Origin of the sequence: Parabacteroides caeci (genome assembly GCF_023656795.1) — a bacterium.
Taxonomy (GTDB): Bacteria; Bacteroidota; Bacteroidia; order Bacteroidales; family Tannerellaceae; genus Parabacteroides; species Parabacteroides segnis.
This window is the reverse complement of the sequence record NZ_JAMOKT010000030.1, coordinates 1-80,760: the sequence shown is the minus strand read 5'-3', so window position 1 is coordinate 80,760 and position 80,760 is coordinate 1. Positions and strand designations below refer to the sequence as shown.

The following is an 80,760-nucleotide window of genomic DNA, read 5'->3' as shown; positions in this document are numbered from 1 at the left end:
TAAAAAATTAATAATAAAGCATAGGTAGACATCCTAAAATATGTTACCCAAAAAACACACAACTAACTGTTCGCAAGTTAAATACAATTATTATACAACATAAATTGAAAGCTAACATATGGCATCAAATGTTATATATAACATTTGAACCCGACCCCGAACTGCGTGTGGAACTTCCGTGTGTCGCCACCCCAAAGGCAACGCTCCCGCAGGTTGGCAAGCAGGGCGATACGGTCTGCCACGTAACACTCCACATCGAGCGTCAGCGCACCGCCGTAGATGAAGGCGTCCCGGTCGTGCAGCGTGGAGCCGTCATGCAGCACCTTCTTCCCCCAATTTACCGCCTCATATCCGGCGAGAGCCGAAGCCCCGGCATAGACGAAAACAATCTTTCGGGCGTCCGACAGTATCTTGAAGTAATAGCCGCCCTCCGCCGTGAACTGCGCCACGGGTATCTTGGTGTCCTTGTAGGGATTGTTCTTCAACAGGTATTCGCCACCGAACACCCACTTGTTCCCCTTCTTCGTGTAGGTGGAGAGAGCCGCCCCGAAGCTGTACCCGCCGTCCTTGCCGCCGAGATTGAAGCCGTCCGCCATGTCCGCCCTCACCTCGATGCCCTGCATCTTCGGCAGACACCGCTGGGCGTGCGCCTGCCCTGTAAAAAGGGCAAGCGACGCGATGATTATTGCGATGTACTTTCTCATGGTCAGCGTACTTGAAGTTCGTTGATGGTACCCGCGCGTACCAAATCCTCGTTCTCAATCACGAAGGACTGGTGACGGCCGCCGTTCTTCTCGTTCAATTCCACCACGAGGCACTTGTCATCGGGGATGGTGAACTTCGCCATCGTGAAGACCGTGCGCTCGCTCTTTTTGCCCGGCACGAGGGTGGCGTAGTTCTGCGCGCGGAGCGGCAGAATAATCTGCTCCTGCACGGCAGTACGCTTCGCAACCTTCTTGTCCACGATTTTCCAAGTGATGTAGTCCACATCGAAAGGCACGTTGCTCTGGTTCTTTATCTCCGTGTGGAAATAAAGCAAGCCGTTGTGCGTGTAGATGCCTTTCAACAGGTATTGGATGCCGAAACGCTTGCAGCCGATATGCTTCACCTCGCGCTTGTTCTGTTTGTGGATGGACTTCATGATAAGGCGCACCAGCATCGGGCTTTCGCTGCCCAGCTCTTTCAGATAGATTTCCTGCGCGTTGTTCGGGCGGTTCACCGTGCTGCCGTCATGGATGAAGTCGCACATCTCCACGTTGAGCAACAGCGGTTCGGCGGCGTACTTCACGTTGAAGGTGTAGAAACTGCCGTCCTCCGTGATGACGGACATATTCGTTTCGTTGGGAAAATTCCTTACGGTAGCCTTCACACGGATGATGTTCTCCGCTCCGTCGGCTTTCCCGGCAATCAGGTCGGGCGAGCCTAAATCGACATAGCGCACCTCCGCCGGAAAAATGACGTGGACGGTCTTGTCGTAGGTCACTTCCAGACCGTGCGGCGGTATCATGCGGTCGAAGGTCAGCTTGCGTGACAGCCCGTGATATAGGTCGCCGTCCGCCTCCTTCTGCGGATAGACCTCCTTCGTCAAGGTCGGTTGTTCACTTCCGTTGGTCGTTTCAACGGTTACATTCTCCTGCGCGTTGGCAGTTATGATGCCCATAGCGAGGGCAAACATGATGATTACTTTTCTCATTACTTTTGGATTTTAGTGGTAATTTTTATTGTTTTCAATATTTTTCTTGGTAAAGCATGACCCTGTACCCGGCTTTCAGATGCACCTTGACGGTTCGCATCTTTTTGGCGATGTACTGGCTCGTGCCTTGTATCAGCCCCTTGCCCAAGTCGGAGGCGAGCTGCGCCCCGGCATTGGTGGAGATGTTGATGCTGCTTCCCAGCGAGCCGCCCATGTTGGCGGCGACCTCCCGGACGGCGTTCATCTCCATCGAGTTCGGGATGAAGATGCCGGGCTGTCCGTCCGTGTCATAGACCGCAAGCTCCACGGGGATAATCGTGCCGTCGTATTCCAGCGAGGTAATCTCGATGTCGAGCCGCTCACCCTGTATCTTGCCCGTGCCGACCACCACCGCACCCCGGGGTATTGTCCTGCCTGCCACCGCCATAGGCTCCAGCAGGCGCAGCCTTACCGTCTGCCCGTCCGTCACGCTCTGCGCCCCATGCACGCACGCCGGTATGGTGTTCCTGTCCAATACCTCCGCCGTGCCGACAGCCGTGTTGAAACCCCGGTTGCGTTCCTGCGATAAGGCGGCGACAAACTCCGCGTTACTCATAGGCTGTGAGAGTGAAGAAACTACTTGATGCTCCACCTGTCTGATAGGCATTGCCTTGTTCTTCTTCCCTTTCTGCACGGTAGTTGGCTCTGCCCTCTGTTCCGCCGATGGCTGTCCTCCGTTCTGACCGCCCATGTACTTTGCCGCCAGCTCGTAGGACTTCTCCATAAGAGCCACCTGCTCGTCCATAGAGGAAGCCTTGCCCCTCTCGCTTTCCAGTTCCGACTCCAGCGATGCGATGCGCTCCAACAATTCGTCCATCTCCGCATTGTCGTTTTTCGGCTGGTCGTAGAAGTTTCCGAGCGTGGCGTTCAGGTCACGGTAGGCGGCTGCGGAGGACTGGATGGTCTGCGGCGTGGCTGGCTTTGCCCTTTCTTCCTTGCCGCCCGGATTGGCGAGGTCGAAGTCCACTCCGTTCTCCGTTCCCGCTATCTCGCGGTCGAACATGTCGCCCAGCTGCCCGATGGCACGGTTGCGGCTCTCCTGACGCTCTTCCATCTCCCCATGCTCGTAGGCTTTCAGCTTGTCGCCGATAATCTGCCGGTTCGCCTTGTCAGCGTCGGGCATCTCGGTGTTGTATCCGTCCGTTCCCGGCGGTTGCTCCTTGCCGGAGGACGGGGCGAATATCAGCCACATCGCCCCGATGAACACCAACACCATAGCGGGCAGCACGATCATCTTCTGCCGTTTCAGCCGTTGCGCCTCTGTCAGCGGTTCGCGCTCCTTTTTCGGTTTCCCCGTTTCGGGAGCAGCTTTGTTCTCTTTCGTCGGTTCATTCTTTGTCTGTTCCATATAAATAAGGTGTTAAGTGATTGCCTGTTTCCGCCGGGGTCGGCAGTTCCACCCGTCCGGCGTGTCCCGTTTCCATATGTGAGCCGTCGTTCCTGCCGATGTCATAGACGGCTCTGCCGAAGGTGTAAAGGGCAAGCACCGCGAAGGCGGCGAACATCCCCAGCACGATGCGGCGGCGTGTTTCCGGCGGCAAGCCGTCCAGATACCCTTTGAGACTTGCCGCCAAGCGTTTCCGTTTGTCGTGGAGTTTCCAATACATGCCCCACATTGATTTTCTGATACTTTTCATGTCCTGTTACCGTTTGATAGTCTGTAAATCCTTGTTCTCAATGATGGTGAAACCCTCGATGGTAAAACCGTTCGGGTTGTCATCCGACCGCGATGCGTTCAGCAGGCGGCAGGTGGTCACGAGGCTGCGCTCGGTGACGTTGCTCTGCCGGATGATTTTCTGTGTGGCGTAGGTCACGGCACGGTAGGGATAGGCGTTGAAGTCGCACACCACGCTGTCCACCTTCAGCACTTGGTTGATGTTCCCGGCGATGATGCGGTTGTAGTACCCCTTCTCCGCGAAGTCCGAATAATAGTGGTACACGCTCTTGTCCGCCAGCAGCAAGGCACGTTTCACGTTGTGTTCAATCGCGCTTTTTTCAGGTGATAGCGTGAAGAACATCTCGTGGAAACGGCGCACATGTTCCCGTGCCTCCGCCGGGCGGTTCTGCGACAAATCCTGAGACAAGGCGAGCATCAGGCTCTTGCCGTTGTCCAGCACATAGATTTTCTCCCGTTGCTTCTCTGCGAAACGGTAGGAGTTCCACACGCTCCACACCGTCACCACGGCGCACAGCGAGAGGAAGACGATACCGAACAGGCGTATCTGCCTGAACGACGATTCGATGTTTCTAAGTGATTTGAATTCCATTTATATTTTCCAATTTATGATTGCACATTGATTATTTCAGCAATTTGCCGACACGTCCGACTGCGTTTCCTGCGGCTGCACCCGCCACGCTGCCCGCCATGCTTCCGGCTCGTCCCGCCATCTGGTTCACGTTGCGACCGTAACCGCCCATGCCTCCGGCTTGGATAATCCAGCCCGCAACGGTGGGAATGGTAAAGTAGCCGATGATGCCGATGCAGAGGAATACGATATACACCCCGTCGCTCGAATCCAGCGAGAAGTTCGGGTCTGCCTGCATCCGCTCGATGTCGTTTTGCAGCATCAGAACCTGTATCTTCGCCAGTATGGTGCTGAACATGTCCGATACCGGTAGCCACAGATAGACCTGTATATAGCGGCATATCCACTGCGTGAGCGTGTTTTGGAAACCGTCCCATACCGACAGGGCGAAGGCTATCGGACCGAGAATCGCCAGCACCACGAGAAAGAAGGTGCGGACGGTGTCTATCACGAGGGCGGCGGCTTGGAACAGCAGTTCGAGTATCTCGCGGAAGAAGTCGCGGATGCTCTTCTTCATGTTGTACATTCCCCGGTCGATATACATTCCCGCCATCGTCACCATGTCGGAGGGCGACCAGCCGAGTTCCTCCAGTTGCTTGTCAAATTCCTCGTTGGACACGAGGTAGGCGGTTTCGGGGTTGCGTACCATCGCCTCGTATTCCAGTTTGTCCTTCTGCTCCCGGTATCGGTTCATGTCCAGCGTTTCCGCCTCCAGCATCTTTGCCGTGCCCTGTACGACGGGTGAGAGGATGCTGTTTATCGTGCCCAGCACCACAGTCGGGAAGAACATGATGCACAGACCGATGGCAAAAGGACGGAGCATCGGGAATACGTCTATCGGTTCAGCTCTCGCCAGCGACTGCCATACCCGGTAGGCGACGTAGAACAGCGCACCCAGCCCGGCGATGCCTTTCGCCACACCAGCCATGTCCCCACACAGCGGCATCATCTGCTCATAAAGTGAACGTAAAATCTGATGAAGGTTGTCGAACTTCATAGGCTACCAGTATCTTTCGTTCATGTTCCCGTACAGCCCCATGATGCGGTCGAGGTCGTTCTTCTTTTTCGCACGCAGGTAACTCACGGAGATGTTCTTGTTCGTGTAGTAGCTCACGAGGTTGCGGTAACGCTTCATCTTCGAGTGGCAGCGTTCCACCACGTCCATGCGCTCCTTGTCGGTCATGGAGAGCGTGGTGATGTTCACCACGTTCCTGAGTTCCGTCAACACTTCGTTGCTTTCCTCCAGCAGTTTCGTGTAGCCGAAAGCGATTGCGGAAAGCTCTTCGGGTCTGAAATTCCCGTCACGGAGCATCCGTTGGAAACTGTTCACATAGATGTCTGTGATGTCGCCCACCATCAGGATGGTCTGCTGCACCTTGCGGGCGTCCTTGACCAGATTGTTCACCGATTTGAGGGGTAGGCTAAGCATCCAACGCCCTGCCGTATTACTACGGTGGGTTTTCGGAAGCTCGCCCCCAAACCGGACGTACACGTCTCCGCGTATCCGGCTTTCTACTAATAATATCAATCTATTCATTGTTACTGAGTTTTTTGTAACACTTACCACATATGGCAATAGTCTTTCGTTTGCGAGCCATCATTTGTTTTTCGCAGGTAGTTTTCCCTTGAAGATTTTTTAATTTTCTCACATGGTGCATCACTAACTTATCGACTGCTCCACATAATTCACATTTTTCCGCTTTCAGCCTATCTATAAGACTTGTGTTTGTAGGATGATATGTGAATTTGGGCAAGTTGTCTAAATCCTTAATGTTCATTGGATTTTTCTTTTTGAACCCACCATGATAAAAGGTCAAGTCTTTGGCAGTACCGTTCTTTAAATAGTATCTAACTGAAAAAAGTCCATTCTTGGTGTACTTTTTTCGGATTTGCGACATCGTTGTCCGATATTTCTGCGCAAATGTTTTGTACATACTATATTTCATGATATACCCAAGTTTTGACAGACTACTACAATTATTAGCCAAACAATAGTAATTGTAAATGCCCTTTATTTCCTTGTTGTACCTGTCAAGTATCTCAAAGTCATTGTTGTTTGAAAGTTTGGGACGGGATTTTGCTTTCCAATACTCCTTGCCGTTGTGTATCTTTATTTCTAAAACACGATATTCGAGCAACTTTTTCTTAAACGTATCCTTTCCAAGTGCCAATTGTATCCTCTTATTGAAGACACGTCTTAGTACTCCGTATTTGCTTCTTTTGGTGTCATTGGATTTCCTTACAAAAATCTCATATCCGAGAAATTTTGCAGCGTTTTCAGCATGGGTGATAAGTGTTTTCTCATCAGACAGTGTAAGAGCTAACTTTTCATAGAGGAAGTTCTTTATGTCCTCTTTGATGATGATAGCATCTTGTTTACTGCCAATAATTCCAATTAGAAAATCATCCGCATATCTCACATATTTGAGTTTTCTGTAGTTCATATCCATTTCGTCACCATCAGAATACTGCAAACCTTCTTTTTGATAAGCCTTATATTGTCTTATCAATTCTGACCTTTCACTTTTGTCTTTTACCACTTTCAACTTTTTCAGAATACGGTGTCGTTTGCCTTCAAGTGATACTACCTGTTTAGTTCTTTTCCGTTCTTTCCCCTTATCAAATTTTCCAGTGTATTCCTTCATGAATTTATCCAACTTATCAAGGTATATGTTTGCCAAGATAGGGCTGACAATTCCGCCTTGCGGTGTTCCGCTGTAGGAGTTATGAAAGTTCCAGTCTTCGATATATCCTGCATTCAGAAATTTTCTAATCAAGCGAATAAATCTTTCGTCAGCGATACGTTCTTTCAGAATACCTATCAGTATCTCATGATTGATATTGTCGAAAAATCCCTTAATATCACCTTCTACGAACCATTTCACGCCCGAAAATGTCTTCTGAATATCAGACAAGGCAGTGTGGCAGCTTCTTAGAGGTCGGAAGCCATGTGACGTTTTTTCAAACTGTCTTTCATAGATGGCTTCCAATATCATTCTGACCACTTCCTGCAATAATTTATCATTAAAAGCTGGTACACCTAATGGACGCATTTTCCCATTTTTCTTTGGGATATACATCCGTTTTGAGGGTTGGGGCTGATAACTCTCATCTTTCAACGATGTTATCAGTTGTTCAATTCGGTTCAGGCTCATTTGGTCAATGGTTTTCCCATCTGCACCTGCTGTCATATTGCCCGGTTTCGCATATATGCGTTGGTAGGCAACGTAATACATTTCCTCATTGAAAAAGATACGGTACAAGCGTTCAAACTTGTAATTCAAATTTTCACTGTGTTCCGTTAGACTGTTTAATACATACTCTGGACTTCTCATAATGTCTCTCACATTTTCCGTTATTTGCATTAAAATTATTAGCTGCTTCCCTTCGCCATGTACAGGGCTTTCCCCTGCTCAGACTACTACGGAAGCTCCGTTGCCTTGTCGGATTTTCATAGGTCTGTACCTAATAGCCTTGCGGCGTTCCGATTTAGGCAATCCCCGTTTACGATATAATAACATGGCTATGATAGATTGTCGGATATGACTTCCGCCCGTTACCGCTTACTGCGGTTGTGCCGTAATTTGTTCCTGCCTCTACTACACGACGCTCGCAACAGAGGTATTACGGTATAGCGAGTTAAGTTATCTTTCACTATAAAACATACTGGGTTCACTTGGACTATCATTCAATCAGTTTGGATTTTATCCTCGTATCTATCTGTTTCATCTCACCATTCAGTTGCAATTTGATAACTAATTGACTTATGGCTTTCCAGCGTGCTATACTCCCTGCCGTCCTTTCGTGGGCAGATAAGCTGGTGATGATAGGTAAATATTGGAACACTTACCTAATAGCTTGCCAATGCTACATTTATTATATCGCCTATACGGGCGCACCATCGTAATACTTCTTGCCCTGCTGATAGATTTTCACCGTCTCCTGAAAGTTGCTCACCATGTTCGTGGCGGTCTTGGAGGTATGGATGATGTTTTTGGAGGCATTGATGATGCCCTGCGCTAGATTGCCCGGATCGCTTACGACCCACTGTGCGCTTGCCCTGCCCGCGAAAAGCAGGCACAGGCAGATAATCATTGTTATTCTTGTTCTCATGTTACTTTGGATTTTAGTGGTTGTTATTCTTCGGTCGGATGTCCCGGCTGCGGCTTCACCCGCACATAGTCCCCGTTTGGCGAGAAAGTCAGCACATCCGTGGCCTCGTTGTAGGACACGTCGATGCGGAAGCCGGTGTTCATGAACAGGTTGCCGTTCTCCTCCTGCAAGAGATAGGTTTCCGGCTTGAGCTTGCGGCGCAGACCGCTACGACGGAACACCGTCACTTTGTAGGCTTCGCCCTCCTTGTAGATAAGCACGTCAGGTTTTCCCTCCACGCTCTCCCAGTTCCCGCACAGCATGTCGCGGCGGTTGTCGGCCACGTCGCAGGATTGCAGCATCATGACCGCCAATCCGATAAGGCACTTGCTGACTTGCAGCATTTTCACTTTTGGTAAATTCATACGCGTTTTTCTTTTTTGGTTGATACATTCTGTTTTTTAGTTATTCCTTGTTTCTCCGCCTTTCGGCAAGCTGCCGGATGGCGGCTTCGATGTCGTCGCCCAGCTTCTCCGCCAGACGGTAAACCTCCACTTTTTCCGTTTCCTCGGTGGTGTACGCCAGATACTCTTCCGCGCTGACCTCCGTGGCATAGACCGCCGACTGCGTGCCGCCCAAGCCTATCCACACCTCCTTGTAGAGCCGTGAAGGGTTGTTCGCCATGTTGATGGAGAGTATCTGCGACTTCTCCTTTTCCGTCAGTCCGAGCAACGCCTGTATCTGGTCGAACTTGTTCATATATTTCCTTTGGTCAAGCAGGATTTTACAATCCGAGTTGTTGATAATGCTCTCTTTGACCACCGGAGAACTGATAATGTCGTCCACCTCCTGCGTCACCACGATTGCCTCGCCGTAATATTTTCTGACCGTCTTATACATATAGCGCAGATATTCAGCCATGTTCGCCGATGAGAGGGCCTTCCAAGCCTCTTCCACGATAAGCTGTTTCCGCACGCCTTTCAGCCGCCGCATCTTGTTGATGAAGGCTTCCATGATGATGATGGTCACGACGGGGAACAGTTCGCGGTTTTCTTTAATCGAATCTATCTCGAAGACGATGAACCGCTTGCCGAGCAGGTCGATGTTCTCCGTGGAGTTGAGCAGGAAATCGTAACGCCCGCCCCGGTAATACTGCCGCATGGTGGTGAGCATGTTGTCGATGTTGAAGTCGGACTTCTCCACCTTGATGTCACGCTGTGCCAGTTCCTTGCGGTAGTCGTCACGCATATACTCGTAGAAGGTGTTGAACGACGGCACGATGCTACGGTCGGATTGGATGCGCTCAATATAGGCACTCACGGCACTGCCCAGCTCGCCGCTCTCCGTCTTTGTCACCTTGTCGTCCTCCGACTTCCAGAGCGTCAGCAACAGGGTCTTGATGCTGTCCTTCTTCTCCACGTCGAAGATGTAATCGTCGGTGTAGAACGGGTTGAAGCTGATGGGCTTATCTTCCGTGTAGGTGAAATACACACCGTCCGCTCCGCCTGTCTTGCGTCGGATCATGCCGCACAAGCCCTGATAGGAGTTTCCCGTGTCCACCAATACCACATGTGCGCCTTGCTCATAATATTGGCGCACGAGGTGGTTCATGAAGAAAGACTTGCCGCTGCCCGAAGGACCCAGCACGAACTTGTTGCGGTTGGTCGTGATACCTCGCTTCATGGGCAGGTCGGAGATGTCAAGGTGCAGCGGTTTTCCCGTGAGCCTGTCCACCATCTTGATGCCGAAGGGCGAGAGCGAGCTGCGGTAGTTGGTTTCCTCTGTGAACAGGCACACCGCCTGTTCGATGAAGGTGTGGAAACTCTCTTCCGCCGGGAAGTCCGCCGCATTGCCGGGTATCGCCGCCCAGTAGAGTGTCGGGCAGTCGATGGTGTTGTGGCGCGGCACGCATTCCATGCTTGCCAACTGGCTGCCCACGTCGTTCTTGATATGCTTCAGTTCCTCCGCATCGTCGCTCCACGCCATGACGTTGAAGTGTGCCCGTACCGAGGTCAGTCCGTAGGAATGGGCTTCGTTCAGGTATTGGTCTATCCACTCGCGGTTGATGCTGTTGCTCCTTGAATAGCGAGATAGCGACTGCATGTTACGGGCGGACTTCTCGAACTTCTGCAAGGTTTCCTCACTGTTGTCTATCAGCACATACTGGTTGTAGATATGGTTGCAGGAGAGCAGAAGCCCCACCGGGGAGGCGAATGACAGTCGGCAGTCACTCCGGTCGGTGGAGAGCTTCTCGTAACGGGTGTCGGTAGCCACCTTGCCCGGCAGGTCTTCCGCGTCGGAGAGGGTGTGCAGACACAGGCGGTTGTCGCCGATGCGCATCTCCCTTGCCGAAAGCTCGATGTCCTGCAAGGTGGTGTCACCTTCCGGCATGAGCGAGAAGTAGCGTTCAATAAGTCCCGTCTTTCCCTCAGTACCCACAATCTCATCGGTGGAGAGGCGGCGCAGCCTGACAAGCCCGCTGTCGTTCATGATGCGCTCGAACTGTTCGCAGGCTTCCAAGAACTTGGTCGTGGTTTCCCTGTCCAGCTCCTTCGGGATGATATGTCCCCGGCACAGCGTGCTGAAATTGCTCTGCATCCGGTTACGCTCCTTTGTTGTCTTGGTCAGGTAGAGGTAGCAGGTGTGTTTCAGGTACGGACGCTCGTTGAAGTGACGCTCGAAAGAGCGGCTTAAAAAGCTCATGTCGTCCTTCTGAAGCTCCGGTTTGTAGCGTTCCTTGATGAACCAGTCCTGTTTGTGGACGACGGAGTAGTCCGGCAGCACCTTGATAGCCTTGCACCAGCAACTGTGTATCGCCTCGTACTCCGCACCCGTCACGGTGTAAAGTTCCGGTAGTTCCACCTCGAAAGCCACCGTGATGTCGGCGTCCTTTGAGATGATGCAGCCATGCTCCACCGCTAAAAGTGGGAACCTGTTTTCCAGTGTTGTCATTTTCGATGTATTCCTCATTGTCTTTCTTCCTTTCGTTGTCGTTTGAACAGACGGGTTATCCGCCGCCGGTTGATAAGGTATCGGGGATGGCTCCGTGCCGCTCCTAATTTCATCAGCCCGTGTTCACCGTACCGGGCGTTCAGCGCGAAGGTCTGCCATACAAGGAGGGAGGACGATGCCGCGCCGAAGCCGATACATATCCACTGGTCGATACCGACCATGTAGAGGATGACGAACAGGACGAAGAGAGCCAGCAGACCTCCGCAGAAGATGAAGAGGTACTGTGCCTTCAAGCCCTTGAACTCTACCGGACGGCCGATACCCTTGTTGATTGGGTATTCAGCCATACATTATTTATTAAAGGAAGAATGAGCGCAGGATGGTGGCGGCAACAATCAGGAAGATGCACGCGCCGAACCACGAGGCGGCTGTCTTGCTGGTGTCGGGGTCGCCCGATGAAAACTTGCCGTACACTTTTACGCCCCCGATAAGCCCGACGACTGCACCGATGGCGTATATCAGTTTAGTTCCGGGGTCGAAATAAGAACTCACCATAGAGGTGGCTTCGTTGATGCCCGCGATGCCGTTTCCCTGCGCGAAAGCGGAGGCGGTTGCGGCGATGACAAGTGCCGCGGAGAGGATTGCTTTTCTGTTTTTCAAGATGTTCTTGTTCATAAACTGTTCTTGTTTTTTGCCGTCAAAAGGGTGGATGGTCCTTTGTCGGGCGGTTGATACTTTGTTTCTTTACTTTGGTTTTAGTGGATGCCCGTTTGTTTCCACGGACGTGGGCGTGTCCGTTGCGGATGGGGATGCGCCTTGCGTTTCCTCGCCGCGTGGGTTGATGTCATTCTTTCATGTTCATTTCTTTTATTGTTGTCATACATAGTTGCGAATGTCGAACTCCTCGATGTTGTCCGGCACGACGAACTCCTTTTCAGATTTCTTCAGCCGAATCTCGATAAGCCCCTTGATGCGGATGCCTATCTCCGAAGAGCCTTCCATCATTTTCTCGTACAACTCCGTGCCCTCCATGTCGGTGAACACCTTAGCCGCCTTTTCACGTTCCGCCTGTGTCGCGTCCGGGTTTTTGGCGGTCTTGCAGGCGTCGTCAATCTCGTCAAAGCTGCTGCCCGAAGCCCGTGGCGTGTCCGAGGCGTCCTCTTCCGGTTCGTCGTCCCCGTATCCCAGTTCCTCCGGCGGTATGCTCGTGAAGGTCTCATCGAGTTTTTCCTCCGGGACTTGTGCCGGGCGGGATGCGTTTCCCGTTTTTCCGTCGTCAAAAGTAGCCTCTTCCTCCGACAGCTCAATGCCTTTTTCAATAGTGGCGGCTTCTTGCGTCGGTATGGCAGCGGTTGTCCGGGTGGATGCCATCCTGAAACGGCTCTTGCCGATGATGTCCGCCTTTTCCGCAGGGACTTCCTCGTGTGCCGCTATGCGTTTAGCCTCATTCCCGTCCAGTGACCGCCATAATCCGACAATGCCCTTGAAGAAGCGGACAATCCGCGTGTCCATGATGCGCTCGTAAAGGAGCAGGAACAGGAACCAGAGGTTGCAGCCGACCGATACCGCCAGCAGAATGTCTGTCATGCTGATTGTGTAATTCATATCCTTCCGTTTTTGGTTAGAATACTGAATTGTAATTTCGGGCATAAAGGCTCTTTATCGCATCTTCGCACTGGTTGAAGTGGTGCGTCAGCACATGGTCGATGTAAGCGGACAGCGTAAGCCGGTCATGCCCGATTACACGGGTGATACGCATGATACGCTCGTGGTACTCCGGGCGCACATACGCCATCTTCCCCTCACGTGCCTTTACTTCCGGGTCGCGGATGAACAGGCGTTCATAGTCCTTCTCACTGCATTTGCCGCTTACCGGGACAGGCGACAGTATTTCCACACTCGCCTGCACTTGGGTAAACATACCTCCGCAGTCTTGCTGTGGTCTTTTTTCATTCGGTGTCATTTCTTTTTCCATTTTCAAATCAGATCTTCACGTTGTTTCTTGTACAGTTCGTTGATTCTCTCCTTGTGCTGTTCCAGATGCTGGCGCAGCACGGTATCCACATATCCGCCTACTGAGATTTCCCCTCCGGCGATGTCGTTCACGATTCTGAGGATCTTGCCGTGGACGTCACGGCTGATATAGACACATTGGCGGGTCTTTATCTCGTTGCGGCGCAGGAATAGCTCGTTGTAGTCCTCGTCCTGCCTTTTCCGGCGTCCACTTTCCCTCTGCGCTTTTTCCCGTGTTACGGGTTGCACAGGAGATGGTTCCGGTGCGGCGGTGTCCTCTTCGGTCGGTGCAGCTGCGGGTACTTCCTGTGCGGGGCGCAGTGTCCCGTCCTGTGTGCGCCGCCCGATGGAGGCTAACAGCAGTTCCTCGTCGATGCCTTCCGTGTTCACTTTCCTGCTGCCCATGCTCACTGCGGTCTGATGATGTCGCTTATCTCTTCGGAAAACTCCCGGATGCCACTCCCTTTCAGCAGTGCCGTGTCCATCGGGAAGATGGTGGAGCGGAAAACGCTCTTGCGCTCTTCCGAAAGGTCACGGCGGAACTTCTTGCTGTCGGGCAAGCGGGTGGAAAGTACCGGAAAGCCCATTTCGGCTATCACTTCCTCGTAGATGCCGTACAAGTCGTTCCTCTCCCTGCCGTCCACCATCGTCCAGAACAGATGCAGCCCCTTTGTTTTCGCCTGTCCGGTAGTCATCAGCCTGTCGCGGAACATCGTGACGAATTTCAGGGTACTCTCCACGACAAAGCGGTCGGCACTCAGCGGAGTGAAAATGTAGTCCATCTGCGAGAGCGTCTTTATCACGCCGTTGCTTCGGAGTGTGCCGGGCATGTCGAAGAACACCACGTCGGGTTTCACGTCCTCAGTGGCAATCATCCTCTCGGCATCGTCGAGGGCGTTCACCGCATTGCTTTTGACGATGGTGTAGGCGTTCTTTTTGATCCGGCGGAAATGGTCGCAAGCGAGAGCCTTGAAGTAGGTGCTGCTGTCGATAAGCCCCATTTCGTGTTCGCGCAGCCCGTGGATGCTGTGCTGCGGGTCGTCGCAGTCCACGACGGCGACATTGTAGCCTTTCACGTTGTGCAGGTAGCTGGCGGCAAGTGCCGTGACAGTGGATTTGCCGATGCCACCTTTCTGTGTTGCGAATGCAACGAAGATTTCCTTACTCATAGTTCCATTTATTTTAATTGTTGATGATTTGTTTTTCTGTTTCCATACGGATTTGGCTGTCGCACCATCCGCTTCCGTGACTACACACGCAGGCGGGTCGTCGCGTATCCGGTTCTGTGGTGAAGCGGTGCGTCGGACAAATGGTGATTGACGACATTGCGTCATGAAGTCATTGAATCCATACGTCACCGAATTGTCGGAGAACCGGGTTTCCGACGGTTCGGGTATCCGTTTCGGCAAGTATCCGAAGAAGCGGATTTCCGGGTATTTGAATGTTCCGTTTATCATATCTTCAAATCGTTCGTTTCTTGAATCATGCTGCAAATAAACAAGTATATTTTGGAACCTGTATCACTTCTCCGGCAAGTGGCGGCACGTTGCGCCGGTTGGCAGTCATTGACCGGGTCAAGCATCTGTCCGATACCGCTTTAAGGGCGTAACTTTGCACCCGGACAGCAGGGTTCGCCGATGACGCGCGGCCCGGAGTCCTGAAAGGTATTTTCCCAATCCGTCCCCTGACGGATTTTTATGTTCACCTGAACATAGCAAGATGTCTTTTCAGCCGCTCAAAATGATTTGAGCATCCCGGAAAAGCACTTGCCCTTGCAGGGGACGGGCTTTCCCTCCGAAGTCGGAAAGCCTTTCAGAACTGCGGTGCCGTGAACAGAAGCGGCGGCTTATGCCGTCAATCCGCTAAATCCAAAGTGATATGAAAGAGAAAAGGAAAAGCAAAGCAGGGAGAAATCCCAAACTTGATCCGGCGGTGTACCGGTACACCGTCCGTTTCAACGAGGAGGAACACAACCGTTTCCTCGCCATGTTCGGAAAATCGGGTGTCTATGCACGGTCGGTTTTCCTCAAAGCGCACTTCTTCGGGCAACCGTTCAAGGTGCTGAAGGTGGACAAGACGCTGGTGGACTACTACACCAAGCTGTCGGATTTTCACGCGCAGTTCCGCGCCGTGGGTACGAATTACAACCAAGTCGTGAAGGAATTGAGGCTGCATTTTTCCGAGAAAAAGGCGATGGCGTTGCTCTACAAGCTGGAGCAACACACCGTCGAACTCGTGAAACTGAGCCGTCAGATTGTGGAATTGTCGAGAGAAATGGAAGCAAAATGGTCGCAAAAATCAGTGTAGGAAACTCGTTGTACGGCGCGATTGCCTACAACGGGGAGAAGATTAACGAGGCGCAGGGGCGGCTTCTCACCACCAACCGCATCTACAATGACGGTTCGGGAACGGTGGACATAAGCAAGGCGATGGAGGGTTTCCACACCTTCCTGCCACCGCAGATGAAGGTCGAGAAGCCGGTGGTGCATATCTCACTCAACCCGCACCCGGAGGATGTGCTGACCGATATTGAGTTGCAGAATATCGCCCGCGAGTATCTGGAAAAACTCGGTTTCGGAAACCAGCCTTATCTTGTATTCAAGCACGAGGACATCGACCGCCACCACCTGCACATCGTGACGGTCAACGTGGACGAGAACGGTAAAAGGCTCAACCGGGATTTTCTCTACCGCCGCAGCGACCGTATTCGCAGGGAACTGGAACAGAAGTATGGATTGCATCCGGCAGAACGAAAAAATCAGGGATTGGATAACCCGTTGCGCAAGGTGGATGCATCGGCTGGCGATGTGAAAAAGCAGGTGGGCAACACCGTGAAGGCTCTGAACGGGCAGTACCGCTTCCAGACGATGGGCGAATACCGTGCGCTCCTTTCCTTATATAATATGACGGTGGAGGAAGCGAGGGGAAACGTGCGCGGACGGGAGTATCACGGGCTGGTCTATTCCGTCACGGACGACAGGGGTAACAAAGTTGGCAATCCGTTCAAGTCCTCGCTCTTCGGGAAGTCCGCAGGCTATGAAGCCGTGCAGAAGAAGTTTGTCCGTTCCAAATCGGAAATCAAGGACAGGAAACTGGCAGACATGACGAAACGCACCGTCCTTTCCGTGCTGCAAGGCACTTATGACAAGGACAGGTTTATTTCCCGGCTCAAAGAGAAGGGCATAGATACCGTGCTGCGCTACACAGAGGAAGGGCGCATCTATGGGGCTACCTTCATCGACCACCGCACGGGATGCGTGCTGAACGGTTCGCGCATGGGTAAGGAACTTTCGGCGAATGCCTTGCAGGAACACTTCACACTGCCATACGCCGGACAACCGCCTATACCGCTTTCCATCCCGGCGGATGTTGCGGACAAGGTATATGGGCAGACCGCATACGACCGTGAAGACATGTCGGGCGGTATGGGCTTGCTCACTCCCGAAGGTCCGGCGACCGATGCCGAGGAAGAGGCTTTCATCCGGGCAATGAAGCGCAAAAAGAAGAAAAAGCGCAAGGGCTTGGGTATGTAATCAGAGTATCAACAATTAAAAAATCAATGTATGTCACAAGAAGACGATTTGAGGGCATTGGCGAAAATCATGGATTTTCTGCGTGCCGTGAGTATCATTTTAGTGGTCATGAACGTGTACTGGTTCTGCTACGAAGCCATCAGGATGTGGGGCGTGAACATCGGCGTGGTGGACAAAATCCTTCTGAACTTCGACCGCACGGCGGGGTTGTTCCATTCCATACTGTACACGAAACTGTTTTCCGTCCTTTTGCTTGCCCTGTCCTGTCTGGGTACGAAAGGTGTCAAGGGTGAGAAAATCACTTGGGGGAGAATCTGGACAGCATTTGCCGTCGGGTTCGTGCTGTTTTTCCTGAACTGGTGGTTGCTGCCCCTGCCGCTGCCGCTTGAAGCGGTGACGGGACTATATGTCCTTACCATTGGAACGGGCTATGTCTGCCTGCTGATGGGAGGTCTGTGGATGAGCCGTCTGTTGAAACACAATTTGATGGAGGATGTTTTCAACAACGAGAACGAGAGTTTCATGCAGGAAACGAGGCTTATCGAAAGCGAGTATTCGGTCAATCTGCCGACACGTTTCTATTACAGGAAACGCTGGAACAACGGCTGGATCAATGTGGTTAATCCCTTCCGTGCGTCCATCGTGTTGGGTACGCCGGGCAGCGGCAAGTCATACGCCGTTGTAAACAATTTTATCAAGCAACAGATTGAAAAGGGATTTTCGATGTATGTATATGACTTCAAATTCAGCGACTTGTCCACTATTGCCTATAACCATTTGCTGAACCACCCGGAGGGCTACAAGGTGAAACCGAAATTCTATGTAATCAACTTCGACGACCCGCGCCGTTCACACCGTTGCAATCCCATTCACCCGGATTTCATGGAGGATATTACGGACGCTTACGAGAGTGCCTACACGATAATGCTCAACCTCAATAAAACGTGGGTGCAAAAGCAGGGCGACTTCTTCGTGGAGTCTCCTATCATTCTGTTTGCCAGCATTATCTGGTATCTCAAAATCTATCAGAACGGGAAGTATTGCACTTTTCCTCATGCCATCGAGTTTCTGAACCGCCGTTACGAGGATATATTTCCGATACTGACCTCTTACCCGGAGCTGGAGAACTACCTTTCACCATTCATGGACGCTTGGCTCGGAGGGGCTGCGGAGCAGCTCATGGGGCAGATAGCGTCGGCGAAAATTCCGCTTTCAAGGATGATTTCACCGCAGCTCTATTGGGTGATGTCGGACAGCGAGTTTACGCTGGACATCAACAATCCCGAAGAGCCGAAAATCCTATGCGTGGGCAACAATCCCGACCGCCAGAACATCTACGGGGCGGCACTCGGATTGTACAACTCCCGCATCGTGAAACTCATCAACAAGAAGGGGATGCTGAAGTCGTCGGTCATCATTGACGAGCTGCCCACGATATACTTCAAAGGGCTGGACAATCTTATAGCTACCGCCCGAAGCAACAAGGTTGCCGTGTGTCTGGGTTTTCAGGATTTCAGCCAGTTGGTGCGAGACTACGGGGACAAGGAGGCGAAGGTGGTGATGAACACTGTCGGCAATATCTTTTCCGGGCAGGTGGTAGGCGAAACGGCAAAGACACTATCGGAACGGTTCGGTAAGGTGTTGCAGAAACGGCAGTCCATCTCCATCAACCGGCAGGACGTGTCCACCTCCATCAACACGCAGATGGACGCGCTCATCCCGCCGAGCAAGATTTCCGGTCTTACGCAGGGTATGTTTGTCGGTTCTGTGTCCGACAACTTCAACGAGCGCATCGAGCAGAAGATTTTCCACTGCGAGATTGTGGTGGATGCCGAAAAGGTCAAACGGGAGGAAAGTGCCTACAAGAAAATTCCTGTCATTACCGATTTCACGGACGAGGACGGCAACGACCACATGAAGGAAACGGTGCAGGCGAACTACCGGCGCATCAAGGAAGAGGTGAAGCAGATTGTGCAGGATGAACTGGAGCGCATCGCAGGCGATGACAACCTGAAGCATTTGTTGCAGCAGAAGTAAATAAAAAAATGAAGAAAGGCTTACCATAAACCTTTCTTCATTTTTTTAGAACTTAAGCATTATCCATACTTACTAAGATTCCGTTTTCCAAAATTTTTTGCAATGGAATTTTCTTTAAGATTTCTTGATAAGTGCTATAGAAGTCATTATCAAGTCCTATATAAACAATATTGTCATGTAATTCTTCTATAACACTAATATGTGAATGCAATTTGCACTTTTTATCAGAACAATCTGATACGATACTTTTAATTCGTTCCAACTTATTTAATAAATCATCATATTGAGATAACCCTTTTGTAGTTGGTTGTATTTGATAATTAGTTTTCTTTGCCGGTTGTATATTATGTTCAGGATCTAATAATACTATGTGAAATATAGAAGAATCCCGATCAAAATAACCTACAATACGCCCCGTACTTTTTGTTATCGAAAATTGCATTATTGGAAAATCTGTCTCATTGTCCAATATTTCTTTTGGTAGCCAATCTAAATCTTTTCGTTGAATAGGAATGTTTTTAGCACTCCAATCTATTGGATGACATCTTAATGCAATACTACCTCTATTTTCTTCTAATACTTCTTGCGGTGTCATAGTACCCAAAGCACCTAATCGTTCAAGAAGCCCAATATGCCATCCCTTAGAACACTCTCCAATCTGAAAATTAGGTATCTGCTTAAAGTAAGAGAAGGAAAAAGTTATCTTCCTTCTCTTTAACTCATTTTCTTGTTCTTTGGTAACTAATGATTTGTTTCCGTATTTAGGAGAATCTGAATTAAGATTTAATAGTTTCCCATTTTTTCCCATAATACTCAATCATTAGTTCTGGAGTAATAACCTTGTCACAACGCTCATTTACATTTAAATCTCCACGTGTTTCAATCCAAGGCATCTCATTGTGGGACAATCGTTCTAATTCAGCACCGCTATATTTAAGATAATTCTCCAATATAAAGTCAATAAATTCAGCGTCTTCTGATGATAAACTCACATTGTGATTCATGCAATCATCAATATTGATTTCTGAATAGAGATATTTTGTAGAATTAAATCGATTGTAGATTTCTCGATTTACCGGACCATGAATCCATGCTTCAAACTCGCCGTCAAACATAGGTTTTTTATTGATACCATAAGACCATGCTTGAACATAATACAATAACTTCTGCAACTTTAAATTTATTAAAGACGCAAATCTATCTTCCGATTTTACTCGTAAGATAATGTAGTCTGTTATATCGTGTATTGAGTTCATCTGAATTATGACTATATCAATTTCAATGCAAAGTTAATATCTTTTTCTAATATAACAAAATAATGAATTGAATTGATGTGATTTATTCTAATGAATTTGTTTTTTATCTCCTCATACGATCCAACTCATCATCGCGCAGCATCCTCTCGTTCAATTTCTCCTGCATTCTGTCAAGGAAGTAGGTGCGGCTTTCGTTCTTCCGGCGTTTGATGTCGGTGTAGAAACGGTAGCAGTCCTTCGACTCAACCCCGAATATCTTGTAAAGGAGCGGGGCAAGCTGTTTGAGCGGCATGTTGCCGTTGTTGATGCAGCCCATCTCGTCGATGCCGTAGATAAGTTCCACGAGGTCGATGGCATTGCCCGTCCATTGCAGGAGGCTGGCGGTGGTTTCTGTTGCGTTATTGGCGGATATTAGTGGTGGCACTTGGGGCGTGGCAAGGAATTTCTGCATCTTTCTTACGAAAGACAGAGCCTTGCTGACGTAGGCGGCAATCTCTCTTTTTTCTTCTGACAGATTACGCACGGGATGGTGCTGCAACTCGATTTCGATGTAGGCAAGCGCGATGACGGTAAGGTTCATGTCCATGCCGCCGTTGCACAGTTCGATCACTTGGGTGGCGAAAGCCGTGTATGCCGTTTCCATATTGCAGTCGCCGGCTTCGTTTATCAGGCGGAAAAAGTCGGTTTCCGCCAACAAGAAATAATTCATGGTTCTGTCAATTTTGAAAATTACACTTTGTTTTCTGCGTGCGCACATAAATATAATTGGCAAAAAGCGCGGCAGAAAATATTAAATCCAACACTCAATTTTACAAGGTGCTGGATTTCAAAGGCATAAAATTCAATATTTTTTCACAAGGACAAATTATCTCCGACTTAAATTGTTTGTAATCAGAACATTTATTCTATTCCTGAAAATAGAAATGTATGCTTGCCGCACATTTTGGCTATCTTGCTTTTTTATCAAGGATATAGATAATGCGACATACACCGTTGGAATAGCTTTTCAAGGAGGAAAGCGTCCAGTGTTGCTCCGGCAGAGCCGATTTGAAAAAATGCCGTCCTGTTCCCGCGATGAAAGGAACGGTGTATAGTATGATTTCGTCCACAGCGTGCATACGCAGCAGTCCGTTGATATAGTCCGACGTGTCTGGTGTGGCTTCCGCGAGGTAACGAATGTTTGTACCGTCTTTCCGCCATTCGTGCAGCATTGAAATGGAATAGTCCGGTGTGACATGGTAAAGGGCTTTCTCCCTGATTTCATCAAGACCGCAACGGTCAAGGCACAAATCCTGATGTGCTTTATCATATAACTCTGAAGAAAGACATCCGTCCATCGTCAGTACGGCGAGAATCTGAACTTTACCCATAATCGTTTCCTTTCGTTAGGCAAGGGTAAAAAAAGTAGCGTGCAATTCACACTACCTTCAAGCGATGGCTCTGGTAAAGCCTTTACGGAGAGTACGTGAATGCACGCTATGCATAAGCATAGCATAAGCATCACGCAATCGTCTCCGTAGTTCCAATTTACCAGATTTTCGCTTGAAACGCCTTGCGGTCTTATCCTATATGTTGGCGGCAAAAAGCTCCTGCCAATCGCCGTTTTTCTCAAATGTTATGCAAAGATAGCCAAATTCAGTGAATTACGGGCTATGATTGCTTGAATTTATATTTAAGTCCATACTCTTCAAGTTTGCTGTATAGTGTTGTTCTGCCTATTCCGAGCAGTTCTGCGGCGACACTCCGGTTGCCGTTTGCCTGTTTCAACGCCCGTAATATCCGTTCCTTATCCTCCACGTCATTGCGCAGGGCGAAACTGACGTGTGAGGTAGGTTTGATTACGGCAAGCTCCAGATGTTCTTTCGTCGCCACACCTTCCTGCGCTTGCAATACAGCTCCCATTATCTTTTGCCGAAGTTCCCGCACGTTGCCCGGCCATGCGTGTGTCAGCAACGCTTTACGTGCTTCGGAACTGAAACCGCTCACATTGCATTCCAATTCCTTGTTGGCTATCTCGCGGAAGAACTCCGCCAACGGCAAGATGTCCTCCTGACAGTCACGCAAGGGCGGAACGGTTATCCCGAAGTCATGCAGACGGTAAAACAGATCCTGCCGGAAACGCTTTTCACTCACTGCCGCCTCCAGATCCTCATTGGTGGCGGCGATGATGCGAACATTGAAACTTCTGTCCGATTTGTCACCGATCGGGCGATACCGCCTCTCTTGTATGGCACGGAGTAACATCTGTTGGGTTTCTAACGCAAGGTTGCCCACCTCGTCCAGAAACAGCGTGCCGCCTTCCGCTTCATAGAAATACCCTTTCTTGGTACTATCCGCACCCGTGAACGCGCCCTTGACGTGTCCGAAGAAAGCTGATGGTGCAAGCTCTTTAGTGAGTGAACCGCAGTCCACCGCCACGAATGGCTTGCCTGCCCGTTTACTTTTGTCGTGCAGGTGGTGGGCAATATGTTCTTTACCTGTTCCGTTCTCTCCGAATATCATCACGCTCATATCGGTAGCGGCTACCAGCCTTATACGGTGCATGATTTTCTGAAAGGCGGAACCTTCACGGGCAAACACGGGCATACGGCGTTGTCCCGCCTGTCGTTCTTTCTGTATGGAACGGAGAAGAGGGACCAGTTTATCCTCCACAAGCTGTTTGGGGATATAGTCTATCGAACCGAGCTTCATGCTTTCCACTGCGGTATGCACTTCGGCATAGTCGGTCATGATAATGAAGGGTTGCATCTTTCCCTCCTTTCGCATCCAGCGCAAAAGGTCTATACCGTTACCGTCAGGCAGACGCAGGTCGGCAACCACGATGTCATTATCCGTTGCCTGTTGCAGATGTTTCTTCGCGGTTGAGAGATGGTAAGCCTTCATAGTGTGGTAGCCCTCCCGTGACAGCATATTGCAGACATATTCGCAATACACAATGTTGTCTTCCACCACAATTATTTTTGTCTTATCCATCTTCGTATTTTCTCCTTTCCTTTTCTGCCAACCGGATTATTTCCGCTCCTTTTTCCAACACGGCAGTCACAGCACGGCTTAACGCTTCACCATCCGGGAGTGTATCGCCATGAAGCAATCCGTAAAGTTCCCTTAGCGGTTGGTCGGCACGTAGTACTTCCCACGAGCTGCGCAGGTGGTGTGTAAGAGAATCCAGCTTTTGCAGGTCTTTCTCTATTGCCGCATCCTGTACCGCCTGCATCTCTTTTTCAGTTTCCGTCATCAACTTATCCAGCATGACGGCTTCATTGCCGTAAGACAGCAAGGCTGAAAAATCAGGTTCTCCGTCCGGTGTCGCTTTTATGGCACATTTGTCGGAAACTTCCATCAGTTCCGATATGGAGAACGGCTTGAACAGGCATCCGGCAAAGCCTTTTGCCAATAGTTCCCCTTTGTTACAACTGCCCGAAGCGGTTGCCACAACCACCGGGATTGTTGGTGAATTGCCCACGTTGGACGAACGCAACAGTTCCAGCAATTCGAAACCGTTTATACCGGGCATATTCAAGTCTGTCAGCAACAGGCTGTATTCTTTCTGGCGTATCATTTCCATCAGTGCCGCAGCATCGGTGCAAGTGTCGCAGTGTATTCCTTCTTGGGAATACATCTCTTTCAGCATCAGAAGTAATACCTCATCATTGTCAATAGCGACAACATCATGGAATTTATTGTTATGATAAACAGGTGTATCGCTTGTATATCCAAGCTGTTCTTCAGCTTCCTGCATAGAAATTTCAACTGTGAAACGACTGCCTTTCCCTTTCTTGCTGTCCAAACGGATTGTTCCGCCAAGCATCGACACAATATTACGCATTATGGCAAGCCCAAGCCCGAAACCCTCCTTTGCGGCGGCATTTGATAGACGTTCAAACGCACCGAACGCTTGTTTCTGTTCCTCTTCTGTCATGCCTGTACCTGTATCTTCAACGACCAGTGTCAGAACTCCATTATCATATTCAGTAATCAAAGAAACACCGCCTTCTTCTGTGAACTTGACAGCGTTTGACAGCAGGTTATTCCCGATTTGTATTATTCGCTCTTTGTCGGTCAATACAATGGCATCGTGTCCAGTCTTCACGGACAAGGACAGCCCTTTGTTCACGGCAACAGGCATGAACTCCGTTTCAAGTGTGTGCGTGATTGCAGAAATCCGGCAGGGTGACAGACGGGGCTGTTCCTTGCCGTTGTCCAGGCGGAAGAAGTCAAGCAAAGTGTTGAGCATATCCCGCATACGGTCGGAGGATTGCAGTATATTTTGGATATATTGCCCATTATTACCGCTATTGCATTCTTTCCGCAAAAGTTCGGTATAGCCGGTTATTGCCGTCAGTGGTGTACGCAACTCATGGGTAATAGTATGTACCGCTTTCTTTCGGGAGGTTATGAGTACCTCATTTTGTTGCATGGACTGTTCCAATTGCTCGATCAAATCCGTTGTCTTGCGTTTGTATCGTTTAATGTTCTTTGCATCACGGTGTATGATGATATAGGAAATGACCAACAGCAAAAGAACAAATCCCATCAAGCCGCCTATCTGCATAAATGATTTTTTACGCATGGCTGTTATCTCGCTTTCTCTATTTTGTAAATCAGATTGTACCTTCTTTTCGATTTGGCAAATCAATCCTTGCAGTTGTCTGTTAAGTTCTGCATTACGGGCAGCAAGACTATCGGCTTGTTCTGACAATCGACGGCTCTGCGCTTTCTGTTCGTTGACCATGTTTCTATTGGATGAACGGAGCGTAGTTGTTGTTGTCGTTGGCTTCGTTCCCTCTTTTTTGCCGAAGATGCTCAAGAAACCTTTTCGTTTTGGCTTTTTGGACTGTTCCTGCACACTTTTCTGCACAATAACCGGAATTTGATTGGCTATCTTCTTGTTAATAGATTGTTGTTCATCCATTAACCGGACTATCTGGAACATCTGTCGTTCCTTATCCTCTAAAAGACTGCGCACACTATCGATGCGCTCTGCTGGATAGGTGACCTTGAAACGGCAGAGCATACTGTCCATTGCCATACGCCGTGCATGGTAATGCTCGATATCTTTATCGTTCCATTCCAGTATCGTTTCACCCAATAGAGAAAATTTTATCATTTGAATATTGATATTGTTTATTTCTTTTCGGAGCTCGTCTATTTTTTTATTGCCAAGTTCTAATGCTTCTATCTCCTGCCATTCATAGAGGCTATTATATGCCATACATCCGATAAGAATGGAGATAAGTATATATCCCAACCGTATTGCCTTATAGAAATTTCCTGACCGCTCCATTATTTTGATGACATTGTTTTTTGAAACATGAATAAAAGTTTATCGTTTTCGTTCATGCGGATATTATCAGAATAACCGCCTTTTGTTATTTGATACCCGCATGGCTTAACCATAAAAATGCCTAAGCCCTTAGTGTATGAACTTATTTCTGAGGCATAGTCTTTACTTGTATTTAATGGAACTTTCCCTTTAATATGACACCACTCATTATTGCAACTGATGTCTTCAATCTCAGACATCATTTTTTGCAAATCTGTAATAGCTTTGGAACTTGCCTCCTGGGGTATCTGCAACTCAAAATATAGCATCGGTTCGAGAATGTCCACACCTGACTGTTGCAAAGCCAGCCTGAAGACATAAGGGGTCAGCTGCCTGAAATCAGCAGGTGTACTTACCGGGCTATAATATTCGGCTTGAGTAAAAGTCACTTTCAGATCTGTCACTTCCCATCCATGTAATCCTGATTGGCAAGACATACGGATTCCTTCAAAAACGGCATTTTGAAAAGAATGGTTCAGATAACCATAGGAGATGTCACTTTCGATCTGCAACCCTGTCCCTAACGGCAAGGGTTCAAGAGTCAGCCCTATTGTGGCCCAATAAGGGTTGGGTGGCACTTCGATCTGAATAATCTTATTGACCTTTTTTACAGGTCGTTCTTTGTAGATAGTCTTGATCTCATCAAAATGGATCTTGACGGAAAACCGTTCTTCCAGCAATGTCTGTATGATTTCCTTTTGGGTCAAACCATATAACGAGATTTCCAATTCATCGCTATATGAGTTTATGGAAAAGGACAAAGACGGGTCTTCAATCCACAATGTATTCAGAGCGGATATAACCTTGCTCCTCTCTTCGGGCTTGTCTGGCCGGACGGAGGATTTGAGAGCGGGATGCTGATGAGATAATCCTTGAATCAAACAAGGCTCAGCACCTAAATAATCTCCGATTCGAAAATCTTCCATATCCTCTACAATCGCGATATCATTGGCACCCACTTCATCAACATTTATCTCTCTGCCCTGATAAATAGTTTTCAGATTTTTAATCTTGATGGATTTTTCCGAATCGTTGATTCTTACAACGTCTCTAAGTCTCAGACTTCCGTCAATTATTTTTAGAAAACTTCTTTTATGTCCTTTGGGGTCATGCTCTATCTTATAGAGATAAGCTGAAAGTCTGTCTGAGACTGATGCCGGAGGAAGTATAAAAGAAGTGATGGCGTCCATCAACTCATTGATGCCGATATTGAACATTGCTGATCCATGTAGCACCGGATAGACTTTGGCTTTTGCCACAAGAGCGATTATCGTATTCCAATAATCAGTCGGTGGAATTTCGCTATCCGCCAAATATCGTTCCAATATGTTGTCGTCATGGTCGCATACAAATTCTTTGTATTCTTCCTTTATATATGTTTGGGAGCAAACTGGATAAACCGATCCATCGACAACAGTTTGCATACACAGGACATCTTGCGACAGATTTGTTTTTATATCCAGATACAAACGCTCCAAATTCACACCGGCACGGTCAATCTTATTGATAAATATAATTGTCGGGATTTGCAGCTTCTGTAAAGTATTGAACAGCAACTTTGTCTGCGCTTGTATGCCTTCCTTTGCGGATAAGATGAGGACTGCTCCATCAAGCATTTTGAATGTCCGCTCCACTTCCGCAATAAAATCCATGTGTCCCGGAGTGTCAATGATATTGCATTTCACCCCGTTCCAGATAATAGATGTCGTAGAAGCCCGGACAGTAATTCCTCTACGTTTCTCTATATCCATAGAGTCTGTTATGGTGTCACCATTATCCACACGGCCGCACTTTTCCGTTGCTCCACTGGCAAACAGCAGATTCTCGGTTACGGAAGTTTTTCCTGCATCAATGTGAGCAAGAATTCCTAAATTTATAATATTCATTTGGATTAAGCAATAATATACTACATTAGATGCGTTGTCGAAACGCACCTTTTAATACCTCCTCGTAGCATGTGAGAACTACAGGATTACTAACTCGTATTAATATGTATATTATTACTGCCGCATAACGATTACAAAATTACACAAAAAAATATATCTAACAAAAGTGGGAGGATTTTTTAACTTTTTACCATAGACATTTTATTAGGGAAGCGTAGGTTCAACTGGTAAGTACAAATAAGTAGAAATGTTTGAACAACACCGTTTTAGGAAGTTGAAAAATCAAGTTTCTCTCTCGGTATAGCGTTTATTTTGGCCAATATCTTCTTTAGTTTGGCATTTGAGTATTTCCCATTCGTGTTCTATTTAGCTCCTTTTATGAGTATGTAGCAAGTTGCTTATCAAATTCAGCCTCTTTGAGGGTCAAATATGGTTTTGCAAATGGTGACTGACAAGACATAAACAAGGTCAGCAGGAATTTTTTACATAAATGGACATGAATGTATATAACCTAAAATAAGAATAAATTTTAATAAGGGCTGCCCAAAAAGAAAAAATGCAGTTACCATCCTACAGATACTTGCAGAGAGGATAAAATTTACTTTTAGACCTTTTGGGATAGCCCCTATTAATACTTCAGATAAAATTCCTAAGGTTATATTTTCAATCCTTTGAACCGGGTTTCCTCCTTGGCATACAGCCCCGGATGCCCAGTTATGGTGTGATTGGGGATAATACTTTCCGATGGATTGCGTATCTGCGGCGGTGCATTTTCGGAATATTGCGCCTGCCTGTTCCGCACATCTTCCGCTTCCGGCTTGACCTGTTGCCCTTCGTTCTCCTTTTCGGCGACTTCGGGCGTGGGCGGCGCAAGTTCCAGTTGTATTTTTCGGTCAAGTGCGGCAAGTTCAGACTTCAATTGTTTCAGTTCTTCCTCCTTCTTCCACACCTTGCCCGCTATCTCCTGCAACTGCGGTATCTCACGTTCCAGCACTTCATTCTTAGTCTTGTACTGGTCGATGATGGAGGGGATGCGCTCCAAAGCGTTGAGGAAATTGCGGGCGGCGGCCAACGGGTCAGCCATTGCCAGATGTCCGTTGTTATAGGTGTACTTGTAGTTCCCCTCTACCACGAAGCGGTTGTCGGTAAACTCCAATCCCTCTTTGAGTATCCTCTCGCTCACCACCTTTATCGGAAAACCGTAAAGTTCTCCGACCTGTGTGTAAAGCCCGCCCGTAGTGGCGTTTTTCGCTATCTCCTGCAAACGCTTTCCGATAACCTTCTCATCGGTGGAATCCACACCGTCCACCTTTATTATATTAAGGCGGTTGCCCTCCCTGTCGGTCTGCGCCACCGAAAGGAAGCGGTTCCAGTCCTCCGTCATGGCATCTATGACAGCCGTGTTGTTACGCAACTCGGCTGTCTTTGACTCCAGCTTGAACTCCGAATCACGCCTGCCCTTGTTGAAAGACTTGCGTTCCCCTTCGAGCGAGGCGATACGTTTTTCCAGTTTCGCCTTGTCCAGCAGGTCGGTGTTGCCGGATAGCAACGCCATGTACTCCGAGAAGTTCATGCCCGATTTTTCGTCCATAGCCCCCTCGTCGATGGTACGTGCACCCATCGCACCGCTTTTAAGCTGGCTGATGAAAGTCTGCTTGCAATGCAGGAGGTTGAACTTGTAGCTGTCCAGTGACTTCTCCACCGCGTAGATTATTACGTCCACGTTGTTCCCGGCGAAATGCTTGGCAATTTCGTTTCCGGCTCTAACTCCGCGTCCGTCACGCTGTTGCAGGTCGGACGGTCGCCACGGTGTATCAAGGTGATGGATAGCCACACACCGTTTCTGTGCGTTCACACCCGTTCCGAGCATGGAGGTGGAGCCGAACAGCACACGCACCGTTCCGGCATTCATGGCGTCTATCACCGCCTTCCGAGCCTTGTCGGTCTTGCACTCCTGAATGAAGCGCACCTCGCTTGGCGGTATGCCGTAGTCCTCCGTCAACTTGCGCTTGATTTCCGAATAGACGTTCCACCCGTCTCCCGGCTGGTATGTCCCCAAATCAGAGAATACGAACTGCGTTCCCTTCTGCGCGTCGTATTTTTGGTAATACTCCGCAATCATCTTGGCACAGTGACTCGCCTTGTTGTCGGGGTGGTCTTCATAATTCGGGTCTATCATACGCATGTCGAGTGCCATCTTGCGGGCATAGTCCGTGGCGATAAGCATCTTCGCCTTTTCCTCCGTTTCCGAAAGCGGCAGTCTGCCCAACAGGGTGGCATCGCCAGTCTTTGCGAACTGCATCAGTTTCTGTATGAAGTCCTCCTGTTCCGGCGTTGGCGGTATGTGGTGCAGTATCTCGTTCTTGGCAGGGCGGTCAACGCCCACATCCTCCGCCGTGCGGTAGTCCGTGATTTCATTATAGAAGGCGGCAAGCTCCGGCACTTTGATGAAGTAGCGGAAACGCTCCTTCTGGACCACATTGTTCGTCACGTTAAATTCAAAATCCGTCGTCTTCTTGGCAAATATCGCCGCCCAAGCGTCAAAACACCTTATGTCCTGCCGTTCCAGCTCCTTCGGGCGCAGGTACTTGAACAGCAGGTACAATTCAGTCAGTGAGTTGCTGATAGTCGTGCCGGAGAGGAAGGTCGCACCCAAGTCTTTTCCTGTGCGCTCCTGTATGGTGCGTATGGCAAAGAGCATGTTAAGTGCCTTCTGGCTTCCCTCGCTGTTTCCCAGCCCCGCCACACGGTCATGGCGCGTGTTGAACGTCAAGTTTTTGAACTGGTGCGATTCATCAATGAAGATGTGGTCGATGCCCATCTGTTTGAAATCCACCACGTCGTCCGTGCGTGACTTTATGGCGTGTTCCACCTTCTCCAGCTTCGCTTCAAGGTTGTGCTTGCGCTTCTCCAGACCTTTCAGCATCGCCCGCGACACGTTCTTTCCCTGCTGGCGCAGCACTTCGAGGTTTTCCTCCACCGTGTCAAGTTCCGCTTGCAGGATGCGTTGCTGCAACTCCGGCGACTGCGGTATTTTGCCGAACTGGTCGTGCGACATGATGACACAATCGTAGTCGTTGTTCTTGATGTTGTTGAAGAAACGCACGCGGTTGGCGGTCGAAAAGTCCTTTTCCGAAGCGTACAGAATACGCGCATTGGGATATGCCGCCTGATAGGTGGCAGCAATCTCCGCGACATTGGCTTTCAACCCGATAATCATCGGCTTGTGCGCCAGGTTCAGACGTTTCATTTCATGCGCTGCAATACACATTATCAGCGTCTTGCCGGTTCCAACCTCGTGGTCGCAAATTCCGCCGCCGTTCTGCTTGAGCATCCAGACGCAATCCATCTGCGAGGGATAGACGCTCCTGATGCCCCGGCTTGCCAGCCCTTTCAGATTGAGGTCGGGGAAAGTCTGGTGCGAGCCGTCATACTTCGGGCGTACGAAACAGTTGAACTTGCGGTTATACATCGTCGTCAGCCGTTCCTTGAACTGCGGCGACTGCTCTTCGAGCCATTCGGAGAAACCGTTTCGTATCTCGTCAATCTTGGCGTTGGCGAGTTGTATTCCCTCGCTGTCGCGCACCTTGATGTCGTTGCCATGCTCGTCCTTGCCGATGGACTTCATCATGTCGGGGCAGGTGTTGTGCAGGGCATGTTTCAGGAGGTGCATACCGTCATAACTGCGGTAATAGCCCTTCACGCAGAACTCGTCCCATATCTTGAAGTTCTTGTGGCTGCACGCCACCGAAAACTCGTCCATGCTTGCGGAGTAGGCGATTTTCACCTCCGTGTCGAACAGACGGCTCATGTAGGCGGCATAGACACCCGTCGGAATCCATCGTTCCCCGAAGTTGAAATCAAGGTCTTCGAAGGCGATGCGCGGCGGTTCGGCGTCTTTCAAGGCTTCCAACGCCTGTTTCACTTCAGGCATACGCTCATTTTCGGGATTGTCACCAATCCAAGCCTCTATGCGTTCCGCCTTCTCTATCACGTTTCCGGCTATGAAACGGTCTTTGATCTCGTAACCGGTCACGAGCGGATTGTAATAGATACGTCCTTGCAGGGCTGTGAGCAACTCCTCCGCCGTGCTGTCGGTTATCTCCCGCATATAGTCGAGATCGACCGTGCCGAACTTGTTGAGCGACGCGGACAGTGCTTCTTCAGGAGAGCCTACGTTGGCATGGCTCTCCACCGCGAAGGAAACGGGACGCTCGAAGATGTCCGCCTTGACAAACTTTCCGTTCTTCACCCGTTCCAGCGAAAGGATGTCACGCCCGCCCGCGTCCATCATCACCAGCTTCACGTTCTGCTTGGCGTTGAGGTTGCCGTAACGCATGACGAACTCATCGTAACAGGTGTTCAGATGCTCACGCCACTGGACATTTGCTTCGTGCAGGTTCGATTCATAGCGGTACAGCCGCTCGTAGGCGTCACGGAGTAAAACATACTGTAACGCCTTCTCCTTCTGGTAGCCTTTCAGGTCGAGCGGCTGGAATGTAGCCCCGTATGGTGTGATGTCCTTCAGATAGCCGATGTTATGACGTCCCCAATCTGTCACTAACGACCCTTCGCGCAGGTGCATCTCCGGCGTGCGGTGGTAGGCACGCGGCGTAAGGTCCACGACTTCCTCCTTCGGCTTTTCCGGTTCGATGTCGGGAAAAAGGGAAGTCGCCACCGCTTCCGGTGGAGCAGCGGTAGCGGCAGGTGTGGCGGCAACCTCCGGCTGTGTTTTCTCCTGCCGGGGGTGTTCACGTGGTACTTCCGGCGTGACCGTCGCAACCGTTCTGTTTTCCTGTTTCTCATTATGCTGCCTTGCCAGCTCCCGAAGTTCCTTCCTGCGCTCCGGCGTGAGTCCCATCATCATCTCGTAGAAGCCGTTGATGGGAGGATTGGTTTCCCAGTCCAGCTTTGCATAGATGTCGTCCGGGTCGGCAGGCTTGGCGGCACTGTCCGCTTTCGCCTCTTTGTTTTCCGTAACATTCTTAGGGGTGGAAGCCGTCGGCACAGCCGTAACATTCTGTGTGGTCTGCACCTGCGACTTGGGCGTAACGCGCCTTGCCGGGCTTTCCTTTTTCGCCGTTTTTTTCTTTTTGGCGGTTTTAGGCTGGCTGACCTCTTCCGTCATGCCCCAGAGGTCGAGCAACGTGAGCTGCACTCCGGCGGAATATTTCGGACGAGGTTCTATCTCCGGCTTTTCCTCTGCGGATTGCGGTTTCTCCGTCGGAGTTTCCACCGCTTGTGCCGGAGGTACCGTTTCCAATTTTATGGCAGGACGCTCCATTTCCTTTTGTACGGCAACCCTCTCTTCCGTTCCCGCCTGCCGGATTGTTCCCGAATACAGGCGCATGGCGAGCCTGTAATGGAAATCCTCGTCAAGCATACGGCGCAAGTCCCCGGCTATGCCTGCGGTCTTGCCCTCGTGCAGATAGACCATAGCGGGTTTCCCGTAGGGGTCTGTGTCAAGTTTCGCCGTCGTATGCACGATGCGTTCCGGGTGGTGGATGAAATAGGCGTTGTCGGTCAGGTCGGTTTTCGTGTCCGTCTGTATCACGGTCATCAGCCGCTCGTCCTGCGACATTTCCTTCTTGCTGAGGTTCTTTTGCAGGACAATCAGGTCACTGCCCACTTCTGTCCCCGCGTTGTCCGTGAACAGGTTGTTGGGCAGGCGTATCGCAGATACCAGATTAGCCTGACTGAACAGCTCGTTACGCACGGAGGTCTTGCTGCTGTTCAATACCCCTTGCGAGGTGATGAACGCCACGATACCGCCGTTACGCACGGCATCCAGTCCTTTGAGAAAGAAATAGTTGTGGATGGCTTTCTGTGCCGATCGTCTGCCGAAGGACCCACTCTTTTCAAATTCCGCGTCGAACACGGCAATGTCACCGAACGGAATGTTGGACATCGCCAAGTCGAAATAATTGTTGAACGGTCTTTCGATTTTCTCAAAACCGCAGGTGCGCGTTTTCTTGTCGGGATAGAGATGCCGCAGGATTGTACCCGTGAGCAGATCCTTCTCGAAAGCCATCACGTCCGCACCGGGGCTGTGCCGTAGCACGGAATCCACGAACACGCCGACACCTGCCGACGGTTCGAGCATACGGGTGGGACGGACGCTGTAATCCGCCAGCACGTCCGCAAGGGTGTCGGTTATCTCTTTGGGGGTGTAGAAAGCGGTCAGCACGGACGCTTTCAGCGAATCCACAAACCGCTTGTACTCCGTTTCGTCATTGCTGTTCTCACGGATAAGCCTGTGCAGCTCCACCGTCGGGGCGAACAGTTCGAGGTCGGATTTCGCCCACCGGACGGCATCCGTCAGTTCCTTCGCAGGGTTGAGGATACATTTCAGACCGCCGAAACCGCAGTACCTTTGGAGTATGGCACGCTCTTCGGTTGTCGCCGTTCTCTGTTCCCTGTCAAGGATGAATGCCGTCCGTATCGCCTCGATGTTGTCCCGCAGTTTCTGTTTGCGGTTAAACGCCATATTCGTCTAAGTAAAGGACGGTTGCCCCCGTCAGCTCCGTGTAGAGCAGGTCGTAATCGGAAGACAGGGCGAAGTTGTCGTCCGAGAGGTCATAGACGGAGAACACGTTGCCGACAAGCGGCAGGAGTTTATGGATAAAGGCTTCACGCTTCTCTTCCGGCACTTCATCGGAAAACTCGTTCTCCACGACTTCGCGGAGGATGTCGTAACGGGAATAACGCAGCCCGCGCAGCAGCGTGTCCATAGCCAGTTCCTGCGCACCGTCGGCGGGATAGCCTTCGAGCCGAGCCTTTTCATACGTTTCGGCGGCACGGTCGGCGCGTTCCCGTATGAAAGCAGTGTCATCAGCCTGTTCAAACTTGTTCGTGCGGAGATAGTCCAGCAGGTACAGACCGTAATAGGAAAAGTCGGCCTGACCCTCGTTTTTCTTCTTGTTGTTCATTACTTTGGAGTTTAGTGGATTGATATTTAACGGGATAATCGGTTGAAAAAAGGAAGAAAAAGGCACTCGGTATCCCTCCGAGTGCCACCACTAAATCCAAAGTATGAGTGTAATCCGGTATTGAAGAACAATTCATTACTCTGAACAAGTGGCAAAGTTAGTGCAAATCGAAGACAATACGAAAAAAACTTGTTTGTTTCTATTGTTGAGATGCAGCCTAACTTATCAAAAGTTAGTGATTATTTCCTTTTTTTCGGATAGGAAGACTTGCATTTCTTTTCCGGGAACACGAACGTCGTGTTATAATCCCCGTCAAAGGCGACTATGGCATCGAAGTTCTTGCCCTGCTTGCTCTTGAAGCCTTTGAGCAGCTTGGTGTGCCCGTCAGTGAGCAGGTCTTTTATTTCATCGTCGGACAGGGTGCGTCCCGCTTTCAGCCGGAACACGAGAAGCCCGCACTCCGTGTTGTCGCAGCGTACCACCTTGCCGTAGAACCGCATCCTGCCCGTGCCGCACTTGGGACACGCGCAACCGGAATCGCGGCTGCCGAAGAGTTTGTCGCATGAGAGCAGTTCGGAGGTAATCTCCCGCGTGTACGCCTCTATCTTTTTGCGGAAGGTATCGGCGGACAGCTCCCCACGCTCGATGCGTGCAAGTTCCTTCTCCCATTCGCCTGTCATGGCGACATCGGCGATGCGCATCGTCTTCACCACGGAATTGAGTGCAAGCCCCTTTTCAGTGGGGACAAGCGATTTCTTGCAGCGTTCCATGTAACCGCGCTTGAAGAGCGTTTCGATGATGGAGGCGCGTGTGGCGGGAGTACCGATGCCGCAGTCCTTCATCGCCTGCCGCAGTGCGTCATCCTCGATTTCCTTGCCCGCCGTTTCCATTGCGGACAGCAGGGTGGCTTCGGTATGTAGCGGCTTGGGCTTGGTCTTCCCTTCTGTGATGGAAGAGGCTTTCAGTGTCAGCGTGTCGCCTTCCTGCCAGCCGGGGATAGTGGTTTCATCCTTGTTTTCCTCGCCATAGACGGCACGCCATCCGGCTTGCCTGATGACGCTGCCTTTCACGGTAAACTCCACTCCGGCACATTCCGCCATGACAGCAGTCACGTCCTTGACGCATTTTTCGGAGAATGCCTCTATCATGCGTCCGGCAATCATCTGATAAATGGTGCTGTCCTCTTTGGAGAGGAAGAGCGGTTTCTCTCCCGTGACGAGCAGGGCATGGTGGTCTGTTACCTTGCCGTCATCCACGCTGCGGCGTGTCGGGATGGCTTTTGCCCGCACCTTGTCTTTCCATTCGGGCTGCGTGCCGATAAAGGCGAGCAGCTTGGGGATTTCAGCGAACACGTCTTCGGGGATGTAGCGGCTTCCCGTTCTCGGATAGGTTATCAACTTCTTCTCGTAGAGCTTCTGCGCGATTTCAAGCGTCTGTTCCGCCGTGAAGCCGTGCTTGGCGTTGGCTTCTTTCTGGAGCGTGGTCAGGTCGTACAGCAACGGGGTATCCTCCGTTTTCTCCTTGCGCTCGGCTTTCGTTACCGTTGCGAAGCCTGTCGCCTTTACCTTATTATATAGCTCCGTTGCCGGTTCTTTCGACTTCCATTTTTCAGAGGATGAGAATTTCACGACCTTGCCGTCGCAACCGTCCGTTGCGATATGGAGCTGCCAGAAGGCTTCGGGCGTGAAACGGCGGTTCTCCCAGTAGCGTTCACACACCATCGCCAGCGTGGGTGTCTGCACCCGTCCGACGGAATACGTGCCGTGTCCGGCGGCGATGGAGAGTGCCTGCGTGCCGTTGATGCCCACGAGCCAGTCGGATTCGCTTCGCGCTTTGGCGGCGAGGTATAGGTTGTCATACTTGCCGCCGTCTTCGAGGTTGCGCAATCCCTCGCGGATAGCCTTGTCGGTGAGCGAGCTTATCCACAGGCGCACGAAAGGAGTGGTACTGCCCGTGTAGTGGTAGAGGTAGCGGAAGATAAGTTCACCCTCGCGTCCGGCATCGGTCGCCACGATGATTTGTTCGCTTGCATCGAACAGTCTTTTGATGACTTTTATCTGCGACACCACGCCGCTGTCGGGCTTGTAGCCCTTCTCTGTCCTGACCTGACGGGGGACGAGCGTGAAGGTGTCGGGGATAATCGGGAGGTTGTCACGGACGAATCCGCGCACGCCGTAGCCGTCAGGCATGGCAAGCTGGACGAGGTGTCCGAATGCCCATGTCACGGCATAGCCGCCTCCTTCGAAATATCCTTCCTCTCTTTTTGTCGCGCCCACGATGCGGGCGATTTCACGTGCCACGGAGGGCTTTTCTGCAATGATTGTCTTCATGTTTTCTTGCTTTTGTTGTTGATACTTTGGATTTTATTTTGGATTCAGTGGCGGACACGGGATTACATTTTCATGCCCTTGCCCGTTTTCTTCGGTTTGTCCTGCTGCTGTTGCTGGCGGGCGGTCTTCGGGGCTGTCTGACCTTTCTGCAAAGGCTCTTTCAGGTTCTTTGTCGCCTCGTTGGTCTTGCCCTCGTTGTTCACCGCCACCTGCGTGCGGCTCTCGTTGGACGGGGCGACCTGCTGCCCGACATCGGGGTTCGTGTCGTAGCGGTATGGGCGTCCCTTCTCCGGGTTGAACTTGATATACATCGTGGCATGGAAGCCCTGCTTGTCGGTCACGTTCTCCAGCTTCACGGCCTTGCCCGCCACATAGTCGGCTTTCTGCTGTTCGGTGAAGTTCACGCCGCTCCATTTGCTGATGGGGCGGATGCTGCCGTCCTCGTTCGTCCACGTGTTGCGGCGTTGCTCCTTCTTGGTCTGGTCGGCATTTTCCCCGCCTTGCGCCTGATTTTTCGAGGTGTCGCCTTTGGTTTCCTGCGTCTGTGCGGTACGGGGTGACTTGCCGGTTCCCGGCACGAACTCCACGCCGCGCTGCTCCACGTTCACTTGCAGGGTGGTGACGAACTTCCTGCCATCGTTGCGCTCGATGAGCTTGTCGCGCACGGGCAGTCCGGCGCGGAGCATGTCCCGTTCCTGCGCGGTGATTTCCGTCTTGCCGATGCGCTCCGGGATGCGCACCTTGCTCGCCGGAATGTCCGTGATTTCATTCGTCTTGCGGTCGATGCTGATGTAGGAGGGGATGATTTCGCCCGTTTCCCTGTCCACAATGTCCACGACCCTGCCGAGGTTGCCCGTTTCGCGGAGGTTCTTCCGGTCATTGTCGGAGAATTTGTGTTCCTTGTACTCATCTAACTTCTGCTCCTTGCGGATGAAGTGCGGCACGAGGCTGACATTCCCCTCGCCGTCCTTCTTGAAGGAGAGGCGGGCGTCCAGCTCGAACGATTCGCCGCCGAAGGTCGGTTTGACCTTCACCAAGTCGGACTTGCCGTAGTGGAGCATCTTCGTAAGGTCACCGGACTTTTCAAGGTCGTCACGCTTCACGCCCCATCTGTCCTCCAGTTCCTGCCAGTTGATTTTACTCTCGTCGATGGGCCGGTAGCCCCGTTTGCCCTGCGTCTGTTCGGAATTGTCCTGTTGCTGTTCTTTCTGTTGTTCCATGTTCTCCTGTTTTTGAGGTTCTTGTTTCTCTGTCTGTTGCGCAGCTTGCTCTTCCATCACCTGCTGTTGATAGGGGAAGGTGTCGATTTTGTGCGGTGCGAGGATTTGTTTGTTCTGGTACGGATGCTGGAGCAGGTCTTTCATCACGCCCAGCATGGAATCCACTTGGTCCGCCGCGATGCGGTAGAAACCGAAGCGGCTGGGTTCCTTGCACTGCCGGAAGAAGTTCTTGAAGAAGTTGTCCAGCACGTCGCCATGTCGGTCGAATTGCAGGAAACTCTGCGCGTTCTCCGCTTTCGCGGGGGTGCGTTTAGGTGTACCGTCTGCGTTCAGCCCGGCTACCACGCTAATCTCGCCCGTCTTCTCGTCACGGACTACCAGCACGTCCTTTTCGTCTTTTTTCTTTGCCATCTAAAAATGTTTTAATGGGTTATTTATGAAAGAAATTATGGATACGAGCCTTGTAGAAGGCTATATCTTCTTTTTTGAAGTCCTTGATATGGTTGGAAAGGAATGTCAGCACATCCTCCTCGCTGTAATAGGTTTTCTTGCCCAGTGTCTTGTAGGGCAATGCACCGACGCTGCGGTAGCGTTGCAGTGTGCGCTTGCTTATCTGGAGCAGCATGCACAGGTCCTGATTGTCGAAAAGGTGGATGCTTTCCGTGAGGGCGGGCTGTCGTTCCTCCGTCTTTATTGCCAGCAGCAGTTCGTCCTGACGGTCGAGCCGTTCCATCAGCTTCTGCATCCAGCCCTCGAAGATGTTTCGTGTGAGCAGTTCCATAGCTATGTCCTCCTTCCTTTGGGTGTGCCTCCCGTTCGTAGCGTGTGGTTGCGTTTCAGCTCCTGCGGTGTCGCGGCGTCCTCGTTGACGGTACACTCATCAAGCAGGCGGTCGATTTCAGACTGCCGGTAGCGGCATTTACCGCGAAGCACGACATAGACGATGCGTTGCTCGCTGCGCATACGCTGGAGGGTGCGGGTACTCACGTTAAGCAGCTGCGCCGCCTCGCGTGTGGTGAGCAACCTGTCGGACGATGCCGCTTTCTTGTCGCCGGAGGCGGCACGGACGTGTGCCGCAATCTCCGCTATCTGTTCCGTCAATGACCGGAAGACGGAACTTTCCATCGTTATCACTTTCATATTCAGTCCTTTCTTTTTGTTTCTGCGGCAAAATTCGGCAATAAACAAAAGGGGCTTTAACAACTCACTACGTGACTCACGTAAGATTTTTACGGAAGATGGCTCCATAACCCGGTCAAACGGCGCAACAGGCAGCCTTTCAGCGGAAAACGGTACGTGTTAAGGGCTGCATCGTTACCTTTGCGGGCAAACCGGTAATTGCATGAATATGGAAATAGTATCTATCGAGAAAAAGACTTTCGAGATGATGGTGGCGGCATTCGGCGCACTCTCGGAGAAGGTCGCCGCCCTGAGGCGCAAAAGCGACACGGGGCGCATGGAAAGATGGCTCACGGGCGAGGAGGTCTGCGGGCAGTTGAGAATAAGCCCGCGCACGTTGCAGACGCTGCGCGACAGGCGGCTTATCGGCTACTCGCAGATAAACCGCAGGTTCTATTACAAGCCGGAGGAGGTGAAGCGGCTGATACCGCTTGTCGGCACGCTCTATCCGCATGGCAGATGATTTGATTTATTCACCCACTGAATCCGAAGTTATGATGAACGAGACCAACGATGTTTTTACGATGGAAGACGAGCCGATAGCCTCTGTGATGCAGGATATGCGCAAAGGCTCTAAATGGCTGTCCGCATTTCTGGAAAGTTACCGTCCTCCGCTGGACGGGGAGCGTTACCTGACGGACGGCGAGGTGGCGGAACTGCTCCGTGTGAGCCGACGCACCTTGCAGGAATACCGCAACAACCGCGTGTTGCCTTTTATCCTTTTGGGAGGGAAGGTGCTTTACCCGGAAACGGGGCTGCGCGAGGTGCTGGAAGCGAACTACCGCAAGCCGCTGGAGTGAGGCGGTTGCATGAAAAAGTAAACGGGCGACACCTTTTGTGGTGCTGCCCGTTTACTTGTCTTATGGGGAATCTGTTTTTAACAGTACCCGACCTTTCCGTTCTGAATGAACATCACGTATGCCTGCCGGTTATCTTTTGAGAGTGCCTTTCCCACCAGCCATGTGCGGAACAGGTGGGTGTTGTAGGTGTTCAGCCGGAAAGCGACCGGGATGATGATTTCAAGCGCGTACACGTCCGCGTACAGCCCGTTTTCAAGCTGCATGTAGCGACACAACTCGTAGTCGTTAAGCACGTCCGACTTGCGGACTGCTTTGATGGCAGCGTTCACTGCCGGGACGGTCGTATGGAACAGTCCGGCGATTTCGGTGGCGGTCATCCACACTTCGTTACCGGTTACGCTGACCGCCTTGTCCTCTATGATGATTATGTCACGCTTCATGGCTTCTCTTTTTTAGATGGTACAACCTGCAAATTCCTCAATGCCGTTCAACCTTGCCGCAAGGATCTCCATGTCTTGATTGAGTTTTTCTTTGGTTATCTTCGCGTAAATCTGCGTTGTCTTTATGCTCTTGTGTCCGAGCATAGAACTGACCGTTTCGATGGGTACGCCGTTGGAGAGAAATACCGTTGTGGCCGCCGTGTGGCGGCTCTGATGCCACGTGATATGCTTGGTGATGCCGCAACGCTTGGCGACGGCACGGATACCGGCAAGGCACGTGTTGTAATGCGGGACGGGAAATATCCTGCCGTTCTCGCACAGTCCACGGTATTTGCCGATTATGCGGTTGGCGATGTCAAGCAGGCGGATGTTGGACACCACGCCCGTTTTCTGGCGGTTGATGTTTATCCACTCGTGTTCATCGAAATAGGTGCGGATATTCTCTTCCGTGAGGTTGCGCATATCCGAGAATGACAATCCGGTGAAAGCGCAGAACAGGTAGAGGTCACGGTACAGTTCCTGTTTGGCGTTTTTCAGTTTGCCCTCCATCAGCAGGCGGATTTCCTCTTTGGTAAGGAAACTGCGTGTCGTTTCCTCCTTCTTGATTTCATACTCGCGGAACGGGTCGCGCGTCAGCCACTCGTTGTTGATGGCGATGAATACCATCGTCCGTAGCGGGCAGACGTACAACCAGACGGTATTGGTGCAACAGTGCTTGTCCGTGCGCAGGAACATCTCGAAGTCGGAGATGAAAGCCGGGGTAAGCTCTTTCAGGGCGATGTCCTTCACATGGTAGCGGATGTCGAGGAACTCTTGCAGGTGCTTGTAAACGATACGGTACTTTTCCAGTGTGCCTTTGGCTTTCATGCCTGCCTCCACCTGTTTCTCATAGTCCTCGTTGTGCTGGCGGAACACCTGCATCAGCGTGTGATAGCGGTGTTCCAGTCCGAGAAAGGCGTTTTTCACCTTTTCCGCCGTGACGAAGTTGTCACGCTCCATGATTTCCTGATAGTGTCTGTTGATGCGTACCCGCATTTTGTCAAGCATACGGTTCGCTTCGAGTGCCGCCGTGCTTCTGCCCGTGACACGTCCCCCTTTGGTGTCCCACAGTTTCGGATCGACAGTCAGCTTGCAGCTGAACTGCGTCTGGCTGCCGTCCACCGTGATGCGTCCCATGACGGGAACTGTCCCGTCTTTTTTCACTACCTGACGCTTGAGATAGTAGATTACTGAAAATGTACTCTTCATCGTCCTTAATTTTTTTGGTTTCAAAATTAGTTGGTGAAGAGTCCGGTGTCGGTACGCAAAACGGGGAGGAACGGCGCAATCTTTTTCCGTAAGCAAATTTTTCGCGTGAGTTGTCGGTAACTCACTATTCCTTAGCGTCTTGTTTCGTCATCCGTACCCGTTTGTCGCATTTTCGGGCATGGTTACGAACAAGTAACGTTGCGGCGTCAGGATTTGGCTTTGGCAGGGATTGTAATGGCTTCACGAATTTTCGCCACTTCAACTAAAACCCTTGTAACTCAATTCTATCACTATATCTTTCCGCATTTCACTTTTTTGTAGTAACTTTGCAAAAAAAAATAAAGAACAGTCAATGTTTAAACATTTAATCGCTTTCACAGGAGTACTCCTGTTTGTCTCTGTTTTGCCGGGAAAGGCACAGAACTTAACGCCGAACGACACTGTCTCAAAAGAGGTTGTTATTGTTGATGGGCAACAGCTTAACGAAAAGCAATTGCAACGTTATTACCGTCAGTTACGTAAAGATTCCATCAGGGCCCATAAAAAGATCTGGTGGTCTGTTCTGGGTGGTCCGTCCTATACTCCGGAAGCCTCGCTAGGTGTCGGAGGTGCCGTACTGGCCAGTTTCAGGATGAACAAAAACGACACGATTTCTCAACGTTCTTTCCTTCCGGCAGGAATCAACCTCTCAATAAACGGTACGATCGTGGTGGCAGGAGCCGGAACTTTCTTCTTTAACCAGAATAAGTTCCGTATTTATGCCAGCTACGGATACAGGAACGAACCGGCCCATTATTACGGCAAAGGCTATGAAACTATAGAACATGTAGACAGAAGCGACTCGACAACCCGTTACCATAGAAGTTATTTCCAGATATATCCCCGTTTTGTCTGGGAAATCCGTCCGCATTTTTACCTGGGAGGACTGTTCGATATCAACTTTACAAATGCATCGGATATAAATCCGGTGATAGAGCAAGACTACTATTTCAATCAGTTCAAACGGAAATATCTGAACGTGGGAATCGGAGGTTTGATTCAATACGACACAAGAGACGATGTCGCCACCCCCACAAAAGGCGTCTTGTTAAGCGGAAATATGAAAGCATTCGGAAAATATCTCGGAGGTGCCTATAACTACGAAATACTGGAACTTGAATACCGGCATTTTGTGAATGTATTCCGCCCGAGAAGTACCCTGGCATGGATCGCTAAAAGCCAGATAGGTATGGGAGATGTCCCCTACTCCGAATTACCCTCTTTCGGTTCGCCCTTCGACCTGCGCGGATATTACTGGGGTAAATACCGGGATAAATCCATGGCCTATGGTATACTGGAATACCGCCATATGTTCGGTTCGCCGGCAAAATACAAAAGCGGAAACTTCTGGGCTAAATGCGGTTTTGTTGCCTGGATGGGAACCGGAACAATCGGTGACACCCCATTCGACTGGGATAAATGGAAGTTGAATTTCGGTGCCGGATTACGTGTGCAAATGCAACCGGGCAAGAACTTCAGACTCGACATCGGTAAAGAGCCGGGACTGGATGGAGTTCAGGTTTATATGAACATGACAGAGGCATTTTAACCGAATCCTCATTTTGGCCTTAGTAAGCTATTTGTCAATCGATTACAGTTTCCTCGTAATTCCCTCATTTGGAAACTCTAGTTTCCTGCCCAGGGAACTGTAATTTCCTGCCTGGGAAACTGTAGTTCCCTTACTAGGAAACCAGCGTTTCCTGCTTAGGAAATTCTGAGGGGACTGCATAAAAAAACATCCGCCGTCATTAGTTAGAGTAAATGACGACGGATGTTTTTTATTTCGGTTCGCAAGTGTGTTCGTTAGAACGACAGCTTCATCGAGAAGCGTACACCTTTTGTCTGAATACCCGGATTATCGCGGTAGGTCAAACGCCAGACATAATCGAGACGAAGGAACTTAAAGATATTCTCAATACCTACTCCGGCTTCCATATAAGGCGTATTACCCAATGTATAAGAACCTTCCGGGAACAAATACAAATCTTTGCCGCCATAATAAGGATTATTCTTATCGGTCAGATGACCATACATTCCACGGAATGAAAGAACCTCTCTCCATTTCAGTTTCTTTATCAGGGGAAGACGGTTCAAAAGAAGTCCGTTCATAAAATAAGTAATGTCCCAGGATGCATACTCGTCGCTGATGAACTCCATCGCATTCATATTGGTGTATGATTCAGGCTGGATTGTATAGGATAAGTTCGCGTTCGGCAATATCAATAACGGATAAGGAACTTTGTCCCACACCTTACCTGCTTTACCGATAATATCGACATATCCGAAGGCTGAGAACCAGAAACGTTTCTGAATACCCAAATCGGTACGGTTATATGTATAATCGGCCCCTAACACACCTTTTCGGGCTGTGATATGGTTCAATGTAATTATCGGAGCATCAAAGGAGATCGGATAACGATAATTACGGGTCTGATAGAATTTCTCGTTCGGAGCATAACGGAATTTGAATTCCATTTCCGTCATCGAATAAGACTTGACCGGCGTAATATGCCCATCTGCTTCGATCCTGTCAAAAACCGCATAATCCGTTGCAATCTCTTTTTTGTTACGAAGAGTCGCACCATAAGCGATTCCGTTATAATGTTCCCGGTAATAAGCCAGTTCAGCATTCCTCAGATAAGTAGCCCGGGTATCTCTCTGTCGCTTCCAGACAAGGAAAAGGTTATCCTTATTGGTGTACATATACTGCTGTCCCAACTGGTTGATATCGTAAGTGTATTGCAACCGGATAGAATTAACCGGAAATTCTTTACGGTATTCTTTCTTGTCATTAAAAGAGTATTCAATTAATCCGTCATATTTCAGCTTTCTGTCAGTGGTTCCGTAGGCAGCATAACCTTCCAGGAAAAGATGTTTACTGAAAGCAGTAGTTGTTGTTCCCCCAACACGAAAACGGGCACCTTCTATTGCATTACCACTGATAAAGGTATTAGCCGGTCCGAACTCAAACTTATTCTTTACAGGGTCCGTGCTAGTCCCTATATAACCGGAAGTAAGGATCGTAATGATTTTCTCCGTAACATAGAAAACGGGAACGGCACGTAGTTTGGCCATCAGCTTTTCAACCGTGTTCTGTTTTCGTGTTCCGGCTTCTTCCGGGCGGTTCAGATCCCAGAAATCTTCAGGTTGCTTATAAGCGTTCTGTAAAGTTATCACAGGGGCACTCTCTTTGAATATCTCCTGATTTTCAGGAGGAAGGAAGGAATGATCGCTGTATATGTTCAATCTTCGGGCATACATACCCTTGGATTTTTCCGTTAGTTTAAAGTCTACGGATATATCATCTTTAGTAATAATACGTGTACCATCTTCTGTCCTTTTGAATGTCTGTTCGATCGTCATTCCGCTGACAAAGTTCAGGTTGATATTCTTCGGTACATTTAAAATAGCTTTCTGTACGAAGAAGGTAGAATCGAGTGTAACAAACAGATGTCCGGTAAAACCAAATCCTTCCGATACGAAGGGCACAAACCCCAGGTCTACACACTGCTGTCCGTTCACCTCCAATGTGTCGAGCAAATAATATTTATAGAAATTAGGTCCTATTGTGGACAGCGGACTCACAAAACGTTGCAGGAACAGTGGAATATCATTCTTAAAGATATCGACTTCCCGGAATACTTCCCCCAGGAATTGTTGCATACCATCACGAGAAAATATCTCATCTACACCGGCAGCCTTTGCTCCCAGCACAACCCTTTTCTCTACTTTAGGATCTTTACGGTAAAAGATGCCTTCCACCTTTTCCTTTTCAGAAACGGGTAGAATAGTCTTTCCGATATCCAGCGTATCGATATAATCGATCAGGAAGTCGAATTTCCCGCCTTTTCCATTCTCTTTCTTAGGCTTCGGCTGGTAATCATTCATCGCAAAAATCATCTTTTCATATTGACTATAACTGAAATAGTCATGATTGCGAGGATCATTACTCTCCCGGGAGTCAATCACATTTTTAACAAAAGTCACGGCCGGATTTTCCTTCTTGCTGTACTTCTCTTTCTTCGGCTTTACAATGACTTCACCCAAATCAATACTGGAAGGGGCCAAAGGAATTTTAAAATAATTCTTCTTACCTATAGCCACTTTCAATTCTTTTTCGGCATATCCCAGATATGAGACAGACAGAGTCCGTGCATTAGATGATGTGGTTAATGAAAAATTACCGTCATCATCGGTTGTCGTTCCGATAGTTGTACCCTTCAGTATGACTGAAACATATGGTAACGTTTCTCCCGTGATAGAGTCCGTTACTATTCCGCTTATTATAGTGTTCTGGGCTTTTGATGCAAATGCAACCAAAACAAATGCCAGAATAAAAACAATCTTTTTCCCCATTATTATTAACTCCCTCGTTAAACTCCGCAAAATTATAACAGATTCTTTTTTATGAATGTTCCAAATTGAACCGATTATATTCCAATTGACAACAAATCACATTTAAAAGACCCAAAATAGATGTTTTAAAATGAATTTATACTACTAATAACAAAATTCCTTCTTTCCGTAACGGGAAGTTTCGGGACTTCAATCAACGTATATCCTGCATCTTTATAGACATCTTTCATTACATTATATGTATCTATCGCTTCATTAAATGATTGTTTACGTTCTTTATCCGTATGGTATATATTTTCCCAGGGAGGAAGTATGAATACCTGCCTGCTATACCTGTATTTATCGACGGCCAGTTCTATTTCCTTCCGGTCGGTTAACCCAATCAACCTTGCATATGCCAGTGTATCAGGGATTCCTCTGTCAAAAAATAATATGCCTTCATTTTCTTTATGAGCCAGATATGATTCAACGGAACGTTCCAGCATCATACTGGTATATAAACCGGTATCTTTCCAGGGTAATGCGTTCCCACCCTGTAGCTGTTGTTCTTTGATAATATCTCGTGCTACTTCTTTTACTGTTTGATATCCAACAATTTTAAGTTCTTCAATTAATGATGTTTTACCCGTTCCAGGTCCACCAGTAATAACATACAAGCCTGTTTTTGTCAACATGATTTGTTTATTTATGACTATTATGGCAAAAGGAAATACAACCCGGATGAAAAGCTGTTATAACCGGAATTGTACGTGCAAATATACTGGATTATTTCTTTAAACCTATCAATTCACTCTTAAATTTAACAATTCACTTTTGTTTTCTCTTGTCAATATTTCTACCTTTGTGCACGAAAAGGGGTGCCATACTGTAAACGGGCTGAGATTATACCCTGTGAACCTGATGCGGGTAATGCCGCCGTAGGAAAGACAGACAAGGCTTTTCCCCCCTTTGGTATGTGAATATGAAAACAGATACATTTTATCGTTATCCGACTGCGTTAACCATTGCCGGTTCCGACAGCGGTGGCGGAGCCGGGATACAGGCAGATATTAAAACATTCTCGGCATTGGGAGTTTACGGAGCTTCCGTAATCACCTCCATTACGGCCCAAAACACACAAGGTGTCAGAGGCATACAAGCCGTCTCTCCGGAAGTCTTGAAAGGCCAGTTGGATGCGGTCTTTCAAGATATTACCATCGATGCAGTCAAAATCGGAATGCTGCATAATAAAACAGCGGCAGAAATCGTCGTAAATGCAATCGATACTTATTCACCGTCGCGTATTATCCTGGACCCGGTGATGATTTCGACCAGCGGTAACAAATTATTGCAGGATGATGCCATAGACATCATTGTCCGCGAACTGTTCAAACGGACATCGTTGGTCACACCCAACATCGATGAAGCTGAATTTCTGTCCGGAATGAAGATAACTTCCGAAAAAGAGATGTGCCTGGCGGCAGAGAAGTTGCTGTCTTTAGGTTGTCATGCCGTATTAATGAAGGGAGGACATTTAAAAGGAAAAGAGATGACTGATATATTATATGTATCGGAAGCGTCCCCTCTCCGGCTTTCGGCGGAAACTGTAATTACGCTCAACGGCCACGGCACCGGTTGTACGTTGTCTTCCGCTATTGCCGCTTACCAGGCTTTAGGTAAAAGCCTGCCTGATGCCGTCAGACTGGCTAAAGAATATATAACAAAAGCAATTACAGAAGGGAAAGATGTACGGACAGGACACGGGCATGGTCCCTTGAACCATTTCTTCGCTCCGGTTCCTTTAGTAAAAACAGAGATAAAGAGATAAAAGGATCGTATGAAACTGTTCGTAATCACAACTCCTTTCTTTTTTGAAGGGGAAAGCCGGATAATAACCCATTTGTTCAGGGAGGGAATGCAGCGCTTGCATCTGCGCAAACCCCAGAGTGACATCGACAGGTTTCGTCTCTTACTGGACGCTATCCCTGCCGAATATCATTCACGGATTGTATTGCACGAACATTTTGAACTCACAGCCGGATACCGGTTGGCTGGCATCCATTTGAACAGCCGGAATAATATCCTGCCGGAAGGTTTTACCGGAAGCATAAGCCGTTCATGCCATTCCTTGCAGGAAGTACAGGATAACAAACAGTTGGATTATGTATTTCTGAGTCCCATCTTTCAAAGTATATCCAAAGAGGGATACGGAAACGGCTTTCCGATAGAGACATTACGGGAGGCGGCAGCTTCGGGCATAATCAACGAAAAGGTAATCGCCCTGGGCGGAATAGAAGAAAAGAACATTCCGCTGATTGCTTCCTTACATTTCGGAGGAGCCGCTATTCTGGGAGCTTTATGGGGCAAAGACCCTTCTGTAACAAACGAAACATCTATAATAAAACGATACAAACAATTGGATATATGGCAATAGAATATCATTTGCGCAAGCACGAAGATAAAGGACAATTTATTCCACAAGGCAGTGGTGAACGCCTGATGTTTATAACCCACGGTACTTCTAAATACACAGAACGGGAAGAAGTCAAAATGGTTCTTGACGGCGGTTGTTCATGGGTACAGCTACGGATGAAAGGGAACATGAATATCTTTGCAGCCAGGGAAATCGGGCAACTAATCAATGAGCATACAAACAAATGTATCTATTGTATAAACGATAATGCACGGATTGCTTTGAGATGCGGGGCGAATGCTGTTCACCTGGGGAAAGAAGATATATCAGTATCCGCCGCATGGGAAATGGCAAAAGAGCAGTTATTTCCGGACGAAGTCTTCTATATCGGCGCCACCGCCAATACCTTTGAAGATATCGAGCGTGCTGTCGGACAAGGAGCTTCCTATATCGGCCTTGGGCCATTCCGTTATACGGAAACGAAAAAGAAACTCAGTCCCGTTCTCGGTCTGGAAGGATACAGAAAAATAGTGCAGCAATGTAAGGAGGCTGGCTATAAAATTCCGATATTTGCAATCGGAGGAATCTGCCTGGAAGATGTTGCCCCGTTAATGGAGACCGGAATTACCGGAATAGCCGTATCGGGAGCCATCATCCATGCAGAAGACCCCGTAGAAGAGACCCGTCGTTTTATTAATGAGATAAATAAATATTAAATATACTGTAATGGCAAGCAAGAAAAACATGCGTATTACCTATCCCGCATCGGAAAAGATATATATCCCGGGCGAAATCAACAAGATAAAAGTGGGTATGCGTAAAATCAAACTTCTGGATACCGTCACTATCGACGAAAACGGAGAGCAAGTTTTTAAGAAAAACAATCCGGTGATTGTCTATGACACAAGCGGTCCTTTTTCCGACCCTAAAATAAATATAGATATAAATGCCGGTATTCCCCGTATCCGCGAAGAATGGTGTTCGAAACGTAAGGATATCGAACAACTGAGCGAGTTGTCTTCCGAGTATGGCCGTGCCCGTCTGGAAGATAAAAGTCTGGATGAGATACGTTTTCCGAAACGTCACCTTCCCTACCGGGCCAAAGAAGGTAAGAATATCACCCAGATGTATTATGCCAAACGGCGTATCATCACTCCGGAAATGGAATATGTGGCCATACGTGAAAACCAGCAAATCGAAGCATTGGGACTGAAATCTTATATCACTCCCGACTTTGTCCGTAAAGAAATTGCTGCCGGACGTGCCATCATACCGTCCAACATCAACCATCCGGAAGCGGAACCGATGATTATCGGTAAGAAGTTTTTGGTGAAAATAAATACCAATATCGGTAATTCGGCATTGTCTTCCGGTATCAGTGAAGAGATTGAAAAAGCGGTGTGGAGTTGTAAATGGGGTGGCGATACCCTGATGGACCTTTCGACGGGTGACAATATTCACGAGACACGTGAATGGATTATCCGCAACTGTCCGGTTCCGATGGGAACAGTTCCTATTTACCAAGCTTTGGAGAAAGTGAACGGAAATGTAGAAGATCTGAACTGGGAAGTATATCGCGATACATTGATTGAACAGGCTGAACAGGGTGTGGACTATTTCACCATTCATGCCGGACTATTGAAAAAACATATCGATTTGACAGCGAACCGCTTATCAGGTATTGTTTCGCGTGGTGGTTCCATTATGGCTAAATGGATGCAGCTGCATAATGAAGAGAACTTCCTGTATACCCATTTTGCAGAAATATGCGATATTCTGAGCAGATATGACGTTGCTGTGTCTATCGGCGACGGTCTTCGTCCCGGTTCCATCTATGATGCCAACGATGCAGCGCAGTTTGCCGAACTGCATGCGATGGGCGTATTGACAAAGATTGCCTGGGAGAAATTCGTTCAGGTTATTATCGAAGGTCCGGGCCATGTCCCGATGAACAAGATTCATGAGAATATGAAAGAACAGCAATATGCCTGCCACGGTGCTCCGTTCTATACATTAGGCCCGTTGACAACGGATATCGCCCCGGGATACGACCATATTACATCGGCTATCGGTGCCGCGCAAATTGCCTGGTATGGCACAGCTATGATTTGCTATGTAACACCGAAAGAACACCTGGGATTGCCAAACAAAGAAGATGTACGCAACGGAGTGGTTGCTTATAAGATAGCTGCCCATGCCGCCGACCTGGCAAAAGGCCATCCCGGAGCACAGGTCCGTGACAACGCTTTAAGTAAGGCACGTTTTGATTTCCGTTGGAAAGACCAGTTCAACCTGTCACTCGACCCGGAACGGGCTTTGCAATATTATAAGGAAAGCGCTGTTACCGACGGGGAATATTGTACGATGTGCGGTCCGAACTTCTGCGCCATGCGTTTAAGTAAAGACCTGCATAAAGAGTGCAAGGAATAAAAAAAACTATGAATGGAATCAATCGAAATGACACTCCGGAAAATATCATTTAGATAAAAAAACAATCGTCCGGAGGGCGGCCGATCATTTTTTTTGACAAAAATAACTGTCCGCCCTCCGGACGATTACTTTTTGTCACAGAAATGGTTGTCCGCCTTCCGGACAGCTATTTTTTTCTTCAGAAATGATTGTCCGGTTTCCGGACAGTTACTTTTTTCTTTAAAAACGATTGTCCGGCTACCGGACTGCTACTTTTTTTTCTGAAAACAACCTTGCCGCCAATGTATACCCTTCGTTATATAACGCCTCCAGCTTTTCCGGATTACTTTCGGTCCGGCTTACCTCTATTTTGTTTTCAGGACGAATCACGAATGCTTTACCTTCGGCTTCCAGTTGGTCGATATAATCGAGTACTTCATTATAACGTTTATACCTCAGTTTGAGCTGTTCCCGTATGGCCGGATATTTTTTATAAATGAATCCCGGCAGATAAAAGTTCTTATCCTTTTTACGGTATCCTTTATTTCTTGTGAGGATTATCACATTTTTCCGGAAACCGTCATCAATAGCTCTTCGGATAGGAATAGCATCACAAACTCCGCCATCGACCATCGGGACGCCGTCCACATAGGCAACCGGACAAAGAACCGGCAACGTGCAGGAGGCACAACAAATATCTACCAGCCTGTTTTTATCTTTCTTCTCTTCGAAATATTCCGCCTTCCCGGTCAGACAGTTGCTGGTAACCATCACGAAACGTTCTTTCGATTTGAAATAAGTATCGTAATCCAACGGATAGTATTTATCAGGATAGACATAGAATAAATATTCCATATCGATATATCCCTTGCCGCGCAGAAAATGGCGGAGACCGATATAATTATACTTTTTCAATAAATCTATATTGCCGAAACGCGAACGTCCTCTCTGCCGGGACGCATAGGATATGCCGTTACTGGCTCCTGCCGATACCCCTATCGTATAAGGGAACCAGAGATTGTGGTCCATAAAACAGTCCAATACTCCGACCGTAAAAGTGGCACGCATCCCTCCGCCTTCCAATACAAGTCCTGTCTGATTATCTATTATCATAATTATTAAATTTAAAAAGCCATTGCCTGGCTCACACCGGACAATGGCCACAAAATTATAATAAATCAGCGATAAAAAATAGTCTGTTTACAGAATAACTTCGTTCACTAGAGGACGGTTTTGACGGAAATCTTCGATGTTCTGCAAGGTCGTTTCCGCAATATTATGCATTGCCTCCTTGGTAAAGAAGGCCTGATGAGAGGTGACAATTACATTATTGAAAGACAATAGACGCGCCAGCACATCGTCGTCAATAATTTTGTCGGATTTATCCTCATAGAAGTACCCCCCTTCCTCTTCGTACACATCCAATCCGGCTGCCGAAATCTTCTTTTCTTTCAGTCCTTCAATCAGGGCATTCGTATGAATTAACTGTCCACGGCCGGTATTGATAATCATTACGCCGTCTTTCATCTTAGCGATTGAATCATCGTTAATGATATAACGGGTCTGCTCCGTCAGCGGGCAGTGAAGCGAGATAATGTCCGAATTTTTGTATAATTCATCCAGCGTCGTATAAGTAATTCCTTCCTCTTCCGCGAATTTATAATCCGGATAAACATCGTAAGCAAGAATATGCATACCCAGTCCCTTTAATATCCGTATCAATATCTTGGCAATCTTTCCGGTACCGATAATACCGACGGTCTTTCCGTGCATGTCGAATCCCATCAAGCCATTCAGCGAGAAATTGCCGTCACGTGTCCGCCAATAAGCACGATGGATTTTCCTGTTTAACGAAAGCATCAGAGCCAGGGAATATTCGGCTACGGCGTAAGGAGAATAAGCCGGCACACGGACAACCGGAAGTTTACCTTTAGCCGCTTCCAGGTCTACATTATTAAAACCGGCACACCGTAAAGCCAACAGTTTGACCCCGTTATCGGCCATCGCATCTATAACAGCCGCATCGGCCGTATCATTCACAAAGATGCAGACAGCATCGGCATCCTGCGTCAGGACAACGTTGTTCGGATTAAGGTGACCCTTAAAGTACTTGATATCGTAATTATACTTTTCATTTACTTTATCGAAAGAAGCTATATCGTATGGTTTAGCTCCAAAAAATGCAATCTTGTATGACATATTATTTGTTTTTTATTAAAACAGATTAAACATATCGAATGTTGAGAAAAAGCATTACTTTTACCCCGTTTTAAACGAAAAGAAATTATGCATCAACCTGTTAGGAAAAGAATTGCAACAGGTGTCATTCTTTTAACTGTTCTGGTACTTCTTTTGTTTTCCGCACGGAATCTGTTCGTACGGAAATATATAGACCGTAAACTGGATAAGATAGAGGAAGCACGCCGGTTATCCATTCATTATGACGATATACATATGCTCGGCCTGAGCGGTATACAAATCGATGGAGTATCTGTAATCCCGCTGGATGCAGATACTTTCCTGCAAAGCCGTTCTTTCCGGATTAAACTGGAACTTTCCGAACTTTTCCTTTTTAAGATATCGGTAAAAAGCATTGAGGCGGAGGGTTTGAATGTCTCTTTCATAAAGAATAACAATACTTCAAATTTTGAATTTCTGTATCATGGAGCAACAGCTCCGGAAGCTCCTGTTCAATCCGGGGCTGAACGGAATTTTGCACAGAGAACAGGCAAAATATTTGGCCTGCTCTTCAAACTGCTTCCCGATAACGCTACTTTACGAAACCTGAGCGTCTCTTATCAGAATAAAGGAGACGAACTTCTTATTGAGATTCCTTCCCTGATGATAAAAGACAATAATTTCACCACCGGAATACGAAGTACGGAAAACGGTATCCAAAGCGAGTGGGTTTGCGAAGGTTCATTACAGGACAAAGAAAAGAAAATAGAGGCCCGACTGCATGCCCGGGAGAATACAAAGATTACCCTCCCCTTCCTGAATTACCGCTGGGGAGCACAGATACAGTTTGACACGCTGGCTTTTAAACTGGAGCAGATACAGAAAAAGAGTGACCTGCATACCGTTCGGGGACAGGCACATATCAGCGGCCTGACACTTCATCAACAACGTATCTCTCCCGATACGGTTCTACTGGACCGGGCCACGCTCGACTGCCTGGTGAATATCGGAAAGAATTATCTGGAGCTGGACAGCGCTTCTCTAATCAACTTCAACCGGCTGGATTTCCATCCCTATCTGAAGACTGAGAAAAATCAGGACTGGCATATTATAGCTTCCGTAAATAAACAGGATTTTCCTGCCAATGATTTGTTCGCTTCCTTACCCCGAGGTCTGTTCTACAACCTGGAAGGATTGAGGGCTGACGGTACTTTGTCGTATCATTTCCTATTAGACATGGATTTAGCCCTGTTGGACAGCCTGCAACTGGAGTCATCGCTTACTGCCCGTAACTTCCGGATTGTCCAATACGGAAACACCGACCTGAGGAAGATGAATGAGCCGTTTGAATATACGGCTTATGAAAACGGAGAGCCAGTCCGTACATTTAAGATTGGCGAAAGCAATCCCTCTTTCCGTCCTTTCCAGGCCGTATCCCGTTATCTGCCTTTAGCTATTATGCAGAGCGAAGATGCCGGTTTCTTTCATCACAACGGATTTATTCCGAGCGCGATACGTGAATCCCTGATTCTCGACCTGAAAGAACGGCGTTTTGCCCGTGGCGGAAGTACGCTGAGTATGCAACTGGTGAAAAACGTTTTCCTGAGCCGCAATAAGACGATTGCCCGTAAGCTGGAAGAGATGCTGATTGTCTGGTTGATAGAAAGTAACCGTCTTACCACCAAAGAACGTATGTTTGAAGTCTATTTGAATATCGTTGAATGGGGACCGCTTATCTATGGTGCCGCCGAAGCCTCGCATTTCTACTTTGCCAAAGAACCTTCGGCTTTGACTTTGGGAGAATGTATCTTCCTTGCCAGCATAATCCCCAAACCGAAACATGTCCGGTATTGCTTTGACGGATTACAGTTAAAACCATATTATACTGAATTTTATAATGTAATTATAAATCGTCTCATCGACCGCGGACTGATAACTCCCGAAGAAGCGGAAGGAGTACGTCCCGAAGACCTGAAAATAACTGGTCCGGCTAAATATTACTTAGCCGGACCGGATGAAAAGCCTCTATAGCCTTCTTAATGTCTTTGTTTTCTTCGCGTTTCTTAATCTTCAGGTTGTTGCTTATTACACTCTTGCTTTTTTTGTTCGGCTTTGCGCTCTCTTTTATTCTCCCGCCAAACAAAATACAGGCCAATGAGAACCATCCCTAATGCTGTGATATATACATATATATTCATAATTAATTCTCCTTTTCTTTATTATCCGAATTACTAAGTATAACAAATCCCATTGTCATTAAAAATAATGAGAAAAAAGTAGCCAGAGTATACATTACCCATCTGTTTATAGGTTCACTCACAATGCCACTGAGAATAATACCTCCAAATATTAATTTAGAGATATCAAGGAAATAGTTTCCTGTCCTTTCTTTCATTTTCATAGTTACGAAGTTTTTAGTTGTTAAACATTGCGTCAAAGATAAAGATTCTTTTCCAATAAACAAATGAGAGGAGAACTATTATTATCCAAAGTCTATGATAACATTTGTCCCTTTATTCAGCTCCGAATCAATCGTAACTTTAGCCCCATAGGTCGTCAGTATGCGCAATGACAAACTAAGTCCGATACCATGTCCGGAAAACTCTCGGGTATTGGAGGCACGGTAGAAAGGCTGGTAGACACGCTCCAATTCTTCCATCGGAATGCCAATTCCCGTATCTTTTATTTCGAGGACCGACCCCATCAAACGCATCTCGATCGGTTCTTCCCCTGAATATTTACAGGCATTATTCAGTATATTACTGATGGCTATCTTTAATAAATGAGGGTTTGCCGTCAGGCAGAAGGCAAAAGTATCTGTCGTGAACTTGATACGGTTATCGACAAACTGCATCAGGAAATCGGCCAGCATAATAGTCTCGGTCGCATTTTTAAGTATCTCTTTATCCCCGTGCGACAGGAAAAGTAAATGCTTCATCAGCTGTATGATGCGCTTGTTTTCCGAAGCAATGCGTTTTAATGCGGACTGGTATTCTGCCGGAGTACGTTCTTTCAGCAAACTAATCTCACACTCTCCCTGTATGGCTGTAAGCGGATTGTTCAGTTCATGTGAGGCATTACTGATAAACGCCTTCTCACTTTGATAAGCAGCGTCAATACGGTCGACCATACGGATTGCATAGAGCTTTCCGACAAAATAAATCAGTACCGCACTTATAACAATCAAAGCCAGCAGCAACCAACCGATACGCTGCTGGATATCCCCGCCATACTGGTTGTTGGAGATAACAAGGACAATAAAATTACCCTCGTTATCCGGATAATAAAGTGCTGCTCCGACCTTTTCCTTTTCATGGAAAGTGATTACCTCGCCCCTATATAACCGTTCAATCTCTTTTTCCGTCATATAACGGACCAACGTTACATGCGTCTCTGCCACACTGTCCGCATTCAGTAATATCTCGGTGGCAACGGGTAAAGTCTCTTCATACCGTTTTTGTATCCGGGCATAACTTTCTTCGTCCACTTCATCCTTCTCCCAATGCTTTTCGGCTGTTGCATAGGCCTTTTCCGTCAAATAAGAATAATAGAGGCGGCTGATATAGTTTGTCGCAATAAAGTAAAAGGCAATCGTGACAAGGGCAATGATACCCACCGTCATCGCCGTATAGAAGAAGGCTATCTTATTCCCTGTTTTCATGCTTCCATCATATAACCGATACCGACAACGGTACGAATCAGCTTATGGTCGAAGTCCTTGTCTATCTTACTGCGAAGGTAATTCACATAGACATCGACTACATTTGTATTAGTATCGAAATCTTTATCCCATACATGCTTTAGCAGGGTGAGGCGATTCAAGGCCGTACCCTGATTCAGGATGAAATATTCCAGCAGGCGGTATTCCTTGACCGTGAGGTCTATCGGCGTACCGTTACGAAATGCCCGGTGACTGGTCGGGTCGAGACTTAGGTCGCCACAACGCAAGGAAGCCGTGGCTGTCTCCGCTCCAATCCGCCGCAGAAGAGCTTTGATACGTGCTTCCAGTTCCTGAAAACTGAAAGGTTTGACCAGGTAATCGTCTGCACCGGCATCGAGACCGTTAACGATATCGTCTGTCGTACCCAGCGCCGTTAACATAACCACAGGCGACTGGTATCCGTACAACTGACGGTATTGGCGGCACAATTGCAACCCGTTCATCCGGGGCATGATTATATCCAGTATCAAAAGCTGGAAGTTCTCTTTCTGCAACAACTCCCAACCCGCCATACCGTCATAAGCCACGCTTACTTCATGACCGAACTCCTGCAACCCCCTCTCTATGAAAGAGGCGATATTCACTTCATCTTCTACCAATAATATCTTAGCCATCTGATTTGCTATTTATGTCGTTCAGATTACAAATATACGATTTACAATCTACGCTGTAATAACTTTCCATCTTTATCATACAGCATCCGGCTGTAAAAGGCTTCCACCATAAGCGGGAAGACAAAGAGCGTGAAGAAAGTAGCCCCTATCAGTCCGCCGATGATGACGATAGCTAACGGGCGTTGACTTTCCGATCCGATACCGTGGCTGAGGGCGGCAGGCATCAGTCCGATAGCTGCCATCGAAGCCGTCATGAGCACGGAGCGGACACGGTCTTTCACACTTTGTTTTACAGCCAGCGGCAAAGGTGTGCGGTTTTTCAAATTACCTTTTATATCGGAAATCATGATAACCCCGTTCTGGATACAGATACCAAACAGCGCGATAAAACCGATACCTGCCGAAATCGAAAAGTTGAAGCGGGTAAGCAGAAGGGCGACAATCCCTCCCACCGCCGCATAGGGTACATTCAACAGCACTAATCCGGCATCGCGGGCATTGCCAAACAGCACGAACAAGATGACGAAGATGATGGCAATACTCACCGGAACCACCTGTGCCAGTCGTTTCGTAGCACGCTGCTGGTTTTCAAAATCACCCGTCCATTTCAAGGTATAGCCTTCCGGCAACTTCACCTGCCGGTCGACTTTTTGCTGTGCTTCGGCTACTGCCGTACCCATATCACGGCCACGGACGGAGAATTTAACGGCACAGAAACGGGCATGGTTATCGCGATAGATAATCAGCGGGCCGGTTATCGTATGGATATCGGCTAACTCTTTGATGGGTACCATCGTCCCGTCGCGGGCCGGAACCAATATCTTTCCTATCTCGTCCTCACTGCGGCGGAAGGCTGATTCGTAGCGTACCATGATATTGAACTTCCGTTCGTCTTCGTAAAGCAACGAGGCGCTCTTACCCCCTATCGCCATCTCGATAATGGACTGCACATCTTCTTTTGCCACTCCGTAACGGGCCAGGCGCGATTCGTCGAGTTCGATACGCAGTTCCGGTTGTCCGATATTACGTATGACTCCCAGGTCTTCGATGCCTTCGACGGTTTCCAGGACTTTAAAGACTTCGACGGCTTTCTTTTCCGACTCGTACAAGTCTTTACCGAACACTTTTACAGCGATCGAACCTTTCACGCCACTGGCAGCTTCTTCCACATTATCGGTGATAGGTTGGGAGAAGTTGAAGTCTACGCCCAGATAGATAGCGAGGTCGTCTTCCATCTTCTCAATCAATCCCGCCTTAGTCAATTTGCTGGTCCACTCCTTTTCAGGATAAATGTCTACATGAAACTCGATATTGTAGAAGCCTGTCGCATCCGTTCCGTCGTTGGGACGGCCCGTTTGTGAAAGCACCTGCCGCACTTCAGGATACGACGCCAGTTCGCGACGCATCCGGTTTGCCAGCTTAACGGACTCATCCAGGGAAATACTCTGCGGCAACGTGGCACGGATATAAATAGAACCTTCGTTCAGCTGCGGAAGAAACTCAGTCCCCAGCAAAGTAAAACACCATAAACCAACGGCAGCCACCAGCGAAGCGATACCAATAGTTGTCTTCTTATGTGCATGGCAACGGTCAAATATAGAAACGGATACCCGGTTTATCCACGCCAGAAACGGATTATGCCTTTCACGCACATTCCTTTTCAACAGCATCGAAGAAAGCACCGGGACTAATGTCAACGTAAATATCAAAGCCCCCAGCAAGGCAAACCCGAGCGTATATGCCAGCGGACTGAACATCTTCCCTTCCACCTTCTGAAAAGCGAATATCGGAACCAGTGCCGTAATAATAATTAGCTTGGAGAAGAACACCGCCTTCGCCCTGTCTTTCGCTGTTTGGCGAATCAGTCCCATCTTACTCATCACATTGAAGGCAGGCATTCCCACCTCACGCGCCTTCCGGTCGAGAGCCACAAACAACCCTTCCACCATCACGACCGCCCCGTCGATAATAATACCGAAGTCGATTGCCCCCATCGAAAGCAGGTTTGCACTCATTCCCATCGCCCGGAGACAGATAAAAGCGAAGAGCAGCGCCAACGGGATAATAATGGATACAATCACCGTTGTACGCCAGTCTGCCATAAAAATCAACACAATGAAAGTTACCAGCAAAATACCTTCGGCCAGGTTATGCGTCACCGTCCGCACCGCCAGGTCCACCAGGTCCTCGCGATCGTAGAATGACACAATCCGCACATCTTCCGGCAACGCATTTTCCTGTATGTCCGCTATCTTTTCTTTCAGGGCGGCAATCACTTCGCCCGGATTCTCTCCTTTCCGCATGACGACAATCCCCTGCACGACATCGTCTTCTTCCATGCGTCCCACCTGTCCCAGCCGGGGCAAGCTCGATTCGTGAACGTTTGCCAGATGTTTCACCAGGATAGGTGTGCCGTTGATGTTCTTGACTACGATATTCTCAATCTCCTTCGTATCGTTAATCAGTCCGATACCGCGTACCACATAAGCCTGCGAACTTTTGGTAATCACATCTCCCCCTACATTAATATTACTCTTTGCAATCGCGTCGAACAGTTCCAGAGACGTCACGTTATAGTTGATTAGCTGGTTCGGGTTAACACTCACTTCAAACGTTTTCACCTCGCCACCGAAGCTGACGATATCCGCCACTCCCGGCACCGCCCGCAGCTTACGCTCGATTACCCAGTCCTGAAATGTCTTCAGTTCGCGCACTGTCCGTTTATCACTCCGCAGCGTATAACGGAAAATCTCCCCTGTCGGTCCGTACTGAGGCTGTACCTCCGGCGTGGCACCTTCCGGCAGGTCGGCATCATTCAACAAGTTATATACTTGCTGGCGGGCATAGAAGTCATCCACGTCATCGTCGAACATCACATTGATGACCGAAAGGCCGAACAGCGTCGTGCTGCGGATATCTGTCTTCTTCTGCACCGGATTCATCGCTATTTCGATGGGGATAGTGATAAACTTCTCTATCTCTTCCGCACTGCGTCCCGGCCATTGGGTAATGATTGTCACCTTCGTGTTCGTCACATCAGGAAAGGCGTCGACAGGCGTATGGATAAAGCTCACCGCTCCCGCTATCACGGCTATGGCGGTACAGAAGAAGATAAAGAACTTATTCTTCAGCGAGAAAGCTATTATGTTATCTATAAATGTATGCATCGTTCCTCGTTTACTTTAAAGCGTTATAAACCAAAAGAGCATTCCGGTCGATAATCCGGTCGCCCTCTTTCAGCCCGGTTTCCAGGAAACAGTACTTATCGGTCTGTTTGAATACCGTCACTTCACGGGGCTGCAACACATTGTCGCTGTCTATCCCCACAACAAAATGACGACCGTTCTCGAATATGACGGCACGGGCCTCCACACGGGGCATCACCTTCCCATCTGCATCAGTCTGCACATAGACATTGGTGAACATGCCCGGTTTCAGCAGGTAACCTTCATTCTTCAACTTGACCCGTATGCTCATTGTCTTGCTCTCGCTATCGAGCATATTATAGACCTTGTCAACCGTTCCGGTAAACTCCCTGTCCCGGTAAGCCAGTGTCGTTATGCGGACTGCCGCTCCTTCGCCAACCCTGCTGATATCGCTCTCGTAAACATCGGCTATCACCCAAACGTTATCCAATCCCGAAATCGTGAACAACTCCTCCGTCTGGTCTGAACGTATCTGCATATTGCGGCTTACATTCTTCCCGATAACGAAACCGGAGACAGGCGATTGTATCTCGTAAGTAGAATTACCCGTAATATGGTAGATGGCATACACTTCGTCAATCCGCTTCTGTTCGGCCCGGGCATTTGCCGCTTCCTGCTCTGCCTGAAGGACATCACGTTCGGAAGCCATTCCGCTGTTGAACATATCCCGTGTAGCTTCCAGATTGCGGTCGGCAAGTATAATCTGCTGCCTCGCCTCCTTACGCTGCTTCTCGTAATCAGCCACTTCGCTGCTATGGATAATGGCAAGTATATCTCCTTTCTTTACATAGTCGCCCATCTCGACATTCACCTCTGTGATATTTCCTCCGAAGATGGGATAGACACGTGCCAGTTGTTCCGGATTGAAACCGACACGCCCATTCAACAGCAACTCATTGCTCAAGGGCATCTCATGCACAGTCTCGACCGAAACCACTTTCTGCAAACTGTCGGTCAACATCAAAGGTACCGGTGCTTCCTCCTGCCCGCCAGTTTTCCTACCGCACCCTATCAGTAACGGCAGCAACAGCGTCCATACAATACAATTCTTTTTCATTCTATTTCTCATATCCTTATATTCAATATTCATTAGTCATTAATAGCTGAACACGTCGCTACCCGTCACGGTGTTGACCTCCTCCATGGCGAGGAACACATCTTTCTCCGTCTGGTAAAGTTGCAGGCAGGTTTCTTTATACGCCTGATAATAGTCGATAAACTCCAGCAGGCTGATATTACGTTTTTGGTAGTTGCTGTTTACCCCCTCGATGATAGTCCCGAAGTCGCGTTCCAGTTCAAAGTTGGAAGAACGATACAGTTTGACCGCCTTCTCCAGTCGTGCATAGCTGGTGAAAAGCTCTGTCTCCGCCAGCCGGCGGGCAAGTTCTTCCCGATTCGTGTTTTGCAACACGGCAAGGCGAGCAGATTTGATATTCCCCTGATTGCGGTTGAAGACAGGAACCGAGATGCTCAGTCCTACGGCAAAGTAATTATCACAGAAGTTACCCGCCCTGTCATAAGACCCTTTCAGGCTTACCTCAGGAAAGGCCAGCGACTTTTGCAAGCTCACATTGGCACGTGACACCTGTATATTCGTCCGCGCCATCTTCATATCCGGTCGTCCGGCAAGCCGTTCCGCCAGTTCCGCAAAAGGAACTGCCCCGGTATCCATCTGTTTCAGTACCGACGCATCGAAGACCGGCTCAAACGCCTCGTCTGCCTCCAACCCCAGCAGCAATCGCATATCCCCTTGCAAGGCGATAAGCCGGTTCAAAGCCTCATTCCTCTCCTGTTGCAGAGAAAGCAAAAGTGCCTGTATCCTCGACTTTTCGAGCAGGGAGATATTTCCTTTCTCATTCTGCTCCTTCATTGCTTCCAGGAGTCGTTCCAGGTATCCGGTTTCCTTGTCGTAGACTGAAAGTGATTTCCGGGTATAATAAATCTCAATGAATTTGCTGTTCAACTCGCTGCGCAACGTGCGCAACACCTCTTCAAACTGGTAGACCGCCATCTCCTTGTTTAGCTTCTCCACCCGCACCCGCTTGTTGCGTTGTCCTGCAATATAGATTAGCTGTTCAATCTCTACCACGGCTTCGCCTTCCTTCCCGACGTCAAAATACTTTCCGTTCAGACGGTTGTAGACATTCTGTTCCAGCGAAATGACCGGGTTTTCAAACAGTCTGGCTTGGATAACTCCAGCCTCGGCTATGTCGATATTATAACGCTCCGCAATCAGTTCGAGATTGCAGGCAGCGAAACGCTGCCCGGCTTCCTGTAAAGTAAGTTTGACGGATTGGCCCTCTACCCTGGTGACATAGCAGAATGCCGGTAAGACAAGTAATAAAAGAATGAATCGTTTACCCATGTGCATCTCTTTTTTGAGCGCAAAGGTATAAGGCGGAGCGTTTTACGTCCCTACGTATCCGATTAGAATCCTCTTAGTTGAAATTAGAATTTGATTAGAACCGCTTCAATCATTCATTATCATGCGGTACGGAGGTTTAGGCATCATATCTTCCGTGGTAAGTGTCGGAGGAAATTTAGGATAGATAAGTTCCAGCCAGCGCAAATCTATAGGGCCAGGGACCTCTTCCACTCGTACACGGGCAATCCCCTTCTTCTTGAACCCGAGCAGCTTCGCAGCGCCGGAGGATACGTCAATAATCCGTCCCTTGCGATGTGGACCGCGGTCGGTGACGTAGACTATCACGCTTTTCATATTCTCAAGGTTGGTGACACGCAGATAAGTACCGAAAGGATAAGTGCGGTGGGCGGCAACCATCTCGTCTTTGTCATGGATACGGCCGCTCGATGATTTCCGACCGTGAAAACGTTCATGGTAATAAGAAGCAAACCCCTCCTCCTGTCCCCATACGCCCCCTGTGCTTTGCAAAGCAATCAGCAGAAGAACGATATGGAACAAGCGGAAGGGCATGTGCATTATATAACTAATTTGTATTATTGAAGCAACTCTCCGTTATACTCTCCGGTCAACGTACCGAGGAACGCCACAATCTTCGCCGTTTCGGCATCCGAGATACGTTTTCCAATCTGGAACTCATGCATCACCTGGATAGCATCCTCTATTGTGGTTATCGAACCGTCGTGCATATAAGGCGTTGTTAGCATTACATTACGCAGTGTAGGTGTCTTGAATTTATGGCGGTCAGCCTCGTTCTTGGTTACTGCCCAGCGTCCGTTGTCACCATCCGTCAAGCCAGTGCCGCGGTAATCGAAATAATTATCCTTGATACCCATATATTCATACGACTGTCCGCCCAGGTTCATACCGACGTGGCAAGTCGCGCACTTATTGTCTTTAAACAACTGGTAACCTTCCAGTTCCTCGGCTGTAAGGGCATTCTTGTCTCCTTGCAGGTATTTGTCGAAACGGCTCGGTGTAAGCAACGTCTTTTCAAACTCAGCGATAGCCTCCGTTACCGTCGACTGCGTAAATCCTTCGGGGAATACTTCAAGGAAGCGTTTGCTCAACTCCTTGTCTTCAGCCAGCTTGGCACAGATTTCGTCGAATGAAGCGCTACCCATTTCCACCGGGTTCAAAGGAGGTCCGGCAGCCTGCTCTTTCAGGTCGGCAGCGCGTCCGTCCCAGAACTGCACGAAGTTGAGTGCCGCATTATAAACAGTCGGTGCATTCACTCCGCCGAACTGGCCGTGGATACCTTCCGAGAACTGCTTGCGGTCTACTCCGGCCGTATTCAATCCGTGACAGGTGGCACACGAAACCGTGTTATCACCCGACAGGCGTGTGTCGTGATACAAATCAAATCCTAAAGCAACCTTAGCCGAATCGGTCGGGATAGCAGCCATCAACGGTTGAACCGGTTCATTGGCAAACTCTTCTGCTACGGTAGGCGATACATAATTGTTCTTACGGACATCTTTCGCCCAGGCGATAATGACCGCTTTTTCGTCGTCATTCAGGCTGGTTCCCCAGTGCACTGTGTAATATTTGGCTGGGGGCATCGAACCGCTCAGGGCAGTGTTCTCCACTTTCGCCAAATCGACTTCCGACACAGGCTGTCCGTTATCCAGTGCTGTTAACATCGCTGTAAGGTCCAGATAATGTGTACCTTCTTTCATATCAGCCTGTACAACCGGACCGATAACCGGCAACTTTCCATAAAAAGGAACATTTGCGGTAGCCGAGTGACATTCCATACATCCGTTGTTGCGGATAATCGAAGCTACCTGTTTTGCCTTGTCGCCCTCATGTTTCTTGTACTCATTGGATGAGCACGAAGGCATTGTCAAAGCCAACGTAAGCAGTCCGGCAGGAAGTACCGCCATCTTACTAAAACTAGTGTTACGCATAATTATTGGTTGTTTGAGATTTGTTTATGCAAAAGTAGTTATATTTATTAAGATATCTTCACAAGGGTGATAGGTTTTATTTATGGCAAGATAGGCTGCGTCTATATTACTTCGTCCGCAATGATTCTCCCATTGGTACAATACTGATAAATTTCGTCCCAAACGATAATTGTGCAAAACAGTTTCTTCTCCTGTCCTGTTTTTTATATAGCTTTGCAACACTATGTATAACAATTAAAGCAAAAAGAAAATGTTTAAGAACAAAGCTTTGTGGATTACAATTGCCATTATCGTGGTACTTTTATTTGCCGGTTACTCCTGGGTAAAAGGCACTTACAACACAATGGTTACACAAGATGAAGGAGTAAAAACTGCCTGGAGCCAGGTGGAGAACCAATACCAGCGCCGTATGGACCTTATTCCTAACCTGGTAAATACAGTCAAGGGATATGCAACGCATGAAAAGGAGACCCTGGAAGGTGTGGTAAGCGCCCGCGCCGAGGCGACCAAAACAACCATCGACCCATCCAACCTGAACGAAGAGTCGATGAAGAAATTCCAGGCTGCGCAAGGGGAACTGAGCAGTGCCCTCTCCCGCCTGATGGTCGTACTGGAACGTTATCCGGACCTGAAAGCCAATCAGAACTTCTCCGAATTGCAGGCACAGCTGGAAGGCACAGAAAACCGTATCTCGGTAGAACGCAAGCGTTTCAACGAAACGGCGCAGTCTTATAATACCTATATCCGCAGTTTCCCGACCAATATCCTGGCCGGTATGTTCGGTTTCCAGCCGAAAGCCTATTTCAGTGCGGAGAGCGGTGCGGAGAAAGCTCCGAAAGTTGAATTCTAATCCGATAAGTTCAGGTAAAGGATGAGAAATCTGAATAGAATACTAACGGGTAAACATCTGCCGACTCTATGGTTGGCAGTCTTACTGCTCGTATCCCTTTTCCCGTTACATCTCTCTGCGGCAAAGGATTACACAGTCGAAACGATACCTAACGTACGCCTTTCCGACCGGAGTAATCACGTAAGCAACCCCGACGGAATCATACGGCCTCAGGATGTCGACCGCATCAACCGCCTGTTGCAGATTGTAGAAGACAGCCTGGGAATAGAAGTTGCCGTCGTTGCCGTTGAAAGTATCGGCGATAACGATGCCCGCATGTTTGCCACCGACCTGTTCCAGCACTGGGGTTTGGGGAAAAAGGACAAAGACAACGGACTCCTGATACAGCTTGTTACCGAACCTACGCAACGCTCCGTCGTTTTCGAGACGGGTTACGGCATAGAAGGAGTCCTCCCGGATGCAATCTGTTATCGTCTGCAACAGAGATATATGATTCCGGACCTGAAAGCGGGTGATTATAGTGCCGGTATGCTGAAAGGCGTAGCCGCCGTAAAGCAATACCTGATGGCAAGCGATTATGAGCGTGCCGCCATGACGGGAGGAAACACAAACAGGCAGTCGGAAGGCGATAATCTTTTCCTGTGGTTATTCATGATTATGATGATTGTATTTCCTGCCGGAATCTTTATTCTTGTATCCTTCCTCAAATATCGTCCCCGTATCTGTCCCCGTTGCGGACAGAAGACGCTGGTATATGTCGGTCAGCAAGTTATACAGAGGGCTACTTACCAGTCGGAAGGACTGGCAGAAGATACGTACCGTTGCAAGAATTGCGGTTATACCGAAAAGAAAAACCGGAACATCAGCCGGCTAAGACGTAGCACAGGCCCTATCATCATTGGTGGTGGCGGACGAGGCGGAGGCTTCGGAGGTGGTTTCGGTGGCTTTGGCGGTGGTGGTGGCGGTTCCTGGGGCGGAGGACGCTCGGGAGGCGGCGGTTCCATCAGCCGTTTCTAAACGCCAGGTCCCTGACTTCTAAAGTACAGGTCCAGACAAACTAACACAAAGGTCAGGACTCACTAATACCAGGGTGTACAGGATAATCAATTATGGTGTACACCTTGGCTAACTACCCTGTACAGCCTACCGGAGTAAGGTGTACAGGGTAATTTTACGTTGTTACTACTTTTCAATTAGTTTCTATGCTTCTTTGAGATAAAAAATAAAGGGAAACGAGCTAGTTGTTAACTACTCATTTCCCTTTTATATAAGTAAATATTTCTCTCTACACAAAAGTTTCCGGATTTTATCTGCCATCTGTCATATTCACTCGTATATAACTGTCTACAAATCACTTACAGCATTGCAAATAAAAGTTCTATTTGCAATATCGTCTGTCATCTGTCATCCGGTGAAGGCTTATTCCTACAACTACTTCTGCCTTGCCATCTGTTGATAATAAAGCGCTCATGCATACAAGTGAACCCGCAAAGGCATTTGAACGAAAAAACTCTTATTCTTCACGGATATAGTATTCCGACAGGATATCCCGTACCTTTTCCGGTGTAATTCTTCCGTAGACTTTACCTCCTATCGTCACTACGGGAGCCAGTCCGCAAGCCCCGACACAACGCAGGCAGTCTAGAGAAAACAGACCGTCGGGGGTGGTCTCTCCTATCTTGATTTCCAGTTGACGCTGAAATTCGTCCAGTACTTTCTCGGCTCCCCGCACATAACAGGCGGTTCCCAGACAGACGGAAATAGGGTATTTCCCTTTCGGAGTCATGGTAAAGAACGAATAAAAGGTGACTACACCATACACACGGGATACGGGAATATGCAGTTCGGCCGCTACCATTTCCTGCACTTCGCGGGGAAGGTAACCGAAGATTTCCTGTGCTGCGTGCAGGATATTGATTAGCTCGCCGGGGTCGTTGTCATGCTCTTTGCAGATAGCATGCAGTTCGTTTACTTTCGGTTGGGGCAAATGTATCTTTTCCATGGCTTATTCGTCTTTATCGGTTTCCAAAAACATATTGACTACTTCTTTGCGGTCGAAGTAATGAGTATGCAGTAATTCATGCGCCTTTGGTCCGCAGGGTTCGCCCAGGTATTCTTTATATAACTGCTGAATATACGGATTCTCATGGCTTTTGCGGAGCGGTTTGCTTTCGTCTTCGCTGTAAAGGGCGGCGGCACGTTTACGCAAAACATCCATCCTTCCCTGATGGAAGGGTTGGCCGCCACCTCCGATGCAGCCACCGGGGCAGGCCATTATCTCGATAACATGATAAGGAGACTTTCCGCTTTTTACTTCTTCAACCAGTTTACGGGCATTACCGAGACCGTGGGCGATACCTATCTTCACAGGAACGCCGTCAAAGTTAATCGTTCCGCTACGGATACCTTCCAGTCCGCGCAATTCCTTAAACTCGATTCGTTCGAGCGGCTTCTTCGTATATAGTTCATAGGCTGTACGGCAGGCAGCTTCTATAACTCCCCCGGTAGTTCCGAAGATAACTCCGGCACCGGTCGATTCGCCGAGAGGATGGTCGAAGTCGCTGTCGGGAAGTTCGTTGAAGTTTATATTGGCATAACGAATCAGACGGGCCAGTTCACGGGTATAGATGGAAATATCTACATCCGGATTTCCTTCTACGGCAAACTCCGGACGGCTGGCTTCATATTTCTTTGCCAGGCAAGGCATGATGGAGACAACAACTATATCTTTACGGTCTACTCCCAGCTTTTCTGCAAAATAACTTTTGGCTATGGCTCCGAACATCTGTTGCGGGCTTTTAGCTGTAGACAGATTATCACGCAACTCCGGGAAGTGCTGCTCGACAAAGCTGACCCAACCGGGACAGCAACTGGTCATCATCGGTATTTTCACTTCTTCATCCCCCGAAAGATATTTGCTGAGACGCTGAAGAAGCTCCGTTCCCTCTTCCATAATGGTCAGGTCGGCCGCAAAGTCAGTATCAAAGACATAGTCAAAACCTAACTGGCGAAGAGCCGATACCATCTTTCCGGTAACCAATGTGCCCGGCTCACAGCCGAAGTCACGTCCGAGGGCGGTGCGTACAGCCGGAGCAGTCTGGGCTATCACAATCTTAGCCGGATTAGCCAATGCATCCAATACGGGCTGCTGGGTATTGCGGCCGCTCAAGGCATTTACCGGGCAGACGGAAACACATTGTCCGCAATAAGAACAGGTACTTCCGGCGATATCACGCTCAAAGGCTGTAGAGACGGCTGCGTTGAAACCGCGGTTGACGGCCGTCAATGCTCCTACTGTCTGAATATTGTTACACATCGTTTCGCAACGGCGGCACATGATACATTTATTCATGTTACGGACGATGGAAGGAGAACGGTCTATCTCAAAGGTGGATTGTTCTCCTTGATACCGTATTTCACGGATACCCAAATCGTGGGCTATTGTTTGCAGTTCGCAATATCCGTTACTGCTACAGGTAAGGCAACCGGCCGGATGGTTGGACAGAATCAGTTCCATCACTGTCTTCCGGGCATTCATTACCCGGGGAGTATGGGTCCTTACAACCATTCCTTCCGTACATTCCATCTTACAAGACGGGGCCAGGTTACGGCGGCCTTCAATTTCCACTACACAGATACGGCAGGCGCCGGGATTGTTCTCGTAATGCAAATCTTCGAGTTTCATATGACAAAGTGTCGGGATACGGATTCCCATGCTCTTTGCTGCGTCGAGGATGGTAGTACCTTTCGGGACTTCCACTTCTCTGTTATCTATTGTTAGTTTTATGTTTTCCATATCTTTTCTGTCAACTGTCAATTATTCACTGTCAACCATTTAATGTACGTAAATAGCATCGAACTTACATTTCTCTATACATGACCCGCAACGGATACAAACATCCGAGTCGATAGTATGGGGAACCTTCCGGCTGCCGGTAATGGCATGTACCGGACAGATTCGGGCACACATCGTACAGCCTTTGCATTTCTCCGGATTGATAAAATACTGGGTAAGTTCGCGGCACTGGTGGGAAGGACAACGTTGTTCATCGACATGTGCCAGGTATTCGTCATAGAAGTTATCCATGGTGGAAAGGACAGGGTTCGGAGAGGTCTGTCCCAGTCCGCAGAGAGCGGTATCCTTTATAACCATGGCCAGGTTACGCAGTTTATCGAGGTCTTCGAGAGTTCCTCTGCCCGATGTAATCTTTTGCAGTATCTCATGCAGCCGTTTATTTCCAATCCGGCAAGGGGCGCATTTGCCACAGGATTCTTCCACGGTGAAATCCAGATAGAACTTAGCCATCGCTACCATACAATCGTCTTCATCCATCACAATCATACCGCCCGACCCCATCATGGAACCGGCCGCTATCAGGTTATCGTAGTCGATCGGCAAGTCCAGATGCTTTTCTGTAAGACATCCGCCGGAAGGGCCTCCGGTCTGTACGGCTTTAAATTTCTTTCCGTCTTTTATTCCCCCGCCGATACCGAATATCACCTCACGAAGCGTCGTTCCCATCGGGACTTCAATCAGACCGACATTGTTTACTTTTCCAGCCAGGGCAAAGACCTTGGTTCCTTTGCTCTTCTCCGTTCCTATACTGCTGAACCATCCGGCTCCTTTCAGCAGGATAACGGGGATATTGGCGTAGGTCTCCACATTATTTACATTGGTCGGACAACCTTTATATCCATGTTCACTGGGGAATGGCGGTTTAACTGTAGCTTCACCGCGTAACCCTTCCATACTATGTATCAGGGCTGTTTCCTCTCCGCAAACAAAAGCACCGGCACCATAACGTATCTGGATATCGAAAGAGAAGTCTGTACCAAATATGTTTTCTCCTAAAAAGCCATATTCCTTTGCTTGTTGTATCGCTATCTTTAAACGTTCTACGGCTAGCGGATATTCGGCCCGGATATAGACAAGTCCTTTACTGGCACCGGTACAGTATCCGTTGATAGCCATCGCTTCCACAATGGAATGCGGGTCGCCTTCCAGGATAGAACGGTCCATGAACGCTCCCGGGTCGCCTTCATCAGCATTGCAGACTACATATTTCTGCGGAGCCTGCACCTTGCGGGTAATCTGCCATTTGAGTCCGGTAGGGAAACCGCCGCCGCCTCGGCCCCGCAATCCGCTATCCAGAATCTCTTTAATCACTTCATCGGGCGTCATCTCGGTCAGGGCTTTTCCTAAAGCTATATAACCGTCGCGGGCAATATATTCGTCAATGTTTTCGGGATTGATGAAACCACAGTTACGCAAGGCTATACGCAATTGTTTTTTATAAAAGTTGATGTGCTTGGAGTCGAGTATCTGTTCGTTCGTTTCAGGGTTTACATAAAGCAGCTGCTCTACTTTACGTCCTTTTATCAGATGTTCGTTTACAATATCGTTCGCATCTTCGGGAGTAACCTCCACATAAAATGTATTATCCGGAATCAGTTTCACTACCGGACCTTTCTCGCAAAAGCCGAAACAGCCGGTACGGATTACCTGCACACTCTCCTGTAATCCGTTCTCCCTGACAGCCTCTTTCAGATTTTGAAGTATGAGTTCGCTTTGTGATGCACGGCAGCCTGTACCGCCGCACACCAGAATATAGTTGCTATATTGTGCCATTATGTAAGTATTTGTATTGGTTTGTTATTCAGGTCCGACCGCGTTGTAGTTGACCGGTATGATGTCATCCAGCAAAATTCCCTGTTTGATGTAACAGGTTATAATCTCGTCAACTTTGGCTTTGTTGACACGACCAAATACGATCGGTTCTTTGCCGGGAACAGTAATCTCTACTGTCGGTTCCGCATAGCAATAGCCCATACACCCGGTTTGAGTGACCAGGGCATCTACACGTTCCCGGTCAAGAGCTTCAATAAAATAACTCATAACTTCTTTGGCTCCGGCTGCGATGCCACAGGTTGCCATGGCAACCTTTATCTGAACCATCTGCTCGGGATTGTTACTTTTCTCGCGTAAATCGAGGGAAGCGCGTAAAGATTCGCGCATCTTCCGAAGGTCATCTAACGTTTTTACTTTGTTCATCATCGTACACATTTAAGGCATTATTACCACATGGGTATGACGCAAACATACGTATTTCTGTTTAAATTACGGCTGTGTTTTATCCTAAAAATAAAAAAGATTTACTTGTCTTCCACCGCTCGGGTTTGAAGGACTTTGGAGTTTGGCGGCACACTATGGGTTAGCCAAATGTTACCGCCTATCACTGAACCTTTTCCAATTGTAATACGTCCCAGAATAGATGCATTGGAGTAAATAGTTACATAATCTTCAATGATCGGATGACGGGGAACGTCGATAGGCAATCCTTCTTCATCCAGTGTAAAGTTTTTAGCTCCCAAAGTAACTCCCTGGTACAAACGAACGTGATTACCTATAATAGCTGTTTGTCCCACCACGATACCGGTACCGTGGTCTATACTGAAATATTCTCCAATCTGCGCCCCTGGATGAATGTCGATGCCGGTCTCGGAATGGGCCATCTCCGTGATAATACGGGGTAACACAGGGACACCCAGCTTTAATAATTCATGGGCAACCCGTTGATGAAGAATAGCATGTACAGCCGGATAGCAGAAGATTATTTCGCTAAGGCTCTTTGCTGCCGGGTCACCATCCAGAATAGCTTTGACATCTGTTGAAAGCAGATATTTAATATGAGGTATCTTATTTATAAAGTCTATCGCAATCCGGGATGCCCGGTCCTTTGAATCGCAGCAACGGTCTACTTCAAAGCACAAACCATTATATATCTGTTCGTGGAGCAAATCATAGATTTGTTCCAGATATACCCCTGTATAATATTGAATAGAATCAACCTGTGCCTCCTGCTCGGAACCGAAGAACCCCGGAAAGATAACTTTCCGAAGCAACAACATAACTTCCCGAAGCGAAAGAACAGAAGGCGATGGCTTCTGATGCAGCGGAATATATTTATACTCCGGCAAATCGGAAGCCGACAAACGTTCTACGTTTTTTTGTATCTGGTTTAAGATATCAGTCCTGTTCATATCGATTCTATTTTTGCGGCACATCCCATAAAGGATCGTACGTCTTCAAATAAGAAGAATAATAATTGATCAAGAAAATGTATATGGTATCATTCAACAAGAATATCCTATAATCGACAGGCGTATTAGTCAACTTTTTAGGGAAACTGGACATTTTGGACCAGTCTTTCGTTGTCAAATTAAAACGCCAAATAACACCACCATTGTCTATATAGTATAAGCAATCTTTGAACAAAACACCCGAACAAACATTTTTCATCTCAGGCGGAGTCTTTGCTAACAAAGTCCAATCACTCCAATTACCAGAGGTATTAATCCACAATCCCCGTTCATCCGGACCATCTTCCGGTTTATTACCCAGTCCGACAAATACACTATCACCAGAAGTGATAGAAACGCCAGCCTTTATAGGAACCTGGAAATTTCCACATCCGGTCCATTCCTTATTGACCATATCATACCGATATATGGTATCCCGCACAGCCAGATTGCCTTCACCAAGACTTTCTCCTCCGATTAAGATGATTGAATCTTTATAAACAAAACTTGTCGGAAAGATACATTCCATCTTCTTATCAGTTTCCAATGAAGCAAACTGAGTCCAAGTATTACTACTATAAGTATACAATTCAGTATACCATCTAGCACTTGTAATTCCGGCAACAGAGTAAACATTATCATCCTGTGTACAGACGGAAATACCATACGCATTCTCTTTATAAGAAGCCAAAGCGGCCCATTTATTTTCACTCGGACTATAACCGTAAAGATCTTTAACATACCCGGTACCAGAAGATCCTCCCAAAACATATATCTGATTATTCGCACAGAATGTAGCAAACTCAACACGTCCGGTTCCAGGGAAAGTAGCCAGGTCATTTCCGAATATTGAAGGAGTCGTAAAAGACTTGACCTCATTACTTGGAGTATCACCTGATTCATTGGTTGCATAAGCCCTGACAGAATAAGTCTTACCTCCCTTCATTCCCTCAATAGAAATATTAAATTTCTTATCTTCATCAAGATCAGCAGTGGTAAACTCTTTTTTCCCTTCATAATTTTTCGGACCAGGGGCAGAGGTAGAAGAATAATAAATAGCTAATTTAGTCACAGGAGTTTTCCCTTCACTTTGTAATTCTCCACCAATAGTAACAACTCCTGCATCCATGACATAAGTTGAAGGATCATTGAGAAATATAGTCGGGAGATCTCTCTTCGTTACAACTCTGATCGTATCATTACTGTATCGTGTTCCGAAAGCATTTGTTGCATAAGCAATAACATAGTAATTTGTTGCCGCTTTCAAGTTCTCTATCCGAGCTTCAAAGAAATTATCATTCCCTAAGGAAAGGGCTTGAACTGTACTGTCTTCCTCAATATTCGGTCTTCCTGGCGTTTTAATATCTGTCCCCCAGCAGAAACCGAACTCTTTAACAGCAGAATCTCCTTCACTAATCAGTTCTGCTCTTAAATCTACATAATCATATGCAGCTTCTCCCTTGATACTGATACTGCCTAATTTAGGGAGACCGTCTTTTGTTGTAAATTTTACTTTCCCATCAGAACTGAATGTTCCAAATTTATTCTTCACATAGGCTTCTACAAAATACTCCGTATTGGGTTCCAATCCTTTAATAGTATATACTAAAACACTGTCATCCCGAAGTTCTACACCTCTCTCCCTATTGAATGTCGTATCTTTTTCCGCATTAAACAAACGGAAACCATAGTCTTCATAATCACCTTCCCCTTTCTCCGCAATGATACCTTTTACATCTACCGAAGTAGCATCAACCGCATCATCATCAACAACCGATGTCTTGACCCTACCGGTACCGGGATTTGTATTGACTTTAATTGTATCTCCATAGCTGGTGCCAACTCCATTAATCGCATAAGGACATATCATGTAAGTTTCACCATCCGTCAGTTGACTTATCGTTAAGCTATATGTTCCTTTACCCTCTTTTTCTTCATCAGTAACTTTTCGGGTGCTGGAACTTTTTTCTTCCCAATACTGAAATCCGCGTTCAGTAACCGGAGAGCCATTTTCCTTCTTTATGGTAGCTTTAGCAAGAATCGTCGTCGCCGTCTTTGTAATGTCATCTCCACTAAACTTTTCAAACTCTGGTTTCAATGCATTTTGCAATCCGGTATTCATCTCCGGATCCTCCAAACAACCAAATAATAGTAAAGATAATATAGTTATTAAAAAGTATAATTGTTTCATAAGCCTATCAATTAAAAGAATACACCAACACCTGCATTCAAATCTACATATTTAAAATTCAAAGTATTACATCCGGCATTAACAAACACAGAACCGAATTTTACCATAAAGTCCAAGTCTACAACAACCCCTTCGTGAGAGTAATCTGTATTTTTAGCCCAGTCGTTTTTCTGTATACTAACATCATCCCAACTGGTCGTTTGATATTCACATAACAATTCCCGTTTGCCATACCCCAAACCGACAGAAGTATATAGCCAGGGAGTACATTTAACGACAAGGCCGACAGAGGCAGCTAAACTGTTCACTTTCTTTTCGTTTGTAAATCTCAAGGATGTATTATCCGGATAACTTACAAATTCATCCGTTCCCCGGCATTCATAGGTGTAGTTATCAAATGACATATTGGTTTTAAAACGAGCATACCAACCGAACCTTTCCCCGACACCTCCAACGGTTAACCCATAAGGAGCCTCTATTGAAAAAGCATAACCGACAAAGAACTTCATGGGTTCTCTTGGCTTTTTTTCTTTTTGGGGTATATAAGAAATCAGCTCCATCGGCCGGCGAAGTTCTTCCAGACGATTACTCCAACTTCTGGCACGTTCCTCATTAGCCTGCGTCCCGATGCCTTCCGTATAATAATGTATCAATTGCGATATTGCTGTTGTATCGCTCTCTATTGTCGCTTTGTCTCTCAGGCAATCAAAACATCGACTCATCAGGCTACGCATGGAAGGACGCATTTTCTTATTGTTTTTCCATATAGTTGTCAATTGATCAATGCTATACGAATCACATTGTATGACACCCTCTTCATACCACATTGTCGCCATCCTGTAATCCTGACGCCTCATTGCCTCGTCGCCTTTTCTGTTATATTCAGTTTGTTGCTGTGCCATCATATATCCCGGCAGCACTGCAACAAATAAGATAAATATCCAAAGTCTTTTCATAAATACAATTAATAATAATCCGGTAAACGTTCACTAATCATTATACCTTCTGCATTATAAATATCGAACAGATCATCCTCTCTAAGAAACGCCCTATACCCTTGTTGGGTTTGATAGGCAGCCAAATACTTACATTTGATACGTTCTCTCGCATTGGCATCTATCGCTCCAAACTTTTGTGTCTCCTTTTTCTGAACGATCATGAGTTCCCCAAAAGGCTTCACTTCATCATACAGTGCTTTTCTGCCAGCCAAAAGTATCTCTTCTTCTTTGACTTTACGTTTTTCAATCAGACTAATCAGTTCATCTGTCATTTTGATTCTGGCAGCCTTACTGAAATCAGTACCGGCATCAGCAATCTCCTCTGTTGCTTTTATAAAATCAGCCGCATCACTGGATGCATCCGATGCTGCCATTTTATTTTTGCCGGAAGCGATCAATGCTTCAAACTCTGCATTCATCTCTGCTTCAGTAGGAACTGATGGTGCTGTTACCGGCTGCTTTATATCGTTAACGACGGGTTCGACTTTCTGCTTTACAGGATCGGTCTGTTTCGGAGTCGTTTCCGGTTTAACAATCGTCTTTTCCTGTGAGTCCGGTCGAACGCTGGCATTCTCTTCCTTTGATTCAGATTCTGTTTCAGGTTCTGCTTCAACAACTCCCGAAGTATTATTTTCGTCAATAACAACAGGAACAGTCGAATCTGATACAGGATTATTATTCCCTTCCGGAACAGAATTCAAAACTTCAGCAACAGGAGGAACAGCTTTACTGCGCTGCACCAAAAGAGCCACCGCTGAACCTATACTTGCAAATATAATAATTAGTAAAGAGATTAACGTTACTTTTCTTTTTTTCTTTTTAGGTACTGCCGGTATATCGACGTTATTCAGTACAGTCTCATCCCCTTCATCCTTTCCGGATTGAGGCAAACGGGTCGTAAACAGAATCGTTGTCTCATCTTCTTCGAAATATTCGGGGGAAGAAATATCTTTCTTTATCTCCTCTTCTTCAACTTCGGGAAAATCCAATGCAGCCAGCATTTCCGACATTGACTGGAAACGGTCAGCCGGAACAATCTCCATCGCTTTGATAATAGCCGCTTCCGTTTTTGCTGAAATGGATGGATTCAAATCCCGGGGGGAAGGCAACGGACGTGCTGCACGAAGAATGGATTCTGTGGGAATCTTCCCCGTCAACAGATTATACATGGTTGCTCCCAACGAATAAATATCCGGGCAAGGGGAAAAACTTTGCGTACCTTCATTATCATATTGTTCAATAGATGCAAACCCTTTCGATAAAGTTAACATCGTGGTACTCGTTTCCTGCTGCTCGATATCATACCGTTTACTCACACCAAAGTCAATCAGACGCGCTTTCCCGCTCTGATCAATCAATATATTGCTGGGTTTGATATCCAAATGAAGAATATTCTTCTCATGAACAAACTGAAGGGCCTCTCCTATCTGACGCATATATCTGAGAACTCTCGCTTCAGGCATTATACCCTCCTTATCCATCTTATATTTCAGACTATTACCTGAAATATACTCCATAGCAATATAGGCCGTGTCATTTTCTTCAAACACTTCCAATACATTCACAATATGGGGATGATGAACATCGGACAGGATTTTAGCTTCTTTGATCAATTTCTCTTTAAACTTCTCAAAAAGAGCCCTGCCCGTTTCAGAATGGACCTTGACAGCGAAAGAGTCAGGATCTCTGTAACAGTAATCTTTAAAAAAATATTCTTTTACACATATAGGAACTTCCGTTTTGATCGTTCCTAGCGGTCCCTTAACTTCTGTATACCAAACGCCTTTGTAAGTTATACCAAAGCCGCCCTGACCAACTACATGAGTAAGTCGATACTTTCCGTTTTGAAGAGGATATCCGTTTGGCAAATTCATAACTTTCTCGCGCTATTCTTTTTAATCTGCCAAAATTACGTTATTTATATAAAAGAATAAAGGAAAGAGAGAATATTTTGTTTTATTCCGATAGATTCACCTACATTTTGAACTGGTAAAATGTAAAAAGAAAAGTTATCTCTGGTTTTTCCGCAACAGGCAGCCATAATACCGTCTTTGATGTCTTCCGGATTGTTATAAGTGGAGAAAATAGAAGAAAGATCTTCGTTTTTAAGTCTTTCCAACACACCATCGGTACACATAAAGAAATAATCGCCCGCTTGTATATCCTTTAAAAGGACTACATCGGCTTCTGTCGGATGCTCCGATCCCTGTATGGCACGAATTATTACGTTTTTTCGCGGATGGGTCAATGCTTCTTCTTTGCTTATTTTCCCCAGTTTGACAAGCGAATTAACCAGCGAATGGTCTTCTGTCTGATAAATAATTTCTCCCTGGCGGAACTGGTAAATACGGCTATCCCCAATATGTGCCAGTGTTATTCCCGAAGCTCCGACTGAAACCATCGTTAATGTGGTAGCCATACCCTTTGCTTCCGGATGATTTTTCACATAATCGTCAAAGCGTGCCTCCGTATAACCGACAGCTTTATTAACAAACTCTTCGGTAGGTTCATCCTCTAAGAAGGTGGAAAAGAATGTCTGAAAAGATTCACAAGCTAATGAGCTTGCAATCTCCCCTTTTTCTGAGCCGCCGACACCATCGCAGACCAGAAATAATTTCTGATTGGAGTTTACCCTTTCCGGTAAGGGGTAAATAGAATCCTCGTTGTTTTGTCTACCGCCTTTTTCACAAACGGCCCAAGGCTTGCCAATCGTTATATTCATAGCACGAACAGATTTTATTCATTAAAGCGGAGAACCGTATGGCCGATAATGATCTCGTCATTGTTCTTAAGCACTACGACCTCTCCATTTTCAAGGTAATTACTATTATATAACGTATGGTTTTTACTATTATTGTCAGAAAGAAAATGTTTATACCCTCCTTTCGGGTCTTTTTTAACTTCTATTCGTATATGTTCCCTGCTCATCGACTTATCAGCCGTTGCAATTCCTATTGTAGCGTTCGAAGCGTTAGATTTACGACCAATGATTGCAATACCTTCATTGAGAGGGAAAATTTGTTCCGGTGTAGCCGAATCTCCAACAACTGTAAGCTGTCCCGTACCATTCGAAACCGGATTGACAAGAATTGTATCCTGATCCGCATCAAGTCCTTGTTTTCCCAGTTGAAGCAAAGAGACAGGAATCGGTTGTTTACACTTCGGACATTTAAAGGAGGTCAGATCGAGGGGAAGTTTCCCCTCGTCTACCTTTAATCCTACGTGACAATGTGGACATTTAACTGAAATCATAGCATAAATGATAAATCTGCTCCGTCGATATCAGTTGAGAAAGTATCATGTACGTCTGCATCCGACAAGAATATTGTGTCGTCAGATAATGTAATAAAATCTGAAACATCCATATTATCGTCATCAATCATTACGATACCAGATAAATCGTTTTCCCCATCCACATCTACAACTACCGCATCACTAAATACGGAGTCGTCACTGTCTAGTGTAACAAATGTGTATTCCTCCTCTTGCATACTGGTTTGAATTAAAATTATTCTTTCTGGAAACAAAAGTAGGAAAAGTAACGGATTAAATTAACATCTAATATTCTCTTATAATCAAAGGTTTGGGTTTTATGTACAAACTGTCCGCTTTTGAGATACGAAACAACTTATTCACTGACCCACTTTGCTTTACAGGAAGAAACAGGGCATTGTTTCCTGTTCCTCAGAGATTCCCAGGGAATTTCACCTAGAAAAGTACCGCATTTAGGACATACGTAGTCTATTTTAAATCGGTTTGCAATGTCCTGAAGCTGTTGAGGAGTCTTGGATGCCTGCTTTGCACCCAGGTAAATGCCTATCGTCGGGGCACAGATAGTTATAAACAAACTTATAGCCAAGAACTCCGGACTTCCTTTGCCCAGAAATCCGATCACAACGCCTATCACACCGGGCAGCGCAAAAGGAAGAGACTGGAATAATCTGGTTTTAAACTGGTTAGCCGACTGTATCTTAACTTTTTCTTGAACATAATCGTCATACACTTTCTTCAGTGCTGCAAACTCTTCACTATAATCATTATTATATTTAAGCGCTTCAGTCAAGTTCAGTACATACCCGGTTCCAAGAATAATCTTGTCCGTTGGTGTAATACGTTTCTTGACGATCTGTGAACCATTGACGAAAGTTCCGTTTGTAGAGCCGAGATCTTCCAACAACCAACAGCCATGATCCTCACGAACCAGACAAGCATGATGTCTGCTAACATGAGGATCATTCACTATAAAATCATTATCTTCAGCTTTACCGATTTTAATCTTCATCTTTCACTTCCTTTGGTTCTTCCGGTTTACCCATTTCCTTTTCCAGCGATTCTTTTAGTACTTTTAAAGGATCTTTGGATATTATAAGTTCCCTAGGCTTGCCTTCTTCTGTCAATAATAACAGTTTTTGCTTGGGTAAATTAATTTGCAGGATATGATTTTTATTGATGATGTGACTTTTTCCTACTCTCATTAATATCTTGTTGCATCCCTCTACCTGCTTCTCCAGTATCTCTTCTATCTTACCGATATTAATCGCAAACGTAAACTGGATTCCATTGGATAATAGTAATTTAGTATAATTTCTATCAGCTTCAAAGTAGAGTATCTGCCCTATCTTTATCCGTAACAACTCATCCCTCGTCTTAATTATTAAATACCGCTCCATACGTTGATATTGTTTTTTTAATTTTCATCAAGTAACAAATATACGGCATTTTATCTTTACCCCGGCTATATTTTATAAAGAAATATAAATGGGAAGAGGAATATTTGCGGAAAATATTCCTCTTTCATTCCTGAATACTAAGCATTTTGATGAAAATAAGTTATCTGTTAAATTTCAACTGCTTTGCAGATATAGTTTTAAACAGGAAACTAATCTCACTCCAAAGTAGGATAAAGAGGATTGCCTGTTTCATCAACTTCAGTCCAGTTTTTTACATTCACACTTGAAAATGTAACGGTGTTTCCATCGATTATTGCACTAAATAAATACCTTAGTTTTGGCAGATAGAATTTCGATAAGATAAAAAAGATAGATTTGTAATATGTCAAACCATTGAAAGAAAGGAAGACAAAGAGTGAACCAGTAAAAAAATGGAATAAGATTCATG

At 47.6% G+C, this 80,760-nt stretch carries 70 protein-coding genes, 3 pseudogenes and 1 riboswitch; of the genes and pseudogenes, 14 read left to right on the top strand and 59 right to left on the bottom strand.

Going from position 1 to position 80,760, the window contains the following annotated elements; genetic code table 11:
• Positions 1 to 131 precede the first annotated feature (131 nt).
• The 17 genes and pseudogenes from NBH15_RS15745 to NBH15_RS15665 form a co-directional block, all read right to left on the bottom strand.
• Complete coding sequence (locus tag NBH15_RS15745; protein ID WP_250823019.1) at positions 132 to 704, bottom strand: conjugal transfer protein TraO; 573 nt, start codon at positions 702 to 704, stop codon at positions 132 to 134.
• A 2-nt stretch (positions 705 to 706) separates the two neighbouring features.
• Entirely contained in the window at positions 707 to 1,693 is a 987-nt protein-coding gene (gene traN / locus NBH15_RS15740; RefSeq protein WP_004291522.1) for a conjugative transposon protein TraN, read from the bottom strand.
• A gap of 34 nt (positions 1,694 to 1,727) precedes the next feature.
• Positions 1,728 to 3,080: a conjugative transposon protein TraM gene (traM, locus tag NBH15_RS15735; RefSeq protein WP_004291521.1), complete on the bottom strand. Its 1,353-nt coding sequence runs from the start codon at positions 3,078 to 3,080 to the stop codon at positions 1,728 to 1,730.
• A complete protein-coding gene (locus tag NBH15_RS15730) occupies positions 3,061 to 3,348 on the bottom strand; it encodes a TraL conjugative transposon family protein (RefSeq protein WP_018697145.1) in 288 nt (95 codons plus the stop codon). Before NBH15_RS15730 ends, traM begins: the two co-directional genes overlap by 20 nt.
• A gap of 27 nt (positions 3,349 to 3,375) precedes the next feature.
• Positions 3,376 to 3,999: a conjugative transposon protein TraK gene (gene traK, locus NBH15_RS15725; RefSeq protein WP_004291519.1), complete on the bottom strand. Its 624-nt coding sequence runs from the start codon at positions 3,997 to 3,999 to the stop codon at positions 3,376 to 3,378.
• A gap of 31 nt (positions 4,000 to 4,030) precedes the next feature.
• Complete coding sequence (gene traJ, locus NBH15_RS15720; RefSeq protein ID WP_004291518.1) at positions 4,031 to 5,035, bottom strand: conjugative transposon protein TraJ; 1,005 nt, start codon at positions 5,033 to 5,035, stop codon at positions 4,031 to 4,033.
• Positions 5,036 to 5,038: 3 nt separating this feature from the next.
• Positions 5,039 to 5,452: pseudogene (locus NBH15_RS15715) on the bottom strand (DUF4141 domain-containing protein); the annotation flags it as partial.
• 115 nt (positions 5,453 to 5,567) lie between these two features.
• Positions 5,568 to 7,373, bottom strand: a complete 1,806-nt coding sequence (locus NBH15_RS15710; protein WP_032535361.1) for a reverse transcriptase/maturase family protein — start codon at positions 7,371 to 7,373, stop codon at positions 5,568 to 5,570.
• A 565-nt stretch (positions 7,374 to 7,938) separates the two neighbouring features.
• Positions 7,939 to 8,151, bottom strand: a pseudogene (locus NBH15_RS15705) (DUF4141 domain-containing protein); the annotation flags it as partial.
• A 23-nt stretch (positions 8,152 to 8,174) separates the two neighbouring features.
• Positions 8,175 to 8,555 carry a DUF3876 domain-containing protein gene (locus tag NBH15_RS15700; RefSeq protein ID WP_004291516.1) on the bottom strand — a complete coding sequence of 127 codons (381 nt, stop codon included), beginning with the start codon at positions 8,553 to 8,555 and terminating at the stop codon, positions 8,175 to 8,177.
• A 40-nt stretch (positions 8,556 to 8,595) separates the two neighbouring features.
• The gene (locus tag NBH15_RS15695; protein ID WP_004291515.1) at positions 8,596 to 11,100 is read right to left on the bottom strand and encodes a TraG family conjugative transposon ATPase; all 2,505 of its coding nucleotides are present in this window, start codon (positions 11,098 to 11,100) and stop codon (positions 8,596 to 8,598) included.
• Positions 11,097 to 11,429 (bottom strand): DUF4133 domain-containing protein, encoded by a 333-nt coding sequence (locus tag NBH15_RS15690; RefSeq protein WP_004291514.1) that lies wholly within the window; start codon positions 11,427 to 11,429, stop codon positions 11,097 to 11,099. The genes NBH15_RS15695 and NBH15_RS15690 overlap by 4 nt, the downstream gene beginning before the upstream one ends.
• Positions 11,430 to 11,439: 10 nt before the next feature.
• Positions 11,440 to 11,757 (bottom strand): DUF4134 domain-containing protein, encoded by a 318-nt coding sequence (locus NBH15_RS15685; protein ID WP_002560983.1) that lies wholly within the window; start codon positions 11,755 to 11,757, stop codon positions 11,440 to 11,442.
• Positions 11,758 to 11,958: 201 nt separating this feature from the next.
• Positions 11,959 to 12,687, bottom strand: a complete 729-nt coding sequence (locus NBH15_RS15680; RefSeq protein WP_004304280.1) for a hypothetical protein — start codon at positions 12,685 to 12,687, stop codon at positions 11,959 to 11,961.
• Between the two features lie 16 nt (positions 12,688 to 12,703).
• The gene (locus NBH15_RS15675) at positions 12,704 to 13,057 is read right to left on the bottom strand and encodes a DUF3408 domain-containing protein (protein WP_004291505.1); all 354 of its coding nucleotides are present in this window, start codon (positions 13,055 to 13,057) and stop codon (positions 12,704 to 12,706) included.
• A 2-nt stretch (positions 13,058 to 13,059) separates the two neighbouring features.
• Entirely contained in the window at positions 13,060 to 13,500 is a 441-nt protein-coding gene (locus NBH15_RS15670; protein ID WP_004291503.1) for a DUF3408 domain-containing protein, read from the bottom strand.
• Positions 13,501 to 13,502: 2 nt separating this feature from the next.
• A complete protein-coding gene (locus NBH15_RS15665) occupies positions 13,503 to 14,429 on the bottom strand; it encodes a ParA family protein (RefSeq protein ID WP_005783105.1) in 927 nt (308 codons plus the stop codon).
• Here NBH15_RS15665 and NBH15_RS15660 point away from each other — a divergent pair.
• The 4 genes from NBH15_RS15660 (at position 14,428) to mobC (ending at position 18,665) form a co-directional block, all read left to right on the top strand.
• Entirely contained in the window at positions 14,428 to 14,592 is a 165-nt protein-coding gene (locus tag NBH15_RS15660) for a hypothetical protein (protein ID WP_196029218.1), read from the top strand. The two genes, NBH15_RS15665 and NBH15_RS15660, sit on opposite strands and share 2 nt — an antisense overlap.
• Positions 14,593 to 14,973: 381 nt before the next feature.
• Positions 14,974 to 15,402, top strand: a complete 429-nt coding sequence (gene mobA, locus NBH15_RS15655) for a conjugal transfer protein MobA (protein WP_004312006.1) — start codon at positions 14,974 to 14,976, stop codon at positions 15,400 to 15,402.
• The gene (gene mobB, locus NBH15_RS15650; RefSeq protein WP_005861681.1) at positions 15,381 to 16,628 is read left to right on the top strand and encodes a conjugal transfer protein MobB; all 1,248 of its coding nucleotides are present in this window, start codon (positions 15,381 to 15,383) and stop codon (positions 16,626 to 16,628) included. Before mobA ends, mobB begins: the two co-directional genes overlap by 22 nt.
• Positions 16,629 to 16,658: 30 nt before the next feature.
• Positions 16,659 to 18,665 carry a conjugal transfer protein MobC gene (gene mobC / locus NBH15_RS15645; protein WP_005861683.1) on the top strand — a complete coding sequence of 669 codons (2,007 nt, stop codon included), beginning with the start codon at positions 16,659 to 16,661 and terminating at the stop codon, positions 18,663 to 18,665.
• 52 nt (positions 18,666 to 18,717) lie between these two features.
• Here mobC and NBH15_RS15640 read toward each other — a convergent pair whose 3' ends face one another.
• From NBH15_RS15640 to NBH15_RS15580, 13 genes are all read right to left on the bottom strand, one after another.
• A complete protein-coding gene (locus NBH15_RS15640) occupies positions 18,718 to 19,473 on the bottom strand; it encodes a UU032 domain-containing protein (RefSeq protein ID WP_004293874.1) in 756 nt (251 codons plus the stop codon).
• Positions 19,442 to 19,921 carry a Panacea domain-containing protein gene (locus NBH15_RS15635; RefSeq protein WP_004293873.1) on the bottom strand — a complete coding sequence of 160 codons (480 nt, stop codon included), beginning with the start codon at positions 19,919 to 19,921 and terminating at the stop codon, positions 19,442 to 19,444. The genes NBH15_RS15640 and NBH15_RS15635 overlap by 32 nt, the downstream gene beginning before the upstream one ends.
• Before the next feature lie 103 nt (positions 19,922 to 20,024).
• Positions 20,025 to 20,630, bottom strand: a complete 606-nt coding sequence (locus tag NBH15_RS15630) for an RteC domain-containing protein (RefSeq protein ID WP_005861685.1) — start codon at positions 20,628 to 20,630, stop codon at positions 20,025 to 20,027.
• A 238-nt stretch (positions 20,631 to 20,868) separates the two neighbouring features.
• Entirely contained in the window at positions 20,869 to 21,291 is a 423-nt protein-coding gene (locus NBH15_RS15625) for a dihydrofolate reductase family protein (RefSeq protein WP_005861687.1), read from the bottom strand.
• Between the two features lie 280 nt (positions 21,292 to 21,571).
• Positions 21,572 to 22,894, bottom strand: coding sequence for a sigma-54-dependent transcriptional regulator (locus NBH15_RS15620; protein WP_005861689.1), 1,323 nt, complete (start codon positions 22,892 to 22,894; stop codon positions 21,572 to 21,574).
• Entirely contained in the window at positions 22,887 to 25,205 is a 2,319-nt protein-coding gene (locus NBH15_RS15615) for a hybrid sensor histidine kinase/response regulator (RefSeq protein ID WP_005861691.1), read from the bottom strand. The genes NBH15_RS15620 and NBH15_RS15615 overlap by 8 nt, the downstream gene beginning before the upstream one ends.
• On the bottom strand, positions 25,205 to 27,130 hold the full coding sequence (tet(Q), locus tag NBH15_RS15610) for a tetracycline resistance ribosomal protection protein Tet(Q) (protein ID WP_005861693.1): 1,926 nt from the start codon (positions 27,128 to 27,130) through the stop codon (positions 25,205 to 25,207). Before tet(Q) ends, NBH15_RS15615 begins: the two co-directional genes overlap by 1 nt.
• Before the next feature lie 655 nt (positions 27,131 to 27,785).
• Positions 27,786 to 33,617: a helicase-like domain-containing protein gene (locus NBH15_RS15605; RefSeq protein WP_009017938.1), complete on the bottom strand. Its 5,832-nt coding sequence runs from the start codon at positions 33,615 to 33,617 to the stop codon at positions 27,786 to 27,788.
• Complete coding sequence (locus NBH15_RS15600; protein WP_009292480.1) at positions 33,607 to 34,059, bottom strand: DUF1896 domain-containing protein; 453 nt, start codon at positions 34,057 to 34,059, stop codon at positions 33,607 to 33,609. Before NBH15_RS15600 ends, NBH15_RS15605 begins: the two co-directional genes overlap by 11 nt.
• Positions 34,060 to 34,298: 239 nt before the next feature.
• Complete coding sequence (locus NBH15_RS15595) at positions 34,299 to 36,389, bottom strand: type IA DNA topoisomerase (protein ID WP_008672316.1); 2,091 nt, start codon at positions 36,387 to 36,389, stop codon at positions 34,299 to 34,301.
• Between the two features lie 62 nt (positions 36,390 to 36,451).
• The gene (locus NBH15_RS15590; RefSeq protein WP_005861701.1) at positions 36,452 to 38,020 is read right to left on the bottom strand and encodes a DUF3945 domain-containing protein; all 1,569 of its coding nucleotides are present in this window, start codon (positions 38,018 to 38,020) and stop codon (positions 36,452 to 36,454) included.
• Positions 38,021 to 38,039: 19 nt separating this feature from the next.
• Positions 38,040 to 38,390, bottom strand: coding sequence for a helix-turn-helix domain-containing protein (locus NBH15_RS15585; protein WP_005861703.1), 351 nt, complete (start codon positions 38,388 to 38,390; stop codon positions 38,040 to 38,042).
• A 2-nt stretch (positions 38,391 to 38,392) separates the two neighbouring features.
• Entirely contained in the window at positions 38,393 to 38,749 is a 357-nt protein-coding gene (locus NBH15_RS15580; RefSeq protein ID WP_005861705.1) for a helix-turn-helix domain-containing protein, read from the bottom strand.
• Positions 38,750 to 38,951: 202 nt separating this feature from the next.
• On the opposite strand from NBH15_RS15580, the gene NBH15_RS15575 reads away from it, so the two are divergent.
• Together NBH15_RS15575 and NBH15_RS15570 are read left to right on the top strand one after the other, a co-directional pair.
• On the top strand, positions 38,952 to 39,251 hold the full coding sequence (locus tag NBH15_RS15575) for a helix-turn-helix domain-containing protein (RefSeq protein ID WP_004291426.1): 300 nt from the start codon (positions 38,952 to 38,954) through the stop codon (positions 39,249 to 39,251).
• Between the two features lie 31 nt (positions 39,252 to 39,282).
• Positions 39,283 to 39,588, top strand: a complete 306-nt coding sequence (locus tag NBH15_RS15570; protein ID WP_005861708.1) for a helix-turn-helix domain-containing protein — start codon at positions 39,283 to 39,285, stop codon at positions 39,586 to 39,588.
• Between the two features lie 77 nt (positions 39,589 to 39,665).
• Here the strand turns inward: NBH15_RS15570 and NBH15_RS15565 are convergent, their stop codons facing one another.
• Both NBH15_RS15565 and NBH15_RS15560 read right to left on the bottom strand, forming a co-directional pair.
• Positions 39,666 to 40,028: a hypothetical protein gene (locus tag NBH15_RS15565; RefSeq protein ID WP_005861710.1), complete on the bottom strand. Its 363-nt coding sequence runs from the start codon at positions 40,026 to 40,028 to the stop codon at positions 39,666 to 39,668.
• A gap of 12 nt (positions 40,029 to 40,040) precedes the next feature.
• The gene (locus NBH15_RS15560) at positions 40,041 to 41,276 is read right to left on the bottom strand and encodes a site-specific integrase (protein WP_005861712.1); all 1,236 of its coding nucleotides are present in this window, start codon (positions 41,274 to 41,276) and stop codon (positions 40,041 to 40,043) included.
• A gap of 352 nt (positions 41,277 to 41,628) precedes the next feature.
• Between NBH15_RS15560 and NBH15_RS15555 the strand changes: the two genes are divergently transcribed.
• Positions 41,629 to 42,864, top strand: coding sequence for a BamA/TamA family outer membrane protein (locus NBH15_RS15555; protein ID WP_250823018.1), 1,236 nt, complete (start codon positions 41,629 to 41,631; stop codon positions 42,862 to 42,864).
• A 254-nt stretch (positions 42,865 to 43,118) separates the two neighbouring features.
• On the opposite strand, the gene NBH15_RS15550 is transcribed toward NBH15_RS15555, so the two are convergent.
• Both NBH15_RS15550 and NBH15_RS15545 read right to left on the bottom strand, forming a co-directional pair.
• Entirely contained in the window at positions 43,119 to 45,671 is a 2,553-nt protein-coding gene (locus tag NBH15_RS15550) for a DUF5686 family protein (RefSeq protein WP_186959310.1), read from the bottom strand.
• A gap of 125 nt (positions 45,672 to 45,796) precedes the next feature.
• Complete coding sequence (locus tag NBH15_RS15545) at positions 45,797 to 46,345, bottom strand: AAA family ATPase (protein WP_250823017.1); 549 nt, start codon at positions 46,343 to 46,345, stop codon at positions 45,797 to 45,799.
• Positions 46,346 to 46,514: 169 nt separating this feature from the next.
• A riboswitch (TPP riboswitch) is annotated at positions 46,515 to 46,612 on the top strand.
• A 20-nt stretch (positions 46,613 to 46,632) separates the two neighbouring features.
• Between NBH15_RS15545 and thiD the strand changes: the two genes are divergently transcribed.
• Genes thiD through thiC form a run of 4 tightly spaced genes read left to right on the top strand, consistent with a single transcriptional unit; the run spans position 46,633 to position 50,493 of the window.
• On the top strand, positions 46,633 to 47,478 hold the full coding sequence (thiD, locus tag NBH15_RS15540; RefSeq protein WP_186959311.1) for a bifunctional hydroxymethylpyrimidine kinase/phosphomethylpyrimidine kinase: 846 nt from the start codon (positions 46,633 to 46,635) through the stop codon (positions 47,476 to 47,478).
• Positions 47,479 to 47,487: 9 nt separating this feature from the next.
• On the top strand, positions 47,488 to 48,084 hold the full coding sequence (locus NBH15_RS15535) for a thiamine phosphate synthase (RefSeq protein ID WP_128133339.1): 597 nt from the start codon (positions 47,488 to 47,490) through the stop codon (positions 48,082 to 48,084).
• Positions 48,075 to 48,779: a thiamine phosphate synthase gene (locus NBH15_RS15530; RefSeq protein WP_128133340.1), complete on the top strand. Its 705-nt coding sequence runs from the start codon at positions 48,075 to 48,077 to the stop codon at positions 48,777 to 48,779. The genes NBH15_RS15535 and NBH15_RS15530 overlap by 10 nt, the downstream gene beginning before the upstream one ends.
• A gap of 10 nt (positions 48,780 to 48,789) precedes the next feature.
• Positions 48,790 to 50,493 carry a phosphomethylpyrimidine synthase ThiC gene (thiC, locus tag NBH15_RS15525; RefSeq protein WP_128133341.1) on the top strand — a complete coding sequence of 568 codons (1,704 nt, stop codon included), beginning with the start codon at positions 48,790 to 48,792 and terminating at the stop codon, positions 50,491 to 50,493.
• A 237-nt stretch (positions 50,494 to 50,730) separates the two neighbouring features.
• Here thiC and NBH15_RS15520 read toward each other — a convergent pair whose 3' ends face one another.
• Complete coding sequence (locus tag NBH15_RS15520) at positions 50,731 to 51,585, bottom strand: patatin-like phospholipase family protein (protein WP_244051056.1); 855 nt, start codon at positions 51,583 to 51,585, stop codon at positions 50,731 to 50,733.
• Positions 51,586 to 51,672: 87 nt separating this feature from the next.
• Positions 51,673 to 52,671, bottom strand: a complete 999-nt coding sequence (locus NBH15_RS15515; protein WP_250823016.1) for a 2-hydroxyacid dehydrogenase — start codon at positions 52,669 to 52,671, stop codon at positions 51,673 to 51,675.
• Between the two features lie 87 nt (positions 52,672 to 52,758).
• Between NBH15_RS15515 and NBH15_RS15510 the strand changes: the two genes are divergently transcribed.
• Positions 52,759 to 54,681: a biosynthetic peptidoglycan transglycosylase gene (locus NBH15_RS15510; RefSeq protein ID WP_244051054.1), complete on the top strand. Its 1,923-nt coding sequence runs from the start codon at positions 52,759 to 52,761 to the stop codon at positions 54,679 to 54,681.
• 32 nt (positions 54,682 to 54,713) lie between these two features.
• Here the strand turns inward: NBH15_RS15510 and NBH15_RS29230 are convergent, their stop codons facing one another.
• From NBH15_RS29230 to NBH15_RS15470, 9 genes are all read right to left on the bottom strand, one after another.
• The gene (locus NBH15_RS29230; RefSeq protein WP_255419922.1) at positions 54,714 to 54,848 is read right to left on the bottom strand and encodes a hypothetical protein; all 135 of its coding nucleotides are present in this window, start codon (positions 54,846 to 54,848) and stop codon (positions 54,714 to 54,716) included.
• Positions 54,849 to 54,850: 2 nt separating this feature from the next.
• Positions 54,851 to 55,051, bottom strand: a complete 201-nt coding sequence (locus NBH15_RS15505; protein ID WP_128133342.1) for a DUF6722 family protein — start codon at positions 55,049 to 55,051, stop codon at positions 54,851 to 54,853.
• A gap of 81 nt (positions 55,052 to 55,132) precedes the next feature.
• Positions 55,133 to 56,311 carry a sensor histidine kinase gene (locus NBH15_RS15500; RefSeq protein WP_250823015.1) on the bottom strand — a complete coding sequence of 393 codons (1,179 nt, stop codon included), beginning with the start codon at positions 56,309 to 56,311 and terminating at the stop codon, positions 55,133 to 55,135.
• On the bottom strand, positions 56,308 to 56,985 hold the full coding sequence (locus NBH15_RS15495) for a response regulator transcription factor (protein ID WP_128133344.1): 678 nt from the start codon (positions 56,983 to 56,985) through the stop codon (positions 56,308 to 56,310). The genes NBH15_RS15500 and NBH15_RS15495 overlap by 4 nt, the downstream gene beginning before the upstream one ends.
• 41 nt (positions 56,986 to 57,026) lie before the next feature.
• Positions 57,027 to 60,152, bottom strand: a complete 3,126-nt coding sequence (locus NBH15_RS15490) for an efflux RND transporter permease subunit (RefSeq protein WP_128133345.1) — start codon at positions 60,150 to 60,152, stop codon at positions 57,027 to 57,029.
• A 10-nt stretch (positions 60,153 to 60,162) separates the two neighbouring features.
• A complete protein-coding gene (locus NBH15_RS15485; protein ID WP_233566860.1) occupies positions 60,163 to 61,248 on the bottom strand; it encodes an efflux RND transporter periplasmic adaptor subunit in 1,086 nt (361 codons plus the stop codon).
• A gap of 39 nt (positions 61,249 to 61,287) precedes the next feature.
• Positions 61,288 to 62,556, bottom strand: a complete 1,269-nt coding sequence (locus tag NBH15_RS15480; RefSeq protein ID WP_250823014.1) for a TolC family protein — start codon at positions 62,554 to 62,556, stop codon at positions 61,288 to 61,290.
• Between the two features lie 105 nt (positions 62,557 to 62,661).
• A complete protein-coding gene (locus NBH15_RS15475; RefSeq protein WP_350472274.1) occupies positions 62,662 to 63,126 on the bottom strand; it encodes a septal ring lytic transglycosylase RlpA family protein in 465 nt (154 codons plus the stop codon).
• A gap of 23 nt (positions 63,127 to 63,149) precedes the next feature.
• On the bottom strand, positions 63,150 to 64,523 hold the full coding sequence (locus tag NBH15_RS15470; RefSeq protein WP_046147103.1) for a cytochrome c peroxidase: 1,374 nt from the start codon (positions 64,521 to 64,523) through the stop codon (positions 63,150 to 63,152).
• A 250-nt stretch (positions 64,524 to 64,773) separates the two neighbouring features.
• Here NBH15_RS15470 and NBH15_RS15465 point away from each other — a divergent pair, with 250 nt between their 5' ends.
• Positions 64,774 to 65,373, top strand: coding sequence for a LemA family protein (locus tag NBH15_RS15465; RefSeq protein ID WP_007656758.1), 600 nt, complete (start codon positions 64,774 to 64,776; stop codon positions 65,371 to 65,373).
• Between the two features lie 21 nt (positions 65,374 to 65,394).
• Positions 65,395 to 66,390 (top strand): TPM domain-containing protein, encoded by a 996-nt coding sequence (locus NBH15_RS15460; protein WP_250823012.1) that lies wholly within the window; start codon positions 65,395 to 65,397, stop codon positions 66,388 to 66,390.
• Positions 66,391 to 66,886: 496 nt separating this feature from the next.
• Here NBH15_RS15460 and NBH15_RS15455 read toward each other — a convergent pair whose 3' ends face one another.
• The 14 genes and pseudogenes from NBH15_RS15455 to NBH15_RS15390 form a co-directional block, all read right to left on the bottom strand.
• Positions 66,887 to 67,375, bottom strand: coding sequence for an NADH-quinone oxidoreductase subunit NuoE family protein (locus NBH15_RS15455; protein WP_007656762.1), 489 nt, complete (start codon positions 67,373 to 67,375; stop codon positions 66,887 to 66,889).
• A gap of 3 nt (positions 67,376 to 67,378) precedes the next feature.
• Complete coding sequence (locus NBH15_RS15450; protein WP_195585662.1) at positions 67,379 to 69,169, bottom strand: NADH-dependent [FeFe] hydrogenase, group A6; 1,791 nt, start codon at positions 69,167 to 69,169, stop codon at positions 67,379 to 67,381.
• Between the two features lie 39 nt (positions 69,170 to 69,208).
• Positions 69,209 to 71,002 (bottom strand): NADH-quinone oxidoreductase subunit NuoF, encoded by a 1,794-nt coding sequence (locus tag NBH15_RS15445; RefSeq protein WP_250823011.1) that lies wholly within the window; start codon positions 71,000 to 71,002, stop codon positions 69,209 to 69,211.
• A gap of 24 nt (positions 71,003 to 71,026) precedes the next feature.
• Positions 71,027 to 71,425, bottom strand: a complete 399-nt coding sequence (locus tag NBH15_RS15440; protein WP_007656771.1) for a (2Fe-2S) ferredoxin domain-containing protein — start codon at positions 71,423 to 71,425, stop codon at positions 71,027 to 71,029.
• 101 nt (positions 71,426 to 71,526) lie between these two features.
• On the bottom strand, positions 71,527 to 72,414 hold the full coding sequence (locus tag NBH15_RS15435) for a serine O-acetyltransferase (RefSeq protein ID WP_010803101.1): 888 nt from the start codon (positions 72,412 to 72,414) through the stop codon (positions 71,527 to 71,529).
• Positions 72,415 to 72,421: 7 nt separating this feature from the next.
• Entirely contained in the window at positions 72,422 to 74,644 is a 2,223-nt protein-coding gene (locus NBH15_RS15430; protein WP_250823010.1) for a Kelch repeat-containing protein, read from the bottom strand.
• 11 nt (positions 74,645 to 74,655) lie between these two features.
• Positions 74,656 to 75,600, bottom strand: coding sequence for a hypothetical protein (locus tag NBH15_RS15425; RefSeq protein WP_250823009.1), 945 nt, complete (start codon positions 75,598 to 75,600; stop codon positions 74,656 to 74,658).
• An 8-nt stretch (positions 75,601 to 75,608) separates the two neighbouring features.
• A complete protein-coding gene (locus NBH15_RS15420; protein ID WP_250823008.1) occupies positions 75,609 to 77,516 on the bottom strand; it encodes a serine/threonine protein kinase in 1,908 nt (635 codons plus the stop codon).
• Positions 77,517 to 77,560: 44 nt separating this feature from the next.
• The gene (locus tag NBH15_RS15415; RefSeq protein WP_128133355.1) at positions 77,561 to 78,364 is read right to left on the bottom strand and encodes a PP2C family protein-serine/threonine phosphatase; all 804 of its coding nucleotides are present in this window, start codon (positions 78,362 to 78,364) and stop codon (positions 77,561 to 77,563) included.
• A 14-nt stretch (positions 78,365 to 78,378) separates the two neighbouring features.
• Complete coding sequence (locus tag NBH15_RS15410; protein ID WP_010803097.1) at positions 78,379 to 78,894, bottom strand: FHA domain-containing protein; 516 nt, start codon at positions 78,892 to 78,894, stop codon at positions 78,379 to 78,381.
• Complete coding sequence (locus tag NBH15_RS15405; RefSeq protein WP_007656785.1) at positions 78,891 to 79,133, bottom strand: hypothetical protein; 243 nt, start codon at positions 79,131 to 79,133, stop codon at positions 78,891 to 78,893. Before NBH15_RS15405 ends, NBH15_RS15410 begins: the two co-directional genes overlap by 4 nt.
• Positions 79,134 to 79,270: 137 nt before the next feature.
• Complete coding sequence (locus NBH15_RS15400) at positions 79,271 to 79,924, bottom strand: FHA domain-containing protein (RefSeq protein WP_007656786.1); 654 nt, start codon at positions 79,922 to 79,924, stop codon at positions 79,271 to 79,273.
• A complete protein-coding gene (locus NBH15_RS15395; RefSeq protein WP_007656787.1) occupies positions 79,914 to 80,312 on the bottom strand; it encodes a LytTR family DNA-binding domain-containing protein in 399 nt (132 codons plus the stop codon). The genes NBH15_RS15400 and NBH15_RS15395 overlap by 11 nt, the downstream gene beginning before the upstream one ends.
• A 215-nt stretch (positions 80,313 to 80,527) precedes the next feature.
• Positions 80,528 to 80,641 (bottom strand): annotated as a pseudogene (locus NBH15_RS15390) (fimbrillin family protein); the annotation flags it as partial.
• Between the last annotated feature and the right edge of the window lie 119 nt (positions 80,642 to 80,760).

Coding starts and splice junctions, on each gene's coding strand:
- NBH15_RS15745 (WP_250823019.1), bottom strand. CDS start 704: ATGAGAAAGTACATCGCAATAATCATCGCGTCGCTTGCCCTTTTTACA.
- traN (WP_004291522.1), bottom strand. CDS start 1,693: ATGAGAAAAGTAATCATCATGTTTGCCCTCGCTATGGGCATCATAACT.
- traM (WP_004291521.1), bottom strand. CDS start 3,080: ATGGAACAGACAAAGAATGAACCGACGAAAGAGAACAAAGCTGCTCCC.
- NBH15_RS15730 (WP_018697145.1), bottom strand. CDS start 3,348: ATGTGGGGCATGTATTGGAAACTCCACGACAAACGGAAACGCTTGGCG.
- traK (WP_004291519.1), bottom strand. CDS start 3,999: ATGGAATTCAAATCACTTAGAAACATCGAATCGTCGTTCAGGCAGATA.
- traJ (WP_004291518.1), bottom strand. CDS start 5,035: ATGAAGTTCGACAACCTTCATCAGATTTTACGTTCACTTTATGAGCAG.
- NBH15_RS15710 (WP_032535361.1), bottom strand. CDS start 7,373: ATGAGAAGTCCAGAGTATGTATTAAACAGTCTAACGGAACACAGTGAA.
- NBH15_RS15700 (WP_004291516.1), bottom strand. CDS start 8,555: ATGAATTTACCAAAAGTGAAAATGCTGCAAGTCAGCAAGTGCCTTATC.
- NBH15_RS15695 (WP_004291515.1), bottom strand. CDS start 11,100: ATGAGGAATACATCGAAAATGACAACACTGGAAAACAGGTTCCCACTT.
- NBH15_RS15690 (WP_004291514.1), bottom strand. CDS start 11,429: ATGGCTGAATACCCAATCAACAAGGGTATCGGCCGTCCGGTAGAGTTC.
- NBH15_RS15685 (WP_002560983.1), bottom strand. CDS start 11,757: ATGAACAAGAACATCTTGAAAAACAGAAAAGCAATCCTCTCCGCGGCA.
- NBH15_RS15680 (WP_004304280.1), bottom strand. CDS start 12,687: ATGAATTACACAATCAGCATGACAGACATTCTGCTGGCGGTATCGGTC.
- NBH15_RS15675 (WP_004291505.1), bottom strand. CDS start 13,057: ATGGAAAAAGAAATGACACCGAATGAAAAAAGACCACAGCAAGACTGC.
- NBH15_RS15670 (WP_004291503.1), bottom strand. CDS start 13,500: ATGGGCAGCAGGAAAGTGAACACGGAAGGCATCGACGAGGAACTGCTG.
- NBH15_RS15660 (WP_196029218.1), top strand. CDS start 14,428: ATGAAGTCATTGAATCCATACGTCACCGAATTGTCGGAGAACCGGGTT.
- NBH15_RS15665 (WP_005783105.1), bottom strand. CDS start 14,429: ATGACGCAATGTCGTCAATCACCATTTGTCCGACGCACCGCTTCACCA.
- mobA (WP_004312006.1), top strand. CDS start 14,974: ATGAAAGAGAAAAGGAAAAGCAAAGCAGGGAGAAATCCCAAACTTGAT.
- mobB (WP_005861681.1), top strand. CDS start 15,381: ATGGTCGCAAAAATCAGTGTAGGAAACTCGTTGTACGGCGCGATTGCC.
- mobC (WP_005861683.1), top strand. CDS start 16,659: ATGTCACAAGAAGACGATTTGAGGGCATTGGCGAAAATCATGGATTTT.
- NBH15_RS15640 (WP_004293874.1), bottom strand. CDS start 19,473: ATGGGAAAAAATGGGAAACTATTAAATCTTAATTCAGATTCTCCTAAA.
- NBH15_RS15635 (WP_004293873.1), bottom strand. CDS start 19,921: ATGAACTCAATACACGATATAACAGACTACATTATCTTACGAGTAAAA.
- NBH15_RS15630 (WP_005861685.1), bottom strand. CDS start 20,630: ATGAATTATTTCTTGTTGGCGGAAACCGACTTTTTCCGCCTGATAAAC.
- NBH15_RS15625 (WP_005861687.1), bottom strand. CDS start 21,291: ATGGGTAAAGTTCAGATTCTCGCCGTACTGACGATGGACGGATGTCTT.
- NBH15_RS15620 (WP_005861689.1), bottom strand. CDS start 22,894: ATGGATAAGACAAAAATAATTGTGGTGGAAGACAACATTGTGTATTGC.
- NBH15_RS15615 (WP_005861691.1), bottom strand. CDS start 25,205: ATGGAGCGGTCAGGAAATTTCTATAAGGCAATACGGTTGGGATATATA.
- NBH15_RS15605 (WP_009017938.1), bottom strand. CDS start 33,617: ATGGCGTTTAACCGCAAACAGAAACTGCGGGACAACATCGAGGCGATA.
- NBH15_RS15600 (WP_009292480.1), bottom strand. CDS start 34,059: ATGAACAACAAGAAGAAAAACGAGGGTCAGGCCGACTTTTCCTATTAC.
- NBH15_RS15595 (WP_008672316.1), bottom strand. CDS start 36,389: ATGAAGACAATCATTGCAGAAAAGCCCTCCGTGGCACGTGAAATCGCC.
- NBH15_RS15590 (WP_005861701.1), bottom strand. CDS start 38,020: ATGGCAAAGAAAAAAGACGAAAAGGACGTGCTGGTAGTCCGTGACGAG.
- NBH15_RS15585 (WP_005861703.1), bottom strand. CDS start 38,390: ATGGAACTGCTCACACGAAACATCTTCGAGGGCTGGATGCAGAAGCTG.
- NBH15_RS15580 (WP_005861705.1), bottom strand. CDS start 38,749: ATGAAAGTGATAACGATGGAAAGTTCCGTCTTCCGGTCATTGACGGAA.
- NBH15_RS15575 (WP_004291426.1), top strand. CDS start 38,952: ATGAATATGGAAATAGTATCTATCGAGAAAAAGACTTTCGAGATGATG.
- NBH15_RS15570 (WP_005861708.1), top strand. CDS start 39,283: ATGATGAACGAGACCAACGATGTTTTTACGATGGAAGACGAGCCGATA.
- NBH15_RS15565 (WP_005861710.1), bottom strand. CDS start 40,028: ATGAAGCGTGACATAATCATCATAGAGGACAAGGCGGTCAGCGTAACC.
- NBH15_RS15560 (WP_005861712.1), bottom strand. CDS start 41,276: ATGAAGAGTACATTTTCAGTAATCTACTATCTCAAGCGTCAGGTAGTG.
- NBH15_RS15555 (WP_250823018.1), top strand. CDS start 41,629: ATGTTTAAACATTTAATCGCTTTCACAGGAGTACTCCTGTTTGTCTCT.
- NBH15_RS15550 (WP_186959310.1), bottom strand. CDS start 45,671: ATGGGGAAAAAGATTGTTTTTATTCTGGCATTTGTTTTGGTTGCATTT.
- NBH15_RS15545 (WP_250823017.1), bottom strand. CDS start 46,345: ATGTTGACAAAAACAGGCTTGTATGTTATTACTGGTGGACCTGGAACG.
- thiD (WP_186959311.1), top strand. CDS start 46,633: ATGAAAACAGATACATTTTATCGTTATCCGACTGCGTTAACCATTGCC.
- NBH15_RS15535 (WP_128133339.1), top strand. CDS start 47,488: ATGAAACTGTTCGTAATCACAACTCCTTTCTTTTTTGAAGGGGAAAGC.
- NBH15_RS15530 (WP_128133340.1), top strand. CDS start 48,075: ATGGCAATAGAATATCATTTGCGCAAGCACGAAGATAAAGGACAATTT.
- thiC (WP_128133341.1), top strand. CDS start 48,790: ATGGCAAGCAAGAAAAACATGCGTATTACCTATCCCGCATCGGAAAAG.
- NBH15_RS15520 (WP_244051056.1), bottom strand. CDS start 51,585: ATGATAATAGATAATCAGACAGGACTTGTATTGGAAGGCGGAGGGATG.
- NBH15_RS15515 (WP_250823016.1), bottom strand. CDS start 52,671: ATGTCATACAAGATTGCATTTTTTGGAGCTAAACCATACGATATAGCT.
- NBH15_RS15510 (WP_244051054.1), top strand. CDS start 52,759: ATGCATCAACCTGTTAGGAAAAGAATTGCAACAGGTGTCATTCTTTTA.
- NBH15_RS29230 (WP_255419922.1), bottom strand. CDS start 54,848: ATGAATATATATGTATATATCACAGCATTAGGGATGGTTCTCATTGGC.
- NBH15_RS15505 (WP_128133342.1), bottom strand. CDS start 55,051: ATGAAAATGAAAGAAAGGACAGGAAACTATTTCCTTGATATCTCTAAA.
- NBH15_RS15500 (WP_250823015.1), bottom strand. CDS start 56,311: ATGAAAACAGGGAATAAGATAGCCTTCTTCTATACGGCGATGACGGTG.
- NBH15_RS15495 (WP_128133344.1), bottom strand. CDS start 56,985: ATGGCTAAGATATTATTGGTAGAAGATGAAGTGAATATCGCCTCTTTC.
- NBH15_RS15490 (WP_128133345.1), bottom strand. CDS start 60,152: ATGCATACATTTATAGATAACATAATAGCTTTCTCGCTGAAGAATAAG.
- NBH15_RS15485 (WP_233566860.1), bottom strand. CDS start 61,248: ATGAAAAAGAATTGTATTGTATGGACGCTGTTGCTGCCGTTACTGATA.
- NBH15_RS15480 (WP_250823014.1), bottom strand. CDS start 62,556: ATGGGTAAACGATTCATTCTTTTATTACTTGTCTTACCGGCATTCTGC.
- NBH15_RS15475 (WP_350472274.1), bottom strand. CDS start 63,126: ATGCCCTTCCGCTTGTTCCATATCGTTCTTCTGCTGATTGCTTTGCAA.
- NBH15_RS15470 (WP_046147103.1), bottom strand. CDS start 64,523: ATGCGTAACACTAGTTTTAGTAAGATGGCGGTACTTCCTGCCGGACTG.
- NBH15_RS15465 (WP_007656758.1), top strand. CDS start 64,774: ATGTTTAAGAACAAAGCTTTGTGGATTACAATTGCCATTATCGTGGTA.
- NBH15_RS15460 (WP_250823012.1), top strand. CDS start 65,395: ATGAGAAATCTGAATAGAATACTAACGGGTAAACATCTGCCGACTCTA.
- NBH15_RS15455 (WP_007656762.1), bottom strand. CDS start 67,375: ATGGAAAAGATACATTTGCCCCAACCGAAAGTAAACGAACTGCATGCT.
- NBH15_RS15450 (WP_195585662.1), bottom strand. CDS start 69,169: ATGGAAAACATAAAACTAACAATAGATAACAGAGAAGTGGAAGTCCCG.
- NBH15_RS15445 (WP_250823011.1), bottom strand. CDS start 71,002: ATGGCACAATATAGCAACTATATTCTGGTGTGCGGCGGTACAGGCTGC.
- NBH15_RS15440 (WP_007656771.1), bottom strand. CDS start 71,425: ATGAACAAAGTAAAAACGTTAGATGACCTTCGGAAGATGCGCGAATCT.
- NBH15_RS15435 (WP_010803101.1), bottom strand. CDS start 72,414: ATGAACAGGACTGATATCTTAAACCAGATACAAAAAAACGTAGAACGT.
- NBH15_RS15430 (WP_250823010.1), bottom strand. CDS start 74,644: ATGAAACAATTATACTTTTTAATAACTATATTATCTTTACTATTATTT.
- NBH15_RS15425 (WP_250823009.1), bottom strand. CDS start 75,600: ATGAAAAGACTTTGGATATTTATCTTATTTGTTGCAGTGCTGCCGGGA.
- NBH15_RS15420 (WP_250823008.1), bottom strand. CDS start 77,516: ATGAATTTGCCAAACGGATATCCTCTTCAAAACGGAAAGTATCGACTT.
- NBH15_RS15415 (WP_128133355.1), bottom strand. CDS start 78,364: ATGAATATAACGATTGGCAAGCCTTGGGCCGTTTGTGAAAAAGGCGGT.
- NBH15_RS15410 (WP_010803097.1), bottom strand. CDS start 78,894: ATGATTTCAGTTAAATGTCCACATTGTCACGTAGGATTAAAGGTAGAC.
- NBH15_RS15405 (WP_007656785.1), bottom strand. CDS start 79,133: ATGCAAGAGGAGGAATACACATTTGTTACACTAGACAGTGACGACTCC.
- NBH15_RS15400 (WP_007656786.1), bottom strand. CDS start 79,924: ATGAAGATTAAAATCGGTAAAGCTGAAGATAATGATTTTATAGTGAAT.
- NBH15_RS15395 (WP_007656787.1), bottom strand. CDS start 80,312: ATGGAGCGGTATTTAATAATTAAGACGAGGGATGAGTTGTTACGGATA.